108 protein-coding genes (1 of these 108 cut by a window edge) are annotated in these 112495 nt (G+C 75.1%); 53 read left to right on the top strand and 55 right to left on the bottom strand.

From position 1 onward, the window contains the following. Positions 1 to 65 precede the first annotated feature (65 nt). A complete protein-coding gene (locus ACI783_RS05170; protein ID WP_457139445.1) occupies positions 66 to 440 on the bottom strand; it encodes a VOC family protein in 375 nt (124 codons plus the stop codon). Between the two features lie 101 nt (positions 441 to 541). On the opposite strand from ACI783_RS05170, the gene ACI783_RS05175 reads away from it, so the two are divergent. Next, entirely contained in the window at positions 542 to 1132 is a 591-nt protein-coding gene (locus ACI783_RS05175; protein ID WP_457139446.1) for a TetR/AcrR family transcriptional regulator, read from the top strand. Between the two features lie 58 nt (positions 1133 to 1190). Here ACI783_RS05175 and ACI783_RS05180 read toward each other — a convergent pair whose 3' ends face one another. From ACI783_RS05180 to ACI783_RS05190, 3 genes are all read right to left on the bottom strand, one after another. Beyond that, a complete protein-coding gene (locus ACI783_RS05180) occupies positions 1191 to 1493 on the bottom strand; it encodes a thiamine-binding protein (RefSeq protein ID WP_457139447.1) in 303 nt (100 codons plus the stop codon). Continuing rightward, entirely contained in the window at positions 1490 to 3412 is a 1923-nt protein-coding gene (dxs, locus tag ACI783_RS05185) for a 1-deoxy-D-xylulose-5-phosphate synthase (protein ID WP_457139448.1), read from the bottom strand. The genes ACI783_RS05180 and dxs overlap by 4 nt, the downstream gene beginning before the upstream one ends. Positions 3413 to 3515: 103 nt before the next feature. Continuing rightward, positions 3516 to 3884 (bottom strand): hypothetical protein, encoded by a 369-nt coding sequence (locus tag ACI783_RS05190; RefSeq protein ID WP_457080772.1) that lies wholly within the window; start codon positions 3882 to 3884, stop codon positions 3516 to 3518. A 215-nt stretch (positions 3885 to 4099) separates the two neighbouring features. Here ACI783_RS05190 and ACI783_RS05195 point away from each other — a divergent pair, with 215 nt between their 5' ends. Further along, entirely contained in the window at positions 4100 to 4480 is a 381-nt protein-coding gene (locus tag ACI783_RS05195; RefSeq protein ID WP_457139449.1) for a hypothetical protein, read from the top strand. 62 nt (positions 4481 to 4542) lie between these two features. Here ACI783_RS05195 and ACI783_RS05200 read toward each other — a convergent pair whose 3' ends face one another. Together ACI783_RS05200 and ACI783_RS05205 are read right to left on the bottom strand one after the other, a co-directional pair. Continuing rightward, positions 4543 to 5814 (bottom strand): class I SAM-dependent RNA methyltransferase, encoded by a 1272-nt coding sequence (locus tag ACI783_RS05200; RefSeq protein ID WP_457139549.1) that lies wholly within the window; start codon positions 5812 to 5814, stop codon positions 4543 to 4545. A 43-nt stretch (positions 5815 to 5857) separates the two neighbouring features. Next, on the bottom strand, positions 5858 to 7900 hold the full coding sequence (locus ACI783_RS05205; protein WP_457139450.1) for an APC family permease: 2043 nt from the start codon (positions 7898 to 7900) through the stop codon (positions 5858 to 5860). A 188-nt stretch (positions 7901 to 8088) separates the two neighbouring features. Here ACI783_RS05205 and ACI783_RS05210 point away from each other — a divergent pair, with 188 nt between their 5' ends. After that, on the top strand, positions 8089 to 8760 hold the full coding sequence (locus ACI783_RS05210) for a potassium channel family protein (protein WP_457139451.1): 672 nt from the start codon (positions 8089 to 8091) through the stop codon (positions 8758 to 8760). Further along, a complete protein-coding gene (locus ACI783_RS05215; protein WP_457139452.1) occupies positions 8760 to 9428 on the top strand; it encodes a potassium channel family protein in 669 nt (222 codons plus the stop codon). The genes ACI783_RS05210 and ACI783_RS05215 overlap by 1 nt, the downstream gene beginning before the upstream one ends. A gap of 126 nt (positions 9429 to 9554) precedes the next feature. Here ACI783_RS05215 and ACI783_RS05220 read toward each other — a convergent pair whose 3' ends face one another. From ACI783_RS05220 to ACI783_RS05255, 8 genes are all read right to left on the bottom strand, one after another. Continuing rightward, positions 9555 to 10370 (bottom strand): DUF3159 domain-containing protein, encoded by an 816-nt coding sequence (locus ACI783_RS05220; protein ID WP_457139453.1) that lies wholly within the window; start codon positions 10368 to 10370, stop codon positions 9555 to 9557. Continuing rightward, entirely contained in the window at positions 10367 to 10771 is a 405-nt protein-coding gene (locus ACI783_RS05225) for an OB-fold nucleic acid binding domain-containing protein (RefSeq protein WP_457080757.1), read from the bottom strand. The genes ACI783_RS05220 and ACI783_RS05225 overlap by 4 nt, the downstream gene beginning before the upstream one ends. Continuing rightward, positions 10768 to 11256 carry an alpha/beta hydrolase family protein gene (locus tag ACI783_RS05230; RefSeq protein WP_457139454.1) on the bottom strand — a complete coding sequence of 163 codons (489 nt, stop codon included), beginning with the start codon at positions 11254 to 11256 and terminating at the stop codon, positions 10768 to 10770. Before ACI783_RS05230 ends, ACI783_RS05225 begins: the two co-directional genes overlap by 4 nt. Further along, the gene (locus ACI783_RS05235; RefSeq protein WP_457139455.1) at positions 11253 to 11567 is read right to left on the bottom strand and encodes an alpha/beta hydrolase family protein; all 315 of its coding nucleotides are present in this window, start codon (positions 11565 to 11567) and stop codon (positions 11253 to 11255) included. Before ACI783_RS05235 ends, ACI783_RS05230 begins: the two co-directional genes overlap by 4 nt. Continuing rightward, entirely contained in the window at positions 11564 to 12277 is a 714-nt protein-coding gene (locus tag ACI783_RS05240; protein ID WP_457139456.1) for a DUF3710 domain-containing protein, read from the bottom strand. The genes ACI783_RS05235 and ACI783_RS05240 overlap by 4 nt, the downstream gene beginning before the upstream one ends. A gap of 1 nt (position 12278) precedes the next feature. Next, the gene (gene dut, locus ACI783_RS05245) at positions 12279 to 12857 is read right to left on the bottom strand and encodes a dUTP diphosphatase (protein WP_457139457.1); all 579 of its coding nucleotides are present in this window, start codon (positions 12855 to 12857) and stop codon (positions 12279 to 12281) included. A 27-nt stretch (positions 12858 to 12884) separates the two neighbouring features. Continuing rightward, a complete protein-coding gene (locus ACI783_RS05250) occupies positions 12885 to 13799 on the bottom strand; it encodes a hypothetical protein (RefSeq protein ID WP_457139458.1) in 915 nt (304 codons plus the stop codon). A gap of 81 nt (positions 13800 to 13880) precedes the next feature. Beyond that, positions 13881 to 14180 (bottom strand): DUF4193 domain-containing protein, encoded by a 300-nt coding sequence (locus tag ACI783_RS05255; RefSeq protein WP_457080747.1) that lies wholly within the window; start codon positions 14178 to 14180, stop codon positions 13881 to 13883. A 273-nt stretch (positions 14181 to 14453) separates the two neighbouring features. On the opposite strand from ACI783_RS05255, the gene ACI783_RS05260 reads away from it, so the two are divergent. Continuing rightward, a complete protein-coding gene (locus ACI783_RS05260; RefSeq protein WP_457139459.1) occupies positions 14454 to 15500 on the top strand; it encodes a phosphotransferase family protein in 1047 nt (348 codons plus the stop codon). Between the two features lie 30 nt (positions 15501 to 15530). Next, entirely contained in the window at positions 15531 to 16073 is a 543-nt protein-coding gene (locus ACI783_RS05265) for a LytR C-terminal domain-containing protein (protein WP_457139460.1), read from the top strand. 90 nt (positions 16074 to 16163) lie between these two features. On the opposite strand, the gene ACI783_RS05270 is transcribed toward ACI783_RS05265, so the two are convergent. Next, positions 16164 to 17033 (bottom strand): inositol monophosphatase family protein, encoded by an 870-nt coding sequence (locus ACI783_RS05270; RefSeq protein WP_457139550.1) that lies wholly within the window; start codon positions 17031 to 17033, stop codon positions 16164 to 16166. Between the two features lie 75 nt (positions 17034 to 17108). Here ACI783_RS05270 and ppgK point away from each other — a divergent pair, with 75 nt between their 5' ends. Together ppgK and ACI783_RS05280 are read left to right on the top strand one after the other, a co-directional pair. Further along, the gene (ppgK, locus tag ACI783_RS05275) at positions 17109 to 17852 is read left to right on the top strand and encodes a polyphosphate--glucose phosphotransferase (RefSeq protein WP_457139461.1); all 744 of its coding nucleotides are present in this window, start codon (positions 17109 to 17111) and stop codon (positions 17850 to 17852) included. A 333-nt stretch (positions 17853 to 18185) separates the two neighbouring features. Continuing rightward, a complete protein-coding gene (locus ACI783_RS05280) occupies positions 18186 to 19496 on the top strand; it encodes an RNA polymerase sigma factor (RefSeq protein ID WP_457139462.1) in 1311 nt (436 codons plus the stop codon). A gap of 150 nt (positions 19497 to 19646) precedes the next feature. On the opposite strand, the gene ACI783_RS05285 is transcribed toward ACI783_RS05280, so the two are convergent. Then, the gene (locus tag ACI783_RS05285; RefSeq protein ID WP_457139463.1) at positions 19647 to 20549 is read right to left on the bottom strand and encodes a PaaX family transcriptional regulator; all 903 of its coding nucleotides are present in this window, start codon (positions 20547 to 20549) and stop codon (positions 19647 to 19649) included. 400 nt (positions 20550 to 20949) lie between these two features. Between ACI783_RS05285 and ACI783_RS05290 the strand changes: the two genes are divergently transcribed. From ACI783_RS05290 to ACI783_RS05300, 3 genes are all read left to right on the top strand, one after another. Then, complete coding sequence (locus ACI783_RS05290) at positions 20950 to 21174, top strand: DUF7455 domain-containing protein (protein ID WP_457080732.1); 225 nt, start codon at positions 20950 to 20952, stop codon at positions 21172 to 21174. A 365-nt stretch (positions 21175 to 21539) separates the two neighbouring features. After that, positions 21540 to 23642 (top strand): VanW family protein, encoded by a 2103-nt coding sequence (locus ACI783_RS05295; RefSeq protein WP_457139464.1) that lies wholly within the window; start codon positions 21540 to 21542, stop codon positions 23640 to 23642. 77 nt (positions 23643 to 23719) lie between these two features. Beyond that, positions 23720 to 24769, top strand: coding sequence for a YihY/virulence factor BrkB family protein (locus tag ACI783_RS05300; protein ID WP_457139465.1), 1050 nt, complete (start codon positions 23720 to 23722; stop codon positions 24767 to 24769). 70 nt (positions 24770 to 24839) lie between these two features. On the opposite strand, the gene ACI783_RS05305 is transcribed toward ACI783_RS05300, so the two are convergent. The 8 genes from ACI783_RS05305 to ACI783_RS05340 all read right to left on the bottom strand — a co-directional run bounded on the left by ACI783_RS05305 (position 24840) and on the right by ACI783_RS05340 (position 33150). Further along, on the bottom strand, positions 24840 to 25067 hold the full coding sequence (locus tag ACI783_RS05305; protein ID WP_457075486.1) for a DUF3039 domain-containing protein: 228 nt from the start codon (positions 25065 to 25067) through the stop codon (positions 24840 to 24842). Positions 25068 to 25286: 219 nt separating this feature from the next. After that, complete coding sequence (locus tag ACI783_RS05310) at positions 25287 to 25631, bottom strand: DUF3099 domain-containing protein (RefSeq protein WP_457139466.1); 345 nt, start codon at positions 25629 to 25631, stop codon at positions 25287 to 25289. 158 nt (positions 25632 to 25789) lie between these two features. Then, entirely contained in the window at positions 25790 to 26380 is a 591-nt protein-coding gene (locus ACI783_RS05315) for an HhH-GPD-type base excision DNA repair protein (RefSeq protein WP_457139467.1), read from the bottom strand. 155 nt (positions 26381 to 26535) lie between these two features. Further along, the gene (locus ACI783_RS05320) at positions 26536 to 28131 is read right to left on the bottom strand and encodes a molybdopterin-dependent oxidoreductase (protein WP_457139468.1); all 1596 of its coding nucleotides are present in this window, start codon (positions 28129 to 28131) and stop codon (positions 26536 to 26538) included. A 35-nt stretch (positions 28132 to 28166) separates the two neighbouring features. Beyond that, positions 28167 to 28604, bottom strand: coding sequence for a hypothetical protein (locus tag ACI783_RS05325; protein WP_457139469.1), 438 nt, complete (start codon positions 28602 to 28604; stop codon positions 28167 to 28169). A 74-nt stretch (positions 28605 to 28678) separates the two neighbouring features. Next, complete coding sequence (locus ACI783_RS05330) at positions 28679 to 29794, bottom strand: flavin-containing monooxygenase (protein WP_457139470.1); 1116 nt, start codon at positions 29792 to 29794, stop codon at positions 28679 to 28681. A 56-nt stretch (positions 29795 to 29850) separates the two neighbouring features. Further along, the gene (locus tag ACI783_RS05335) at positions 29851 to 30318 is read right to left on the bottom strand and encodes a hypothetical protein (protein ID WP_457139471.1); all 468 of its coding nucleotides are present in this window, start codon (positions 30316 to 30318) and stop codon (positions 29851 to 29853) included. 117 nt (positions 30319 to 30435) lie between these two features. Next, entirely contained in the window at positions 30436 to 33150 is a 2715-nt protein-coding gene (locus ACI783_RS05340; RefSeq protein ID WP_457139472.1) for an AAA family ATPase, read from the bottom strand. Between the two features lie 128 nt (positions 33151 to 33278). Here ACI783_RS05340 and ACI783_RS05345 point away from each other — a divergent pair, with 128 nt between their 5' ends. From ACI783_RS05345 to ACI783_RS05380, 8 genes are all read left to right on the top strand, one after another. Beyond that, entirely contained in the window at positions 33279 to 34814 is a 1536-nt protein-coding gene (locus ACI783_RS05345) for an MFS transporter (RefSeq protein WP_457139473.1), read from the top strand. 96 nt (positions 34815 to 34910) lie between these two features. Then, entirely contained in the window at positions 34911 to 35144 is a 234-nt protein-coding gene (locus ACI783_RS05350) for a heavy-metal-associated domain-containing protein (RefSeq protein ID WP_457139474.1), read from the top strand. Positions 35145 to 35180: 36 nt separating this feature from the next. Beyond that, positions 35181 to 35303: a hypothetical protein gene (locus ACI783_RS05355; protein WP_457139475.1), complete on the top strand. Its 123-nt coding sequence runs from the start codon at positions 35181 to 35183 to the stop codon at positions 35301 to 35303. Positions 35304 to 35335: 32 nt separating this feature from the next. Next, on the top strand, positions 35336 to 36169 hold the full coding sequence (locus ACI783_RS05360) for an ABC transporter ATP-binding protein (protein ID WP_457139476.1): 834 nt from the start codon (positions 35336 to 35338) through the stop codon (positions 36167 to 36169). Between the two features lie 6 nt (positions 36170 to 36175). Continuing rightward, positions 36176 to 38704, top strand: coding sequence for an ABC transporter permease (locus ACI783_RS05365; protein ID WP_457139477.1), 2529 nt, complete (start codon positions 36176 to 36178; stop codon positions 38702 to 38704). Between the two features lie 266 nt (positions 38705 to 38970). Beyond that, a complete protein-coding gene (locus tag ACI783_RS05370) occupies positions 38971 to 39300 on the top strand; it encodes a GNAT family N-acetyltransferase (RefSeq protein ID WP_457139478.1) in 330 nt (109 codons plus the stop codon). Further along, positions 39297 to 39932 (top strand): GNAT family N-acetyltransferase, encoded by a 636-nt coding sequence (locus ACI783_RS05375; RefSeq protein ID WP_457139479.1) that lies wholly within the window; start codon positions 39297 to 39299, stop codon positions 39930 to 39932. The genes ACI783_RS05370 and ACI783_RS05375 overlap by 4 nt, the downstream gene beginning before the upstream one ends. A gap of 14 nt (positions 39933 to 39946) precedes the next feature. Further along, entirely contained in the window at positions 39947 to 40510 is a 564-nt protein-coding gene (locus tag ACI783_RS05380) for a hypothetical protein (RefSeq protein WP_457139480.1), read from the top strand. 34 nt (positions 40511 to 40544) lie between these two features. Here the strand turns inward: ACI783_RS05380 and ACI783_RS05385 are convergent, their stop codons facing one another. Beyond that, positions 40545 to 40682, bottom strand: coding sequence for a hypothetical protein (locus ACI783_RS05385; protein WP_457139481.1), 138 nt, complete (start codon positions 40680 to 40682; stop codon positions 40545 to 40547). A gap of 41 nt (positions 40683 to 40723) precedes the next feature. On the opposite strand from ACI783_RS05385, the gene dtd reads away from it, so the two are divergent. Both dtd and sigB read left to right on the top strand, forming a co-directional pair. Next, a complete protein-coding gene (gene dtd, locus ACI783_RS05390) occupies positions 40724 to 41155 on the top strand; it encodes a D-aminoacyl-tRNA deacylase (protein WP_457139482.1) in 432 nt (143 codons plus the stop codon). Positions 41156 to 41402: 247 nt separating this feature from the next. Further along, entirely contained in the window at positions 41403 to 42386 is a 984-nt protein-coding gene (gene sigB, locus ACI783_RS05395; RefSeq protein WP_457139483.1) for an RNA polymerase sigma factor SigB, read from the top strand. Between the two features lie 116 nt (positions 42387 to 42502). On the opposite strand, the gene ACI783_RS05400 is transcribed toward sigB, so the two are convergent. Beyond that, a complete protein-coding gene (locus tag ACI783_RS05400; RefSeq protein ID WP_457139484.1) occupies positions 42503 to 45178 on the bottom strand; it encodes a bifunctional acetate--CoA ligase family protein/GNAT family N-acetyltransferase in 2676 nt (891 codons plus the stop codon). An 84-nt stretch (positions 45179 to 45262) separates the two neighbouring features. After that, positions 45263 to 46447 (bottom strand): acetoin utilization protein AcuC, encoded by a 1185-nt coding sequence (locus tag ACI783_RS05405; protein WP_457139485.1) that lies wholly within the window; start codon positions 46445 to 46447, stop codon positions 45263 to 45265. A 247-nt stretch (positions 46448 to 46694) separates the two neighbouring features. Here ACI783_RS05405 and ACI783_RS05410 point away from each other — a divergent pair, with 247 nt between their 5' ends. Next, on the top strand, positions 46695 to 47414 hold the full coding sequence (locus ACI783_RS05410; protein WP_457080688.1) for a metal-dependent transcriptional regulator: 720 nt from the start codon (positions 46695 to 46697) through the stop codon (positions 47412 to 47414). 160 nt (positions 47415 to 47574) lie between these two features. Beyond that, positions 47575 to 49650 (top strand): alpha/beta fold hydrolase, encoded by a 2076-nt coding sequence (locus ACI783_RS05415; protein ID WP_457139486.1) that lies wholly within the window; start codon positions 47575 to 47577, stop codon positions 49648 to 49650. Between the two features lie 4 nt (positions 49651 to 49654). Here the strand turns inward: ACI783_RS05415 and ACI783_RS05420 are convergent, their stop codons facing one another. Both ACI783_RS05420 and ACI783_RS05425 read right to left on the bottom strand, forming a co-directional pair. After that, complete coding sequence (locus tag ACI783_RS05420; protein ID WP_457139487.1) at positions 49655 to 50731, bottom strand: DUF4192 domain-containing protein; 1077 nt, start codon at positions 50729 to 50731, stop codon at positions 49655 to 49657. Positions 50732 to 50944: 213 nt separating this feature from the next. Next, positions 50945 to 51238 carry a Dabb family protein gene (locus tag ACI783_RS05425; RefSeq protein ID WP_457080682.1) on the bottom strand — a complete coding sequence of 98 codons (294 nt, stop codon included), beginning with the start codon at positions 51236 to 51238 and terminating at the stop codon, positions 50945 to 50947. 100 nt (positions 51239 to 51338) lie between these two features. Here ACI783_RS05425 and ACI783_RS05430 point away from each other — a divergent pair, with 100 nt between their 5' ends. The 7 genes from ACI783_RS05430 to ACI783_RS05460 all read left to right on the top strand — a co-directional run bounded on the left by ACI783_RS05430 (position 51339) and on the right by ACI783_RS05460 (position 57124). Then, complete coding sequence (locus ACI783_RS05430; RefSeq protein WP_457139488.1) at positions 51339 to 52613, top strand: glycosyltransferase family 4 protein; 1275 nt, start codon at positions 51339 to 51341, stop codon at positions 52611 to 52613. After that, positions 52607 to 53335: a class I SAM-dependent methyltransferase gene (locus ACI783_RS05435; protein ID WP_457139489.1), complete on the top strand. Its 729-nt coding sequence runs from the start codon at positions 52607 to 52609 to the stop codon at positions 53333 to 53335. Before ACI783_RS05430 ends, ACI783_RS05435 begins: the two co-directional genes overlap by 7 nt. Further along, positions 53328 to 54386, top strand: a complete 1059-nt coding sequence (locus ACI783_RS05440; protein ID WP_457139490.1) for a prenyltransferase — start codon at positions 53328 to 53330, stop codon at positions 54384 to 54386. The genes ACI783_RS05435 and ACI783_RS05440 overlap by 8 nt, the downstream gene beginning before the upstream one ends. Next, positions 54383 to 55276, top strand: coding sequence for a glycosyltransferase family 2 protein (locus ACI783_RS05445; protein ID WP_457139491.1), 894 nt, complete (start codon positions 54383 to 54385; stop codon positions 55274 to 55276). The genes ACI783_RS05440 and ACI783_RS05445 overlap by 4 nt, the downstream gene beginning before the upstream one ends. Beyond that, entirely contained in the window at positions 55273 to 56202 is a 930-nt protein-coding gene (locus ACI783_RS05450) for a glycosyltransferase family 2 protein (RefSeq protein WP_457139492.1), read from the top strand. The genes ACI783_RS05445 and ACI783_RS05450 overlap by 4 nt, the downstream gene beginning before the upstream one ends. A gap of 80 nt (positions 56203 to 56282) precedes the next feature. Next, a complete protein-coding gene (locus ACI783_RS05455) occupies positions 56283 to 56798 on the top strand; it encodes a GNAT family N-acetyltransferase (RefSeq protein ID WP_457139493.1) in 516 nt (171 codons plus the stop codon). Beyond that, positions 56795 to 57124, top strand: a complete 330-nt coding sequence (locus ACI783_RS05460) for a hypothetical protein (RefSeq protein WP_457139494.1) — start codon at positions 56795 to 56797, stop codon at positions 57122 to 57124. Before ACI783_RS05455 ends, ACI783_RS05460 begins: the two co-directional genes overlap by 4 nt. Before the next feature lie 11 nt (positions 57125 to 57135). Here the strand turns inward: ACI783_RS05460 and pip are convergent, their stop codons facing one another. From pip to ACI783_RS05475, 3 genes are all read right to left on the bottom strand, one after another. Then, the gene (gene pip, locus ACI783_RS05465; RefSeq protein WP_457139495.1) at positions 57136 to 58116 is read right to left on the bottom strand and encodes a prolyl aminopeptidase; all 981 of its coding nucleotides are present in this window, start codon (positions 58114 to 58116) and stop codon (positions 57136 to 57138) included. A 16-nt stretch (positions 58117 to 58132) separates the two neighbouring features. Then, the gene (locus tag ACI783_RS05470) at positions 58133 to 58753 is read right to left on the bottom strand and encodes a TPM domain-containing protein (RefSeq protein WP_457139496.1); all 621 of its coding nucleotides are present in this window, start codon (positions 58751 to 58753) and stop codon (positions 58133 to 58135) included. Positions 58754 to 58997: 244 nt separating this feature from the next. Further along, complete coding sequence (locus ACI783_RS05475; protein WP_457139497.1) at positions 58998 to 59717, bottom strand: 4'-phosphopantetheinyl transferase family protein; 720 nt, start codon at positions 59715 to 59717, stop codon at positions 58998 to 59000. 284 nt (positions 59718 to 60001) lie between these two features. Here ACI783_RS05475 and ACI783_RS05480 point away from each other — a divergent pair, with 284 nt between their 5' ends. From ACI783_RS05480 to ACI783_RS05490, 3 genes are read left to right on the top strand one after another with little or no spacing between them, the layout of a single operon-like run. Next, positions 60002 to 64159: a Pls/PosA family non-ribosomal peptide synthetase gene (locus ACI783_RS05480; protein ID WP_457139498.1), complete on the top strand. Its 4158-nt coding sequence runs from the start codon at positions 60002 to 60004 to the stop codon at positions 64157 to 64159. Continuing rightward, a complete protein-coding gene (locus tag ACI783_RS05485) occupies positions 64156 to 65508 on the top strand; it encodes a heparan-alpha-glucosaminide N-acetyltransferase domain-containing protein (RefSeq protein ID WP_457139499.1) in 1353 nt (450 codons plus the stop codon). Before ACI783_RS05480 ends, ACI783_RS05485 begins: the two co-directional genes overlap by 4 nt. Positions 65509 to 65510: 2 nt before the next feature. Beyond that, entirely contained in the window at positions 65511 to 66215 is a 705-nt protein-coding gene (locus tag ACI783_RS05490) for a BPL-N domain-containing protein (RefSeq protein WP_457139500.1), read from the top strand. A gap of 81 nt (positions 66216 to 66296) precedes the next feature. Here ACI783_RS05490 and ACI783_RS05495 read toward each other — a convergent pair whose 3' ends face one another. Further along, the gene (locus ACI783_RS05495; protein ID WP_457139501.1) at positions 66297 to 67016 is read right to left on the bottom strand and encodes a hypothetical protein; all 720 of its coding nucleotides are present in this window, start codon (positions 67014 to 67016) and stop codon (positions 66297 to 66299) included. Positions 67017 to 67731: 715 nt separating this feature from the next. Between ACI783_RS05495 and ACI783_RS05500 the strand changes: the two genes are divergently transcribed. After that, on the top strand, positions 67732 to 69177 hold the full coding sequence (locus tag ACI783_RS05500) for a M1 family aminopeptidase (RefSeq protein ID WP_457139502.1): 1446 nt from the start codon (positions 67732 to 67734) through the stop codon (positions 69175 to 69177). 27 nt (positions 69178 to 69204) lie between these two features. Here the strand turns inward: ACI783_RS05500 and ACI783_RS05505 are convergent, their stop codons facing one another. From ACI783_RS05505 to ACI783_RS05520, 4 genes are all read right to left on the bottom strand, one after another. Beyond that, positions 69205 to 69537 carry a TraR/DksA family transcriptional regulator gene (locus tag ACI783_RS05505; RefSeq protein ID WP_457139503.1) on the bottom strand — a complete coding sequence of 111 codons (333 nt, stop codon included), beginning with the start codon at positions 69535 to 69537 and terminating at the stop codon, positions 69205 to 69207. An 84-nt stretch (positions 69538 to 69621) separates the two neighbouring features. After that, positions 69622 to 70242, bottom strand: coding sequence for a class I SAM-dependent methyltransferase (locus ACI783_RS05510; RefSeq protein ID WP_457139504.1), 621 nt, complete (start codon positions 70240 to 70242; stop codon positions 69622 to 69624). A 32-nt stretch (positions 70243 to 70274) separates the two neighbouring features. After that, positions 70275 to 71645 carry a YibE/F family protein gene (locus ACI783_RS05515; RefSeq protein WP_457139505.1) on the bottom strand — a complete coding sequence of 457 codons (1371 nt, stop codon included), beginning with the start codon at positions 71643 to 71645 and terminating at the stop codon, positions 70275 to 70277. Continuing rightward, complete coding sequence (locus ACI783_RS05520; protein ID WP_457139506.1) at positions 71642 to 72850, bottom strand: MFS transporter; 1209 nt, start codon at positions 72848 to 72850, stop codon at positions 71642 to 71644. Before ACI783_RS05520 ends, ACI783_RS05515 begins: the two co-directional genes overlap by 4 nt. Positions 72851 to 72895: 45 nt before the next feature. Between ACI783_RS05520 and ACI783_RS05525 the strand changes: the two genes are divergently transcribed. The 3 genes from ACI783_RS05525 to ACI783_RS05535 all read left to right on the top strand — a co-directional run bounded on the left by ACI783_RS05525 (position 72896) and on the right by ACI783_RS05535 (position 74578). After that, positions 72896 to 73501 (top strand): TetR/AcrR family transcriptional regulator, encoded by a 606-nt coding sequence (locus ACI783_RS05525; RefSeq protein WP_457139507.1) that lies wholly within the window; start codon positions 72896 to 72898, stop codon positions 73499 to 73501. 149 nt (positions 73502 to 73650) lie between these two features. Next, positions 73651 to 74166, top strand: a complete 516-nt coding sequence (locus ACI783_RS05530) for an Hsp20/alpha crystallin family protein (RefSeq protein WP_457080640.1) — start codon at positions 73651 to 73653, stop codon at positions 74164 to 74166. Between the two features lie 85 nt (positions 74167 to 74251). Then, positions 74252 to 74578, top strand: a complete 327-nt coding sequence (locus tag ACI783_RS05535; RefSeq protein ID WP_457139508.1) for a MerR family transcriptional regulator — start codon at positions 74252 to 74254, stop codon at positions 74576 to 74578. Between the two features lie 75 nt (positions 74579 to 74653). Here the strand turns inward: ACI783_RS05535 and ACI783_RS05540 are convergent, their stop codons facing one another. Continuing rightward, positions 74654 to 75601 (bottom strand): M56 family metallopeptidase, encoded by a 948-nt coding sequence (locus ACI783_RS05540; RefSeq protein ID WP_457139509.1) that lies wholly within the window; start codon positions 75599 to 75601, stop codon positions 74654 to 74656. A gap of 2 nt (positions 75602 to 75603) precedes the next feature. Next, the gene (locus ACI783_RS05545; RefSeq protein WP_457139510.1) at positions 75604 to 75981 is read right to left on the bottom strand and encodes a BlaI/MecI/CopY family transcriptional regulator; all 378 of its coding nucleotides are present in this window, start codon (positions 75979 to 75981) and stop codon (positions 75604 to 75606) included. 148 nt (positions 75982 to 76129) lie between these two features. Between ACI783_RS05545 and ACI783_RS05550 the strand changes: the two genes are divergently transcribed. From ACI783_RS05550 to ACI783_RS05575, 6 genes are all read left to right on the top strand, one after another. Further along, entirely contained in the window at positions 76130 to 77713 is a 1584-nt protein-coding gene (locus ACI783_RS05550; protein ID WP_457139511.1) for a cytochrome ubiquinol oxidase subunit I, read from the top strand. A 44-nt stretch (positions 77714 to 77757) separates the two neighbouring features. Then, the gene (gene cydB, locus ACI783_RS05555) at positions 77758 to 78774 is read left to right on the top strand and encodes a cytochrome d ubiquinol oxidase subunit II (RefSeq protein ID WP_457139512.1); all 1017 of its coding nucleotides are present in this window, start codon (positions 77758 to 77760) and stop codon (positions 78772 to 78774) included. After that, complete coding sequence (gene cydC, locus ACI783_RS05560) at positions 78771 to 82250, top strand: thiol reductant ABC exporter subunit CydC (protein ID WP_457139513.1); 3480 nt, start codon at positions 78771 to 78773, stop codon at positions 82248 to 82250. Before cydB ends, cydC begins: the two co-directional genes overlap by 4 nt. 140 nt (positions 82251 to 82390) lie before the next feature. After that, a complete protein-coding gene (locus ACI783_RS05565) occupies positions 82391 to 83572 on the top strand; it encodes an HD domain-containing phosphohydrolase (RefSeq protein ID WP_457139514.1) in 1182 nt (393 codons plus the stop codon). Then, entirely contained in the window at positions 83572 to 85581 is a 2010-nt protein-coding gene (locus ACI783_RS05570) for a PAS domain-containing sensor histidine kinase (RefSeq protein WP_457139515.1), read from the top strand. The genes ACI783_RS05565 and ACI783_RS05570 overlap by 1 nt, the downstream gene beginning before the upstream one ends. A 118-nt stretch (positions 85582 to 85699) precedes the next feature. Next, positions 85700 to 86440, top strand: a complete 741-nt coding sequence (locus ACI783_RS05575) for a GAF domain-containing protein (RefSeq protein WP_457139516.1) — start codon at positions 85700 to 85702, stop codon at positions 86438 to 86440. Positions 86441 to 86446: 6 nt separating this feature from the next. On the opposite strand, the gene ACI783_RS05580 is transcribed toward ACI783_RS05575, so the two are convergent. After that, positions 86447 to 87124 carry a hypothetical protein gene (locus ACI783_RS05580; protein ID WP_457139517.1) on the bottom strand — a complete coding sequence of 226 codons (678 nt, stop codon included), beginning with the start codon at positions 87122 to 87124 and terminating at the stop codon, positions 86447 to 86449. Between the two features lie 19 nt (positions 87125 to 87143). Here ACI783_RS05580 and ACI783_RS05585 point away from each other — a divergent pair, with 19 nt between their 5' ends. Both ACI783_RS05585 and ACI783_RS05590 read left to right on the top strand, forming a co-directional pair. Then, positions 87144 to 87446 carry a hypothetical protein gene (locus ACI783_RS05585; RefSeq protein ID WP_457139518.1) on the top strand — a complete coding sequence of 101 codons (303 nt, stop codon included), beginning with the start codon at positions 87144 to 87146 and terminating at the stop codon, positions 87444 to 87446. Positions 87447 to 87503: 57 nt separating this feature from the next. Continuing rightward, a complete protein-coding gene (locus tag ACI783_RS05590) occupies positions 87504 to 88769 on the top strand; it encodes a PP2C family protein-serine/threonine phosphatase (RefSeq protein WP_457139519.1) in 1266 nt (421 codons plus the stop codon). Between the two features lie 4 nt (positions 88770 to 88773). On the opposite strand, the gene eutC is transcribed toward ACI783_RS05590, so the two are convergent. The 4 genes from eutC to ACI783_RS05610 all read right to left on the bottom strand — a co-directional run bounded on the left by eutC (position 88774) and on the right by ACI783_RS05610 (position 94016). Further along, positions 88774 to 89580: an ethanolamine ammonia-lyase subunit EutC gene (gene eutC, locus ACI783_RS05595; protein ID WP_457139520.1), complete on the bottom strand. Its 807-nt coding sequence runs from the start codon at positions 89578 to 89580 to the stop codon at positions 88774 to 88776. Further along, the gene (locus ACI783_RS05600) at positions 89577 to 90986 is read right to left on the bottom strand and encodes an ethanolamine ammonia-lyase subunit EutB (protein WP_457139521.1); all 1410 of its coding nucleotides are present in this window, start codon (positions 90984 to 90986) and stop codon (positions 89577 to 89579) included. Before ACI783_RS05600 ends, eutC begins: the two co-directional genes overlap by 4 nt. Then, entirely contained in the window at positions 90983 to 92446 is a 1464-nt protein-coding gene (gene eat / locus ACI783_RS05605) for an ethanolamine permease (protein ID WP_457139522.1), read from the bottom strand. The genes ACI783_RS05600 and eat overlap by 4 nt, the downstream gene beginning before the upstream one ends. Positions 92447 to 92594: 148 nt before the next feature. Continuing rightward, entirely contained in the window at positions 92595 to 94016 is a 1422-nt protein-coding gene (locus tag ACI783_RS05610) for an MFS transporter (protein WP_457139523.1), read from the bottom strand. Positions 94017 to 94223: 207 nt separating this feature from the next. On the opposite strand from ACI783_RS05610, the gene ACI783_RS05615 reads away from it, so the two are divergent. Further along, positions 94224 to 95189, top strand: a complete 966-nt coding sequence (locus ACI783_RS05615; protein ID WP_457139524.1) for a hypothetical protein — start codon at positions 94224 to 94226, stop codon at positions 95187 to 95189. A gap of 6 nt (positions 95190 to 95195) precedes the next feature. On the opposite strand, the gene ACI783_RS05620 is transcribed toward ACI783_RS05615, so the two are convergent. The 5 genes from ACI783_RS05620 to ACI783_RS05640 all read right to left on the bottom strand — a co-directional run bounded on the left by ACI783_RS05620 (position 95196) and on the right by ACI783_RS05640 (position 101019). Next, the gene (locus ACI783_RS05620; protein WP_457139525.1) at positions 95196 to 95810 is read right to left on the bottom strand and encodes a TIGR03086 family metal-binding protein; all 615 of its coding nucleotides are present in this window, start codon (positions 95808 to 95810) and stop codon (positions 95196 to 95198) included. Beyond that, positions 95807 to 96223, bottom strand: coding sequence for a hypothetical protein (locus ACI783_RS05625; protein WP_457139526.1), 417 nt, complete (start codon positions 96221 to 96223; stop codon positions 95807 to 95809). Before ACI783_RS05625 ends, ACI783_RS05620 begins: the two co-directional genes overlap by 4 nt. Positions 96224 to 96227: 4 nt before the next feature. Then, a complete protein-coding gene (locus ACI783_RS05630; RefSeq protein WP_457080599.1) occupies positions 96228 to 96386 on the bottom strand; it encodes a hypothetical protein in 159 nt (52 codons plus the stop codon). Between the two features lie 33 nt (positions 96387 to 96419). Next, positions 96420 to 97382 (bottom strand): siderophore-interacting protein, encoded by a 963-nt coding sequence (locus tag ACI783_RS05635; protein WP_457139527.1) that lies wholly within the window; start codon positions 97380 to 97382, stop codon positions 96420 to 96422. Between the two features lie 181 nt (positions 97383 to 97563). Further along, on the bottom strand, positions 97564 to 101019 hold the full coding sequence (locus tag ACI783_RS05640; protein ID WP_457139528.1) for a TM0106 family RecB-like putative nuclease: 3456 nt from the start codon (positions 101017 to 101019) through the stop codon (positions 97564 to 97566). A 128-nt stretch (positions 101020 to 101147) separates the two neighbouring features. Between ACI783_RS05640 and ACI783_RS05645 the strand changes: the two genes are divergently transcribed. Further along, positions 101148 to 102161: a LacI family DNA-binding transcriptional regulator gene (locus ACI783_RS05645; RefSeq protein ID WP_457139529.1), complete on the top strand. Its 1014-nt coding sequence runs from the start codon at positions 101148 to 101150 to the stop codon at positions 102159 to 102161. Between the two features lie 133 nt (positions 102162 to 102294). Here ACI783_RS05645 and ACI783_RS05650 read toward each other — a convergent pair whose 3' ends face one another. Both ACI783_RS05650 and ACI783_RS05655 read right to left on the bottom strand, forming a co-directional pair. Then, complete coding sequence (locus ACI783_RS05650; protein WP_457139530.1) at positions 102295 to 103512, bottom strand: acetyl-CoA C-acetyltransferase; 1218 nt, start codon at positions 103510 to 103512, stop codon at positions 102295 to 102297. 127 nt (positions 103513 to 103639) lie between these two features. Further along, on the bottom strand, positions 103640 to 104425 hold the full coding sequence (locus ACI783_RS05655) for an SDR family NAD(P)-dependent oxidoreductase (protein ID WP_457139531.1): 786 nt from the start codon (positions 104423 to 104425) through the stop codon (positions 103640 to 103642). Positions 104426 to 104543: 118 nt separating this feature from the next. Between ACI783_RS05655 and ACI783_RS05660 the strand changes: the two genes are divergently transcribed. The 3 genes from ACI783_RS05660 (at position 104544) to ACI783_RS05670 (ending at position 107149) form a co-directional block, all read left to right on the top strand. Beyond that, complete coding sequence (locus ACI783_RS05660; RefSeq protein WP_457139532.1) at positions 104544 to 104753, top strand: hypothetical protein; 210 nt, start codon at positions 104544 to 104546, stop codon at positions 104751 to 104753. 103 nt (positions 104754 to 104856) lie between these two features. After that, positions 104857 to 105867: an alcohol dehydrogenase catalytic domain-containing protein gene (locus ACI783_RS05665; protein ID WP_457139533.1), complete on the top strand. Its 1011-nt coding sequence runs from the start codon at positions 104857 to 104859 to the stop codon at positions 105865 to 105867. A 31-nt stretch (positions 105868 to 105898) separates the two neighbouring features. Further along, positions 105899 to 107149: an MFS transporter gene (locus ACI783_RS05670; RefSeq protein WP_457139534.1), complete on the top strand. Its 1251-nt coding sequence runs from the start codon at positions 105899 to 105901 to the stop codon at positions 107147 to 107149. A gap of 3 nt (positions 107150 to 107152) precedes the next feature. Here ACI783_RS05670 and ACI783_RS05675 read toward each other — a convergent pair whose 3' ends face one another. After that, complete coding sequence (locus ACI783_RS05675; RefSeq protein WP_457139535.1) at positions 107153 to 108052, bottom strand: potassium channel family protein; 900 nt, start codon at positions 108050 to 108052, stop codon at positions 107153 to 107155. Positions 108053 to 108147: 95 nt separating this feature from the next. Between ACI783_RS05675 and ACI783_RS05680 the strand changes: the two genes are divergently transcribed. From ACI783_RS05680 to ACI783_RS05690, 3 genes are read left to right on the top strand one after another with little or no spacing between them, the layout of a single operon-like run. Beyond that, positions 108148 to 109881 carry an FAD-dependent oxidoreductase gene (locus tag ACI783_RS05680; protein ID WP_457139536.1) on the top strand — a complete coding sequence of 578 codons (1734 nt, stop codon included), beginning with the start codon at positions 108148 to 108150 and terminating at the stop codon, positions 109879 to 109881. After that, positions 109878 to 111305, top strand: a complete 1428-nt coding sequence (locus ACI783_RS05685; RefSeq protein ID WP_457139537.1) for a sensor histidine kinase — start codon at positions 109878 to 109880, stop codon at positions 111303 to 111305. The genes ACI783_RS05680 and ACI783_RS05685 overlap by 4 nt, the downstream gene beginning before the upstream one ends. Before the next feature lie 10 nt (positions 111306 to 111315). Then, the gene (locus ACI783_RS05690) at positions 111316 to 111603 is read left to right on the top strand and encodes a UBP-type zinc finger domain-containing protein (RefSeq protein WP_457139538.1); all 288 of its coding nucleotides are present in this window, start codon (positions 111316 to 111318) and stop codon (positions 111601 to 111603) included. 4 nt (positions 111604 to 111607) lie between these two features. Here ACI783_RS05690 and ACI783_RS05695 read toward each other — a convergent pair whose 3' ends face one another. From ACI783_RS05695 to ACI783_RS05705, 3 genes are all read right to left on the bottom strand, one after another. Next, the gene (locus ACI783_RS05695; RefSeq protein WP_457139539.1) at positions 111608 to 111739 is read right to left on the bottom strand and encodes a hypothetical protein; all 132 of its coding nucleotides are present in this window, start codon (positions 111737 to 111739) and stop codon (positions 111608 to 111610) included. Positions 111740 to 111833: 94 nt separating this feature from the next. Next, positions 111834 to 112292 (bottom strand): hypothetical protein, encoded by a 459-nt coding sequence (locus ACI783_RS05700; protein WP_457139540.1) that lies wholly within the window; start codon positions 112290 to 112292, stop codon positions 111834 to 111836. Positions 112293 to 112428: 136 nt separating this feature from the next. Then, positions 112429 to 112495 carry the final stretch of a ferritin-like domain-containing protein gene (locus tag ACI783_RS05705; protein ID WP_457139541.1) on the bottom strand. Its footprint extends 917 nt past the window's final position, so only the last 67 of its 984 coding nucleotides appear in the window; the start codon falls outside the window, past its right edge; it ends in the stop codon at positions 112429 to 112431.

Consider the following 112495-nt stretch of genomic DNA (forward strand, 5'->3'; position numbering starts at 1 on the left):
GTGCTCCTGGCTCAGCCCCCACCGTGAGCCAGGAGCACGCACGGTGAGCCAGGACGCCGGCCGGCTCAGCGGAACTGCGACGCGAACTCGGCGGACGGCGGGATCGGCGTGATGACGTCCACCAGCACGCCGTCGGGCGCCGCCACGATGAAGTGCCGCTGCCCGAAGGGCTCCGAACGCAGCGCCAACGCCACCGCGACTCCCCCGCCGGCGGTCAGGCGCGCGAACTCTGCGTCCACGTCGTCCACCTCCAGGTTGAGCAGCAGGCCGCTCGCGACGACACCGCGGTGCGTCTCCGGGACGGTCGGGTGGTCCGCCGCCACCAGGCCGAGTTCCCAGGTCTGACGACGGAGGCTGACGTACCAGTCGGACTCGAAGGTGGGCACGAAGCCGAGGTGCTCGACGTAGAAGCGGGCGGCAGATCCCACATCGGCGCTCATCAGCACGGGGTAGGCGCTGGTCAACACGGAACCCTCCGATACATACAGTGTGATGGTATCGAGGACGTTATACGTACACACTGCACGTACCAAGGAGGGTCATGCCCCGTCGCAGCCATGCGGAGAGCGAAGCGACCGCGGCCCGGGTCCTCGCGGTCGCCGGTGAGCTGTTCACCCGGCACGGCTACGCCGGGGTGGGCCTGGAGGCGGTGGCAGCCGAGGCCGGGGTGACTCGCGGTGCGGTCTACCACCACTACGCCGGCAAGGCGGCGCTCTTCCGCGCGGTCCTCGCCCACGTCCAGGCCGACGTCGCCGCTGCGGTGGGCACTGCCGCTGAGGCGGAGCGTGACCCCTGGGCGGCACTGGAGGCCGGGTGCCGGGCCTTCCTCACCGCCAGCGCGGCCCCTGCGGTCCGGCGGGTGATGCTCATCGACGCCCCCGCCGTCCTCGGCTGGCAGGAGTGGCGGGCCGAGGACACCGCCCACTCCGGCCGCCTGCTCGTGGAGGCGCTGTCCGCCCTGCAGGCAGCCGGGCAGCTCGGCGACCACCCGGTGCCGGCGATCGCGGCCCTGCTGTCCGGCGCGATGAACGAGGCCGCGCTGTGGGTCGCCGCGAGTCCGGATCCCCTGGCCGCCACCGCTCAGGCCTGGCCGCCGCTGCGGGAGATGCTCCGCGCGCTGCGCACCGCCTGACGGCGCCGCGCCCGGCCGGTGAGCGGCCGGCCGCCGGTCGCGGCCCCGGCGACCGGAGTCAGCGGAACTTGTGGGTCAGCGAGTCCATCGTGCGCTGCACGGAGGCGATCTTGACGTGCGACAGCCCACCGTCGGCGCCGGCCAGCATCATCGCCTCGTGCGCGGCGCGGAGGGTGTCCCAGACGACGTCCGCCGGGCCCTCCAGCGTGGTGCCCAGCGCACCGACCTCGTACCGCAGCCCGGACCCGACGATCGCGCCGATCGCCGCCTCGACGTGCGCGTGCGGGTCGTCCGGGGTTCCGGGCGGGGAGGGCGCGACCTGGATCTCGGCGATCACCCACTCGCCGCTGGGCTCGCTCACTGCTGCTGGCCCTCGACGTCGGCCACCCGGTTCTCCCCGGCGCTCCGGTCGGCGACCCGGGCCGCCCACTCGACGATCCGGCGGGCGACGTCCTGCTCGGTCAGCCCCGCGTCGGCCAGCACCTGACCGCGGCTGCCGTGGTCGAAGAAGCGCTGCGGCAGGCCCAGGCTGCGCACCGGCACGTCGCAGTCGCGGTCCTGCAGCGCCTGGCTGAGCGTCGTCCCCACGCCGCCGGCGCGGCCGCCGTCCTCGACGGTGACGACCAGCCGGTGCTCACCGGCCAGGTCGACCAGCTCGTCGGCGACCGGCAGCACCCACCGCGGATCGACGACCGTCACCTCGATGCCGTGGTCGGCCGCGCGTTCGGCGACGGCCAGGCACATCGGCACCAGCGAGCCGACGGCGACCAGCAGCACCTCCGGCGTCGCCGCCCGGCGCAGCACGTCGACCGGGCCCCGGCGCTCCAGCGCGGGCACCTCGACCGGCAGCGCACCCTTGGGGAAGCGGACGACGGTGGGCGCGTCGGCGACCTCCATCGACTCCCGCAGCGCCTCGCGCAGCGTCGGCTCGTCGCGCGGCGCGGCCAGGCGCAGGCCGGGCACGACGGAGAGGATCGACATGTCCCACATGCCGTTGTGCGAGGCGCCGTCGGATCCGGTGACCCCGGCGCGGTCGAGCACCACGGTGACCGGCTGCCGGTGCAGCGCGACGTCCATCAGCAGCTGGTCGAACGCCCGGTTGAGGAAGGTCGAGTACACGGCGACGACCGGGTGCAGCCCGGCCATCGCCAGCCCGGCGGCCGAGGTCAGCGCGTGCTGCTCGGCGATGCCGACGTCGTAGGTGCGCTCGGGGAACCGCTCGGCGAACGGCGCCAGCCCGGTCGGGTGCAGCATCGCGGCGGTGATCGCGACGACGTCGGAGCGCTCGGTGCCGATGCGCACCAGCTCGTCGGCGAAGACGTCGGTCCACTCCGGCCCCTTGGCCGCCGAGGAGAGCCCGCTGTCGGGCTCGAAGACCCCGGTGGAGTGCCAGGCGTCGACGGTGTCGGTCTCCGCCGGCGGGTAGCCGAACCCCTTGGTGGTGACCGCGTGCACGATGACCGGCCCACCGAAGGAGCGGGCGCGGCGCAGCGCGTGCTCCATCATCTCCACGTCGTGGCCGTCGACCGGGCCGACGTACTTCATGCCGAGGTCCTCGAACATGCCCTGCGGGGACAGGACGTCCTTGAGGCCCTTCTTGATCGCGTGCAGCGCGTCGTAGAGCTTGGTGCCCACCACCGGCGCCTTGTGCAGCGCCTGCCGGACGGCGGCCAGCGCCTCCTCGTAGCCCGGTCGCAGCCGCAGGCTGGCCAGCGCGTCGGCGACGCCGCCGATGGTCGGCGAGTAGGAGCGGCCGTTGTCGTTGACCACGATGACCACCGGGCGGTCCTGGGCGGCGGCGATGTTGTTCAGCGCCTCCCAGGCCATGCCACCGGTCAGCGCGCCGTCGCCGATGACCGCGGCCACCGGCCGCACCTCGCCGCGGACGGCGAAGGCCTTGGCCAGCCCGTCGGCGTAGGACAGCGAGGTGGAGGCGTGGCTGTTCTCCACCCAGTCGTGCTCGCTCTCGGCCCGGCTCGGGTAGCCGGACAGGCCGCCGCGCTGGCGCAGTTGGCCGAAGCCGTCGAGCCGCCCGGTGAGCAGCTTGTGCACGTAGGCCTGGTGCCCGGTGTCGAAGACGATCGGCTCGCGCGGGGAGTCGAACACCCGGTGCAGCGCGATGGTCAGCTCGACCGCGCCCAGGTTCGGGCCGAGGTGCCCACCGGTCTTCGCCACGCTGGCGACCAGCGCGTCGCGGATCTCGGCGGCCAGGACCGGCAGCTGGTCCGGCCGCAGCGCCCGGAGGTCGGCGGGCCCGGTCAGCGAGCTGAGCAACGACACGACGGGGCAGGGTCCTCTCGACGACGACGGCGCCCGGGAGGGCACTGCCGGTGGGATCCCAACTGTAGCCGCGAACCGGCGACCTGCCCGGTGAGCGGCGGAGCTACAGCCGCGGCACCCAGCGTTCGCCGCGCAGCGCCCCGGCGACCACCTCGACGCCCCGGGCCGCGCGGCCCAGCCGGGCGCCCTCCCGCTCGTAGGCGGTCATCGCCGCCTCCATGGCGTCGGGCGGCAGCTGGTCGGCCAGCTCGACCCGCACCGTCCGCCAGCCGGCGCGTGCGGCCTCCAGGCCGGCGGCGACGTGGTCGGCGGCGAATCGGGCGAGCAGCACCGGGTACCGGCGCAGCACCTCGTGGGCCCGGTAGTCCGGCGGGACCAGGTCGTAGAGCCAGGCGACGGCGGTCCGCTCCCAGTCGGGGGCGCCCGGCGGCGCGACCTCGTCCGGCCATCCCGGTGGCAGTGCGTCGCTCACCGGACCAGTGTGCGGCCGACCGGGCCGCAGCCCGACACCGGATCGCACGTGTGTTCGAAGTGTGACCCGGTGTCCTGGTCTCGCGGCAGGCCCACCCCCCGCCCGGCATGATCAACTCGCTCCGGCACCCCGCGAGCATCGGCACGACAGGAGCTCGGGTGGACGGCGGGACGGCTTCGGTCAGCGGCGGGTGGTCCGGCGTCGCGACGACGGTCGTGACCGTCGCCCTCGTCGTGGTGTTCCACCGACTCCGCGACCGACGGGTGCTCGCCGGCGACGCCCGCTCGGTCTTCTCCGCCCGGCTGGCTGGTGCCCACCTCGCGGGTGTCGCGGTTTTCTGGGTGGTCCAGGTGATCTCGCTGGGCTGGCTGGCGGTCACCGGCCGGACGTCGGCCAGCACGTCGGAGCCGCTGGTCGTCCTGCCCGGCCTGCTGGCCATCGCCGGCTACGTCGTCCTGGTGTTGCTGGTCTGGCGACGAGTGGGGCGGGCCGACCCCGAGCTGACGGGTCCGGTGGCCCAGTTGGGCCGGTTCATCAGGGTGGCCTACGGCTCAGCGGCGCCCGCGGCATGGCGCTGGCTCCGCGCGGACGCCTGACGAGGTCTGCGCTCTCGGGCCCTCCCGCCGACCGGAGAGCCCGAGGTCGCGGACCTCGTCGCTCAGCCCGCGGGAACCAGCAGTGCGACGCACTCCACGTGGGCGGTCATCGGGAAGGCGTCGAAGGCGCGCAGGCCCGCCAGCCGGTACCCGGCCCGGCCGAACGCGGCGACGTCCCGCGCCAGCGAGGCAGGGTCGCAGGCCACGTAGACGACCGCGCGCGGGGACGCCGCGGCGATCACCCGGCTCACCTCCGGTCCGGCACCCGCCCGCGGCGGGTCCAGCACGACGACGTCGGGACGCCCCAGGTCGCCCAGCAGCTCGGTCAGCCCGGCGGCGTCGACGTCGCCCTGCCACACCTCGGCCTGGGGCAGATCGGCCAGGTTGGCGTCGGCGGCGGCGCAGGCGGCCTCGTCGGACTCCACGCACACCACCCGCCCGCGCTCCCCCACCGCGGGCGCCAGCGCGCCACCGAAGAGACCGGCGCCGGCGTAGAGGTCCAGCACCGTCTCCTCCGGCTGCGCCGCGGCGAACTCCCGGACGGCGCCGACCAGGGCGTCGGCGGCGGCCGGGTGCACCTGCCAGAAGCCGGTGCCCTCGACCTCCCAGTCCCGCCCGCCGGCGGTGCGCTGCGCGCGGCCGGCCGGCTCCTCCGGGACGTCGGCGCCCGGGCGCAGCACCTGGCTCTCCAGCGGCCGGCCGCGGCGGTCCAGCGTCGTGGTCGTCACCACCCCGGCCGAGTCCAGCGCGACGTCCACGGCACCGGCGTCCAGCCAGCGGCGGGACAGCACCGCCTGCGCGGCGGGCTCGGCGGTGATCGGGCAGTCGTCGAGCGGGACGACGTCGTGCGAGCGGTGCCGGCGCAACCCGGGCGACCCGGTGCGGTCGACGGCGAACCGGGCCCGCGACCGCCAGCGCAGCGGCCCCCCGGGCAGCGGCTCGACCGCCACGTCGACGTCCAGCCCGGCCAGCCGGGACAGCTGCTCGCGGACGACGTCGGACTTCAGCCGGAGCTGGCCCTCGTGGCTGACGTGCTGCCAGTCGCACCCGCCGCAGCGCCCCGGCCCGCTGTACGGGCAGGGCCGCTCGACCCGGTCGGCCGCGGCCTCGATCACCTCGACGGCGTCGGCGCGGCAGAAGCCCTTCTGCCGGTCCTCGGTGACCTCGACGACGACCCGCTCGCCGGGCAGCGTGTGCCGGACGAACACCACCCGGCCCTCGTGCCGGGCCACGCAGTGCCCGCCGTGCGCGACCGGGCCCACGGTCACCTCGAAGCGGCGGCCCGTCCATCCGCCGGACGAGTCCGGCGCCTGACGCTGCCGGCCCCGCTGCAGGGGCCCGCCGCGAGCCTGCGAGTGGCGGGGGGCAGCGGGGTCCTTACCCATAGGGAGTGGGCTCGCTCTCGTCGGTCAGCCCGCGGCGCAGGTCCCCGGGCGCCGGGCCGACGCCCGCACCGGACTCACGCTCGCGGTCGATCGAGCTCTCCAGCTGCCACGGCACGCTGGTGATCATCACGCCCGGCTGGAACTGCAGCCGGGTGCGCAGCCGCAGCGCGCTCTGGTTGTGCAGCACGTTCTCCCACCAGTGGCCGACGACGTACTGCGGGACGAACACCACCACCAGCTCCCGCGGGCTGGCGCGGCGGATGTCCTTGACGAAGTCGACGACCGGCCGGGTGATCTCCCGGTAGGGCGACTCCAGCACGGTGAGGGGGACGGGGATGTCGTAGCGGTCCCAGTCGGCCTGCAGTGCCCGGGTCTCGGCGTCGTCGACGTTGACGGTGAGCGCGGTCAGCACGTCCGGACGGGTGGCCCGGGCGAACGCCAGCGCCCGCAGCGTGGGCTTGTGCACCTTGGAGACGAGCACCACCGCGTGCACCTTGCTCGGCAGCGTGCGGGCGTCGGTGTCGGGCACCAGCTGCCGGGAGACGTTCGAGTAGTGCCGGTTGATCGCCCGCATCAGCAGGAAGATGAACGGCATCACCAGGATGACCAGCCACGCCCCGTGGGTGAACTTCGTGATCACGATGATCACCAGCACGACCGAGGTCAGCGACCCGCCGATGGTGTTGATCAGCTGGGAGCGGCGCATCCGGGCCCGCTCCTGGCGGTCCTCGGTGCCCCGCAGCTCCCGGTTCCAGTGCCGCACCATCCCCCACTGCCCGATGCTGAAGCTGGTGAAGACGCCCACGATGTACATCTGGATCAGCCGGTTGGGGTCGGCGTCGAACCCGACGATGAGCAGCGCCGCGAAACCGGCCAGCAGCAGGATGCCGTTGCTGTAGACCAGCTTGTCCCCGCGGGTGTGCAGCTGGCGGGGCATGAACCGGTCCTGGGCGAGCACCGAACCCAGCAGCGGGAACCCGTTGAACGCGGTGTTGGCCGCCAGGATCAGCACCATCGCGGTGGCCGCCTGGATGTAGAAGAAGCCGACCGACGTGTCCCCGCCGAACGTCGCCGCGGCGAGCTGGGCGATGACGGTGCGCTGCGGGTCGGTCTCGCAGTCGCCCGGGAAGCCGACCAGGTCGCAGGTGTGCTCGGCGTACTTGACGTCGGCGAGCAGGGCCAGGGCCGTCACCCCGGCGAACATCGTCGCCGCGATGCCGCCCATCAGGGCCAGCGTGGTGGCGGCGTTCTTGCCCTTGGGCGGCCGGAAGGCCGGCACCCCGTTGGCGATCGCCTCCACACCGGTCAGCGCGGTGCACCCGGAGGCGAAGGCACGCAGCGCGAAGAAGATGAGCGCCAGCCCGGCCAGGTTCTCGTAGCCGGGCTCCGGGGTGATCGACCAGCCGGCGCTCTCGGCGACCACCGGGGAGTCGGTCATGAAGTCCCGGATCAGCCCGGTGACGATCATGACCATGATCCCGGCGACGAACAGGTACGTCGGGACTGCGAACGTCCGCCCCGACTCGCGCAGCCCGCGCAGGTTGGCCGCGGCCAGCAGCGCCACCAGGCCGACGGCGATGAGCACCCGGTGCTCGTTCAGCGTCGGGAACGCCGAGATGATGTTGTCGGTGCCCGCCGTCACCGACACCGCCACGGTGAGCACGTAGTCGGTGAGCAGCGCGCTGGCCACGGTGAGCCCGGCGAACTGGCCGTGGTTCTTCATCGCGACCTCGTAGTCGCCGCCACCGGAGGGGTAGGCGCGCACCACCTGCCGGTAGGACAGCACGACCACGGTGAGCAGCAGCACCACCACCACGGCCAGCCACGGGGCCAGGAAAAGGAACGCCGTCCCGGCCAGCGTGAGCACGATCAGGATCTCCTGGGTGGCGTAGGCCACGGAGGAGAGCGGGTCGCTGGCGAAGATGGGCAGCGCCAGGTGCTTGGGCAGCAGCGACTCACCGACCCGGTCGCTGCGCAACGGTCGGCCCAGGACGAGTCGCTTCGGGAGTTGTCCGAGGTCGGACAGGGATGGCACGGCGGCGATGGTACGGACGCACCGGGCCGCTGAGCGCCACCACGGGGCGACCTCACTCACACGGGCCCCCGGCGCGTCGGCAGCGGCCCTGCGCACCCACCCCGGCACTCCTGCGGGTGTAGCTTCGCCCGCTGGAGCCCGGGCACGGTGCGCTCGGGCACGAGATGTCGATCAGGCGGGGTGGGACAGTGCACGTGGTCGTGATGGGCTGCGGCCGCGTCGGGTCGGCGATCGCCCGGCGCCTGGAGACGATCGGGCACAGCGTCGCGGTCATCGACCAGGACCCGGAGGCGTTCCGCCGGCTCGGCCCGGAGTTCGGCGGCCGGCAGGTGACCGGGCTCGGCTTCGACCGGCAGACGCTGCTCGACGCCGGCATCGACTCCGCCGGCGCCTTCGCCGCGGTCAGCAGCGGCGACAACTCCAACATCATCAGCGCCCGGGTGGCCCGGGAGACCTTCGGCGTCGAGCACGTCGTGGCGCGCATCTACGACTCCAAGCGCGCGGAGGTCTACGAGCGGATGGGCATCCCGAGCGTGGCCACCGTCCCGTGGACGGTGAACCGGCTCATGCGCGAGCTGCTGTCGGTCAAGGTCACCGAGATCTGGCGCGAGCCCACCGGACAGGTGCTGCTCATGCGGGTCACCGTCACCGACAGCTGGGTGGGCCGGCGGCTCACCGAGCTGGAGGCAGCCTCCGGCGCCCGCGCCGCCTGGCTGCTCCGGTTCGGCGAGGCCCAGCTCCCCACCCCGGCCACCGTGCTGCAGACCGGCGACCACCTGGTCGTCGCCGCCACCGACGACATCACCGACCGCGTGCACGAGGCCATGAACCAGGCCCCGACCGCAGGAGGGCACCGCTGATGCGCGTCGCCATCGTGGGGGCCGGGGCCGTCGGCCGCTCCATCGCCACCGAGCTGCTCGGCAACGGGCACAGCGTGATGCTCATCGAGCGCAACGGCTCGCGGGTCAAGCCCAAGTCCGTGCCGGGCGCCGAGTGGGTGCAGGCCGACGCCTGTGAGGTCTCCTCGCTGGAGGAGGCCCAGCTGGCCACCTGCGACGTGGTCATCGCCGCCACCGGTGACGACAAGGCCAACCTGGTCGTCTCCCTGCTGGCCAAGACCGAGTTCGCGGTCAACCGCGTCGTCGCCCGGGTCAAGGACCCGCGCAACGAGTGGCTCTACACCGAGGCCTGGGGCGTCGACGTCGCCGTCTCCACCCCGCGGGTGCTCGCCGCCCTGGTCGAGGAGGCGGTCACCGTCGGCGACGTCGTCCGGCTGATGAGCTTCCGCAAGGGGGCGGCGAACCTGGTGGAGATCACGCTGGCCGAGGACACCCCCTGGGTGGGCCGGCCGCTGCGTGAGGTGCCGCTGCCCCGGGAGACCGTGCTGACCACGATCCTGCGCGGTGACCGGGTGATCACCCCGGCTCCCGACGAGCCGCTGGAGGCCGGGGACGAGCTGCTGTTCGTCACCCACGGCGACATCGAGGAGGAGCTCCAGCGGATCCTCTGCCCCGACGGCAGCTGCTGATCGGAGGTGGGAGGAGCCCGTCCTCCTCGTCCCTCGCAGGGCTCGGGCCGAGCCGCTGGGTCGAGCCCGCTGGACGAGGCCTGACCCCCACGCCTCGCGAGCTCGGCGTGGGCCCCTGAGGGGCTGTCAGGCGGGGCGCTGCTCCTGGTCGGGAGTCGACTGCGGAGCGCGGTGGCGGTGCAGACGGGCCACCACCCACAGCGTGATGACCAGCTGGACGGCGGTCACCGGCAGGCCCAGCACCACCGACGAGGTGCCCAGCCAGCCCACCTCGTCCTGCCAGTAGAAGAGGCCCTGGACCGCGGCGCGCAGCAGGAAGACCCCGCCCCACAGCACGGTCAGCCAGGAGTAGGCCCGCAGCATCCGCGGGTCGTCGCGCCAGTGCACCTCCGGAGCGGCGTCCGGCTGCCGCGCCCGGACGACCGCCTCGGCGGCGGCGTCGACGTCGACCGCGGGCACCGGGGTGCGGCGCCCGGGGAGCCGGTCGCGCAGCGAGGGCACCCGGTGGGCCGCCATCGCCCCGAGGTGGCTGGGCGCCAACCACTCGGCGACCACCCCCACCAAGGGACGGCGGAACGCCAGGGAGCCCAGCAGCACGACGCCGATCCCGACGTTGCGCACGATGCCGAGGACGAAGAAGTCGCGGGCCTCCCCGGTGCGCCAGGCGATGGCCACGGCGACGGCGACGGCGAACAGGCCGCTGATCGCCTGCTGGACGGTCTGCCGCCGGACCAACCGCAGCAGGAACACCACCAGCGCAGCGACGACCGCCGTCCAGATGCCGACCCGCAGGCCGCCGATGGCGTTGGCGACGACGAAGGCGACGGTCGGCAGCGAGGCGTCGACCATGCCGCGCCACCCGCCGAGCTGATCGAGCACCAGGTGCCGGTCGAAGGTGAACGACTCGTCGTCGGACCGGCCGGCCCCCGACGGGCGGGTCACCCGGCGCTCAGCTCGTACCAGGGGTTGTAGATGACCCGCCGCCCGTCGAACGCCGCGAAGCGGCCCCGGGCGGTCAGTCGCCGGCCGGGCTCGATCCCGGGGATCCGCCGCCGGCCGAGCCAGACGAGGGTGACCGACCCGGAGCCGTCGAACAACTCGGCCTCCAGGGTGGGCACCGTCTCCCGCGGGGTGTAGACGACCGACTTCAGCCGACCGGTGACGGTGACCACCTCACCCTTGCGGCAGTGGCTGAGCGGCTCGCAGCCGGCGGAGGCGACGTCGGACTGCAGGGCCCGGGCATCGACCTCGTGGTCGTCGGCGGTGAGCTTCTGCAGGGTGCGGGACAGCCAGCCCCGCGCTCCCGGCTGGGCGGCCGGTGCCCCGGCCCTGGTCTCGGTCACGGCTCCAGGGTAGTGCCGCGCCGGGCGGCTGTCCGGCGTGTGCTGAGCCACTCGACGGTGCGTCGCCAGGGCTCACCGGCGACGTCGATGAGCGCCATGTGGTCACCGGGCACGAGGTCGACGTCGACCCGGTCACCGGCGCGCCGGGCCGCCTCGGCGTACCGCTCGCTGTGCTCCAGCGGGACCGAGGTGTCCTCGGTGCCGTGCACGCACAGCGTCGCGGCACCGGTGGGCGGCAGCCGCATCGGGTCGGCCAGCGCGTACCGGTCGGGGACGTCGTCCGGGCCGCCGCCGAGGAGCTCCTGGGCCGCGCCGTTCCCGAGTCCGGCCGCGGCGGCGGCGGCGAGGTCGAGCACGCCGGCCTGCAGCACCGCGGTGGTCACCCGCACCCGGGGGGCGGCACCGGGCGCGCCCGGCGGCAGCGACCCGCGCCCGGCCAGCCAGGCGGCCAGGTGCCCGCCCGCCGAGTGGCCGACCACCGTCACGTCACCGAGCTCGAGGCGCCCCCGGTCGGGCAGCTCTGCCAGCGCGCGTCCACGGCCGCCGCGACGTCGGCGAGGGTGGCCGGCCAGCCACCACCGGCACCCACCCGGCGGTACTCGACCGCGACGGCCGCCCAGCCGCGCCGGGCCAGGTCGGCGGCCAGCGGGCGGGCCAGTTCGATGCCGTAGGGCGCGCGCCAGAAGCCGCCGTGCACGACCACCGCGACCGGTGCGGGGGCATCGCCGGCCGGCAGGGTGAGCTCGAGGAACTGGTCGGTGGCCGGCCCGTAGCGGTACGCCGCCGGTGCGGTCACCCGGCGGTGCCGGCCGGCGGTGCCGCCGGGCGACCCGCCTGCTGCTGGCGGGCCAGCTGCTCGGCCGCCTGCGGCGGCAGGGTGAGGGGAAGCGGGTCGCGCACCGGCATCGGCTGGCTGCCCCGGACCACCACGATCTCCCGGAACGCGCCCTCCAGGGCGGTCGCGTCGCCGTCCGGCGCCGCGGCCGGCCCGCTCAGCAGCCCGCGCAGGAACCACCGCGGGCCGTCGACGCCCAGGAACCGGGCCGCCCGCCGCTCCGGCTTGGGCGGGGCGGGCTGACCGGGCTGCGCCGCCGCGGTGGCCACCACCGTGCCGGTCAGCTCCGGACCGAACGGCCCCTCGGACTCCGCCAGCCGCCCACCCTGGCCGCTGGCGCCGCGGGCCAGCTCCGCGCGGACCTCGTCCCACAGACCGCCTGCCCGCGGCGCGGCGAACGCCGAGACCTGCAGCAGCGACTCCCCCGCCCGCAGCGTGGCAGCGACCACCTGCTGCTGCTGGTTGACCTCCACCCGCAGCTCCATGCCGGGCAGGGCCGGCAGGCGCAACGACCCGAGGTCGATCCGCGGCATCCCGTCGTCCGGGGCGTCGGCGACGTCCCACGGACCGGAGGTCTCCAGCTCGACCCGTTCGCGGACCTGCGGCTCCGGCGGGACACCGCGCTCGCGCAGGGTCCGGTCGATCCGGTTGCGCCGTCGTCCGATGGGCATGTCAGGGCCGTCCTTCCGTGGGGTCTGCGGCCAGCGCCGTGTCGTCTGCGGCCAGCGCCGTGTCGTCTGCGACCAGTGCTGTGTCGTCTGCGACCAGTGCTGTGGCGCCGCCGGTGGAGCCGTGGCCGCCGCTGCCGCGCTCGCTGTCCGGCAGCTCGGTCACCGGCACGAACCTGGCCCGCACCACCGGCTGCACGACCAGCTGGGCGACCCGGTCACCGCGGGAGAGCCGGAGCGTGGCGCCGGGATCGAGGTTCACGAGGTTCACCTTGATCTCGCCGCGGTACCCGGCGTCGATCGTGCCGGGGGCGTTGACCAGGCTCAGGCCCAGCCGGTGGGCGAGTCCGGAGCGCGGGTGCACGAACCCGGCGTACCCGGCCGGGATGGCCACCGCCACCCCGGTGCCGACGAGCGCCCGCTGGTGCGGGGCGAGCTCGATGTCTTCGGCCAGGCAGAGGTCGGCGCCCGCGTCACCCGGGAGGGCGTAGGCCGGCGCCACCGCATCGGCGGAGGTGAGGAGCACCGGGACGTCGACGGCGTCGGCGGCCGGAGCCGGACGGCCGGGAGGGAGTGCGGACACGCCGCGAGGCTAGCCGCGTGGCGCGGCTCAGGACCGGGGCGGGGGCAGCGGCGTCCGCAGGTCCGCGCGCACCCGCTCGGCGAGCACGGTGGTCGCCTTCCGGTTGCCCCGCGCAGCGAGGGTGGCGCCGACCAGCAACGGCGCCAGGGACGTGGTGCTGCGGGCCAACCGGCGGGTGAGCTGGCGGCGCAGCGCGGCCGCCCCGGCCGAGCCGATCATCCCGAACAGGCCGCCGGAGGAGGTCGTGCCGACGGCGCGCTGGGTGCTCCAGCTGGCCAGGTAGGCCGAGGCGCGCCCGCGGGCGTCACCGGCGGCCGGCCGGCCGGCGAGCTCGTGCAGCTCGCCGACCAGGACCACCTCGACGGCGGCGGTGAGCGCCGTCTGCGCGCCGAGCTCCAGCGGCACGGCGAGCATCGTCGGCGGGGCGAACCACTGGGCCGCCGCCAGCCCACCCGTGGCCGCGCCGACGGCCCCGGTCAGGCGGGCCGCCCGGGCGACCAGCGCCTCGGCGATCTCCTCGTCGGTGGCGCCGGGGTGGGCGGCGCGCAGCCGCGCCCGGTCCCGGATCGGCAACCGGGGGGCGGCGGCGTCGAGCAGGTCGCCCAGCAGCCCGCCCGGAGCCGTGGCCCCGCGCGACCGGCCGCTGCCGGCAGCGCGGTCGTCCCCGCCCCGGGCCGATCGGGCGGCGCCGGCGATGGCCGCGGCCACGTCCGACAGGACCCGGCCCGCGGCACCCGCGCCGGCCCGGTCCTGCCCCGGCGAGGAGGACGACGGGGCCGCCTCCCGGCCCAGCAGTCCGGCGACCGCGTCGGCCAGTGCCCGGGCCGCCGCGCCGAGCCCGGGGCCGACGACCTCGCCGACCAGCGGCTCCTCGGTGGCGCCGACGGGGCGGGTCGGCGGGACGTCCCGCGGCGCGCCGTTCCGGTGACCGGACTCGCTCATCGTCGTCCCCCCAGGTGAGGTGCTGGAACGGCCCCGCTGCCGGGCCCCGCCCCGAGCGTACGAGTGGCGGGGGGGCGTTCCTCAGGAGCAGTCGCGGCAGAACAGCTGGTCGCCACGGCTGGAGACCAGCCGGCTGCGGTGCTGCACGAGGAAGCAGCGGGAGCAGGTGAACTCGTCCTCCTGCTTGGGCAGCACCCGGACCGTGAGCTCCTCGTTGGAGAGGTCGGCACCGGGGAGCTCGAGGTTCTCGTTGAAGTCGGTCTCGTCGACGTCGACCGAGGACGACTGCGCCTCCGCGCGGCGGGCCTTGAGCTCCTCGAGGGAGTCCTCCCCGAGCTCGTCGGCCTCGTTGCGGCGGGGGGCGTCGTAGTCGGTGGCCATGGGGTGCCCCTTCTCTCTGTTCATCGCGGGCGTGCTGCCCGTTCGTCGCCGGCGGCGCCGTGACGCCGCCGGCCGGTGGTCCCGGTCGCCGGAGCGGCCGGGTGCCGGTCGCCGGCCGGGGCCCACGGGGTGGGACGCCAGCACTCCGGCAGGCCCCCCAACGTGGTCCGGCCCCGGTTTGTGCCCGCCCCGGCGAGGGCGACACATCGGGCGCACGGAACGACCGCCGGGCGGCCGCCCAGCACGGGGAGCGCCAGAGGCTACCCTGCGCCGATGGCGACTCCGGTGGGTGTCGATCCGACCGTCCTCGGGCCTCATCTGGCCCGGGTGCTCGGGGACGACGCGTGGCGTTCGGTGCGGGTGGAACTGATCACTGCGGGCATGTCCAACCTCACGTACGTCATCACCCCCGAGGGCGGCTCGGCCGACGACGCACTCGTGCTGCGCCGGCCCCCCACGGGCGCCGTCCTGGCGACCGCGCACGACATGGCGCGGGAGCACCGGGTGATCTCCGCGCTGGCCGGCACCCCGGTGCCGGTGCCCCGGACCGTCCACCTGGAGACCGACCCCGCCGTCCTGGGTGCGCCGTTCTACGTGATGGAGCGGGTGGTCGGCGTCCACGTGGCCACGGACCTGCCGCCCGGCTACGCCGACGAGCCCGACCGGCGCCGGGCGGTGGCCGAGGGCCTGGTCGACGTGCTGGCCGACCTGCACGCGGTCGACCCGGCCGCCGTGGGGCTGGCCGACTTCGGCCGGCCGGAGGGGTTCCTGCAGCGGCAGGTGCGCCGCTGGACCACGCAGTGGGAGGCCACCCGGGACACCGACCGCCCGGCCCTGGACGCCCTCGCCGCCGAACTGGCCGCCCGCGTGCCGGCGAGCCGACGATCCGGCATCACCCACGGCGACTACCGGCTGGACAACTGCCTGCTCGACCCGGTCGAGCCGGGCCGGGTGCGGGCGGTGCTGGACTGGGAGATGTCGACCCTGGGCGACCCGCTCACCGACCTGGGCATGCTCTTCGTCTACTGGCCGCAGGCCGGGGAGGACACGGGGCTGACCATCTCGCCGGTGACGACCCTGCCCGGGTTCCCCACCCGCCGGGAGCTGGCGCAGCGGTACGCCGCCCGCACCGGCGCCGATCTGACCGACCTGTCCTGGTACGTCGGCTTCGCCTGGTTCAAGTTCGCCGCGATCGTCGCCGGCGTGGTGGCGCGCTCGCGCGCCGGCGCGATGGCCGGCAAGGACACCACGGGTTTCGCGGAGAAGATCGGCCCCTGCGTGGAGCGGGGACGCGCCGCGCTGGCCGACGGTGCGCTCTGACGATCCCACGCGCCACTAGAGTCACGGGCCGTGAGCGAGCCGGGAGATGACAGCACGCAGCGTCCCCCCGGCACCCGGGGGCGCAGGCCCCTGCCGGCGCTCGTCTTCCTGCTGGTGCTCGCCCTCGCCGCGCTCGGCGTCTGGTGGAACGTGCTCGGGGACGAGCGGGCCCGGGACCGGGCCGAGGCGGCCGCCTGCAGCCGGGCCGAGGAGGCCCCGCCGTCCCTCGACCCGGCCACGGTGACGCTTCGGGTGCTCAACGCCACCGACCGGGGCGGGTTGGCCGGTGAGGTGTCCGGCGCGCTCGCCGCCCGTGGCTTCGTCGTCGACGAGGTCGCCAACGACGCCAGCGGCGCAGAGGTCACCGGGGTCGGTGAGCTGCGGTTCGGCTCCCGCGGCCGGGAGGCCGCCAGGTTCGTGGAGGTCCACGTACCCGGCGTGACCGACCGGCCCGACACCCGGGCCGACGCCCGGGTCGACGTGGTGCTCGGCCCGGACTTCAACGGGCTCGCCAGCCCCGAGCAGGTCACGGCGGCCCTGGCCCCCGCAGCCGACGCCGACCCCACCTGCTGACGCCGGGCGGCACCGTCCCGCCGCACGTCCGGACGCCCCGTCCGGTCAGGCCCCCGCCGCGGACTCGCGGTGGGGCACGGGGCCCCTTCGTCAGCGCCCCGCGTGCAGCCGTTCCAGCAGCTCCACCAGCTCCCCGGCGACCTGCGGGGCCGCCGCCACCGCCATCGGCTCGGCGAACGGCCGCCCGCCGGTCCCGGTGACCACCAGGCCCGCCTCCGCCGCCACCAGCGCCCCGGCAGCGTGGTCCCACGGCTTGAGGTCCAGCTCGTAGTAGGCGTCGACCCGCCCGGCGGCTGCCGCGCACAGGTCCAGCGAGGCGCAGCCGACCCGGCGGATGTCCCGCACCTCGGGCAGCAGCTCGGCCACGACGGCGCCCTGGGCGCGCCGCTGCTCGACGCGGTAACCGAACCCGGTGGCCACCAGTGCGCGGTCCAGCGAGGCCGGCCGGCTGCCGTGCAGCTGGACGGCGGCGGCACCCGGGGCGGTCAACCACGCACCCCGCCCGCGCACCGCGGTGAACAGCTCCCCGGTGGACACGTTGAGCACCACCCCCACCTCGGTCCGCCCGTCGACCTCGGCGGCGATGGAGACGGCGTAGGCCGGCAGCCCGTAGAGGAAGTTCACGGTGCCGTCGATCGGGTCGACCACCCACCGGACTCCACTCGTGCCCTCGCGGGCCGCCCCCTCCTCCCCCAGCACGCCGTCGTCGGGCCGGGCCTCGGTGAGCCGTCGGACGATCAGCGCCTCGCTGGCGGTGTCCACGGCGGTGACGACGTCGACCGGGCTGGACTTGGTGTCCACCTGGTCGGCCGCGGTGCTCCGGCCGGCCCCGACCAGGGCTGCGGCCTCCTCGGCCGTGGCGCGGGCCAGCTCGAGCAGCTCGGTGCGGAGGTCGGGCGCGCCGGCGCCGGAGGCGGACGCGCTGGTGCCGGACGGGGACGCGCTGGTGCCGGAGGTCATCACGGAGAGGGATCCTGCCCGACCCGCGTGCCCGACCCCTGTGCCGTCACCCCGGGCGGTCGTTAGCCTCCCCCCGTGCAGGGCTTCGGAGTGGACATCGGTGGCAGCGGCATCAAGGGTTGCGTGGTCGACCTGGACAAGGGCGAGCTGGTCGGTGAGCGGGTGCGGATCCCGACGCCGCAGCCGTCGCTGCCCGGGGCCGTCTGCGAGGTCGTCGGCGAGATCGTCGGTCGCTTCGACTGGGAGGGGCGCATCGGCGTCACCTATCCCGGGGTGATGAAGCACGGCGAGGCCTACACCGCCGCGAACATGGACAAGAGCTGGATCGGCACGAACCTGGCCGCGGAGCTGGAGGCCCAGATCCCCGGCACCGTGCAGACGCTCAACGACGCCGACGCCGCCGGGATCGCCGAGATGGCCTACGGCGCGGGCCGGGGCGAGCGCGGCCTGGTGCTCATGCTCACCTTCGGCACCGGCATCGGCAGCGCGCTCTTCATCGACGGACGGCTGGTGCCCAACACCGAGTTCGGGCACATCGAGGTCGACGGGGAGGACGGCGAGAAGCGCGCCTCCGCCTCCGCCCGGGAGCGGGAGGGCCTGAGCTACCCGGAGTGGGCCAAGCGGGTCGACCGGTACCTGGACGTGCTGGAGCTGAGCCTCTGGCCCGACCTGATCATCGTCGGCGGCGGGGTCAGCAAGAAGTCCGACAAGTGGGTGCCGCTGCTGTCCACCCGCACGCGGGTGGTCCCCGCCCAGCTGCTGAACGACGCCGGCATCGTGGGCGCGGCGCTCGCCGCGGAGGAGCACATCGGGCAGTGAGGCCGGCCGGACGCCGGAGGTGACCCCACCGGGGCCGGGCGCCTCCCCCAGCGGGGGGACGGCGCTGGTGGCGGCGCCTCTTCGCGGTGAGAACCGGTGGACCGGCGCCGGGGCGTCGCTACAATGGAGGAGCCCCATCACCGCCGCTGCCCCAGCCAGCAGGTCATCCCCTGTCGATCACCCGGCCAAACACCGGGCGATCCGCCGTCGGGACCTGCCGCTGGGCCGGCGTCGGGGCCGCTGCCCGCGGGCCACACGGTCCTCGAGGAACGCACCGCAGTACGGGAAGGAACCTGAGTGCCCGCCGATCAGCAGGGTCCGGAAGCAGCCGCCGTGAGCCGCCCGAGGACGGTCGCCGCGCGCTCCAGCGCCACGTCGCAGTCCACCGCCACCGTGGCCGCCGCGAAGAAGGCCCCGGCCAAGAAGGCCGCCGGCACGACCACGGCGAAGAAGGCCCCGGCGCGCAAGCCGACCATCACCCCCTCCCCCGGCAGCGGTGAGGGCACCGTGCTCACGGCCGTCGCGTCCGACGGCGCGGCCGTCGCCGTCGTCGACGCCGGCGCGGAGGGCCTCAAGCTCGACGAGACCGTCGTCACCGGCAAGGACGGTGTCGCGGTCGCCGAGCCCGAGGAGAAGGAGGCCGAGGGCGGCACCGACTTCGAGTGGGACGACGAGGAGGAGTCCGAGGCGCTGCGCCAGGCGCGCAAGGACGCCGAGCTCACCGCGTCGGCCGACTCCGTCCGCGCCTACCTCAAGCAGATCGGCAAGGTCGCCCTGCTCACCGCCGAGGAGGAGGTCGACCTCGCCAAGCGGATCGAGGCCGGTCTCTACGGGGCCGAGCGGCTGCGCCAGGTCGAGGAGGAGGGCCAGAAGCTCTCCCCGCAGATGCGCCGCGACCTCAACTGGATCGTCCGCGACGGCGAGCGCGCCAAGAACCATCTGCTGGAGGCCAACCTCCGCCTGGTGGTCTCCCTGGCCAAGCGCTACACCGGCCGCGGCATGGCGTTCCTGGACCTGATCCAGGAGGGCAACCTGGGCCTGATCCGCGCGGTCGAGAAGTTCGACTACACCAAGGGCTACAAGTTCTCCACCTACGCCACCTGGTGGATCCGCCAGGCCATCACCCGCGCCATGGCCGACCAGGCCCGCACCATCCGCATCCCGGTGCACATGGTCGAGGTCATCAACAAGCTCGGCCGCATCCAGCGCGAGCTGCTCCAGGACCTGGGCCGCGAGCCCACCCCGGAGGAGCTGGCCAAGGAGATGGACATCACCCCGGACAAGGTGCTGGAGATCCAGCAGTACGCCCGGGAGCCGATCAGCCTCGACCAGACCATCGGCGACGAGGGCGACAGCCAGCTCGGTGACTTCATCGAGGACTCCGAGGCGGTCGTCGCGGTCGACGCGGTCAGCTTCACCCTCATGCAGGACCAGCTGACCAGCGTGCTGCAGACCCTGTCGGAGCGGGAGGCCGGTGTGGTCCGGCTGCGCTTCGGCCTCACCGACGGCCAGCCGCGCACCCTCGACGAGATCGGCCAGGTCTACGGGGTCACCCGCGAGCGGATCCGGCAGATCGAGTCCAAGACGATGTCGAAGCTCCGGCACCCGAGCCGGTCGCAGGTGCTGCGCGACTACCTGGACTGAGGAAGGACCCCTCTCCACCCCACGCCTCGCACGCTCGGCGCGGGCCCCTGGAGAGGAGCCATCAAGAGTGGCCGGCAATGACTGGCCGCGCAGGGCCCCCGGGCGATCCGCTCGGGGGCCCTGCTGCGTCCCGGCCCGGGGACGGCGGCCTCAGGCGCCGCCCTCCTCCTCGGGGATCGTGTCCAGGACGGCGTCGGCGACCGAACGGGCCTCCGCGTCGAACTCCGCGTGCAGCGACCGGAACACCTGCTGCGCCCGGGCCGCCGGCCAACCCGGCGGCAGGTGCCGGGCCGGCAGCCGCGGGTCCCGGCGGATCACCTGCAGCCAGTCCGCGTCGAGGGTGAGCTGCTGGGCCAGCCCCGGCAGCCGCGGCCGGTGCTCCGGCAGCTCCCAGCGCTCGAGGAAGCCGGTGTACCGGCCCGCGATCGCCGCCAGGTCCCAGGCGTCGCGCACCATGGCGTCGACGTCGGTCGGTGGCAGCGCACTGGCGGCGAAGACCCGGATGAGCGGGGCGACCGCCGGGTCCTGGCCCACGGCCGTCAGGTCGACCCCGGACGGCGCCACCCAGAGCCCGCCCTGCAGCGGGGCGAACCCGGCCCACGCCAGCTGCGAGCGCAGCTCGTGCCGCTGGCGCTGCCAGGACTCGGGCAGCGAGAAGCCGAGCAGCACCCACGTGCCGTCCCAGTTCTCGTTCACCACGCCGGAGTGCCACACCCGCCGGCCGCCGTCGCGCAGCACCTCCTGGGAGCGACGGGTCAGCCCCAGGTAGACCTGCCGTCCTCGCCGTACCCGGGTGAGCAGGTCACCGCGGGCCATCCGGCTCAGCGTCGAGCGCGTCGCGTGCTCGGACACCCCGGCCCGCTCCAGCACCTCCAGCAGGCTCCCGGTCGCCACGAGCAGACCCCGGTCCAGGACGTGCTCGGCGAAGAACGCCAGCAGCAGCGCCTGCGGCCGCAGACCCCCGGTGACCACCTCGGTCATGCCCTCGGCCCGGCCGCCGGGCCCGGCCTCGACCATGCCGGCCATCGGATCCGCCTCGTCGGACAGCGCCACGCGCACGACCCTAGCCGGACACCGGGTGGACACCCGCCGGGCCGCTCCGGTGTGCGTCTCGCGGGCGATCCGAGCGCCTCTGACGGGTGACGGCTCGGTGTACGGCGGCACGGACCGGGTAGACGGCGTAGCGTGGGCCCCATCAGAACAGCAGCGGACCCACCGTCGGCGTGAGCCGGCGCAGCACGACCAGCACGTGAACCACCCGGACCGAGTTCCGAAACCAGTGACGTCCCCTGCTGACCCGATCACCAGCACCACCGCACCCCGTCGGTCACGTACTCATCTCATTCGGCGAGTCCGTGCACATCGGAGTGTGGATCGGGAACACGAGGGGCCATCCTGGCGCTGTGCAGGAGGCCGATCCGCAGCCGCGGGTCCGTGCGGTAGAGAGCGAGTGATGAGCCAGATGACCCAGACGCTGACGACGACCCCGCCGACCGACGACCTCGTCGTTCCCTTCCACTGCGACCGCTGTGGGGCTCTGGCCAAGGTGCGCGTGGTCCTCGGCAACGGCAGCGACCTCGTGTTCTGCGGGCACCACGCCCGTGAGTACGACAGCAAGCTCCGCGACATCGCCGTCGACATCATCGACACCGACGGCGAGGCGCGCCTCAGCAACTGAGGAGGGCCTCTATCGTCGCGCCAGCGATGAAGCCCTCACTCGACGAAGCCGCCGACTCCCCGCCCCCGCCTCGCGCGGACGGGGGGCCGGCGGCTTCGTCGTCCCCGGGACGGCCCGGCCGTCCCGATCGAGCAGGAGTACGTGTCATGCCGCAGGACCCCGCCCGAGACAGCGACACCGTGCGACTGCACCCGGACGGCACGGTGAGCAGCGGCCGCCCCACCCCGCCACCGGCCGCCGTCTCCCCGCCCCGCGCTCCGGAGGCCGCCGAGCCCACGAGGCCCACGGAGGCCTCCGGGACCACGGACCCCGCCGGCTCCGACGCCGGCGCAGCACCGGACCGCGCTGCAGCACCGGACGATGTCGTGGCGGCGCAGCCGACCGGCGAGACCGCCTCCTGGTCGGCCACCCGGCCGGTCGAGGTGCCCGCCCCGGAGGCCACCGCCGCCGGTGACGCCCCCGGCCCGGCCGACGGCACCGGCCCGTCCCACCCCACCCCCGAGGAGTCCACGGCGCTGCTGCCGGCCGACCCGGGGACCCGGGACGACGGCGACACCACCGCCGCCGCGGCCCCCACGGCCGGGCACGCCGATGGCCCCGATGGCCCCGATGGCTCCGATGACCCCGACAGCGACGGCCCCGACGGCCCGCCCGCCGACGACGCCGGCGCCGGCGCCGGCCGCCCCTGGTGGCGACGGACCGCCGTGCTGGCCCCGGCGGCAGCGGTCGTCGTGCTCGGCGCCGCCTACGGCATCGACCTCGCGGTCTCCTCGGGCGACGTGCCCCGGAACACCGTGGTCGGCGGCGTGGACCTCGGTGGGCTGGACCCGGCGGCTGCCTCGATCCGGCTGGAGGACGAGCTGGCGCCCCGCGTGGCCGCCGACCACCCAGTGCGCGCCGGTGACGTCGAGGGCGTCGTGCACCCCCCGGCCGCCGGGATCACCCTCGACGTGCCGGCCACCGTGGACGCCGCCGACGACCAGCCGCTCAACCCCTGGACACGGCTGACCTCGCTGTTCGCCGACCGCACCGTCACCCCGGTGCTCACCGGCGACGAGACCGCGCTCACCGCCCAGGTCGACCAGCTGGCCGCCACCGTCGACCAGCCTCCGATCGAGGCGACCGTGGCCATCGAGGGCACCGAAGCCCAGGTGGTCCAGGCCGAGGACGGACGCCGCCTGGACCGCGAGGGCGCCGCCGAGGCGATCACCGACGCCCTGGCCAGTGGAGGCGATCCGAGCCAGGTCATCGAGCTGCCCGTCGACGTCGACCCGGCGACGGTGCCCGTCAGCGAGGCCGAGCGGGTGCTGGAGGAGACGGTCACCCCCGCCCTGTCGGCCCCGGTGCGGGTCGTGGGCGCCGACGGTGCCGACTCCGCGGAGGTCCCGGTACCGGCGATCGCCGCGTCGCTGACCTTCACCCCACAGGAGGACGGCACCCTCGACGTCGCCATCGACCCGGATGCGCTGCAGGCGCAGATGGGCGAGCAGTTCGCCGTCTTCGGTTCCCCCGCGCAGGACGCCCGCTTCGAGGTGACCGGTGGCTCGATCGCCGTCGTCCCGTCGGTCGACGGCGAGGGCATCAACCCCGCCGACCTGGCCGAGCAGCTGATGCCGGTGCTCGCCCAGCCGGCTCCCCGCGAGGTCACCGCCGTCCTGGGCCCGGTGCCGGCGGCGTTCACCACCGAGCAGGCGGAGGCGCTGGGCATCAAGGAGGAGGTCAGCTCCTTCACCACGAACTTCACCAGCGCGGCCAGCGGCACCAACATCCGCGTGGTCGCCGCCGAGGTGGACGGCGCGCTGGTGCGCCCCGGGGAGACGTTCAGCCTGAACGGCTACACCGGCCCCCGCGGCACGGCGCAGGGGTACGTACCGGCCGCGGTGATCAGCGGCGGCGAGATCTCCCAGGCGGTCGGTGGCGGGATCAGCCAGTTCGCCACCACGATGTTCAACGCCGTCTTCTTCGCCGGCCTCGAGGACGTCTACCACAAGCCGCACAGCTTCTACATCAGCCGCTACCCCGCCGGCCGGGAGGCGACGGTGTACGAGGGGCAGATCGACCTCAAGTGGCGCAACGACACCGACACCGGCATCTACGTGCAGACCGAGTGGGTGCCCGGGTCGATCACGGTGACCTTCTGGGGCACCAAGCGTTACGACATCGAGTCGATCAGCAGCGAACGCCGCAACCTCCGGGCCCCGGCGGTGCAGGAGAAGATCGATGACGGCAACTGCACCCCGCAGTCCGGCTCGACCGGCTTCGACATCACCGTGACCCGGGTGTTCCAGGACCTGAACACCGGCGCCGAGCTCCGGCGGGAGGCCTTCGAGACCCGCTACGCCGCCGAGGCGGTCATCCGGTGCGTCCCGCCGCCGGCCGAGCCGGCAGCGGGCGAGACCGCTGCGGGCGAGACGGCAGCGGGCGAGACGGCCGCTCCCGGCACGCCGACGGCGACGCCGGGCGGCTGACGCCTCCTCCCCCGCGCAGAGGTGGCCGGTCCGGTGGACCGGGCACGCGGCGACGGGGAGCCGTGCACACTGAGCGGGTGGCCGCCGCTGTTCCGCACTCCTCCGTGGAGCAGCCGACCCCGGACCGGAACCCGGTGGATCCGGCACCCGCGGGTGCCACCCGCGGGTGGCGCACCCGCGTGGCCGGCTGGCCGGCCCCGATCCGGGTGCCGCTGCACGTGCTCGGTCGGACGCTGGCCAAGGCCTGGCAGGACCGCATCCTCGGGCTGTCCGCCGAGGCCGCGTTCTGGCAGATCCTGTCGGTCCCCCCGCTGCTCATCGGGCTGCTCGGGTCGCTGGGCTACCTCAGCTCGTGGATCGGCACCGACGCGGTCGAGCAGATCGAGGCCGAACTGGTCGCCGCGTCCGCGGAGGCGCTCACCGAGGGTGTCGTGGCCGACCTGGTCCAGCCGACGCTCAACGACATCCTCAACTCGGGGCGGCTGGACGTCGTGAGCCTGGGCTTCCTGGTCTCGCTGTGGGCCGGCTCCTCCGCCACGGCGACGTTCATGAACACGATCGTCATCGCCTACGACCAGCGGGACGTCCGGGGCCCCATCCGGACCCGCCTCATGGCCCTGTGGCTGTTCGTCATCGGCCTGGTCATCGCCGTGCTGACGCTGCCGCTGCTGGTGCTCGGGCGCGGGACCCTGGTGGCCCTGCTGCCGACCGACTGGCAGGACACCGCCACACTGCTCGTCGACGCCGTGTACTGGCCGGTCGTGGTGATCGGGCTGGTCCTGGCGCTCACGAGCTTCTACCACGTGATCCTGCCCCGACGGATCCCCTGGCACCGGCACCTGCCCGGCGGGCTGTTCGCCGTCGGCTTCTTCATCGCCGCGGCGGTGGTGCTCCGCGGCTACGTGGCCGACATCCTCACCACGGCACTGCCCTACGGGGCGCTGGCGGCGCCGATCGCGGCGCTGCTGTACTGCTTCCTGCTGGGCTTCTCCATGCTGCTGGGCGCTGAGCTCAACGCCACGGTCGAGTCCCGCTGGCCGGCGCCGCGCAAGCGCCACGAGGACCGCCGGCAGCGCCGTCGTGCCGCCAAGATCGAGCTGGAGGCCCACAAGCTCGGCCTGCGCTGATCGGCCCCGTGCCCGGCCCCGTCCAGAGGCTCACCCCGAGCTCGCGAGCGGTGAGGAGGACGGGGGGCCTTCACTTCTTCAGCTGGTTGTAGACCTCCTGGCAGGCCGGGCAGACCGGGCTGCCCGGCTTCGGGCTCTTCGTCACCGGGAAGACCTCGCCGCACAGCGCCTCGACCATGGTGCCCATGACCGCGCTCTCGGCGATCTGGTTCTTCTTCACGTAGTGGAAGACCTCGTTGGCGTTGCCGGTGTCGGCGTCGCGGACGTCCGGGCGCTCGAGGATGTCGGCGCTGCTCATGGGCTGCTCCCTCAGTTCTCGGGTTCGGGCCGGGATCCGGCCGTCACGGGGCGCCACCATGATGACAGGCCGCCCCACGCCGCACCGGATCTCCGCCGGTCCTCTCCCCCGGAGGTGGACGACGCCCCCGCCCGCCGGGGTGCTGGCCGCCGGGCACGTGGCCGGGGGCGCCCGGAGACCGGGCCGCCGTGGTGGTGGCCGGACCCGGAGCCCGCCGGCTCACATGTCGATGACGTGGGCCTTGCTGCTGCCGGACTCCAGGATCCGGTCCGGCGGGGAGGGCCGGTAGCGGTTCGGGTCGAGCTTCTTCTTCGGCGGGCGGTCGTTGGCCATGACCACCGCGATCCACGGCAGGATCGTGCCGAGGACCGCGAAACCGATCATCAGCCACAGCGAGTACTGGTAGCTGACCGCTGCGGCGATGACGCTGAGGCAGCGGATGCCCATCGTGATGAGGTAGCGCCGCACGCGGGCGTCGTGCTGTTCGGAGAGGCTGGGTGCAGCCTCGGTGATGAGCAGCGGCTCACTGCGCTGCTGTCGGCTGGTCGGCTGGCTGGAGGCCACGGACGCCCTTCCTGGACCGGGCCGGGGGAAGGGCGGCGGTGGTCGGCTGTGGGTCGCGCTGGGTGGAACGACCGGCCCCCGGAGCCCCCGGCTCCTCACCCGCCCATCGTGCCACCCGATCGCGCGCCATGCAGGTGGCGGAGCACGAGCCCGGCCGGTCAGCCCCGGGCGGCCTTCGCCTCCTTGGCGGCCTGCTTCACCGACTGCTTGTGGGCGCGCACCTCGGCCAGCGAGGCCGGGTCGGTGATGTCGGCGACCGAGCGGCGCGAACCCTCCGCGCCGTACTCCCCCGCCGCCTCCCGCCAGCCCGGCGGCGTGACGCCGTACTGCTTGCCGAGGAGCGCGACGAAGATCTTCGCCTTCTGGGCGCCGAAGCCCGGCAGCTCCCCGACCCGCCGGAGCAGCGTCGCGCCGTCCGGGGCGTCGGCCCACAGCCGCTCGGCCCGACCGTCGTAGCGGTCGACCAGCAGCTGGCACAGCGCCTGGGCGCGAGCCGCCATCGAGCCCGGGTACCGGTGCACCGCGGGCGGCCCCTGGAACGCCTGCGCCAGGTGCTCCGGGTCGGCGGAGGCGATCGCCGTGGCGTCGAGGGTCTCCACCCCGAGCCGGTCGGCCAGGAGGCGGGGGCCGGCGAACGCGCGCTCCATCGGGAACTGCTGGTCCAGGAGCATCCCGAGGAGGAGCGCGAGCGGGTCGCGTCCGAGCAGGTCGTCGGCGGCGTCGTCCTGGGTGAGGCGGAGGGTCGGCACACGGAGATGGTGCCGCAGAGCGGCCCTACCGCACTCACCCCGCGTCCCGACGCAGAGTTGCTGTGCGGCCAGGGACAGCCGCTGGTCGGGACACCTCGTGTGAGCGGAGCAGAACAGCCGAAGCGACTGGTCTGGGGAGGTGGCGGTGCGTGTGGTCAGGTGCCTGGATCGGCGGGCCGGGCTGCGGCTGGACCGCCGGGCTCTGGATGACGCCATGCGGCGACACTCCGGACCGCCCAGCTCGCACGGGTGACGCCCAGGGCGACCAGCCGGCGCAGCGCTGGCCCGGCGGGACTGCCGCCGACGTGGACGGTGACGGCGTGGATGCCGCGCACGCCATGGGGGAACGGCGTGGCGGTGGTTCCCTCCTGCCACTCGCCGGTGGTGGTGCGGCAGCGGACCCGCAGCCGGTGCTCACCAGGGGTGGCCGACCACGTGGCCGTCCAGGGCCGCCACGCGTCCGGTCCGAGGTCGACGCCGAGGTCGGCCTCGGTCCACGGACCCTGGTCGATCTGCAGCTGGACCCGGTCGACGCCGAGGGGTGGTGCCCAGGCGTAGCCGCGGACGGAGACCTCGCCGGGCTGGACGTGGTCGTGCGCGCCGGGCGTGTCGATGCGGGCGGCCGGGTGCACCGGGTAGGTGCCGTCAGTCCAGCCGCGGGAGCCCCAGTACGACAGCGGCGGGGTGGTGGTGATCCTGAGACGCCGCAGCCACTTGAGGTTGCCGTCCTGCCCGTGCCGGCCGGACACGAGCAGCCGGGCCGGGCTGCCGTGCTCGCGAGGCAGCGGCTGGCCAGCCATGCCGACGGCGAGGAAGCCGTGGGAGCGGGCGACGTCCAGCGGCAGGACGTTGGTGTAGCCGTCGACGGCCTCGGCGACCAGCCAGCCGTCGTCGTCGTGGACGCCGGCCCGCTCGAGTAGGTCGGCCAGGCCGATGCCGGTCCACCGAGCGCAGCCCATCCGGGTGCCGCCGACCGGGTTGTGCACGCAGACCATCAGAAGGTCGCGCTCCTCCAGCGGCAGCGCGAGCACCTCGGGCAGGGTGAGCGACACCGGCTGTTTCACCTCGCCGTCCACCTGGAGTCGCCAGGCGCCGAGGTCGGTGCGCGGCTCCGGCAGGGTCACGTCGATGACGACCAGCTCGCCGGGTTGGGCCAGCAGCGGGGCAACACCGGGGTGCGGTGCGGCGTCGGCGACGGGCACCGGCGGCAGCGGCTGGGCAGGGGCGGGCACCGGCACCCGGTCGCGCAGCGCGGCGGCGGCGCGGCGTCGGGACCGCCGGCCGGCGGCCACGACCGTGACTGCGGCGGCGGCGGCGACCACCGCCGGCGGGCGCACCGGCATCGGGGCGACGGCGGTCGCGGCGGTGAGCATGCCGGCGGCCGTGGCGATGGCGGTGTCCCGCGCGGATGCGTCGCCGCGGCGCACGGCGAGGTAGCCGCCGAGCGCGTGCGGCGCAGCCGCCATGGCGGCGCCGAGCAGCGGCCGTCGGCGGGCCAGGGTGCCGCCGGCGGCGGCGAGCAGGCCGCTGGTGCCGGCCGCGAGGACGGCCAGGCCGGGCTTGTCCGCGCGGCCGACGAGGGCGACGCCGCCGTCGACCAGCATCGCCGGTACGGCGTCGACCAGCCCCCGGGCCAGGCCGGAGGACGGAGAGCGGCCGCGGAGGGTAGCGGTGGCGGTGACCTCTCCGGCCGCCGCGGCCAGCAGCCCGGCGAGCAGGCCGACGGTGGGGCGGGTGGTGTGGGCGCTCATCGGGAGCTCCTCGGATGCTGGAACGGTCGGGGTGGTCAGTCGCGGGTCGGAGGCTCGGCCGCGGGTGGGGCGTCCGGAGCCGGCGGTTGTGCGGCCATGACCAGCGCCACGACCAGCACGGTGCTCACCGGCCCCCACAGCACGAGCCCGGCCGAAGACAGCCAGCCCAGCGCGGCCGGTCCGGCCAGCACGGCCGCCGGAGCTCCCAGTGCGACGAGCACGGCGCCGTCCGGCCAGCCCCGGCGGCGCAGCCAGCCGGCCGCGACCAGCGTCCAGCCGCCCACGAGGGCACCGGCGACCGGCCAGGTCGTCGCACCGAACAGCGACCAGCCGAGTTCCAGGGCGATCACGGCGACCAGCAGCGGCAGCATCGTGGCGACCCAGCCGGTAAGGAACCGGACCACCGTGGCATCGGTGGTGCTCGGTGCGGGGGTGGCTGGCACGGTCGGCGGTAGCAGCGTCGTGGTGGACATCGGTTCCTCCTCGGCGGACCGGCGGCGGGATGGACGGCTGTGCTGCGGGCGACGCTAGGAACGCGGCGGCCGTGTCACGCCGGGGGAACCGCCGGGATCGCCGGCGAGGGCTGCGTCTGGCTGGCGTCGGCAGCCAGGCGGTCGGAGAGGGTGGCGGCGTCGGCGCCGACGAAGCCGAGCAGCGCCGAGCCGCGGCAGGTCTGCCAGGGCAGGCCGAGGAAGTACAGGCCGGGCACGGCAGTGATCCCGCCGGCGTGACGGACGGCGCCGTCGACGATGACGCCGGGGACGTGCAGCCAGGAGTGGTCGGGCCGGTAGCCGGTGGCCCACACGATGGCGTCGACCGTGGCGGTGCTGCCGTCGGCGAAGGTGGCGGTGCGGCCGGCGAGGTCGGTCAGCCGCGGGCGGAAGTCGATGCCGCGGCGGCGGAGGGTGCGGCTGCGGGTGCCGATGACGACGTCGCCGCGGGCGCGTAGCCGTCGGGCGATGCGGGTGTGCGCGGGCACGGTGAAGAACCCGGACTTCGTCAGCCAGAAGAACAGGTCGCGGGCGGCGATCCGCTGGGGCAGCTCGGTCGGCCGGGTGCCGACGGCGACAGTGACCGGTTGGGTGGCGGCGAGCTCGGCGGCGATCTGCAGGCCGGAGTTGGCGGCGCCGACGACGAGCACCCGGCCGCCGCCGGGCAGCTGGGTCGGGTTCCGGTAGCCGGCGCTGTGCAGCTGTGGCACGCCCGGGTCCAGCCGGTCGGCGAGGGCGGGGATGTGCGGGGTCTGGAACGGACCGGTGGCGACCACGACCTGCCGCGCGCGCAGCGTGCCGGTCGGGGTGCTGGCGGCGAAGGTGCCGTCGGTTTCGCGGTGCAGCCGAGTCACCGGGGTGCTCAGCCGCACCGGCAGGGTGAAGTGCGCGGCGTAGGTGGCCAGGTAGTCGGCTACGTCGTCCTTGGTGGGATGGGTGTCGGCGGGGGCGGGGAACGGCAGGCCGGGCAGCGAGTCGTACTGGGCGGGGCTGAACAGCCGGAGCGAATCCCAGCGGTTCCGCCACGAGGAGCCGATCTCGGGGCCGGCGTCGACCAACAGGAAGTCGGTGCCGCGGGCGGCGAGGTGGTGGCCGAGGGCGAGGCCGGCCTGGCCGGCGCCGATGACGAGCACGTCGAGGACCTCGTCGGCGGTGGAGGGTGGCGTGGGCATGGGATCTCCTGACAGGGCGACTGGTGAGCAGGGGTGGGCGGGCGAGTCGCCGGCGTTCAGACGAGGCCGACGGTGAGCAGCGCGGCGGCGAGGACGAGGTCGGCGACCAGGCATGTCTCGGCGTACCAGCGGGGCACGACCCGGCCGAGGCGGTGGTGGGCGACGTCCCAGGCGGCGTGGGCGAGCCAGCCGGCGGCGAGCACGTAGCGGGCCGCGGCCGGGTCGACGGCGACCGCGGCGAGCGCGGCCGCGCCGAAGCCGAGCACGGCCGCGGTCTGCGCGGTCAGCAGCCGCCGGTCTGTCAGGTCGCCGCGGACGGTGCCCCAGGTCAGATAGATGACCGCCGCCAGCAGCACGCACCAGGCGCTGGTCCAGGCCTGCGCGGACGCGGGCAGCCGCGCGACGAGCACGAAGCCGTTCACGGCGGCGATGGCACCGAGGGCGGCCGGCCAGCGGCGGGTGAGCGCGCCAAGCACGCCGGGGCGGCGGACGATCGCAGCCGGAGCGGCGGGAGCGGCGGTCATCGGGGCCTCCTGGGTCGGTGCTTGGTCCACACCGGACGCTAGGAGCGGGCCGCCGGCCTCTCGCCGGCGAAATAGCCAGGTTCCGTCGCCGGGTGCGGCGCCCGGCGATGGCCTGCGTCAGAGCTCGAGCGGCAGCGCGGTCAGCTCGGCGCGGGAGGTCACGGCCAGCTTGCTGAACACGTTGCGCAGGTGGAAGTCGACGGTGCGGGGGCTGACGAACAGCTGCGCGGCGACGTCGCGGTTGGACAGGCCCTGCCGGACGAGGGCGGCCACCTGGCGTTCCTGCGCGGTGAGGTCGGTGGCGGTGGAGACGTCGCGGCGCCGGGCGGTCTCGCCCGAGGCCCGCAGCTCCTGCGCGGCACGCTCGGCCCACGGGGTGGCGCCCAGCTCCTCGAACAGCGTCAGGGCGGTGCGCAGGTGCTCGCGGGCGTCGACCCGCCGCCGTGCTCGGCGCAGGTACTCGCCGTAGGCCAGTTCGGTGCGGGCGCGATCGGGTGAGCGTGGCGACTTCGCGTGCGCGGTCAGCGCCGCCTCGAAGTGCGCTTCGGCGTCGGGCCCCTCGGCCAGCAGCGCGCGGCCGTGCTCGGCGGCCGCGAGCGCGCTCGGGGTGCCGGTGCCCTCGGCGAAGGCCACCACGTCCTCCAGCCAGGCGCGCAGGACGTCGAGCCGCCCGGCGCGGAAGGCAAGGTCGAACAGGTCGAGCGCGGCCAGGCGGCGCAGCGCCGGCCCGGACACCTGCGTGAGGTGGTGCACCGCAGTGGCCGGTTGGGCGGCGGTGCGCAGGGCGCGAGCCCAGTGCGTCATGTCGACCACGAGGCTGTCGGTGATGCCGACTGGATGCCGCTCGCGGATCGCGGCGGCCTCGTTCAGGCGGTCGTCGGCGGCGTCTCCGCGCAGGGCGGCGACGAGGGCCTGCTGCACCATTGGCAGCGCCGTCATGCCGGGGTGCCCGGTGCCGGCCGTCAGCGGTAGTGCCTCGTCCGCGGCGGCGGCCGCCCTGCCCCACGCTCCCATCGCGATCTGCGCGTAGAAGCCGCGGGTCAGCGCGTGCTCGAGCATGCTGAGCGCCCCGGCGCGGCGGGCGGCGGTGAGCTGGTTCGCGTGCAGTCGGAGGCTGCGCTCGTCGTCGTCGATCAGCCACGCGGCGATCGCGAGGTTGGGCTGGAGGACGTGGTCGTCCTCGAGCGGCTCGGCGTCGGTCAGGGCGAACGCCTGACCGAACGACGCGCCGGCGGCGGCGTAGTCCCCGCGGCCGAGCGCGCGGAACCCGTGCATCAGGTCGAACGCCACCCGCGCCGCGGTCGGCGCGTCCGGCGGGGGCTGGGGTACCAGCGCGACCGGGTCGAACGTCCGCGGCGACCGGGCGCCGAATCCGGACAGCGACGCGCACAGCATGGCCAGCTGCCGGGCCAGCGCGTCGTCGGCCCCGGCGGCGACCTCGGCGGCCTGCAGGATGAGGTCGTAGCCGTCGTGCAGCGAGCGGGTGTTCCACTCGATCTGCCCTTGCAGGACGAGGAGCCGCGCGCGTAGCACCGGCTCGCTGATGTCGGCCGCGGCGGCCTGCGCGAGCGCGGCTGCCCGGGACGGGTGCGCGCCGAGCCATGCCGAGGACGCGGCCCGGTACAGCCGCCGGCCGCGGTCGCCGCCGCCGGGGGTGAGTTCGGCAGCGCGGGCCCAGGCGGCGGCCGCCGCCTCGTGCCCGCCCCGTGCCCCGGCCCGTTCGGCGACCCCGTCGAGGGCGGTGACGACGGTCTCGTCGGGCCGGTCGGCGGCGGCGGCCAGGTGCCAGGCCCGCCGGTCGGCGTCGCCGGTGAGGACGTCGGCGAGGGCGCGGTGGGCGGCGCGCCGCTGGGCGCTGGTCGCGGCCTGGTAGACCGCCGAGCGCACCAGCGGGTGGTAGAGGGCGACGGTGTCGCCGTCGACACGCAGCAGCCCGGACCGCTCGACGGCGTCCAGCGCCGCGTCGTCGGCGTCGAGCCGGTCCGCGGCGTCGCGGAGGATGGTCAGCCGGGCGGTGTCGTCGGCCGCGGCGACCAGTAGGAACCGCTGCGCTGGCTCGTCGAGGCGGCGATAGCGCTCGCCGAAAGCCCGCTCGACCCCGCCGGTCAGCGGCAGCGTGCTCGGCAACGGCACCCGTCCGGCCAGCTGCTCGCCGGTGAGGACCCCGGCCAGCTCGACCAGCGCCAGCGGATTGCCGCCGGTTCCGGCCACCAGCTGGTCGCGGACCGACGGGTCGACGCCAACCCCGGCGCGCCCAGTCAGGAGCGCGTCGGCGTCGGACCCGGTCATGCCACCGAGGACGACGGCAGGCAGGTCGGGGGCGTCGAAGCGGCGGGCGCCGCCGTCGCGGGCGGCGAACAGCAGCGCCACGCGCTCGTCCTGCAACCGGCGGGCGGTGAACAGCAGCCCCGCGGCGGAGGCGTCATCGAGCCAGTGGGCGTCGTCGACGACGCCCAGCACCGGGGTCTGCTCGGCGGCGTCGGCCAGCAGACTCAGCGTGCCGAGGAAGGCCAGGAACCGGTCGCCGTCGCCGGCGGCTTCGCCCAGCGCCGCGTGCAGCGCCGTGGCCTGTGGCGCCGGCAGCGCCTCGATGCCGCCGCGCAGCGGCCACAGCAGCCGCTGCAGCGCGGCGAACGCCAGCGGGGACTCAGACTCCACCCCCGAAGTGCGCAGCACCCGCATGCCGGCGGCGGCGGTGACCGCGTCGGTCAGCAGCGTCGACTTGCCCGACCCGGCCACGCCGCGAACCACGAGCGCCCCACCGGTCCCGGTGCGGGCGGCGTCGAGCAGCGCAGCGATCGCCGCGCGTTCGGCAGCCCGTCCGGTCAGCACGACCGGCACCGTACCGACCGCCGGGGACGCGTCCGGGAAGCGTGATCCCGGTGATTCTCCCGGCGTGAGTGATCTCGGCGGCGGCGAGCGTGGAGGCAGCCCCGCAGATACCACCTCGAGGAGGAGCCATGTCGGCCCACCCCACCGCCGCACCGGCGGCCCGCGCGCACGGGCACCGGCCCGCCCCCGGCCATGCCACGCCCCGCACCGACCACGTCGCCAGCTACCCGCCGGCGGCCGGGAACGAGCCGCGCCAGCCGTGGACGGCGTTCGCCTTGATGATCGCCGCCCAGTTCATGGTCATTCTGGACGTTTCGGTGGTCAACGTCGCGCTGCCGTCCATCAGCGAGGGGCTGCACCTGTCGGCGGCGGACTACCAGTGGACGATCAGCGCCTACGTGCTGCTCTCCGGCGGGCTGCTGCTGCTCGGCGGGCGCATCGCTGACCTGCTCGATCGACGCCGAGCCTTCCTCGCCGGCGTCGCCGTGTTCACAACGGCCTCGCTGGTCAGCGGCCTGGCGCAGACCCCGCTGACCCTCATCCTGGCCCGCGCCGCGCAGGGCGCCGGCGCCGCGCTGCTCACCCCCGCCGCACTGTCGATCATCATGACCGCCTACGCCGGCAAGCAGCGGCAGACCGCGCTCGCCGTGTGGGGCACCGTCGGCAGCCTCGGCATCGCCGCCGGCGTCCTCTTTGGTGGGGCGCTGACCAGTGCTCTCGGCTGGCGGGCGGTGTTCTTCATCAACGTCCCGATCGGCGTGGCCGTCGTCGCCGGCACCCTGCGCGCCGTGGCCCGGGGGACCTCGCAGCCCGCCGCGCTGCGCCGCCTCGACGCGCCGGGTGCGGTCACCGTGGTCTCCGGGCTGCTTGCGCTGGTGCTCGGCATCGAGGCCATCCGCTCTGCCGGCCCAGCCGCGCCGCGCACCTGGCTCGCGCTGGCCGCGGCCGCGGTGCTGCTGTGCACGTTCGCCCGGCTCGAGCGCCGCGTCGCCGACCCGCTCGTGCCGCCGTCCACCTGGCGGATGCGATCGCTGGTGTCGGCCTCGGCGGTGATGGCCGGCGTGACCGGTGCCGTGGTCGGCGCGATCTTCCTGTCCTCGCTGTACCTGCAGGAGGTCGTCGGCTCCTCACCGCTCGTCGCGGGGCTGCAGGTCCTGCCGCTGGCCGCCGCGATCACCCTGGCCGCCGCCGCGGCGTCGAAGGTCATCGGCCACCTCGGCGCCCGCCCGCTGATCCTCGGCGGGCTGGTCGTGATGGCCGCCGGGGTGCTGTTGCTGGCCGCCGGTGCTGGCGGCGCCTCCTACGCCGCCGACGTGCTGCCCGGGTTCCTGCTCGTCGGCGCCGGCGTCGGCCCGATGTTCGTCGCCATCGCCGTCGCTGCGATGAGCGACGTGCCCGCGGAGAAGTCCGGCCTGGCAAGCGGGCTGATGATGACCGGCCACGAGATCGGCGCCGCCCTCGGCGTCGCCGCGCTCACCGCCGTCGCCGGCGACCTCGCCACGGTCACCGGACTCGTCGACGGCTACGGCCGTGCCTTCACCGTCACCGCCGCCGTCCTGGCCGGGCTGTTCATCCTCACCGCGCTCGCCGTTCCCGGCGGCAAGCCGACGGCCGGCACCAGCGGCCACGGACACGGCCACGGACTCGGCGTCCACGGCCATTGACCCAGCTGATCCCGGCGGTTTCCCCGGTGAGAGGCCCCCAGCTGCTCGCCGACTCTCATCACCGAACGCACCACAGCTGCTCGTCGAGGAGTCCCCATGCTGTCCGGCACGCCCCGCACGTTCATCGGCGCCACCACCTTCGCGGTCACCGGCATGACCTGCGAGCACTGCCGCGAAGCGGTCACCACCGCGATCGCCGGCGTCGGCGGCGTCGAGACCGCCACCGTCGACCTGGCCAGCGGCACCGTCACCGTCACCGCCGCGCGGCCGGTGGACCGCGCCGACATCGCCGCGGCGATCGAGGCGGCCGGCTACCGCGTCCTGCCCTGACCACCCGGCTACCCACCTCGCGAAAGGACACCCGCCATGAACCCGCTCTACGAGGAGCTCTTCCACGCCCGCCAAAGCGAGCTCCTCCGCGACGCCCGCCTCCACCGGCTCGCCAGGTCCGCCAAGGCCCGCTCCCCGCGCCGGCGCCGCATCCACTGACCACTGCGACCACCTCACGTCCAGGAGACGCAATGCCCGCCCGCCCTCTTCTCCCGCCGCACCCGCGGCCAGCCCCCGCAGAACTGACCCCGGCCTCTCGCACGGCCACCGCGACGCGTGAGGACGCGCCGGCGATCGCCGCCCGCGCGATCGACCTGGTCAAGACCTACGGCCGCGGCGAAGCCACCGTCCACGCCTTGGACGGCGCCTCCGTGACGATCCCGGCGGGCGAGTTCACCGCCGTCATGGGCCCCTCCGGGTCGGGCAAGTCCACCCTGGTGCACGCCCTCGCCGGCCTGGACAGCGTCGACTCCGGCCAGGTCCTGCTCGGCGACACCGACCTGACCACGTTGTCCGAGCGGGACCGCACCCTGCTGCGCCGCGAGCGGCTCGGCTTCGTCTTCCAGGCGTTCAACCTCATCCCGTCGCTGACCGCCGCGGAGAACATCGCCCTGCCGCTCACCCTCGCCGGTCGCCGTCCCGACCCTGCCTGGCTCGCCGAGCTGGTCCGAATGCTCGGCCTGGGTGACCGACTCGACCACCGCCCCGCGCAGCTGTCCGGCGGGCAGCAGCAGCGGGTCGCCGTCGGCCGCGCGCTGATCGCCCGCCCCGAGCTCGTCTTCGCCGACGAGCCCACCGGCAATCTCGACTCCCGCGCCGGCGCGGCGCTGCTGGCCTTCCTCCGCGACGCCACCCGCACCCTGGGCCAGACGATCGTCATGGTCACTCACGACCCTGTCGCCGCTGCCTCCGCCGACCGCGTCGTCTTCCTCGCCGACGGGCGCATCGTCGACCAGCTGCCGGACCCCACCGCGGAGACCGTGCTGGCCCGCATGGCCAGGCTCGACGCGCGAGCGGGGGCGTGAGCCGCGATGTTCCGACTCGCCCTCGCCAACGCGCTCGCGCACCGCTCCCGGCTGGCGCTGACGTGGCTGGCCGTCGCGCTCGGCGTCGCGTTCGCCGCCGGCAGCCTGGTGCTCACCGACACCAGCAGCCGCCTGCTCGACGAGCAGTTCCGCACCACGGCCGCCGGGGTCGACCTCATCGTCCGCGGTGCCGCCGCGTTCGACGCCGCGATGGGCGTCGAGGTTCAGCGGGACCCGCTGCCGGCCGTCCTCGCTGACCGGATCGCGGCCACCCCCGGCGTCGAAGAGGTCCGGCCGATCGCCTCCGGACCGGGGCAGCTGCAGGTGGCCGGGCAGGCCGTAGCCCCGGCCGGGCCGACCCTGCTCGGCACATGGGCCGAGGCACCGTTCACCGCCTACTCCCTGCAGGCAGGCCGCGCTCCGGCCGGAAACGGGGAAGTCGTCCTCGACGCGGCCACCGCCGCCGACCACGGCATCGATCTCGGCGACACGGTGACCGTGTCGGCGACCAGCAGCCGGCAGCTGCGCGTCGTCGGCCTCACCGGTGTCGGCGAGGCCGACGGGCTGGCCAACAGCACCGTTGTGCTGGTCGACCTGCCCACCGCGCAGGCGTTGCTCGACCTCGGCACCGACGTCACCTCGGTCGACGTGCTCGCCGCCGACGGCGTCGCCGTCGCCGACCTTCGCAGCGACTTGGCCGCGGCCCTCGGCGAGGACTACGCCGTCAGCAACGCCCAGGATGCCGCCGCCGCCAGCGCCGACGCGGCCAAGGAGAGCATCGACTACCTGCGCATCGTGCTGTTGGCGCTGGCCGCCGCCGGGCTGGTCGTCGGGGCGTTCCTCATCGCCAACACCTTCGGCATCGTGCTCACCCAGCGCGCCGGGGAGCTGGCGCTGCTGCGCGCGGCCGGCGCCACCGGCCGGCAGGTGTTCGCCTCCGTGCTGGGTGAGGCGCTGCTCGTCGGCGTCACCGGCGCGGCCAGCGGCACCGCCGCCGGCATCGGGGCCGCCTATGCCCTGCGCGGGCTGGCCTCCGGCGCCGGCCTGGCGCTGCCCGACGGGCCGCTGACCGTCACTGCCCGCACCATCGTCGTCGGCCTGGTCGCCGGCACGGTGATCACGCTGCTGGCCGTGCTCGGCCCGGCCCGACGGGCCGCCCGCACCGCCCCGGTGGAGGCCATCCGGGCCGCCGCCCCGGCGCCCGCCCGGCCCCGCCGGGCCCGGCTGATCATCGGCTGGGCCGCGCTCGCCCTGGGCGGCGTCGGACTGGTCACCGCCGCGCTGCTGCGCGACATCGCCGGCGTCGCCGTCGGCGCGGTGCTGCTGCTGGCCGGCCTGATCGTGCTCGCCCCGGTCCTGACGCCGCGGCTGGCGCAGGCGGTCGGCCGCCCGCTGACCGGCCTCGGCGTGCCCGGGCAGCTGGCGCGGGAGTCGACGGTGCGCACCCCGCGGCGCACCGCGGCCACCGCGATGGCCCTCGCCCTGGGCCTAGCCCTCATCGGCTTCGTCACCGTGCTCGGCAGTTCGGTCAAGGCGATCGGCGCCGCGTCCACCGAGGCGATCACCGCCGACCTGCTCGTGCAGAGCAGCCGCGACGAGATGCTCGGCGGGCTCTCCCCAGAGGTCGCCGCCCGCGTCGCGGCGCTGCCCGAGGTCCCCGCCGTCTCCTCGGTGCGCTACGGCCACTGGCTCGACGCCGGCATGACCAGCGCGCTGACCGCCGTCGACCCGGCCACCCTGCCCCGTGTCGCCGACGTCGAGATGACCGCCGGTGACCTGGCCGCCCTCGAGTCCGGCGGGATCGTGCTCGCCGACGGCGTCGCCGCCGAGCGCGGCCTGTCCGTCGGCGACACCCTCGCGCTCACCTTCCCGCGCGACGGCGAGCAGCGGCTGCGAGTGGTCGGCCTGATGGCCGACGACTCCGCTCGCGCGCTGTCGACCAACTACGTGATCTCGCTGGACACCTACGCCTCCCACTTCAGCGAGAACGTCGACGCCACCGTGTACGTCACCCTCGCTGACGGCACCGATCCGGCCGAGGCGCGCACCGCGCTGCGGACAGCGGTCGCCGACTTCCCCAACGCCGAGGTGCTCGACCAGGCCGAGGCCGCGGCCGGCCGCGCCGCGGCCGTGGACCAGGTGCTCGGGCTGATCACCGTGCTGCTCGGCTTCGCAGTCCTCATCGCGCTGCTGGGCATCACCAACACCCTGGCGCTGTCCATCGTCGAGCGGACCCGCGAGATCGGCCTGCTGCGCGCGGTCGGCATGACCCGCAGGCAGCTGTCCCGGATGATCCGCGCCGAGGCGGTGCTCATCGCCGCCGTCGCCGCGGTCGTGGGCACCGGTCTCGGCCTCGGCCTGGCCGCGGCCACCCTGGCCGGATTGTCCGGGGACAACCCGTTCGTCATGGAGGTCCCGGTCGGCCAACTGCTGGCCGTGGTCGCCACCGCGGTGCTCGCCGGCCTCGCCGCGGGCCTGCTGCCCGCCCGCCGCGCTGCCCGGCTCGACGTGCTCACCGCCATCGCCTCCCAGTGACCGCTCCGGCGCCGGCCCGCCCCACCGGGCCGGCGCCGCCGACTCCTACCGGCACCCTTCTCACGAGGAGCCCACCACGACCGAGGCGTCCACCACCCGACTCGGCACCGCCGCCACGGCGACCCCCGGCGTCGCCATCCGGCGGGCCATGCCGACCGACGCCGCCGCCACGATGGTCGGCGAGACAGCGGCCCACGAGGACCAGGCCGCACGTGCACGTCGATGTCGCTCAGTGACGCCTGCTGCTCGGCCGACCCGAGGTGATCGTGCTGCTCGCCGAGCGCGCCATCGGCTACGTCTCCGCCGTCCGCCAGCTGCACCTGTGGACCGGCGGGGACGCGCTCAGCCTCGACGACCTCTACGTCCGTCCCGGCCACCGCGACGCCGGCGTCGGCCGCAAGCTCATGGCCGCCCTCGCCACTCTTGCCGCGCCCGAACAGCTGCTCATCCGCTGGGGCATGGAGGTCGACAACGCCGACGTCCAGCGCTTCTACCGCCGCCTCGGCGCCACCCTGCGGCCCAAGATGCTCGCCGCCTGGACCCCAGCCGCCTACCGCCACCTGACACCGACCCGGCACCACACGGAGGAGCGATGACGCTGCACCAGCGCCCCGCCACGGCCGACGACGCCCCAATCGCGGCCGCGCTACTCGCCGACGCCTTCACCGACTACCCGTGGACCCGCTGGACCGTCGCCGCCGACGACCACGAACGGCGGCTCACCGCGCTGCAGCACCTGTACCTCAGCGCCGTCGCCCTGCCCCACGGGCACGTCGACCTCGGCTACACCGACGACACCCTGGTCACCGTCGCCGTCTGGCTGCCCGGCACCGCCGTTCCCGACCACGTCTGGCGCGAGGTCGGCCCGGTGGCCGCCGAGCTGGCCGGCAAGCGTGCGGCCGCAGCGGCCGCCGCCGAGGAACTGCTCGCCCCGCACCGGCCCTGCGGCGAGCACCTGCTGCTGGCCAGCGTCGGCGTGGCGCAGGACCAGCAGGGGCAGGGCCTGGGGGCAGCTGCCCTGCAGCCGGGCCTTGCCCGCGCCGACCGATACGGCCTGCCGGTGCACCTGGAGACCAGCGCGCCGCGCAACGTGCGATTCTACGAGCGCCTCGGCTTCACGATCACCGCCGTCGTCGACCTGCCCGACGCTGGCCCACGCACCTGGCTGATGCGCCGTGCGCCACGTCCTGCCGTCGCGGACCCTGCCGTCACCGGCACGGCGGTCTGAGTGGAGCCCATCAGTTGAGCGAGTTCTTGATCGCCCTCATCGTGGCCTGCGAGATCGGCTTCTGGTGCCTGCTCGGCGCCGGCCTGGTCACCCGCTACCTCCTGCGTCTGCGCCGCACCAGCTCGGTCCTGCTGGCCGGCCCCCCGGTGCTCGACCTCGTCCTGCTCACCGCCTCCGTCCTCGACCTCCGCTCCGGCAGCACGGCCGGCGCCGCGCACGGGCTCGCCGCCGTTTACATCGGCTTCTCCGTGGCCTTCGGGCCGATCACCCTCAGCTGGGCCGATCAGCGCTTCGCCCACCGCTTCGCCGGGAGCCCGTCACCCGTCCGCCGGCCGAAGTACGGGCAGGCACGGGCCCGCTACGAGTGGCGGCTGTGGGCCCGCGCGCTCGCCGGGTGGGCGGTCGCCTGTGGCCTGCTCGGCCTGGCCATCCTCGCCGTCGACGACCCCGGGCGCACCGTGCATCTGGCCGGCTGGATCAACGGCCTGACCGCCGGCGTGATCATCTGGGCACTGGGCTGGCCGCTGCCCTGGACCCTGTGGCCGCAGACCCCCCGGTCACGACGTCCCACCTCGTGACCGGGTGCACGATCGAACGGCACCGCCCACCGGGTCACACGCCGCTGGCCGAACGGTCACTGCTTCGTTGACGCACGTGGTGGTCCAGGAGCATCCCGAGGAGGAGCGCGAGCGGGTCGCGTCCGAGCAGGTCGTCGGCGGCGTCGTCCTGGGTGAGGCGGAGGGTCGGCACGCAGGTGATCCTGCCCGACCGGCCCGGGTGAGGATGGCTCGGTGCGCGCAGTGGTGACGAGGGTGAGCTCGGCGTCGGTGACGGTGGACGGCGAGGTCGTCGGGGAGATCGGTGCCGGGCTGCTGGCCCTGGTCGGCGCCGGGCGCGACGACGACGCCGACCGGGCCCGCGCCCTGGCGCGCAAGCTGCACGAGCTGCGGGTCTTCGCCACCGACGACGGCGCCTGGTCCGTGGGCGACCTGGGCCTGCCGGTGCTGGTGGTCAGCCAGTTCACCCTCTACGCCGACACCCGCAAGGGCCGCCGCCCCTCCTGGCAGGACGCGGCGCCCGGCGAGGTCGCCGAACCGCTGGTGACGGAGGTCGTCGCCGAGCTGCGCCGCCGGGGGACGGTGGTGGCGACCGGGCGCTTCGGCGCGCGGATGCAGGTGGCCTCGGTCAACGAGGGCCCGATGACCTTGCAACTCGAGGTCTGATCCGGTCAGCACCGGGTACGGGGAAGAGTGCTGTCAGTCACACCTGGCCGTTGCCTGTGAGTTGTCCGGGGTCGGAACACCCGTCCGGTCCGGTCCGTTGCACACGACGTACCACAACGGACATCACGGGCGGAGAGCCACCCCGGGCGCCACCGGGCCGACGCTCTGACCGACCACGCCGGGATGTGCAGCGAGCCGACGACGGCCGCGGTGCATCCGGACACCGAAGCAAGGACGAAGACTCATCGTGACGCTGCTGCAGTCCTCCACCACCGACACCCTCGAGGTGCGCTCGCCGCGCCGTGCCCCGGACACCAGTGGCCTGGTGTCGACGGACCTGGTGCGCGTCTACCTCAACACCATCGGCAAGACCGCGCTGCTGACCGCCGAGCAGGAGGTCGAGCTGGCCAAGCGCATCGAGGCCGGCCTCTACGCCGACCGGCTGCTGGCCGAGAAGAAGCTCACCCCCGCGCTGACCCGCGACTACAAGCTGCTCGCCGCGGACGGCAAGGCGGCCAAGGCGCACCTGCTGGAGGCCAACCTCCGGCTGGTCGTCTCGGTGGCCAAGCGCTACACCGGCCACGGCATGACGTTCCTGGACCTCATCCAGGAGGGCAACGTCGGCCTGATCCGCGCGGTCGAGAAGTTCGACTACACCAAGGGCTTCAAGTTCTCGACCTACGCCACGTGGTGGATCCGCCAGGCCATCACCCGCGCCATGGCCGACTCCGGCCGCACCATCCGGCTGCCCGTGCACCTGGCCGAGCAGGTCAACAAGGTCGTGCGCACCCGGCGCCGGATCCACCAGGAGCTGGAGCGGGAGCCCACCCCCGAGGAGCTGGGTCTCGAGCTCGACATGACCCCCGAGCGGATCACCGAGCTGCTCGAGTACTCCCGCGACCTGGTCAGCCTCGACCAGACCGTCGGCGCCGACGAGGAGTCCCGTCTCGGCGACTTCATCGAGGACGCCGACGCCGCGGTCGCCGAGGACGCCGTCGCCTTCCAGATGATGAAGGGCGACGTGCGCAACGTCCTGGAGACCCTGGAGGAGCGCGAGCGCGACGTCGTGATCATGCGCTTCGGTCTGGACGGCGAGCAGCCGCGCACGCTGGAGCAGATCGGCAAGCGGTTCGGGCTCTCCCGCGAGCGGGTGCGCCAGATCGAGCGCGAGACGATGACCAAGCTGCGCGACCCGCAGCGCGCCGACGCCCTCCGGGACTACCTCGGCTGACGGCCTCCCGGCCGTCACCGCGGCCAGGTTCCGTGCCCCTGTGGCGCCGAGCCACCGCCCGGCTGGAGCATCGACGAGCCGGTCACCCTTCCTCGGGTGACCGGCTCGTTCGCGTCTCAGGACCCGGCGGGGCGGAACATCCTCCGGGGGCCCTGGTCGATGCGGGCGGTGGGCGGCCCCACCCTGACCGCCGCACCGGCCACCACCAGCGAGCGGCCACCGTGCCAGGCGTCGGCCGGTCCGACGATCACCGGCTCCAGCGTCAGCCCGAGCACCTCCGGCAGGTCGTCGGCCAGCCGGGCCACCCGCAGCAGCAGCTCCTCCAGGGCGGCGGTGTCCACCGGCGCACTCCCCCGGTAGCCGTCGAGCAGCGGCCACGCCCGGGGCTCCCGGACCAGCTCGTGGGCGTCCAGGTCGGTCAGCGGCAGCGTCCGGTAGGCACGGTCGCCCAGCAGGTCGGTCGCCACCCCGCCGAGGCCGAAGCTGACCAGCGCACCGAAGGACGGGTCGTCGACCACCTCGACGACCGTGCCCACCCCCGGAGCCGCCTGCTCCTGCACGATCACCGGATCGCCGGCCGGGATGGCGGCGAACGCGGCGCGCACATCCTCGGCGTCGGCCAGGTCGAACCGCATCCCACCCAGGTCGCGACGGTCGCGCAGCCACGGCGCCGTCGACTTCAGCACCACCGGGTAGCCGATCTGCTCCGCGGCGGCGACCGCCGCATCGGCGTCCTCCACCCGGCGGGTGCCCAGCAGCGGGATGCCGTAGGCCCGCAGCAGGGCCATCGTCTCCTCGTCGGTGAGGTCGCGGCCGGCGGGCGTGCCGGTCAGCGCGCCGAGCACCGCCGTGCGGCCGGCCTCCTCGTCGATCCCGTCCAGGTCCGGGACGACGCCGATCGGCCGTCGCCGCCAGCGGGCGTACTCGCTGACCTTGGCCAGCGCGATCACCGCCCGCTCGGGAGTGGAGAAGGACGGCACCGACCCCCGGGCCGGCATGCCGTGCTCGTCGCGCACCGCCAGCTCGTCGGGGATGCCGTCGGTGGACAGGTAGTTGGCGACCACCGGCTTCGCCGCCCCCTCGGAGACCTCGCGCAGCACCCGGCCGAAGGTCTGCTCCCCGCTGAGCAACGGCGGGAGGAACACCGCGACGACCGCGTCGACCGCGTCGTCGTCGACCGCGGCCTGCAGGGCGGCCCGGAAGTCCTCCGGGTCCCCCTGGGTGCCGATGTCGACCGGCCGGTCGTGGGCCAACTGCAGGCCCCGGTCCAGGACGGCGTCGGCGACCAGAACGCCCATCGCGGTCGAGTTGCCGACGATCGCCACCCGGTCACCGGCCGGCAGCGGCTGGTGGGCCAGCAGGGTGCCGACGTCGAACAGCTGGGCCAGGGTGTCGACCCGGATGACACCCGCCGAGGCGAACAGCGCCGCGACCGACTGCTCGGGCACCGCGACGCTGGTGCCGGCCAGCCCGGCGGTCATCTTCACGTGCCGGCCGCTCTTGACCGCGACGACCGGCTTGGTGCGGCCGACGCTGCGGGCCAGCCGGGCGAACTTGCGCGGGTTGCCGAAGCTCTCCAGGTGCAGCAGCACCACCTCGGTGGCCGGGTCGGTGGCCCAGTACTGCAGCATGTCGTTGCCGCTGACGTCGGCACGGTTGCCCGCGGAGACGAAGCTGGACAGCCCGATGCCGCGTCCCCGCGCCCGCTCCAGCAGTGCCACGCCCAGCGCGCCGGACTGGGCGAAGAACCCGACCCGGCCCCGCCCGGGGACGTACGGCGCCAGGCTGGCGTTCAGCCGGACCGCCGGGTCGGTGTTGACGACGCCCAGGCAGTTGGGGCCGACCACGCGCATGCCCGACGCCCGGGCCGAGGCCACCAGCGCACGCTCCGCCGCCCGGCCCTCCGACCCGGTCTCGCCGAACCCGCCGGAGATGACCACCAGCCCCTTGACCCGCTTGCGACGGCAGGCCTCCACGACGCCCGCGACCTCCTCGGCGGGCACGGCCAGCACGGCCAGGTCGACGTCGTCGGGGATCGACTCGATGTCCGCGTGCGCCGGCACGCCGCGCACGTGGCGCACCGCGGGGTTGACCGGGTAGATCGGCCCGGCGAACCCGTACTCCAGCAGGTTGTGCAGCACCGCCGACCCCACCTTGCTCGGGTCGTTGCTCGCGCCGACCACCGCCACCGAGCCGGGGGTCAGCAGCCGGCCGATGGACCGCGACTCGCTGCGCTGCTCGCGCTCGTGCGCCACCGCCAGCGACTGCTCGGTGGGGGCGATGGGGAAGGTCAGGTGCACGACGCCGTCCTCGTAGGACCGCTGGGCCGAGTAGCCGGCGTCCTGGAACACCCGGACCATCGCGCTGTTCTGGCTGAGCACCTCGGCGACGAAGCGGCTGATCCCCCGCTCACGGGCGGCCGCGGCCAGGTGCTCCAGCAGCACCGACCCCAGCCCGCGGCGCTGGTGCGCGTCCTCGATGAGGAAGGCGACCTCGGCGTCGGCGGTGCCCGGCAGCCGGTCGTAGCGGCCCACCCCGATCAGCTCGTCGCCGAGCAGGACGACGAAGGCCACCCGGTCGACGTGGTCGACGTGGGTGAACCGGTGCAGGTCCTTGTCCGACAGGCGCCGCACCGGGCCGAAGAACCGGTAGTAGCGGGTCTGCTCGCTGCTGCGGTCCATCAGCCCGACGATGCCGTCGGCGTCCTCGGGCGTGATCGGGCGCAGGTGCACGGTGCCGCCGTCGGCGGCGACGACGTCGGCCTCCCAGTGCGGCGGCGGCGCGGGGCTCACGGATGGGTCCTCGGTCATGGGTTCTCCCGGCCACCTCGTAGGGGCCCGCCACGAGCTCGCGAGTGGTGGGGGGCGAGGTGGTCCTTAGTCACGGGGGTCGTCCGGGTCGAGTCCGAAGTAGGGGAAGGCGGCCGTGCGGGTGCGCAGGATGGCCCGGTCGACCCGGTTCTCGGTGAACGGGTCCCACCGGGGGAAGCCCACGTAGCCGCCCTCGGTCATCGACTCGGGAGGCTCGACCCGCAGTCCGCGGCGGCGGACGTCGTCGCGCCACGCCTGCGGGATCTCCGTGGACGGGGCCAGCCGGTCACCGCTGGCCTCGGCGATCAGGTGGGTCCAGGCGCGCGGCACGCAGCGCACCAGTCCGTATCCGCCACCGCCCAGGGCGATCCACCGGCCGTCGCAGACCTCGTGGGCCAGGTCGTGCACCGCCCGGTAGGAGGCGCGCTGACCGTCGACGGTGAGCCCGAGGTCGGCCAGCGGGTCCTCGTGGTGGGCGTCGCAGCCGCACTGGGTGACCAGGATCTGCGGGGCGAAGGCGCGCACCACGCTGGGCACCACCGCGTGGAACGCGCGCAACCAGCCGGCGTCGTCGGTGCCGTTGGGCAGCGCCAGGTTGACCGCACTGCCCAGCGCCCGCTGCGGGTCACCGGTCTCCTCCGGGTAGCCGGTGCCCGGGAACAGGGTGAGCGGCGTCTGGTGGACGCTGACCGTGAGCACCCGCGGGTCGTCGTAGAAGGCGGCCTGCACGCCGTCCCCGTGGTGGACGTCCAGGTCGACGTAGGCGATCCGCTCGTAGCCCTGGCGCAGCAGCCAGGCGATCGCCACGGCTGCGTCGTTGAACACGCAGAACCCGGAGGCCGTGTCGCGCATGGCGTGGTGCAGCCCGCCGGAGATGTTGACCGCGTGCTGGGCCTTGCCGGAGTGCACCTGCTGGGCGGCGAGCACGCTGCCGCCGGTGATCAGCGCGGCCGCGTCGTACATGCCCGCGAAGACCGGGTTGTCCGGGGTGCCGAGGCCGTGCCCGGCGGCGGCCGGGTCGTCGGGGGCCCGCCGCACCGCGTCCAGGTAGCCCTGGCCGTGCACCAGCCGGAGCAGGTCCTCGTCGGCCGGGGTGGGCCGCAGCACCTCCAGCCCGGGCCGGTCCAGCACGCCGAGCGACTGCGCCAGCTCGATGGTCAGCTCCAGGCGCAGCGGGTGCATCGGGTGGTCGCCGCCCATGGTGTAGCCGAGCAGCGCGTCGTCCCAGACCACCGCGACGGAGTCACTCACGGGCCCTCCCTCGCTGGTCCTCGTCCTCGGCAGGCACGGCGGTGCCGAACCACCGCTGCTCCCCGGCGAGCAGCCGGCTCTGCCGTGCCCGGACGCTACCGGGCGCCGGCCACCCCGCGCCGCCGCGGCGTCGGGTCGTCGGGTCGTCGGGTCGTCGGGTCGTCGGGTCGTCGGGTCGTCGGGTCGTCGGAGCCCGCCGGGTGGCCGACGCCTCGTAGAATCCTCGGCACCTGACGGAGGAGTGGACGTGAACGACCTCATCGACACCACGGAGATGTACCTCCGGACCATCTTCGAGCTCGAGGAAGAGGGGATCACCCCTCTCCGGGCCCGCATCGCCGAGCGCCTGCACCAGAGCGGCCCCACCGTGAGCCAGACCGTGGCCCGCATGGAGCGCGACGGGCTGCTGACCGTGCAGGGCGACCGCCACCTGCAGCTGTCCGACGAGGGGCGCGAGCTGGCGACCGCCGTCATGCGCAAGCACCGGCTGGCCGAGTGCCTGCTGGTGGACGTGATCGGCCTCGACTACGCCGACGTCCACGAGGAGGCCTGCCGCTGGGAGCACGTGATGAGCGAGGCGGTGGAACGCAAGATCCTCACCCTGCTCGACAACCCCACGGTCTCCCCGTTCGGCAACCCCATCCCGGGCCTCGACGCCCTCGGCGGCGACACCTCCGCGGTGCTCGACGCGCTCACCCTGCTCTCCACCACGGCCACGCCCGAAGGGCGCCAGGTGGTGGTCCGCCGGATCAGCGAGCAGCTCCAGGAGGACGCCCAGCTCCTCCGGTCGCTGGCCGACCAGGGCGTCCGCCCCGGTTCGACGGTGACCGCGTCGCTGTCCAACGGCGCCGTCCTCGTCGACGGGGTGCCGCTGCAGCCCGGGGTCGCCCAGCACGTCTTCGTCAGCGCCGTCGACGACGACCTCACCCCGGTCGAGGCCGCCGAGGCGACCGCCGGCGTCGGCTGACGGCACGACCGGCAGCTCCCGCGAGCCGCGACCCCCACCGGGGCCGCGGCTCGCGTCGTTCCGGCGCCCGGCCACCGGGCCGACAACTCCTTCGCCGGGCTCACGATCTCCTCACTAGGCTCGGCGGTGCCCCGCCCGGACGCACAGAGAGAAGGCACCGGTGAGCGACTCCGCAGCTCCCTCCGGCGACCAGCCGCAGGCCACCCCGTTCCACCGGCTCGCCGACTTCATGGCGCTGCCACGCCTCGGCGGCCTGGCCCTCTCCCCCGACGGCACCCGGCTGGTCACGGCGGTCGCGACGCTGAACCCGGCGGGCACCGCCTGGCAGTCGGCCCTGTGGGAGGTCGACCCGGCCGGGCGCCGCTCCGCGCGGCGCCTGACCCGGGGGCCGGTCGCTGAGTCCGCGCCGGTGTTCACCCCCGCGGGCGACCTGCTGTTCACCTCCGCCCGCCCCGACCCCGACGCCGGCAAGGACGCCGGTGAGCCGAAGCCGGCGCTGTGGTGCCTGCCGGCCGACGGCGGGGAGGCACGGCTGGCCCTGCAGCGGGTCGCCGGCATCAGCGGCGTGCTGGTCGCCGCCGACACCGGCGAGGTGGCGGTGCTCGCCTCGACCACGCCGGGCGCGGCGGACGCCGCCGACGACGAGCAGCGGCGCAAGGAGCGCGCGGACGCCGGCGTGACCGCGGTGCTGCACGAGAGCTACCCGGTGCGCTTCTGGGACCACGACCTCGGCCCCGCGGTCCCGCACCTGTACTGGCTCGGGCGGCTGCCCGCCGACCCGGCCGCCGGCGCCCGTCCCGAGCCCGCGGAGTGGCGGGACCTGACCCCCGAGGCGGCCGCCCCGCTGGGCGCGGGCGACGACGTCGCCGTCTCCCCCGACGGCCGGTTCGTGGCCCGCGGCGAGGACGTGCCCGACGGGCCGGCCGGCCGCCGCTCCCGGCTGGTGCTCACCGAGGTGGCCACCGGGCGGACCCGGGTGCTGGTCGACGACCCGCAGGCCGACGTCCACTCCCCTCGCTTCTCCCCGGACTCCACCCGGCTGGTGTGCGTGCGGGAGTCGGCCTCCACGTTCAGCGAGCCGCCGGACTACACGCTGCTGCTGGTCGACCCGGTCACCGCCGACTCCCGCGACCTCACCGCCGACTTCGACCGCTGGCCCAGCGCGCCGCAGTTCGCCGCCGACGGCACCGCGGTGTACTTCCTCGCCGACGAGGACGGGCGGCACGCCGTCTTCCGGGTCGCGCTGGACGGCGCCGCCCCGGTGCGGCTGACCGGTGACGGCGCCTACAGCGACCTGCAGGTGGCCCGCGACGGCAGCGCGCTGTACGCCCTGCGCTCGGCCTACGACTCCCCGCCGGTGCCGGTCCGGCTGGACCCGGTCGCGACCGGTCAGCAGCCCACCCCGCTGCCCAACCCTGGCACCGTCGACTCCCTCCCCGGCACGCTCCGCGAGCTCGACGCCACCGCTGCCGACGGCACCCGGGTGCAGTCCTGGCTGGTGCTGCCCGACGGAGCGAGCGCCCGGCAGCCGGCACCGCTGGTGCTGTGGGTGCACGGCGGCCCGCTGATGAGCTGGAACGGCTGGTCCTGGCGGTGGACACCGTGGCTGCTGGCCGCCCGCGGCTACGCCGTCCTGCTGCCCAACCCGGCGCTGTCGCAGGGCTTCGGACAGGACTTCGTCCGCCGGGGCTGGGGTGAGTGGGGCGGCGCCCCGTACACCGACCTGATGGCCGCGGTGGACGCCGCCGAGGCGCTGCCGGAGATCGACGCGACCCGCACCGCGGCGATGGGCGGCTCCTTCGGTGGCTACATGGCCAACTGGATCGCCACCCAGACCGACCGGTTCGCCGCGATCGTGACCCACGCGAGCCTGTGGCACCTGGACCAGTTCGCCGGGACGACGGACTCCGCCTACTACTGGGAGCGGGAGTTCGGTGACCCGCTGACCGAGCCCCGGCGGTACGAGCAGAACTCGCCGCACCGCTACGCCGACGCGATCCGCACGCCGATGCTGGTCATCCACGGCGACAAGGACTACCGGGTGCCGATCGGCGAGGGGCTGCGGCTCTGGTACGACCTGCAGAAGCGCGGGGTGCCGTCGAAGTTCCTCTACTTCCCCGACGAGAACCACTGGGTGCTCACCCCCGGCAACGCGACGGTCTGGTACGAGACGGTGCTCGGGTTCCTGGCCGAGCACGTGCTGGGCCAGGAGTGGGAGCGGCCCGCCCTGCTGTGACCTCTCACCAGGGCCACCAGTCCGGCGCCGACTGTCGGAGCCGGGGCACGACGGGCGGGTCGGCGGCCTCGCGGACCAGGTCGCGGATGGCCGCCGGCGGCAGGCACGCGTCCAGCGCCCGCCGCAGCAGGACCGCGAGCGTGTAGCCCGGTTCGCTCGCCAGCGCCCGGTCCAGGGACACGTTGGCCAGCGCCCCGCTGCCCCGGGCCCACGCGGTGACCGCGAGCAGGGTGGCCGGCGCCGCGTCCAGCGGCGCCGGCGCCCGCCGGGTCAGCTCGGTGAACACCTGCTCGGCCCCGGCCGCCGACGGCCCGGTGCACAGCCCCACCGCGCGGTCCCGGACGTCGATGTCGCGCAGCCCCCAGGCCAGCCGGGCGGCCTCGGCGTCGGTCAGCGCGGCGGTCGAGCCCGGGCCGCAGCGGTCGACGGCGGCGCGGAGCAGCTCCCAGGACTCCTCGGTCACCTCCTCCCAGGCAGTGCCCAGCAGCCGCCGGGCCATGACCTGGCCGACCTCGTCGCAGGCCCGGGCCATCCCCTCGGCCGCCAGGAAGCCGACCGGGGCGACCCGCCGGACCAGGGCCGCCCGGTCGGCCTCCACCACCTGGCCCTCGAGCGTCGCCGCGAGGGCCAGCTGACTGGTGCCCGTGGGGACCGGGCGCCCGGCGCCCGGGGCGCAGCACCGGTCGGCGCAGTCGTAGGACCACCAGCGGCCGCCGCGCACCAGCAGCACGTCCCGGACGGCCACCCCGGCCGCGTCGAACTCCAGCACGGTCCGGTGCAGCAGCTCCCGTTGCGGCAGCTGGGGGGCCGGGTCATCGTCCTCGTCGGTCACCACCACGACGACGACCGCCGACGGGGCGTCGGTGAGCACCGAGTGGACCAGCCCGCGCACCACCTGGTCGCGGTCGGCCGGGGACGGCAGGTCCACCCGCGCGGTGAGGCCCACCAGCGTCCCCCGGTCCCGCAGGCTCAGGACGACCAGCGACTCGACCGGGTGGAAGCCGACCAGGTGCGGGAGGGCGGCGGCGACGTCGCCGGGGCCGCTGAGGCGGACCGGAGCAGGGCGTTCGGATGCGGTCATGGCGACGAGGCTCGCCGTGCGGCGGCCGTCGATCACCGGTCCGGGCCAGGTTGTGGACGACGCCGTCAGCTGTGGACGACGACCGGCCGAGTACCTCCGCGACCGGCCAGGCTGCCGCCCGTGCCCCTGCGCCTGCCCGTACCCGTGCCCGACACCGCCCCCGCGGTGGCCCCGCACCCGCGCCGCGGTGACGACCCGGGGCGCTCCTCGCGCTCAGACCTCGTACTGGACCGCCGTCCGGCTCGCCAGGTGCGGGCGCACGTGCTCGGTCAGCACGGCCAGGTGCCGCGGGTCGTCGGCGTAGGCGCGGAAGGCCTGCACGTCGGGGAAGTCCGCCACCAGCGCCACGTCGGCGTTGCCGTCGACCAGATGGGCATCGGGCCCCACCGCGAAGGAGGTCATGCCCCCGACCTCCGCCGGCAGCCGGCGCAGCGCGGCCACGGCGGCGGCACGCACCTCCGGGGAGGTCTCCGGGGTCCAGGTGAAGAGCACGACGTGACGCAGCATGCCCGCACCCTGCCAGGCCGCCGGCCGGTGGGCGACCGGGCGTTCCGCACCGTCCCGGCCGTGCGCGGGGCGGACCTGCACCGCTGGTTAGAGTCCGGGCATGGGACGGTCGTTGCGCGTCGCACTGCTGTCCTACCGGAGCAAGCCGCACGGCGGCGGTCAGGGTGTCTACGTCCGGGCCCTGTCGCACGAGCTGCGCGAACTCGGCCACCGGGTCGAGGTGCTCAGCGGCCAGCCGTACCCGGAGCTGGCCGACGGCGTGCCGCTGACCGAGGTGCCCAGCCTCGACCTCTACCGCGAGCCCGACCCCTTCCGCACGCCCCGGCCCGCGGAGTTCCGCGACCTGGTCGACGTCCTGGAGTGGGCGACGATGTGCACCGCCGGCTTCCCCGAACCGCTCACCTTCAGCCTGCGGGCAGCCCGCCTGCTCCGCCGCCGCACCGGCGAGTTCGACCTGGTGCACGACAACCAGTCGCTGGGGTGGGGGCTGCTCGGCCTGCGCCGCGCCGGGCTCCCGACCGTCGCCACGGTCCACCACCCGGTCGCGATCGACCGGGACCTGGAACTCGCCGCCGCCCCCGGGCTGCGCCGGCAGCTGACGCTGCGCCGCTGGTACGCCTTCACCGGCATGCAGGCGCGGGTCGCCCGCCGGCTGGACGCCATCACCACCGTCTCGGAGAACAGCCGCGCCGACATCGAACGGCACATGGGGGTGCCCGCCCGCGCCGTCGACGTCATCCCGGTCGGCATCGACCCGGAGGTGTTCCGCCCCGGCACCGCCCCGCGCGACCCGGCCACCGTGCTGGTCACCGCGAGCGCCGACGTGCCGCTGAAGGGGCTGGTGCCGTTGCTGGAGGCGGTCGCCAAGCTGCGCACCGAGCGGGAGGTCCGCCTGGTCGTGGTGGGCAGCGTCCGCCCGGGTGGCCCGGCGGCCGCCGCCCTGGCGCGGCTCGGGCTGCAGGAGGCGGTGCGCGTCACCGGGCCGGTTCCGCAGGCGGAACTCGTACGGCTGCTGCAGACCGCCACGGCGGTCGCCGTGCCGTCGCTGTACGAGGGCTTCTCGCTGCCCGCGGTCGAGGCGATGGCCTGTGCCACCCCGTTGGTGACCACCGACGCCGGGGCGCTGCCGGAGGTGGTCGGTTCGCACGCCGGCGTGCAGGTGCCCGCCGGCGACGTCGACCGGCTCGCCGCCGCGCTGCAGCTGGTGCTGGACCACCCCTCGCTGCAGGACCAGCTGGGCCGGGCCGGGCGCGCCCGCGTACTGGCCAACTACACCTGGCGCCGCACCGCCGAGCGCACCGCGGCCTGGTACGAGGAGGTGCTCGTCCGGCGTGCGCCGGACGGGCCCCGGGCAGGGAGCGCTCCCGCGTGCTGACCGTCGACTACGACCTGCTCGGCGTCGCCCCCGGCATGCGGGTGCTCGACCTGGGGTGCGGCGAGGGCCGGCACGCCTTCGAGGCCTACCGCCGGGGCGCCGAGGTGTTGGCCGTCGACTGGGGCGCCGCCGAGGTCACCACGACCCGGACCTGGCTGCAGGCGATCGCGGCAGCCGGTGAGGCCCCGCCCGGCGCCGCGGCCGAGGTCGCGCGCGGCGACCTGCGCGCCCTGCCGGTCCCCGACGCCAGCGTCGACCGGGTCATCGCCTCGGAGGTGCTCGAGCACATCCCCGACGACCGGACCGCCCTCGCCGAGATCGCCCGGGTGCTCAGACCGGGCGGCCGGGTGGCGGTCACCGTGCCCCGCTACGGTCCGGAACGGGTCTGCTGGGCGCTGTCGGACGACTACCACGCCAACGAGGGCGGGCACATCCGCATCTACCGCGGCGACCAGCTGTGGGAGCGGCTGGCCGCAGCCGGGCTGCGCCCGACGCGCACCCACCACGCGCACGCGCTGCACGCGCCCTACTGGTGGCTCAAGTGCGCCGTCGGCGTCGACCGGGACACCTGGGCCACGCGGGCCTACCACCGGCTGCTGGTCTGGGACCTGGTGCGCCGCCCGTGGGTGACGCGCACCGCCGAGCGGCTGCTGGACCCGGTCATCGGCAAGAGCCTGGTGGTCTACGCCGAGAAGCCGGTGGCACGGGGCACCGATGACTGACCACCTCCCCGACCTGCCCGGTGTGCTGCGCGCCGACCAGCTGCGGGCGACGGTCGCCGCGATCGCGGCCGAGCAGGCGGGTGACGGCGCGCTGCCCTGGTTCCGCGGCGGGCAGCTGGACGCCTGGGACTCCGTCGAGGCGGCGATGGCCCTGGACGTCGGCGGGGAACACACTCGTGCCGCGGCCGCCTACGAGTGGCTGGCCGCCCGCCAGCGGCCCGACGGGTCGTGGGCCGCGGAGTACCGGGACGGCGCCGTCGTCGCCCCCGGGACCGAGAGCAACCACGCCGGCTACCTGGCCGTCGGCGTCTGGCACTCCTGGCTGAGCTGCGGCGACGACGGCCTCGTCGACCGGCTGTGGCCGGCCGTCCGGCGCGCCCTGGACCTGGTGACGGCGATGCAGCTGCCCACCGGGGCGATCGGCTGGGCGCTGCGGCCCGACGGGACCCCCGACGACACGGCGCTGCTGACCGGCAACGCCAGCCTCTTCCAGTCGCTGCGCTGCGGCATCGCGCTGGCCGACGTGGTCGGGCAGCCCCAGCCCGACTGGGACCTCGCCGCGACCGGCCTGGGCGCGGCGCTCCGCGAACGGCCCGAGGTGTTCGCCGACCGCTCCCGGTGGTCGATGGACTGGTACTACCCGGTGCTCGCCGGCGCGGTCACCGGCCGCGCCGCGCACGAGCGCCTGGCCGCCGGGTGGGACACCTTCGTGGTGCCCGGCCTCGGCGTGCGGTGCGTCGCCGACCGGCCCTGGGTCACCGGGGCCGAGACCTGCGAGCTGGCCCTCGCGCTCGCCGCGTGCGGTCGACCGGACGACGCCGCCGAGCAGCTGGCCGCGATGCAGCACCTGCGGGCCGACGACGGCTCGTACTGGACCGGCTTCGTCTACCCGGACGACGCGCGGTGGCCGGTCGAGCGCACCACCTGGACCGCCGCCGCGGTGGTGCTGGCCGCCGACGCGATCGCCGGCACCGGCCCGGCCAGCGGCCTGTTCGCCGACCCCGCGCACCTCTGCGGCCCGGTGGCCGATGTGATCGAGGACCGGGGTTGACCGGCCCCGACGCCGGGCACGGTGCGCACGTGATCACCGAGCTCGACCCCACGCGCCCCGCGGTGACCTGTGTGGTGGCCAGCCGCAACCGGCGCGACGACCTGCTCGCCAGCCTGCCCCGGCACGAGGCCCCGGTCGTCCTGGTCGACAACGCCTCCACCGACGGCACCGTGGCAGCCGTCCGGGCCGCCCACCCCGAGGTCACGGTCGTGCCGCTGCCCGACAACGCCGGCGCCCTGGCCCGCACCGTCGGCGTCGAGCGCGCCGGCACCCCGTTCGTGGCCTTCACCGACGACGACTCCTGGTGGGCGCCGGGCGACCTGGCGCGCGCGGTGGCGATCATGCGCGCCCACCCCCGGCTCGGCTTGCTGGCCGCCCGGATCCTCGTCGGACCGGAGGAACGCCTCGACCCGGTCTGCGAGGTGATGGCGGCCAGCCCGCTCGGCACCGACCCGGACCTGCCCGGCCCGTCGCTGCTCGGCTTCGTGGCCTGCGCGGCCCTGGTGCGCACCGAGGCGTTCACCACGGCCGGCGGGTTCGACCCGGTGATCCGCTTCCCCGGCGAGGAGGAGCGCCTCGCGCTGGACCTGGCTGCGGCCGGCTGGGGCCTGGCCTACGTCGACGGGGTCACCGTGCACCACCACCCGTCACCACGCCGCGAGCCGGCAGCCGACCGGCAGGCCGGCCTGTGGCGCAGCCGGGTGCTCACGGCGCTCATGCGCTACCCGCTGCGCGACCTGGCCGGTCAGCTGCTGCGCGCGCTGCGCGCCGGGCGGCCGGGCCTGAGGGGTCTGGCCGGTGCCCTCCCCCGGGTGCCCGCCGCCCTGCGCCGACGCCGCGTCCTGCCCACGACCGTGATGTCCGGAGTCCGGGAGCTGCAGCACTCATGACGAGCGAACTGGCCGAACCGGCCACCACCGGCACCGACCCGCGGGTGGCCGTCGTCGTCATCACGCACAACCGCCGCGACGAACTGCTTCTCGCGTTGACCCGGCTGCGCGCGCTGCCCGAGCAGCCGCACGTGGTGGTCGTCGACAACGGATCGTCCGACGGCACCGCCGACGCGGTCCGCCGGGAGCACCCCTGGGCCGAGCTCATCGCCAGCCCGGCGAACCTGGGCGCGGTGGGCCGCAACGTGGGGGTGGCCCGGCTGGACACCCCCTACGTCGCCTTCTGCGACGACGACACCTGGTGGGACCCGGGCTCGTTGCGCGCCGCCGCCGACGCCTTCGACGCCCACCCCCGGCTGGCCGTGGTCACCGCCCGGATCCTCGTCGAACCGGGCAGCACCGAGGACCCGATCGTGGCCGAGCTGCGCGACTCCCCCGTCGTCGGCGCCGACTGGCTGCCCGGCCCCGCGCTGGGCAGCTTCCTCGCCGGCGCCAGCGTGGTCCGCCGCGAGGCCTTCGACGAGGTCGGCGGGTTCAACGAGCGGCTGTGGCTGGGTGGTGAGGAGGAGCTGATGGCCGGCGACCTCGCCGCCCGCGGCTGGGAGCTCTGCTACCTGCCCGAGCTGACCATCCACCACCAGGCCAGCACCGCGCGCGACCCGCACAAGCGGCGGGCCGACGGCATCCGCAACACCCTCTGGACGACGTGGCTGCGCCGCCCGCTGAGGCCGGCGCTGCGCCGCACGCTGCACCTGCTGCGCACCGTGCCGAAGGACCGGGTGACCGCCCGCGGGCTCCTGGCCGCGATCCGCGGGCTGCCGTGGCTGGTGCGCGAGCGGCGGGTGCTGCCGCCGCACGCCGAGGCACGGTTCGCCGCGCTGGAGGACGCGCAGCGGAGATCGACCGCCCGGCGGTACGTCAGCTGAGCACCGTCCGCCCGGCGCGGGCGACCGACGCGCACGCCATCGGCGAGGCCCTCGCCCACGCCTTCACCGACTACCCCTGGGTGCGCTGGGCCCTCGGGGACGACGGGCTGCGCGACCGGCTGACCGGGCTGTACCGGCTGGAAGCCGGGCTGCTCGGCGTCGAGACGCACGGCACCTGGCTGGCCGAGGACGACGGGCAGGTGCTCGCCGCGGCGTGCTGGGTCCGGCCCGACGCCGCCCCGTCGGCGGCGACGGCACAGCTGGTCGCCGACCAGGTGGGGGCGCTGCTCGGGGACCGCGGCCCGGTGCTGGCCGCCGCGGAGGAGGCCAGCACCGCCCTGCACCCACCGGGCGAGCACTGGTTCCTGGCCTGCGTCGGCACCCGCCCCGCGGCTCGCGGTCGCGGCCTGGCCACGGCCCTGCTGCGGGCCGGGCTCGAGGCGGTCGACGCGGCGAGGGCGAGCGCCCTGCTGGAGACCTCGGCGGCGGGCAACGTCCGGCTCTACGAGCGGCTGGGGTTCGCCGTCGTCGGCGAGGTCGACCCACCCGGCGGCGCACCGCACACCTGGGTGATGCACCGGGCAGCGGCCCGGTGACCACGCCGTCGAGCGCCGGCGAGCTCGCCCCGCGGGTCTGCCTCTTCCCCGACTACACCACCGAGTGGCCGCTGTGGACCACCGGCATGACCCCCGGGTACCGGCTCGGCCTCTCCCCCGAGCTGCAGCTCCGGCTCCGCGAGTGGGCGGCCTTCTTCGACGCGCACTTCCACCACGAGGACGGCTGGGACCACCCTGGGCACCGGTCCGAGTTCGCCGCACGCGGCGAGGAGCTCGCCGCCGCGCTGCGCGCCGAGCTGCCCGGCTCCGAGGTGGTCTACGACGACTGGGCCACCCGCGACCCGTCCGAGGACCCCGGGAGCTGAGGGCGGGGCGGTCAGCGGCGGACGGCGAACCGGTCCAGCGCCGCGGTCATGGCCTCCCGCATGGTGGCGCCCCCGTGTCCGGCGTCGCCGAGGACGACCAGCTCGCTGTCCGGCCACGCGGAGTGCATGCGCCAGGCGGTGTCCAGCGGTCCGCTCACGTCGAGCCGGCCGTGCACCAGCACGCCCGGGATCCCGGCCAGCCGGCCGGCGTCACGCAGCAACTGGCCGTCGTCGAGGAAGCAGCCGTTGCTCCAGTAGTGGGTCACCAGCCGGGCGAAAGCCAGCTGGAAACCGGGATCGGCCACCGACAGCGACGGCTGGGCGTCCGGGGCGAGGGACACGTGGACGTCCTCCCAGGTGCACCACTCCAGGGCGGCCCGCGCCCGCACGGCCGGATCCGGGTCGTGCAGCAGCCGGCTGTAGGCCGCGGCCAGGTCGCCGTCGCGCTCGGCGGCGGGCACCCCGTCCCGGAACCGCTCCCACTCCCGCGGGAACACCCGACCCATGTCCCGGGTGATCCAGTCGGTCTCCCGCCGGTCGCCGTTGGTGATCGCGGCCAGCACCAGCTCGGTGACCCGCTCGGGGAAGGACTCGGCGTAGGCGAACGCCAGGGTGACGCCCCACGAGCCGCCGCTGACCAGCCAGCGGTCGATGCCCAGGTGCTCCCGGAGCCGCTCCAGGTCGGCGACCAGGTGCGGGGTGGCGTTGGCCGACAGGTCGACCTCGGGCTCCCCGGCCCACGGGGTGCTCCGTCCGGCGTTGCGCTGGTCGACCAGCACCACCCGGTAACGCCGCGGGTCGAACTGGCGCCGCATCCCCGGGGTGCAGCCCTGCCCGGGGCCGCCGTGCAGCACGACCGCGGGCTTGCCGTCGGGGTTGCCGCAGACCTCCCAGTACAGCGAGTGGCCGTCGCCGACGTCGAGCATCCCGGTCGCGTACGGCTCGATCGGCGGGTACAGCCCGCTCACCGGGCCCGCTGGTGCAGCCGCCACGTCGTGGACCGTCGGGTCACCTCGACCCCACCGGGCTGTCGGGCTCCGCCGGGGCAGGCTCCCGTGCGACCGGGTCGCTCCGCCGGGAGACGAGGTAGAGCGCGGTCAGCACGGCGCCCAGGGCGACCACGACCGCCGCCGTCCGCTCCCCCGACCACGACGGCAGAGCCGGGTCGACGACCTCGGTCGACTGCAGCCCGTCGGCCAGGGCCACCACCGCGCCGGACCAGTTCCCGTCCACGACGGCCGGCTCGACCTCCTCGCTCATCAGGGTCTCGACGGCATCCGGCTCGACCGGTGACTCGTCCCCGATCCACCACTCGTACTCGGCCTCGTCCGTCGCGACGGCCAGCAGCAGCTCCTCGTCACCGAGCTCCGACTCCGCTGCGGTCAGCTCCGCCCAGTCGGCGTCGTCGTCCTCGCCGTCGAAGGAGGGCACGAAGACGGCGGACAGCACGAGCCCCGTCTCCGACCGCAGCTCCGCCAGGGCGTCCTCCGCCGCGGCCGCGCCGTCCCCGAGGACGCCGGCTTCGTCCGTGACCGGGGCGTCGACCGCGACCGGCTGCTCCGCCGACGCGACGGCGGCGGGCAGCGACGCGGTGATCAGGACGGTCAGCAACGCGATTCGGGTGCGCACACACACTTCCTCTGGATCGGTGACCGGGTGCCCGCGGCGGACATCGTTCCCGCGGTCCTCGCGGCGGCCGCCGGACGTGGCCGGAGCCTCTCTTCGCGATCATGAACGGCAACTCGGTGCATGGTGGGAAAAGGCCACCACCTTCCCCGCCACGCGGAATGTCGACCTATTTCGGTCAGTGTCCGATGACGGAAAGCAATGACCCGTTGCCGTTCTCCGAGACGCGGCGCCTGCCCGTTCAGGATCACGGGTGCACCGGGGGCAGGTCGGCGAGCGACCGGACGTCCGGCGTGGACGCACCCGCGACCGAGACCACCGCACCCCGCGCCGGATCGCACCAGTCGACGAGATGGAGGCCGCGGTAGCGGGCGACCGACCAGCCGGCCTGCTCCCGACGCTCCGCCACCCGGGACAGGTCGAGCCGGTGCATCCCGCTCAGCGACGCCACGCCCGTCTTCACCAGGCACTCCTTGCGCACCCAGAACCGGAGGGCGAGCAACGACGGATCGGCCGCCGAACGCACCTGCCGCTGTTCGGCCGCAGCGAGCCCGGGGAACGGTCCGGCCGCGGGACCGCCCGGCGGCAGCGCCTCGACGTCCACCCCGACCGGGTGCCACGCAGCAGCCGCCACCACAGCGCCGCGGGTGTGCGCCCAGCTGACCTGCACGTCGGGCAGGCCGACGAGGGAAGGGCGGCCGTGCCCCGTCGTCCCGCAGTCGGAGCACCACTGGCGCACGGCCAGGTCGGCCACCGGCCGTCCGGTCAGCGCGGCGGCGCACCAGCGCACCAGCAGGTGCGCGGCGACGTAGGCGTCCCGGTCCGCCGGGTCCCGGAGCGCCTCGCTGCGCGCCCGTTCGACGTCGTCGAGGAGCCGGGGGTCGGCTCCGGCGAGCACCTCGGCGGGGCTGGCCACCACGACCAGCGGTCGCCGGGCCAGCAGCCGGCGGGCACGTCGCAGCACCACGTCCACGCCTCCCCGTCCACCGACCTCGTCACCGGTCGCCCGTGCGCGCCGCGTCGCGCAGGTGAGCGCCATTACCGGCTGTTCACCCTGTGCAATTGTTCAATGACACGTTGACGCGCTTGACGAGTTTTCGTTCCACATCGTCTGACACTCCGAATTCGACCTCTCACCAATAGTCATGTTCGCGCCGAGTGCGCGGATTTCGTCCCATAGTTCTGGTCAGCAACTGTGTTACTCCCTAGCGTCGACAAAGGTTCGAACATGTCAACTGTGAGAGCGAGTCGATGGCGACGGACAGCGACAGCCCGGATTTCATCCCCGGCTTCACCATCCCGGAAGACCCGGCACTCGATCGCGCGCCCTCGCGCTTCCGCTTCAGCGACAACGTCGCGGGAACGGCACCTCGGCGACAGTCGCCGGACACGACCCGGCTGTCCCAGTACTTCGAGCGGACCTGCGACCACCGCCCCTCGGCGACCGCGCTGGAGTGCGAGGGCGAGCGGCTGAGCTATGCGGACCTCGACCAGCGGGCCAACCGGCTGGCGAACCACCTGCTGGGCCTCGGCATCCGGGCCGGCGTCCGCGTCGGCATCCTGCTGGACCGCTCGGTGAACACCTACGTCAGCCTGCTCGCGGTGACGAAGACCGAGGCGACGTTCGTCCCGATCGACCCGGCGGCCCCGGCCGACCGCGTCCAGTTCATCGCCGAGGACTCCGACCTCGGGCTGGTGGTCACCACCACCTCGTTCGCCGCGACCACCGGCGGGCTGCCCTGCCCGGTGCTCCGCCTGGACGAACTGGGTGGCGCCCTCGCGAGCGCGCCGAGCTGGCGGCCCGAGCTCGACACCGGCGGGGACCCCGTCTGCTACATCATCTACACGTCCGGCTCGAGCGGCCGGCCCAAGGGCGTGGAGATCGCCCAGTCGAGCATCTGCAACTTCATCGGGATCGTCCCGGACCTCTACGGCGTGGAGCCGACCGACCGGGTCTACCAGGGCATGACGATCGCCTTCGACTTCTCCATCGAGGAGATCTGGCCGACCTGGGCGGTGGGGGCGACCCTCGTCGCCGGTCCCACCGACGGCCGCCGGGTCGGCAGCGGGCTGGCGGACTTCCTGGCCGAGCACGAGATCACGATGATCTACTGCGTCCCCACCGTGCTGGCGACCCTGGACCGCACCCTCCCGCTGATCCGCACGGTGAACGTCGGCGGCGAGGCCTGCCCGCGGGAGCTCGTCGACCGCTGGGGCCCCGGCCGCCGCATCCTCAACACCTACGGCCCGACCGAGACCACGGTCACCTGCACGATGGCCGAGCTGTACCCCGGCAAGCCGGTGACCATCGGGCGACCCCTGCCGACCTACCGCGTCACCCTGCTGGACGACGAGCGGCGCCCGGTGCCCAACGGCGAGGTCGGCGAGATCTGCGTCGGCGGCCCAGGGGTGGCCCTGGGGTACGTCAACCGCCCCGACCTGACGGCCGACCGCTTCCTCCCCGACCCGCACGGCTTCCCCGGGGAGCGGCTCTACCGCACCGGCGACCTGGGCCGCTTCCTCCCCGACGGGGAGCTGGAGTACCTCGGCCGGGCCGACAGCGAGGTCAAGGTGCGCGGCCACCGCGTCGACCTGCAGGAGGTCGAGGGCATGCTCCTGCAGCACGACCGGGTCACCGCTGCCGTGGTCACACTGCTGCCTGCACCGGAGACCGGCGGGGAGCTGGCCGCATACGTGATCCCGCGCCCGGGGGACGACGCCGAGGGCCTCGTCGCCGAGCTGCACGACCTGGTCATCGAGCAGCTGCCCCCGTACATGGTCCCGGCGTTCCTCGACGTCGTGGACACCATCCCGATGCTGCCCAGCGGCAAGGCGGACCGGAAGGCGCTGCCGGAGCCGCGGGGACCGCGCCTGATGCGGGACACCGGCGCCTACGTCGCCCCGGACACCCCCGTCGAGGCCTGGGTCGCCGGGATCTGGGAAGAGGCCTTCGGGCTGCCGGCCGGGTCGGTGTCGGTCGAGGCCGACTTCTTCGACGCCCTCGGCGGCCATTCGCTGCTCGCCGCGAGGATCGTCTCGACGATGCGCTCGAGCGACCTGGGCGCCGGCCTCTCGATCCTGGAGCTCTACCGGCACCCGACGGTCCGGTCCCTCGCCGCGCACCTCGAGGAGGACGCGCACTCCGGTGCCGCCGTCGCCGAGCCGCACCTGCGCCGCCCGGCGCAGTCCTCCCGCCGACGGATCACCGCGTTCGGCTCGGCGCAACTGACCACCCTCTACGGCATCGTGCTGCTGTTCCTCCTCCCAGCCGCCGTGGTCTACGAGCTGAACGGCGGCGAGCCGTCGGCCACCCTGGTCGTCCAGCTGGCGCTCGCCCTGCCCGCGTTCTTCCTCCTCGTCCGCTGGGTGCTCCCGGTCGTCGGGTCCCGGTTGCTCTCGCGGGGGCTGCAGCCCGGTGACCACCCGCTGTGGAGCTGGACCCACCTCCGGGTCTGGACGGTGCAGAAGCTGATGGTCATCTCCCCGATGACCGTGCTCAGCGGATCCCCGTGGGCGGCGACCTACCTGCGCCTGGCCGGTGCGCGGATCGACGACGACTGCCACATCGGCACCGCGGAGATCAGCCTCCCGGCGATGCTGGACATCGGCCCCGGCGCCACCCTCGGGTACGGCACCCAGCTGCACGGCCACCGGGTCGCCGACGGCGTGCTCTCGCTCGGGGTCGTGACCGTGGGCGCCGGCGCCACCGTCGGCTCGCAGTCCCTGCTGGAGGCCGGCTCCGCCGTCGGTGCGGGCGCCGTGCTGCGCGAGCAGTCGCTCCTGCCCGCCGGGCAGGTGGTCCCCGACGGGGCCACCTGGACCGGTTCGCCGGCCCGGGCCACGACCGAGCCGCCCGACCCGGTGATCGAGGTGATGACCAGCTGCGACCGGGCACCCCGCACCTGGTCGCGTCAGCTGCGGACCGGTTTCGCCGCCGGCATCACGCTGCTGGAGCTGCTGCCCTTCTTCGTGCTGCTCCCCGTGGTGGCCCTGGTGTGGTGGGTGCTGCTGACCTTCGGGCTGGGCGCCGCCCTCGTCGCGACGGCCCTCTCGGGCCCGGTCTTCGTGGCGGCCTCCTGCGCGCTGATCCTCGGGTGCCGTCGGCTCGCACTGACCGAGACCCCGCCGGGGGTGCACCACCTGCGCTCCAAGCTGGGTCTGGAGAAGTGGCTGGGCGACAAGCTCCTCGAGATGAGCCTGATGCTGAACAACAGCATGTACGCGACGCTCTACACCTCGATCTGGCTGCGGGCCCTGGGCACCAAGGTGGGCCGCGGCGCCGAGGTCTCCACCATCGCCAACATCGACCCCGACCTCCTGACCCTGGGCGAGGGCAGCTTCGTCGCCGACATGGCCAGCGTCGGCAGCGCGACCTACGCCAACGGGCACGTCGCCTTCCAGGCCACCGAGGTCGGCCCCCGCGCCTTCGTGGGCAACGCCGCGTTCATCCCCTCGGGGTCGCACCTGGGCGAGGGGTCGCTGATCGGTGTGCGGAGCGTGCCGCCGACCGGGGGGGTGCCGGCGGACTCCTCGTGGCTCGGTTCCCCGCCGATCAACCTGCCGCGTCGGGAGCTGTACGAGGAGTACACGGAGGAGGAGACGTTCGCGCCCAGCCGCCGCCGCGTGCGGGCTCGCTACGCCATCGAGTCCCTGCGCATCGTGCTCCCCAGCTCGATCCTGGCGCTGGCGATGTTCGGCACGCTGTACGGCGTCTCGGTGCTCTCGGCGAACCAGGGCCTGCTCGTCACCGTGGTCGGTGCGCCGCTGATCGCGCTGCTGTCCAGCCTCGCCGTCGTGGTGGCGGTGGCCCTGCTCAAGTGGGTCGTCGTCGGCCGGTACAAGCCGCGGGTCCGTCCGCTGTGGAGCGGCTTCGTGCGCCGCACCGAGTTCGTCACCGGGATCTACGAGGCGGCCGCGGTGCCGGCGCTGCTCACCTGGCTCACCGGCACGCCGCTGCTGGGCCCGTTGCTGCGTCTCTACGGAGCCAGGGTCGGCCGCCGGACGCTGATCGACACCACCTACCTCACCGAGTTCGACCTGGTGACCCTGGGCGACGACGTCTCCGTGGGCACGAACGCCTCCCTGCAGACCCACCTGTTCGAGGACCGGGTGATGAAGATGGACCACGTCATCGTCCGGGACCGGGCCAGCGTCGGGGACAAGTCCGTGGTGCTGTACGGCTCGGTCGTCGAGGCGGACGCCACGATCGCCGACCTGTCCCTGGTCATGAAGGGCGAGGTGCTGCCCCCCGGCACCGCGTGGAGCGGGATCCCGGCGCAGAAGGTCGGCCGGGCGCCGGCGAGCACGCTGCCGGTGCGGGACGACCCGTCCGCCGACGCCGCCGCGGTGGACGACCCCGCCACGGAGAGCCGACAGCTCAGCACCGCGTCGACCAGCCGGGAGGCATGAGCGTGTCCCAGACCAGCGAGCACCAGAACATCGTGGCCCCCCTGCCACCGGAGACCCCGGCCGCACCGGCGCTCCCGCACAGCTGCGCACCCGCGCCGGCCGGCGACGTCGCCGGCACCCCGGCCGAGGGCAGCCCCAGCACGGAGACCACCGCGCCGCCGCGGCGCCCGCGGGCGCGGCTGGTCGGCATCGACGCCGCCCGAGGCGTCGCCCTCATCGGCATGATGTCGGTGCACCTGATTCCCGCGGCCACCGATGACGGTGACGTGTCGCTGGCGTGGGCCCTGGCCAACGGCAAGGCCTCGGCGCTGTTCGCCTTGCTCGCCGGTGTCGGCATCGCCTTCTCCACCGGCGGTCGCCGCACCCTCCGTGGCCGGGCCTGGCGGGCCGGCGTGCTGTCCCTGCTGACCCGAGCGGTGATCATCGCGGCGATCGGCCTGACGTTCGGCTACGTCGTCGGCCCGGACGACGCCGCGGTGATCCTCGCCTACTACGGCGTGCTGTTCGCCCTCGCCATCCCGTTCCTCAAGCTCTCGACCCGCGGCCTGGTCGTGGCGGCCGCGGTGGTGGCCGTCCTCATGCCGCTGGCCAGCCATGCGCTGCGCAGCGGGATGGCACCCGTGACCGAGGCCAACCCGACGCTGACCGACCTGGTCACCGACCCGCTGGGCCTGCTGTCCCGGCTGACCCTCACCGGCGTGTTCCCCGCCCTGGTCTGGCTCGCGTACCTGCTGGCGGGGATGGCGGTGGGCCGGGCGGTGCTCTCCTCGCGACGGGTCGTCGGCCAGATCACCCTGCTCGGCCTGGCGCTGGCCCTGGCGTCCAGCCTGCTGTCGATGTTGCTGCTCACCGTCGGCGGCCTGGGGCGCGCACTGCGCGAGGACGCCCTGGCGACCATGCACTTCGAGGACTACCAGGACGCGCTGATCTGGGGCCCCTCCGGGACGACGCCGACCAACAGCCCGTGGTGGCTGGCGGCGATGGCTCCGCACAGCGGCAGCCCGCTGGACCTGCTCTTCACCATCGGGGTGGCGCTGGCGGTGCTGGGCGCCTGCCTGCTGCTCGGACGGGGCCTGCAGCCGCTGCTGCGCCCGCTGGCCGCCGCCGGCAGCATGACGCTGACGCTCTACAGCCTGCACCTGCTGCTGGTCGCGACCCCGCTCCCCCGCGGTCTGGGCAACCTGGTCGTCCAGGTCCTGCTGCTCGTGGCTTTCGCCGTGGTCTGGCGCAGCAGCCACCTGCGCGGGCCGCTGGAGGACCTCGTCTGGCGGGCGACCGACGCCGTGCGCCGGAAGACGCTGGGCTCGTCGAGCACGGCCGGATCGCGCAGCACCACGACCGGCGGCTGACCGTGTTCGGTCGCGGACGGGACCGGCCGCTGGCGCTGGTCTACCGGGGCCCGGCCTCCACGGCCGGCTGCCCGGAGGCGGTGGCCGGCGCGCTGGCCCGGAGCCGCTGGGACCTCGACGTCCGCTTCGTCGGGCCCAAGGAGCGTCTCGCCCTCGAGCCGGGGGTGCTCGCCGCCGCCGCGCTCTACGCCCAGCCCGGCGGCGGCGAACTGGGCAGGGCCTGGCGCAAGCTCCGCAAGCAGGCGCCGGCGGTCCGCGACTACGTCGCGGGCGGCGGTCGCTACCTGGGCTTCTGCCTGGGCGGGTACCTGGCCGGGGAGACACCCGGTTTCGGGCTGCTGCCCGGGGACGCCGACCAGTACGTCTCCTCCCCCGGGGCGTGGCCGACGCACACCGACGACGCGGTCACCACCGTCATCTGGAACGGCCGCCGCCGGGAGGTCTTCTTCCAGGACGGCGCCTGGTTCGACCTGGACCCGGCCCGGGGGGAGGCCGAGGTGCTGGCCACCTACGAGAACGGGCTGCCCGCCGCCGTGGTCGCACCCTTCGGCGCGGGCGCGGTCGGCGTCGTCGGGCCGCACCCCGAGGCGACCCCGGAATGGTTCACCGACGTCGGCCTGCCCGTGCCGACCGACGTCCGGGCCGATCTGACCCAGGACCTCGTCGACCGGGTGATGCGCCTCGGCCAGGTGTCCCGGACCGGCTGAGCGGACCCGACACGCACGCAGGCCACCGCGGGAGCGAGGGCTCCCCGCGGTGGCCTGCGCCGTTCGCGACGTGCTGCCGGCTCAGCCCTCGTCGAGGAAGGCGGCCACGATGGCGCCGAACTGCCCGGACCTGTTGTGCCCGACGCCGGCCGGCGCGACCAGTCGGGTGTTGAGGCCCTGGGCCGAGTACCACTGCTGCCCGGCCTGGGCACCGTAGGGACCGGAGAGCGCGTTGAACCCGCCGCCGGCGCCGGTGTCCAGGGCGCCGGTGTCCCAGCGCAGGACGACCTTGCCCTTGACGTCCGCCGGGATGGTGGCGCGACCGGCCGGTGCGCCGCCGCCACCGATCGCGATGACCCCGCCGCCGCCGGACCACAGCCCCGGGTGGGCCGGGAAGACGAACCGGGTCGCGGCCTGTGCACCCGACGAGTAGCCGGAGAACCAGAGCTCACCGGCGCCGTACTGGGCCTTGGTCTCGGCGATCAGCGCGGCCAGGTAGTTGGCGTACCCGGCTGCGTCGCCCCGCTCCCAGCACTGGCACGAGCGGTTCGGGCTGAACGGGGCCACCAGCACCATGTTGTGTGCTCGCGCCACGGCGGCCAGCCCGTTCGACCCACCGATCGCGTAGGACTGGGTCGGGTTCTCGATGCCGTACTCACCGGTGCCGTCGGCGTACACCAGCAGACCGATCGGCTTCGCCGGGTCCACCCCCTCGGCGAAGACCCGGTAGTCCGCGGTGTACCCGGCGGCGCTGAAGGACGCGGTGCGGTTGGTCAACGGCGCCGTGGGCGCCTGCTGCACCGGGGCAGCCGTGACCGGCACCGGGGCCGGAGCGGGGGCCGGTGCCGGAGCCGGAGCCGGCTTCGGGGCGGGAGCCGGAGCAGGAGCCGGCTTCGGGGCGGGAGCCGGAGCCGAGGGCGTGCTCGGCACGACCGTCGGCGCAGGTGCGGGAGCCGGCGCAGTGGTCGTGGGGGCCGGTCGGGGGGCGCCCCGCCGGGCCCGGTCGGCCTCCTGACGCGCCGCCCGCTCGGCCCGAGCGGCCTCGACCTGGACCGTGGCGCGCGCCGGGTCGGCGGTGGAGGCACTGCTCGCCGTCGTCCGGTCCGCGGGCGCCTCCGTCACCGTGGTCGCGCCGAAGGCGGCGGTCATGCACAGGAGGGCGGCCGCCGCACAGCTCCGCGCGTGCCGCCGGCCTCGGGTGGACAGGACGGACGAGAAGCGGCGACGACGGCCACCACGGATGTGACGTCTGGACAAGAAGAGACCCCTCCGAGCGTCCCGCACCGGAGTGCCGAACGGTGTGCAGCAGTTACGGAACGAATCGTTACACGCACTCAATGCGTCCGTAAGGTCACGGAGGGTCCACATTGACCTCATTCGTCACACCAGCCACCCCCACCTCGCCGGCAGGTGCGCCGGTGGCCGGCCGGCGCCGATGACCACGAGTTCGCCCGCGTTGCGACCGCGCGGGAGGATGGCGACGACGGGGACGTCCCGTCCAGGTCGAGGGGCAGTGATGCGCGCGGGTCGTCGACGGGCCGCGGTCGCCGCACTCGCCGGGGCCGTCCTGCTCGGCGGCTGCTCCCTCGGCGGCTCACCCGACCCGGACACCCGGCCCACGTCCACCGCCTCCCCGGACGGCCCGTCCCGGGCCGAGCCGTGGGCGGACCGGCCCGTGGTGGACCTGCGCTTCGACGTCTCGGCGGACCTGGAGACGGTCTCCGGTGCGGAGCGGGTCGTTTTCACCCCCGACCTGAGCACCTGCGTGCTGGTCTTCCGCGCCTGGCCCAACAAGCCGGCCACCGCACGGGCAGGCAGTGGGCTGACCGTGTCCGAGGTCAGGGTGGACGGCGAGCCGGCCGAGGTGCGCGACGTGCCGGCCGGAGCCCCCGACGGCGCGCCCGCCGGCACCCTGCTGGAGGTGCCGTTGGCCGAGTGCGCGGAACCCGGCGAGCAGGTCACCGTCGAGCTGGAGTTCGACGTCGAGCTCGGCACCGACGTCAACGAGCGGGTCGGCACCTCCTCCGAGGCCGACGTCGCCTGGTTCGCCACCGCGTTCCCGTTGCTCTCCTGGGAACGCGGTCGGGGGTGGGACCGGAACCCCGCCGTCGCCGTCGCCGGCGAGATGGCGGTGAGCGAGGACTTCGAGCTGGCCTCGCTGGAGGTCGTCGCGGACGCCGGCCACGAGGTGCTGGGCACCGGCCGACTGGTCGGTACCTCCGACGGCCCCGACGGCACCACCGTGCACGAGTTCGCCGCCCCGTCGGTCCGGGACGTCGCGGTGACCGTCGGGGAGCTCGACGTGCGGACGGCGGAGATCGGCGGCGTCCGGGTGCACGTCGGCGTGGACGAGGAGGTGGACCAGGCGACCCCGGCGGAGTGGCTGGCCCAGCTCGAGGAGTCGATGGCGGCCCTGGTCTCGCTCCTGGGCCCCTTCCCCTACGACGACCTCTGGGTCTCGGTGCTGTCCAGCCAGACCAGCGGCATCGAGTTCCCCGGCGCGATCCAGTTCGGCGACGCCGACCCGGACTTCCGCCGGGCCCTGGTGACCCACGAGCTGGCGCACATGTGGTTCTACGGCCTGGTCGGCAACAACCAGGGCGTGCACCCCTGGCTGGACGAGTCGTTCGCGACCTTCGCGCAGATGGTCGTGCACGGGCAGGGCTCGGCCGGGCTGGCCGCCCTGCCCGAGTCCACCCGGCACGGCGTGGGCGAACCGATCCAGTACTGGGAGCAGTTCCGGCGACCCAGCTCCGCCTACTACGACACCGTCTACACCGTCGGTGGGGCCACCCTGGTCGCGGCCCGGGACCAAGTGGGCGCCGAGGCGTTCGACGCGGCGCTGCGCGAGTACCTGCGCACCAATGCCTGGTCGATCGCCACCCCGGACGACGTCGAACGGGCCTTCGCGGAGCTGCCCGCGGTGCTCACCGAGCTGGAGCAGGTCGGCGCGCTGCCCTGACCGCCACCGCGGCTGGGCGCCCCCGGCTCAGCGCGCGCAGCCGATGCAGGTGCGGGCCTGCGGCCGGGCGGCCAGCCGCTCGGCCCCGATCGGCTGGCCGCAGCTCTCGCAGACCCCGTAGCCGCCGGCCGCGGCCCGGGCGAGCGCGTCGTCGACGTCGGCCAGCCGGCGCCGCGCGGACTCCAGCAACGCGGCGACCTGCTGGCGCTCGAAGGCGATCGTCGCCCCCTCGGGGTCGTGCTCGTCGTCAGCGTTCGAGGCGGCCGAGGCCGCCACGACCTCGTCGAACTCGCGGGTCAGCGCGGCGATCTGGGCGAGCGCCTCCGCCCGGGCGCGGGTCAGCTCGTCCAGCACGGTCACCGGCCCATCGTCCCCGCCGGCCAGCGTCAGCGCGACGACGGCGCCGCCCGCACGCCCGGCGTGCTCCGCTCCCCGGCCACGCGCTCAGGCAACCCGACGCAGCAGGCGCAGCGAACCGGTACCGGGCAGCTCGGTGAACTCCCCCGACGCCAGCACCCGGGAGTAGACGCCGAACGGGGCCTGCCCGCCGTCGGCCGGGTCGGGGAAGACGTCGTGGATCGCCAGCGTGCCACCGACGGCGAGCTTGCCCACCCACGCGTCCTGGTCGCGCCGGGCGGAGGACTCGGTGTGGCTGCCATCGAGGAACAGCAGCGCCAGCGGCGTCGACCACAGCGGCGCCAGCACCTCCGACCGGGCGACCACGGCGACGACGACGTCCTCCGCGCCGGCGTCGGCGATCGTGCGCCGGAAACCGGGCAGCGTGTCGATCCGCCCGACCCTCGGGTCGACCAGTGAGGGGTCGTGGTACTCCCAGCCGGGCTGGTGCTCCTCCGAGCCGCGGTGGTGGTCGACGGACACCACCTGCCGCTGCGTCTCCCGGGCCGCGGCGGCCAGGTACAGCGCCGACTTCCCCAGCCAGCTGCCGATCTCCAGCAGCGGACCGGGCACCGCCACCGCGCGGGCAGCCTCGTACAGGGCCCGGCCCTCGTCGGGTGGCATGAAGCCAGGTGCGGCGGCGGCCGCGGCCAGCAGGTCGGTGCGCACCGGCACAGCATGGCCGGTGCCGCGCGCCCCGGTCAGCGCGGGCCCCGGGGTCGCGGCGGCCGGCCGCCGGCGCCCTCGCCTGCCCCGCCGGCGGCGGCCTCGCGCATCGCGCGCAGGCGTTCCCGCCGACGCTCGGCCTCCCGCTCCTCGGCGGTGGGCTCCGGCGCGGGGGTCGTCGGCGTCGCGGCCGACGCCGAGCTGGCCGCCACCAGCGCACCCACCAGGGTGGTCACCGGGACGGCGAGCACGAGCGCGATGCCACCGACCAGGGTGCGGACGACCTCCTCGCCCACCTCGGCACCGGTGAGGGTCCTCCAGAACGGGAGCTCGTAGATCTCGAACAGCATCAGCAGCGGCAGCGCCGCCCCGGCGTAGGCGAAGACGATCGTGTAGACGGTCGAGGCGATGTGGTCCCGCCCGATCTGCATGCCCCGGGCGAACAGCTGACGCCAGCCCATCTCGGGAGACACCTCGTTCAGCTGCCAGACCGCCGACGCCTGCGTGATGCTGACGTCGTTGAGGATGCCCAGCCCGGCCACCACGCTGGCGGCGATGACCAGCCCGCCGAAGTCCAGGCTCCGGTCGAGCTGGAGCAGCTGGAGGTTGGCCTCGTTGTTGAACCCGGTCAGCCGGGCCGCGCCCACCGCCACGGTGCCGAGCACCGCACTGATCGCGAGCCCGAAGAGAGTGCCCACCAGCGCCGTCGTCGTCCGGGCGTTGAACCCGTGCGCCAGGTAGAGGACGACGAACATGATCGCCGTCGACCCGATCAGGCTCACCCACAGCGGGGAACCGCCCTGCAGGAGAGCGGGGAGCATGAACTCCAGCAGGACGACGAAGGCGAACCCCAGCCCCAGCAGCGCGAGGAGCCCGCGCAGCCGGGCCACCGCGCCCACGACCAGCACGAAGGCCAGCGCGAGGACGACGATCGGGGTGCCCCGGGCGAAGTCCTGGAACTGGTAGGTGGCCTGCCCGCCGTCGACCTCGTCCCGGGTGAGCACCAGCTCGTCACCGGCCGAGACACCGGCGTCCACCACCTCGGGGGGCAGGTCGACCTGGACGAAGTCGCCGCGGCTCTCCCCCTCCCCCACGACCATCACCGCGGTGGCGCAGGTCAGCGGCTCGCCGGTGCCGTCGGAGCAGTCGTAGGGCTGCAACGAGGAGACGGTGGCCACCGGGTAGGTCTGCCCGGGCGGGAAGTAGTCCGCGGCGGCCTGCTCGGCGGCGGTCGGCTCGTCGTCCGGCCAGAACACCACCAGCCCGACGACGGTGGCCAGCCCGACGGGGACGAGCAGCCACAGCATCAGCCGCACCGCCCAGCGGCGCCGGGCGACGGCGGCGGGGTCGGGAGGCGGCAGCTCGCCGCCGGTGGCGGGTGCGTGACCGTGGGAGTGTGCCGTCACCCGGTCAGGCTAGGCGGCGCAGCGTCCTCAGCCGCGGAGCGACCGGGGGTTCCCGGCGCGCCCGGCCCCGGGCGCGCCGGCTGCCGGGGCTGGGTGACCGTGGCGGCCACCAGCGCGACGGCGGCCGCCGCCAGGAAGGCGCCGGGCATGCTCAGTGCGTCGGCGAGGGCGCCGAGCAGCAGTGACCCGAGCGCCTGGCCGACGGTCAGGGCGACGAACAGCTGGGCGGCGGCCGGGCCGGCGGAGGCCGGCCGCAGGTGCGCGGCCCAGGCGATGAGCACCCCGCTCATCGCCACGAACGCGCTGCCGAAGAGGGCCAGCGCCACGGCGGCGGCCGCGGCTCCGCCGGGGACGGCGGCCAGCAGCCCCGTGGCGCCGGCGGCGACAACCAGCGTGCCGGCCCAGGCCGCGCGCAGCCCCACCCGCTGTACGAGCACCCCGCTCACCCCACCGACCAGGCCGGCGGCGCCCAGCACGCACCACAGCGCCCCCGTCAGTCCCGGCGAGAGGTCGCCGGGGCCGGTCAGCAGGTCCCGCCCGAACGTCCAGACCCCGGCGCAGCCGACCCCCGCGAGCAGGGCGGCCAGCAGCGGCCGGCCGAAGCGGCCGCCGGCCGGGCCCCGCCCCGGACCGGCCGACGCCGGATCGGCCGGCGCCGGCCAGCGCGCGGACCGGTCGGCCCACCAGGTGACCAGCAGCGCGGCGACGGCGAACCCCGCCCAGGCCGCCCGCCACACTCCCGGGACGGCGAGGACGAGCAGACCGCCGGCCACCACGCCCGCACCCGTCCCGCTGTTGACCACCCCCTGCGCGCGGGCCTCGGTCGCCGGCGGCACCGTCGCCGCGACCGCCGCCACCAGCGCCGGGGTCGCCGCACCCGCTCCGCTGCCGGCCACCAGCGCCGCGGCGGCGAGCACCGGGACCGAGCTCGCGGTGGACACCCCCAGGCACCCCACCGCCGCCGCGGCCCCGGCGGCCCACAGCGCCGACCGGCCGCCGGTGCGGCGGGACAGCCGGGGCGCCACCAGCGCCGTGGCGCAGTACGCCAGGTAGCTGCCCGCCGCCACGGCGCCCGCCGTCCCCGCGGAGAACCCGAACTCGGCGCGGAACTGCGGGAGGTACAGGCCGTAGCCGTACCGGGCCAGCCCGTAGGTGACCGCGATGACCGCGAGCCCCGCGCCGACGAGCGACCGCGGTCGCCCCATCGTCCGTAACGGTCGTTTCACCATAACGACCGTTACAGTAGGGCCGTGTCCACTGCCGCCGCCAGTCGACCGGCCCGGGAGCGCCTGCTGACCGCCGCCGCCGAGCTCTTCTACGAGGGCGGGATCGCCGCCACCGGCGTGGACGCGGTGCTGCGCCGGGCCGGCGTCGCGCCGGCCACCATGTACGCCCACTTCGCCGGCAAGGACGCCCTGGTCGCCGCCTACCTCCAGGAGCGGCACGAGCACTGGCGTGCGACCTGGGACGAGGTGCTGGCGGAGTGCGGCGACCCCGAGGCGCGACTGCTGTCGCTGTTCGACGCGGTGGCCCGCTACCGCGCGCGGGAGCGGAACCGGAGGGGCTGCGGCTTCCTGGCTGCGGCCACCGAGCTGCCCGGCACACACCCGGGCCAGACCTGGCTGACCGCGGACACCCGACTGCTCGTCGAGCGGCTGTCCACCCTGGCGCGAGAGGCGGGCGCGGACGACCCGGAGTCGCTGGCCGGCGAACTGCTGCTGCTCTACGACGGCGCGCTGGCCCGGTACGCCCGGAACGCGACGACGCCGGAGCTCGCGAGCGAGGACCCGCTGACCCGGGCCCGCGGGGTCGCCGAGGGCCTGGTGCGCAGCCGCGTCCGGAGCGGCGCCAACTGACCGGATCTGCAGCGGCGACTGGAACATTTCTGCCGTCGGGACGTTTACTCAGGTGCGCACCCGAGGTAATCTGCAGTTGCCGCTGGAGGTTCGCCTCGGGCAGCGGCCTCGACAGACAGCGACACAGCACGAATCGGAGGTACTCGGCCATGATGCTGAACTCCTACGACCCCTTCGCCACCACGTCCGCCGCGTTCCGCGCGCTGGACCAGCTGACCGGTCGATCGGGCACCACCACCGCCCGCCCGCTCGCGGGCATGCCGATGGACGCCTACCGGGTGGGCGACAACTTCGTCGCCCACTTCGACCTCCCCGGCGTCGACCCCGGCTCCATCGACCTGCAGGTCGAGGGCACCACGCTGACCATCAGCGCCGAGCGCTCGGTCCCGCAGATCGAGGGGGCGCAGTGGCAGGTCGCCGAGCGTCCGTTCGGCAGCTACACCCGCCAGCTGGTGCTGGGCCGCAGCCTGGACACCGACCGGCTGGAGGCCAGCTACCACGACGGCGTGCTCACCGTGAGCATCCCGGTCGCGGAGCGGGCGAAGGCCCGCAAGATCACCGTGACCCGCGCGGACACGCCGGCCGCGGTGGAGGCGCACACCATCGAGGGCGAGCAGCCCGCGATGGAGTCGGCGGAGCAGTCGGCGGAACCCGCCCAGAGCTGACGCCGACCGACCCTCGACGGGGGCGGGGCCCGACGGCCCCGCCCCCGTCGCCGTCCCGACCCCTGTCCCGAGCACTGGAGGACCCGTGAGCGCCGACCCTCTCGACCGGCTGGACGACCCGGACCACCCAGCGCTCACCATGAGCCAGGCGGCGGAACTGCTCGGCGTGCAGGCCGCGTTCCTGCGCAGCCTGGACACCTCCGGCGTCCTCCACCCACACCGCTCCCCCGGTGGTCACCGCCGCTACTCCCGGCACCAGCTGCAGCTGGCCGCCCGGGTGCGGGGACTGCTCGACGACGGCCACCTGCTCGCCTCCGCCCAGCTCATCGTCGGCCTGGAGGACGAGCTCGCCGAAGCCCGCGACGAGCGCGACGCCGCCCGCCAGGAGCTGCGCGACCGGCCCGCGCCCTGACCCCCGCTTCGCCAAAATGGCCATGATGGCGACGCACGACGTCGCCATCATGGCCATCTCGGCGGAGCAGGACGGCTAGCCGAGCGCGGGGAGCAGGAGCAGGACGGTCGGCACCAGGAGCAGCGCGAGCGCGGCGGCGATCGCCGCGACCCGGCCGGTCCGGGGCAGCGGGGCGGCCGGGGCGAGCAGCCGGCGCACCCGGACCGCGACCGCTCCCCCGGTGACCGCCAGCGCGCCGGCTGGCACCCCGCCGCCGGCGCCGCCCGCCGAGGCGACGATCGCCGCGGCCAGCGTGCGCCGTGGGTCCGGGCCGGGCAGCGAGTCCAGCGCCACGTCGTCGGCCCGCATCTCGACCAGGTCGCGGACGGCGTCGTGCGCCCGGTCGGCGGCCGGGAGGACCGGCAGCGCGGCCCGCCAGGCGACGAAGGGCAGCAGCAGCAGGTGGTGGTGCTCGCGCAGGTGTGCCCGCTCGTGCGCGACGACGGCGTCCAGCTGGTCGCGCGGCAGCTCGGCGACCATCCCGGACGAGAGCACGAGCAGCGGCTTGGCGCCCGGGATGCAGAAGGCGACCGGCGCCGGGTGGTCCAGCAGCAGCGTCTCGGCAGCGGGGTCGACCGCGCCGGGCGGGCGGGGGGCGACGACGAGCTCCAGCAGCTCCCGGTGCCGCCGCCGGGTCCGGGCGGTGCGCACCCAGGACAGGGCGAGCACCCCGAGCAGCTCCACCGCGAGCACCGCGGCGAGGGTCTGCGCCACCCAGTGGTCACCACGCACCGGTTCGGTGGCCGGCTGTCGGGTGACCCAGTGCCACCACGCCTCGGGCAGCGAGTGACCCCATGGCGCCAGGCCGTGCACCAGCAGCGCGCCGATGATGGACAGCCCACCGGCCAGCCCGATCGCCTGCCAGCAGACCAGCGCGGCCAGCGGGTCGCGCCGCACCCAGCCGGCCCGGGCCAGCACCGCGGGCACCGGCCAGGCCAGCAGCGCGGCGAGGGCGGCGAGCGCGGTCGCGGTCGCGGGGAGCACGGTCAGGGGGCGCCGGCGTCCTGCCCCGGCCGGTCGGCACCGGCCAGCAGCTCACGCAGCATGCGGGCCTCCTCGGCGTCGACACCACCCACGAACCGGGCGAGCACGGCCTGCCGGTCGGCGGCCTGCCCGAGGACCTCGCGCATCAGCTCCGCGGCGTGGTCCTCGCGCGAGGCCCGCGGGGCGAACCGGCGGGGACGCGCGTCGTCGTGCACGAGGAAGCCCTTCTGCTCCAGCCGGCCGAGGACCGTGTGCACGGTGGTGAGAGCGAGGTCACGGTCGCCACCGGCCGCATTGAGGCCGTCCCGCACCTGCGCGGCGCTCACCGGACCGCCGGCGGCCCACAGCCAGTCCATGACGGTGCGTTCCAGCTCTCCCATCGAGGCCAAAGGTCCCTCCCCTGTCTGGCGTCTCACAGCCGATCGTCTCTACCGGTCGTAGAACTTTGGTTCTACGAGGCGTAGAAAAGAGTTCTACGAACCGTAGAAGAACGTGTCGATCGTACGACGCGAGAAGAGGGGCAGGCCCGTGGACGTCCTGGACGTGGCGCGCTGGCAGTTCGGGATCACCACCGTCTACCACTTCCTGATGGTCCCGCTGACCATCGGGCTGGGGATCCTGGTGGCGGTCATGCACACCATGTGGGTGCGCACCGACAAGCCCGAGTGGCTGCGGATGACGCGCTTCTGGGGTCGGGTCTACCTGATCAACTTCGTCCTCGGCGTCGCGACCGGGCTGGTGCAGGAGTTCCAGTTCGGCCTCGCCTGGAGCGAGTACAGCCGGTTCGTCGGTGACGTCTTCGGCTCGCTGCTGGCGCTCGAGGCGCTGCTCGCCTTCTTCCTGGAGTCGACCTTCCTCGGCCTGTGGATCTTCGGCTGGGGCCGGATCCCGAAGAAGCTGCACCTGGCGTCGCTGTGGGCTGCGGTGATCGGTTCGATCGTCAGCGCCTACTTCATCATCGCGGCCAACTCCTGGATGCAGCACCCGGTCGGCGTCGTCACCAACGACGCCACCGGCCGCCCCGAGCAGGTCGACTTCCTCGCGGTGCTCAGCAACAACACCGCGCTGGCGGCCTTCAGCCACACCATCGCCGGTGCGCTCATGGTCGCCGGCGCCGCCCTGGTCGGCGTCGGCCTCTACCACCTGCGCAAGCGCCGGCTGGCCGGGCTCAGCCCGGAGGAGACGGACCACTCGGTGTGGCGCCGCTCGGCGCGGCTGGGTGGCGTGGTCTCGCTGCTGGCCTTCGTGCTGGTCGCGGTCACCGGCGACTACCAGGCCAAGCTGATGTACCAGCAGCAGCCGCTGAAGATGTCCTCGGCCGAGGCGCTCTGCACGACCGAGGCGCCCGCCCCGTTCTCGGTCTTCGCCTTCGGCAAGCTGGGCAGCAACGAGTGCGACGACGTGCACTCCTGGACCGTCCCCTACCTGCTCTCCTACCTCGCCCACGGCGACTTCTCCACCGCCGTCCCCGGCGTCAACGAGCTGCAGGAGGAGTACTCCGCCGCCTACGGCGCCACCTACCCCGACGACCCGTCGTTCGGGGACAAGGCCGGCGAGGAGATCGACTACACGCCGCTGCTGGCGGTCACCTACTGGAACTTCCGGATCATGATCGGCATGGGCCTGGTGTCGGCCGCGGTCGGCGCCTACGCCCTGTGGTCCACCCGCCGGGGCCGGGTGCCGACGTCGAGGATCGGCGTCTACGGCTCACTGCTGGCCATGGGCGCGCCGTTCCTGGCCAACGCGGCCGGCTGGATCTTCACCGAGATGGGCCGCCAGCCCTTCGTCGTCCACCCGAACCCGGACGTCCCGCGCGAGGAGCAGGTCTACTTCTTCACCGCCCAGGCGGTCTCCCCCGGCGTCAGCGCCGCCGAGGTGTGGACCTCGCTGATCGCGCTGACCCTGGTCTACGGCGCGCTCGCGGTGGTCGAGCTGTGGCTGCTCACCCGCTTCATCCGCCGGGGCGTGACCACCAGCGACGGCGCCCCCACCCCCGGGCACACCCCCGAGGGCGGCCCGGACGACGACGTCAGCGGCGGCGCCGACGTCACGCCGGGCAGCGCCAGCACCCGCCGCGCCGACGAGGACGACGTCCTCTCGTTCGCCTACTGAGCCGACCCAGCCCACGACCTGACCGAGACGCGAGAGAGAACGACATGGACCTGCAGACAGTCTGGTTCGCCGCCGTCGCGGTGCTCTGGATCGGCTTCCTGCTCCTGGAGGGCTTCGACTTCGGCGTGGCCGCCCTGCTGCCGGTGATCGGCCGCCGCGAGGCCGACCGCCACCTGATGCTGCGGAGCATCGGCCCGCTGTGGGACGGCAACGAGGTGTGGCTGATCACCGCCGCCGGCGCCGTCTTCGCCGCCTTCCCCGGCTGGTACGCGACCTGGCTGCCCGCGCTGTACCTGCCCTTCGTGCTGGTGCTGTTCGGCCTCATCATCCGGGCGGTGGCGTTCGAGTGGCGCCACTCGCACCACACCGCTCAGTGGGACAGCACCTGGACGCACGTGATCACCGCCGGGTCGCTGATCGCCGCCCTCGGCATCGGCGCAGCGCTGGGCAGCACCACCCTCGGTCTGCCCATCGACGCCGACGGCACCCGGGTCGGCGGCGCGTTCGCCGGCGTCGGCTGGGCGGCGCTGCTCGGCGCCGTCGCGGTGCTCGCCTTCTCGATGGTGCACGGCGCGGTGTTCCTCACCCTGAAGACCGACGGCCCGGTCCGGCTGGCCGCCCGCCGGTTCGCCACCCGCTGGTCCCCGGTCGCCGCCCTGCCGCTGCTGCTGTGGGCCGGCCTGGTCCAGCTCCGCTCGGGCACGATGGTCACCGCGGTCCTCTGGCTGGTCGCCGCGCTCGCGGTGCTGCTCACCTGGAGCTACCTGCGGGTGGACCGGGAAGGACCGGCGTTCGCCGCGTGGGCGGCCGTCATGCTCGCCTCGGCCGCGACGATCTTCGGCGCCGCGTACCCGGTCGTCGTCCCCTCGACGATCGACCCCGCGTTCGACGTCACGATCGCCGACGCATCGGTGAGCGACTACACCCTCACCGTCATGACCTGGGCGGCCGGGTTCGGCCTGCCGATCGTGCTCGGCTACCAGGCGTGGACCTACTGGGTGTTCCGCAAGCGGCTGACCGCCGAACCGCAGACCCCGCACGAGGAGCCGGTGTCCGCGTGAGCTCCGCCGTACCGACTCCGGCCCCGGTGACCGAGCAGGTCACCGGGGCCGGCAGCCGTTCCGCAGGACGGGGGCCGTTGGGCGCGCTCGCCGGCGTGCCGGGGCTGCCCGGCGCGATCGCCCGCGCCGCCGCCCTGGCGCTGGTGCAGACCACCGGCGTGGTGCTGCTGGCCGCCGGGCTCGCCCGGGCGGTCGCCGACGTCTTCGCGGGTCAGGCCGCGACGACCGAGCTGGCCCCGGCGCTGGGGGTGGCCCTGCTCGGTGCCGCCGTGCGGGCGCTCGCCGGTGGGCTCGGCACCGTCGTCGCCACCCGCGACGCCCGCCGCGCCGAGGACACCCTGCGCCGCCGGCTGCTGCTCCGGCTGCTGGGCGGGCAGGGCGAGGCGGTGACCGCCGCCGGCGGCACCGGCCCCGCGGCCGTGCTCGCCACCACCCGGCTGCACGACCTCGGCCCGGCGCTGGCCACCTACCTGCCGGCGCTGGCGCAGACCGCCGTCGTCCCGCCGGTGCTGCTGGCCGTGCTGGGCGTGACCGACTGGCTCTCCGCCCTGCTGGTCGCGGTGACCCTGCCACTGGTGCCGCTGTTCATGGCGCTGGTCGGGCTGCACACCCGCGACGAGACCGCCGAGGCCGCCCGCGCGCTGGACCGGATCGCCGGCCACGTCGCCGAGCTGGTCCGCGGGCTGCCGGTGCTCAGCGGCCTCGGCCGCGCCGCCGACCAGCTGACCGCGCTCGCCGACCTCGGCGAGACCCATCGCCGCCGCACCCTCGCCACGCTGCGCACCGCGTTCCTCTCCTCGCTGGTGCTGGAGGTGCTCGCCACCCTGTCGGTCGCGCTGGTCGCCGTCACCGTCGGCATCCGGTTGGTCGAGGGCGGCATCGGCCTGGAGGCCGGGCTGCTCGCGCTGCTGCTGGCCCCGGAGGCGTTCGCCCCGCTGCGCGCGCTCGGCTCGGCCCACCACGCCGCCGAGGACGCCGCCGAGGCCGCGGCCGCCGCGCGCGGGGTGCTGGCCACCCCGCTGCCGCGCCCGGTCGTCGGGTCACCGCCGGCCGGGGAACCGCGCGGCATCGCCGTCACCGACCTGACCGTCCGCTTCCCCGGCCGCGGGGTCCCCGCGGTCGACGGCGCCGTCCTGACCGTCGCGCCCGGGGAGCTGGTCGCGTTGCGCGGGCCCAGCGGCTCGGGCAAGTCCACCGTGCTCGCGGTGCTGGCCGGCCAGCTGCTCGACGGCGCGGGCGCCGACGTCACCGGCACCGCGCTGGTTCCCGAGGACGTCGCCGTCGTCCCGCAGTTCCCGCGCACCGTCGCCGACACCGTCGTCGACGAGCTGCGGCGGCACGCCGGGGACCTCACCCCCGAGCGGGCCACGTCGCTCGCGGAGACCGCACTGGAGTGGGTGGAGGGTGAGCACCTGCGCGACCGGGTCTGCCGCACCCTCTCCCCCGGTGAGCTGCAGCGGGTGGCCCTGGCCCGGGCCCTGGTGCGGGTGCAGCGGGGCGCCCGGGTGCTGCTGCTCGACGAGCCGACCGCCTCCCTGGACACCGCCGCCACCGCCCGGGTGGCCGCCGTGCTGCACCGGCTGCGCGGGTCGCTGTGCACCGTGCTGGTCACGCACGAGCCGGCGCTGGCCGCGCTCGCCGACCGCACCGTGGAGCTGCCCGCGCCTCCCGGCGCCCCGCCGCTGACCTCCATCCCGCCCGCTCCCCGCGCGGAGAGCACAGCCGCGGCCCCCGCTCCCGGCGCGGAGAGCGAACCGCCGAGCCCTGCTCTCGGCGCGGAGTTCGCAACCGTCCCGGGGACGGCGGTCGCGGGGCCGGGCTGGCCGCGGCGGGTGCTGGCGAAGGCGGTGGCCTACGGCGCCGCCTCGAGCGCGGCGGGGGTCGCGCTCACCGCCGTCTCCGGCTGGCTGATCGTGCGGGCCGCCGAGCAGCCGCCGATCCTCACCCTGATGGTCGCCATCGTCGCGGTCCGCGCCTCCGGCCTGGGCCGGGCGGTGCTGCGCTGGCTGGAGCGGCTGGCCACCCACGACGCCACCTTCCGACTGGCCTCGGCCACCCGGCTGCAGCTCTGGCAGGCGCTGGTGGCCCAGGGCCCGGCCGCCGACCGCACCCCCGGGCGGGCGCTGGCCCGGCTGGTCGGCGACGTCGGCCTGGTGCAGGACCTCTCCGTGCGGGTGGTCACCCCGCCGCTGGTGGCCGGCGCGGTGCTCGTGCTCACGACGGCGGTGCTCACCGTGCTGGACCCGCTGGCCGGCGGACTGGTGGCCGCGGTGCTGGCCGCCGCGGTGCTCCTCGTGCTGCTGGTGCACCGCTGGGCCGACCGGGGCGCCTCCCGCGCCACCGCCGAGCTGCAGACGGTGACCCTCCGGGAGACCACCGCCACCCTCGAGGCGGCCGCCGACCTGCGCGCGCACGGCCTGGTCCCCGACTCCGTCGACCGGCTGGACGCCCTCGGGCGCCGCCAGGGGCGGGCTGCCCGGTCCGGCGCCGCCGCCGTCGCGGTCGGGGACGCGATCGCGGCGTTCGCCACCGGTGCGGCCGCCGTCCTGGCGCTCGCCGCCGGCGCGGTCGCGGTGCGCGCCGGGGAGATCTCCGCCCCGGTGGCGGCCGTCCTGGCGCTCGCGCCGCTGGCGCTGCTGGAGCCGCTGGCCGCGATCAACGCCGCCCGGCGGCACCGGCTGGCGCTGTCCGACGCACGGGCGCGGATCACGGCGGTGCTGGCCGAGCCGGTGGCCGCCGACCCCGCGCCGGCCGACCGGTTGCCCGCGCCGCGACCGGTCCGCGAGCTGGCCACCGAGTCGTTGTCGGCCGGTTGGCCCGGGCGCCCGGGCGTGCTGCGCGACCTGGACCTGGTCGCCACCGCCGGCAACGGCTGGCTCGTGGTCACCGGCCCGTCCGGGTCGGGGAAGTCGACGCTGCTGTCGGTGCTGCTGGCCGCGCTGCGACCGTCGTCGGGTGAGTACGTGCTCGGCGACGGCCGGCGTCCGGTGCCGGTCGCCCGGCTGACCCGCGCCGAGGTGCAGGCGGCGATGGCCTGGTGCCCGCAGGACGCCCACGTCTTCGACGCCTCGCTGCGCGCCAACCTCGCCCTGGCCCGGCGGCGCGGAGCGCTCGCCGGCGAGGCCGGTGAGCGGGCGATGCGCCGGGCCCTGACCGACGCTGGGCTGGGCCCGCTCCTCGCCTCGCTCCCCGCCGGGCTGGACACCCCGGTCGGGGCCGGCGGGGCGTCGCTGTCCGGCGGGGAGCGCCGGCGGCTCGCCGTCGCCCGCGCGCTGCTGGCCGACCGGGAGGTGGTGCTGCTCGACGAGCCCACCGCCCACCTGGACCCGCCGACGGCGGCCGCCCTGGTCACCGACCTGCGCCGCGCGCTGGCCGGTCGGCTGGTGGTCTGCGTGACCCACGACCCGGCGCTGGCCGACGAGGACGACACGGTGCTCACCCTGGCCGGAGCGGCGGTGCAGTCCGTGCGCCGCTGACCCGGGACCGCGAGTGGCGTGGGTCACCCGTGCGGGTCACCCCGGCCCGTGCCGACTCCAGCCGAGCCTGAGCGGTACCGAAACGATCGTGTACGCCCATTCAGGCGGCTCGACCGCATCGGCACCGGAGGCACCTCCCCATGACCCACCTCTCCGCAGCGCCGCAGCGCGCCGGGCGCGACTCCTCGTCCATCCTGCTGGTGGACGACGAGGTCGCGATCCTCGACGGTCTCCGCCGCCAGCTGCGCAAGCAGTTCACGGTGCACACGGCCACCGGTGGGGCCGCCGCCCTCGAACTGCTCGAGACCGAGTCCGTGCACGTCGTCGTCTGCGACATGCGCATGCCCGAGATGGACGGGGCGACGCTGCTGTCCCGGATTCGCGACCGGCACCCGGAGATCGTCCGCGTCCTGCTCACCGGCCAGGCCGACACGCAGGCCGCCATCGCTGCGGTGAACGAGGGGCACGTCTACCGGTTCCTCACCAAGCCCTGCCCCCCGGACGTGCTGCTCGAGGAGCTGGACAACGCGGTGGAGCTCAACCGGCTGATGACCGCGGAGAAGGAGCTGCTGGCGACGACCCTGCGGCGCACCGTCGACGCACTGGCCGCCACGCTCGCGATCGCCCAGCCCACCGCGTTCGCACGGACCTCGCGGGTCACCCGCACGGTCCTGGAGCTGGCGGAGGCGCTCGAGGTGGAGGACCCCTGGGAGATCGAGATCACCTCGGTGCTCGGCGCCCTCGGCGTGGTGAGCATCCCCCCGTCGGTCTTCGCCAAGATCGACGGCGGACGGCCGCTCGACGAGGACGAGCGGGCCATGCTGGGCCGGATCCCGCAGGTCAGCCGGGACCTCGTCGCCCGCATCCCGCGGCTGGAGCACGTGGCCGACGCGATCGGCTGGCAGCCGTTCCGCTACGACGGCCACGGCTCGGGGCCCGGCGTCCCCGTGGGTGCGGACCTGCCCGTGGCGTCCCGGATCCTCAAGGTGGCGGTCGACTTCCACATGAGCCTGGACCGGCGCCCCTCGGTGCAGGACTCCATCGCCACGCTGCGGGCCGACGCCGGTGCCTACGACCCCGAGGTGCTCGACGCGCTCATCCGCTGCCACGCGACCGAGGAGGCAGCCGCGATCCCCTACGAGGTCACCATCGCCGAGTTGCGCCCCGGCATGCTGGTGTTCGACGACGTCACCACCACGTCCGGCGTCCTGCTCGTGGGCCGCGGGACGACGGTCACCGAACCGCTGGTGCACCGACTGGAGAACTTCCTCCAGCAGGACCAGATCACCGGCCGGCTGCTCGTCGTCGGGACCGGTGCCTGATGACCGACGCACGCACCGCCGAGCTGACGGCCGCTGTCGAGGAGGCGTTGGTGCCCCGCACACACGTGCGGGCGCTGCTGGACGCCTGCGCCGACGGCATCTACTCCATCGACGCCGACGGCGTCTGCCGCTACGCCAACCCGGCCGCCGCAGCGGTCCTCGGCCACCACCTGCACGACCTCGTGGGCGCACAGCTGCACTCGCTCATCCACCACTCCCGCCCGGACGGCTCACCCTTCCCCTTCCACGAGTGCCCCCAGCGCCAGGTGGTCACCGAGGGGATCCCCTTCGTCGACGAGGACACGATCGTCTGGCGGGGCGACGGCTCCCTGATCGCCATCGAGGGCCGCAGCCTGCCGGTGCTGGTCGACGGCCGGGTCGTCGGCGCGGTCAGCAAGTTCAGCGACGCCACGCGACGGCGCGAGAGCGACGCCCAGCTGGGCGGGATGCTGGCCACCACCGGTGACGGCTTCGTCGGCATGGACCACGACGGAACGATCAACGCCTGGAACGGCGCGGCACGGTCGCTGCTGGGCTGGTCCGCCGAGGAGGCGCTCGGGCAGCCACTGCTGGACCTGATCGTCCCTTCCCGGCTCCGCCACGAGTACCGGGATGCCCTGACCCGGCTCCACGAACTGGACGACGCCGAGCTGCCGCTGGGCCCGGTGGAGATGCGCGCCCAGCACCAGGACGGCCGGCAGATCGAGATCGAGCTGACCGTGGGACGGATGCGGTGGGGCGGCACGTGGCGGTTCCACGCCTTCCTGCGGGACATCAGCGGGCGGCGCGCCGCCGAGGTCTCGCTGGCCCGGTCGGAGGCGCTGCACCGGCTGCTGGCCGAGAACAGCGGTGACCTGATCAGCCAGCACGACCCGGACAGCACCATCCGGTACGTCTCCCCGGCGATCGCCTGCGTCCTGGGCCTGAGCCCCGAACAGGTGATCGGCACGCGTGCGCTGGACCTCGTGCACCCCGACGACCTCGGCACCCTGCTGCACAGCGACGGGCAGTTCCGCGCCGACGCCGGCCGCGGCGAGCTCACCTTCCGGCTGCGGCACCGGGACGGCCACTGGGTGTGGGTGGAGGCCATCTCCTCCGTGCTGCGCGACGCCGACGGCCGGATCACCGAGGTGCAGATGTGCACCCGCGACATCACCGACCGCAAGGCCCGCGACGCCGAGATGCACCGGGAGTCCAAGCTCGAGTCGCTCGGGCGGCTGTCGGCGGGGCTGGCGCACGAGATCAACACCCCGATCCAGTACGTCGGGGACAACGCCCGGTTCCTGGCCGACGCGTTCGCCGACCTCATGTCGATGCTCGTGCTCTACCGCGGGATGCTGGACCGCGAGGAGCCGATGGAGTGGTCCGAGCGGCAGGCCCGGATGCGGGAGGCCGAGGAAGGTGTCGAGTTCGACTACCTGCAGGAGGAGGTGCCCAGCGCGGTCGCCCAGACGCTGGCCGGGATCGACCGGGTGGCGACGATCGTCCGGGCGATGAAGACCTTCAGCCACCCCGGGCACAGCGAGCACGTGCCGGCGGACCTGAACGAGGCGCTCGCCGCGACGGTGACCGTGACCCGCCACCAGGTGAGCAGCGTGGCCGACCTGCAGCTGGACCTCGGTGCGATCCCGCCGGTGCGGTGCAACATCGCCGACCTGAACCAGGTCTTCCTCAACCTCATCGTCAACGCCGCCGACGCGGTGGAGGAGACCGGCCGCCGCGGGACGATCGGCGTCAGCACCGCCGTCGAGGGGGAGCAGGTGGTGATCCGGATCAGCGACACCGGCACCGGCATCCCCGACCACGTGCGCGCGAAGATCTTCGACCCGTTCTTCACCACGAAGGACGTGGGACGCGGCACCGGCCAGGGGCTCCCGCTGGCCCGGGCGGTCGTCCAGGAGGCGCACGGCGGCACGCTGACCGTGCGGTCCGAGCCGGGGGCCGGGAGCACCTTCACCGTGCGGCTGCCGATCCTCGGCGCGCGCCCGGAGGAGCCCGCGGCCGCCTGACGGCGGTGGGCCGACCCGGACCGGTCGCCTGCGGCATCGCCGCGCCGCCCGGGTCTCCCCGGGACGGCGCGATCGCGGTCGGGTGGACCGGGGGCGCGGCTACCGGGAGGCTGGCCGGGTGAGCCTGGCGGAACGCTTCTCGGCAGCCGTGGCCGCCGAGACGCCGGATCCGGCCGGCGCCGGCGAGCTGGAGCTGCTGCCGGACCGGCTGGCCCTGGCAGCCGCGCGGGTGCTGGCCGTCGACGGCGTCGGGTTCAGCGTGCGAGCCGGCGCCCGGGGCCGCACTCCGCTGGGCGCGAGCTCACCGGAGGCGGGCCGGGCCGAGCGGCTGCAGTTCACCGCCGGCGAGGGGCCGTGCGCGGCGGTGTACGGCACCGGGCAGCCGGTCTTCGCGGTGCCGGCCGACCTGCACCGGCGCTGGCCCGCCTACGCCGACCTCGTGCTCGCCAGCACCCCGTTCCGCGGCGTGGTCTGCCTGCCGCTCCGGTCCGCGCTGACCGGCGTGGGCGTGCTCGACGTCTTCCTCGCCGAGCCCGAGGAGGTGCCGCGGCTGGACGTCTTCGACGCGTTCGCGGTCGGCGCGCTGATCACCTCGGCGCTCGGTGACGCGGCGCTGTGGTCGTCCTGGACGGCGGAGGACGGCCCGGGCTGGCTGCACACCCCGGCGGCCGCCCGGCGAGCGGCGGTCTGGGAGGCGGTCGGGCGGTCCGCGATGGCGTGGGACGTCGACGCACCCGCGGCGCTGGCCCTGCTGCGGGCGCACGCGTGGGCCTCCGGGCGGTCGGTGGACTCGGTGGCCGCGGACCTGCTGGCCGGACGGCTCACCCCCGCCGACGTCGCCGGGCGCCTCCCGGACTGACCGGCGTCAGCGGCAGGGGGCGTCGAGCGCGACGTCGACCCGGATCTCCGGGCCGAGCTGGGCGTCGACGAGCTCCAGGGCGTCGCCGGACCAGAAGCTGCCCGGGTCGTAGGAGCTCAGCGGCCGGTCGGCCGGCAGCAGCCCCATCGCGGTGTAGGTGGCGGCGACCAGCTCGGCGCAGAAGACCGTGTCGTTGGTCTCGTGCCGCCGCAGCCGGCCGTTGACCCAGCCCCGGACCAGCCCCCGCGTCGTGGGGAACGGCTTGCCGTCCAGCCGGGCGATGGTGCGCAGCACGGCGTCCTCCATCTCCCGGGTCACCCCGCCGTCGTCGGCGGGGCCGACCAGCTGGCGCAGCCATGCCTGCTGCCCGTACCGCTTCCGCCAGACGCAGACGGCGTCGGCGAGGTCGTGCAGCTGCACGCCCCGCTGGTGCCGCCCGGTCCAGACGTCGGCCAGCGAGTGACCGAGCTCCGCGTGCCACAGCAGCGGCGGCAGGTCGTCGAGGACGACGGCCATGCCGACGTGGTTGACCGGGGCGTTGGTGACCGTCTGGACGGCGCGGTCGGCCAGCGAGCCACCGCGGAACACCCACACGTCGCCGGTCCGGGTCAGCTCGCCGGCCTCGTGCAACGAGAGGGCCCGCGCGGAGGTGCCACGCACGAACCCGGTGCGATTGTGAGCCACACCACTACGGTACGGGGTCATGCGGGTCGGGAAGCTGCTCGGAGTCGCCGGAATCGCCGGGGTTGCCGCCACCGGGGCGGTGCTGCTGCGCCACGAGCGGCACCGCCGGTCGTACACCGCCGAGGAGGTGCGGGCCCGGCTGCAGGGCCGGGTGGCCGAGGCGGAGGCCGCTCCCGCCGACCCGGACATGGTGCCGGACTGGCCGGCCGAGGTGCAGCGGCCCCAGCGGCACCCGATGGAGGCGCTGCTCAGCTCGGTCATGCGCATCGGTCCGCTGCGCCGGCTGCCCCGGACGACCCCCGCCGACCCCGCGGGCGTGTGATCGCGCCATCACCGACGGTCGTGTTTGCCCCGCCTGCCCGGCGATCATGGTCTTCGGGTGACGAACGGCGGCGGCTTCGGCGAACCCGGACAGCAGCACCCGAGCACCGAGAGCGTCGGTGAGCGGCTGCTGGGCGCGCTGCTCGACCGGGCCCACCTCATCCCCCCGCGGCTGGTGGGCCCGCTCGTGGCCCAGGAGGCGGGCATCGCCGGCGCCCGCGACGTGAGCATCCACCTGCAGGACTACGACCAGGTGTGGCTCCAGCCGCTGACCGGCCGGGGCCTGGTCGGCGACCCGGTGCGCATCGACGGCAGTGACGTCGGACGGGCGTTCACCACCAACGCCCCGGTCGAGGTGCGGCAACCCGGCGGTGCGGTGCGGCTGCACCTCCCGATGCTCGACGGCTCCGACCGGGTCGGGGTGCTGTCCCTGACCCTGCCCCGCCTCGACGACCACGACCGCCGGCTGGCCCAGCGACTGGCCGGGCTGGTGGCCGACATGGTGGTGACCAAGTCCGACTACACCGACACCTTCATTCAAGCGCGCAAGACCCGGCCGATGACCCTGGCGGCGCAGCTGCAGTGGCAGACCCTGCCCCCGCTGATGATGACGACCCCGGACGTCGACCTGGCCGGGGTGCTCGAGCCCGCCTACGAGGTCGGTGGGGACGCCTTCGACTACGCCCTGAACGAGCACCTGCTGCACGTGGCCGTCGTCGACGCCATGGGCCACGGCCTCGACGCGGCGACCATGGCCACCGTCGTCGTCGGCGCCCACCGGCACGGGCGGCGGGCCGACGCGCCACTGGAGGGGATCTACGCCGAGATGGACCAGGTGGTCGCCGACTCGTTCCCGGGCCGGTTCGCCACCGCCCAGCTCGGTCGGCTGGACACCCGGACCGGGCAGTTCACCTGGGTCAACGCCGGCCACCCGGCCGCCCTGTGGGTGCGCCGCGGCCGCGTGATCGGCGAGCTGACCGGTCCGGTCAGCCGGCCGGTGGGCCTGGGTGCCGGACACCCGCAGTCGCGGTCGGTCCGTCTGGAGGCCGGGGACCGGCTGCTGTTCTTCACCGACGGGGTGGTCGAGGAGCGGCTCGACGGCGGGGAGCAGTTCGGGGAGGCCCGGCTGCAGGCGCTGCTGGAGGAGCACACCCGCGCCGGGCTGAGCTGCGCGGAGACCGTGCGCCGGCTGTCGCACGCCCTGATGGCCGCCCGCGCCGGGCGGACCAGCGACGACGCGTCACTGCTGCTGGTCGAGTGGAAGAACCCGCCGCGGGACGACGAGCTGGACCCCCGGATCCCGGAGGCCACGCCGGCGGACTGACCGGTCAGCCGACCCCCGGTGGCAGGGCCGCGCCCTCGTCCTTGAGGGCGACGCCGGAGGCGCCCAGCGCGCGGGCGGCGTGCAGCAGCCCGGCCAGGGTGTCGGCCGCCTCCGCGTAGCCGAGCCCGTGCGGCGGGCGGACGTTGGAGATGCAGTTGCGCTCGGAGTCGGCCCGGCCCGGCCGCGGGCCCCAGGTCAGGTAGAGGCCGAGGCTGTCGGCGGAGGAGAGCCCGGGCCGCTCCCCCACCAGCACGACCACGGCCGCCGCGCCGATCGCCGCGCCGATCGGATCGCCCAGGGCCACCCGCGCCTGGGACGCCACCACCAGCGGCGCCACCGACCAGCCGGGCAGCCGGTCGAGCACCGCCGCCACGGTGCCGGCCGCGTGGTCGTGCACCGCCCGCGGCGACAACCCGTCGGCGATCACCAGCGCCAGGTCGTGCGCGCCGCCGGGCAGCGTCGTCCCCTCCGCCAGGCGGCGGCCGAGGTCGGGGCGCTGCAGGTAGGTGGTCCGGTCGGGTGCGGCGCTGTGCACCTCCAGCACGTCCAGGTCGACGCGGGCCGCGGTCAGCGCGGCGCACAGCCGGTCGCCGTCCAGCGGGGTGTGCACGGCATCGCGGGCGGCGGCGTGCGCGGCGCGGAACTCCAGCTCCCGGGCGGTGGGCAGCGCGTCACCGGCGCGGCCCAGCGCCACCCGCGCCCGGGTCGCGTTCCGCAGCACCCCCCACGGGTCCTCAGCCTCGCCGAAATGGCCATTGTGGCGGGCCTCAGCTCCGCCGAAATGGCCATTTTGGCGGTCGGGGGTGGTCATCGGGCCGCCGCCAGCAGGGCGCGGGCGGCGGGGGCGTCGGCGGTCAGCTCCCGCACCCGGCCGGCGTCGTCGAGCAGGTCCATCCGCGCCAGCCACGCCTCGAACTCCGGCGCCGGCCGCAGGTCCAGCACCGACCGGGCGGTCAGCACGTCCTGGAACGACAGCGACTGGTAGTGCAGCATCACGTCGTCCGACCCCGGGACGGCGATGACGAAGGCGCAGCCCGCCGCGCCGAGCAGCAGGGTGAGGGTGTCGGTGTCGTCGCCGTCGACGTCGGTGTGGTTCGTGTAGCAGACGTCGACGCCCATCGGCAGGCCGAGCAGCTTGCCGCAGAAGTGGTCCTCCAGCCCGGCGCGCACCACCTGCTTGCCGTCGTAGAGGTACTCCGGGCCGATGAAGCCGACGACGGTGTTCACCAGCAGCGGCTCGAACCGCCGGGCCACCCCGTAGGCGCGGCACTCCAGGGTCTGCTGGTCGACCGGGCCGTCGACGCCGTGGTGGGCGTCGGCCGACAGCGCCGAGCCCTGGCCGGTCTCGAAGTAGGTGACGTTGCGCCCGACGGTGCCCCGGCCCAGCTCCAGCGCGCCCGCCCGGGCCTCGGCGAGCAGGTCGAGGGTGACGCCGAACCCGCGGTTGCCGGCCTGGGTGCCGGCCACCGACTGGAAGACCAGGTCCACCGGGGCGCCGGCCTCCAGCGCCCGCAGCGTCGTCGTCACGTGGGCGAGCACGCAGGACTGGGTGGGGATCTCGTAGCGGCTGATCACCGCGTCGAGCAGCTCGAGCAGCTCGACGGTCTGCGCCGGGGAGTCGGTGGCCGGGTTGATCCCGATGACCGCGTCGCCGCAGCCGTGCAGCAGTCCGTCGAGCACGCCGGCGGTGACGCCGACCGGGTCGTCGGTGGGGTGGTTGGGCTGCAGCCGGGAGGCGAGCCGCCCCGGCAGCCCCAGCGTGCTGCGCAGCCCGGTGACCACCCGGGTGCGGCGGGCGACGGCGACCAGGTCGGCGTTCCGCATCAGCTTGGACACCGCCGCGACCATCTCCGGGGTGAGGCCGCGGGCCAGGGCGGAGATCGCCGCCTCGTCCCGCTCCGCCGCGCGGGCCAGCAGCCAGTCGCGGAACTCCCCCACGGTCAGCGACGCGACGGGGGCGAAGGCAGCCGGGTCGTGGGTGTCCAGGATCAGCCGGGTGACGTCGTCCTCGTCGTAGCCGACCACCTGCTCGGTGAGGAAGGTGGCCAGCGGCAGGTCGGCCAGCACGTACTGGGCGGCGACCCGCTGCGCCGCGGACTCCGCCGCCACCCCGGCGAGCACGTCACCGGAGCGGTGCGGAGTGGCCTTGGCCAGCAGGTCGGCCAGCGAGCGGAACTCGAAGGTGCGTCCGCCCAGGGTGGTCCGGCGGACGGTCATCGCACGTCCTCCTCCGCGGCGGCCAGCAGCTCGAACTCCTCCTCGGGCGCGGAGGCGACGAGGTGGTGCCGGCTGTGGAGGGCGAAGTAGGCCAGGAAGGCGAGGAACGCGCCGAGGGTCCAGAGGGCTGCGGTGCGGTCGACGAGGAAGGTGGCGATCACCGCGGCGGCGGCCAGCACCAGGGCCACGCCGGTGGTGACCGTGCCGCCGGGTGTGCGGTAGGGCCGCGACAGGTCCGGCTCGCGGCGGCGCAGCACGATGTGGCTGACCATCATCAGCACGTAGGACACCGTGGCGCCGAAGACGGCCATGTTCAGCAGCATGGCGCCCTGCCCGGTCAGCGAGAGCAGGAAGCCGACCACGCCCGGGACGAGCAGCGCGAGCACCGGCGCCTTGCGCCCGTTGGTCACCGACAGGGCACGGGGCAGGTAGCCGGCGCGGGAGAGCGCGAAGGTCTGCCGCGAGTACGCGTAGATGATCGAGAAGAAGCTGGCGACCAGCCCGACCAGGCCGGCGTAGTTGATCACCGTGGTGAGGCCGCTGGACGCACCGGCGACCTCGAGCGCCTCCACCGGGGGATTGCCGCTGGCCGACATCGTCTGCGCGCCGCCGGCCCCGGCGGTGAACACCAGCATCAGCACGGCCAGCACCAGCAGCAGGCCCATCGCCGCGACGATGCCGCGCGGCATGGACCGGGCGGGGTCGCGGGCCTCCTCGGCGGCCAGCGGCACGCACTCGACCGCGAGGAAGAACCAGATGGCGAACGGGAAGGCCGCCCAGACGCCCATCAGGCCGAAGGGCAGGAACTCCGAGGCGCCGGCGGCGTCGGTGGGCGCGATGTCGGTGAGGTTGCCGGCGTCGAAGGCGGGCACCGCCCCGACCAGGTAGAGCACCAGCCCGGCCACGGCCACCGCGGCGATCCCCAGCATCACCTTCAGCGCCTCGCCGACGCCGAGCAGGTGGATGCCGATGAACAGCGCATAGACCACGAGGTAGACCCACCAGCCGTCGGTGATGCCGAACAGCCCCAGCGACTCCACGTAGGCACCGATGAAGGTGGCGATCGCCGCCGGGGCGATCGCGTACTCGATGAGCACCGCCACGCCGGTCGCGTAGCCACCCCAGGGGCCCAGCGCCCGGCGGGCGAAGGTGTAGCCGCCGCCGGCGGTCGGCAGCGCGGAGCCCAGTTCGGCCAGGCCGAAGACCATCGCCGAGTACATGACCGCCATCAGGACGACGGCGATCAGCAGCCCGCCGAAGCCGCCTTCGGCCAGCCCGAAGTTCCATCCGGCGTAGTCACCGGAGATGACCGCGGCGACACCGAGGCCGGCCAGCAGGACCCACCCCGCCGTCCCGCCGCGGAGCTGCCTGCGCTCGAGGTAGCCGGCGTCGACGGTCTCCGCCTCGACCCCCCGCCCGGGTCCGTGCGGTGCTCGGGCGGGTGCGGGTTCGACGGTCATCGCGGTCCTCCGGCTCGTGGCCCCCGGGTGAGGCGGGAGCCAGCGTGTTCCCCCGGCCCCCGCCGGTCAACGGGGTGCGAGAGATCGGAACACCGAGTTCACGCACGGCTCGACGGACCCGCGGCCGGACGCGATGGGCGGGCCCCGGTCAGCCGACCTCGAGCAGCCGCAGGTCGTGCACGTAGCTGCACACACCGACGTGCGCGCGGACCGCGGCCGGGCGCAGCACGCCTCCGACCGGACGCAGCACGACCGCCACCGGACGCCGCCCGAACGCCACCGGCTGCGCCCAGCCCCGCCGGGGCAGCACCGGGCGCCGCACCTGCTCGCCCTCGATGCCCAGGACGAGAACGGCAGCCAGCACCGCCACCAGCGCCACGGTGCCCAGCGCCGCGGGCAGCCCGGCGTGCTCGGCGAGGAAGCCGATCACCGGCGGGCCACCGAGCAGCCCGGTGTACCCGACCGTGGTGGACAGCGCCACGCCCGAGGGGCCGCCGAGGGCACCGGCCCGGGCGATCGCCAGCGGGAAGACGTTGGCCAGCCCGAGACCGACGACCACGAAGCCGGCCAGCGCGATCGGCAGCGACGTCGTCGTCACCGCGGCGAGGGCGCCGGCCGCGGCCAGCAGCGAGCCCCCGACCAGCAGGCGCCGCTCGCCGAGGGCGAGCACCAGCCGGCCGCCGGCCAGCCGGCCGGCGGCCATCGCGGAGGAGAAGCCGGCATACCCGGCGGCAGCGAGTGCGGGCGCGGCGGACAACTGCTCGCGCAGGTGCAGGGCACCCCAGTCGCTCAGCGCGCCCTCGCCGTACGCGGTCGCACCGGCCACCGCGCCGAGCAGCACCAGGACACCGGTCGGTCGGCGTCCGCGCGTGACGTCGGCGACGTCGGCGAGCGGGTCGGCCACCGGCTGGACGACGTCGCCGCGGACGAGCACCGGTCCGGCCCACGCCATCGCGACGAGCCCGGCGATCGCCACGGCGGCCAGGTGCGGTGCCACGCCGGTCACGGCCGAGGCCAGCCCACCGATCAGCGCACCGAGCAGCCCGCCACCGCTGAAGGCCGCGTGCAGGCCGGACAGCAGCGGCCGGCCGGCCCGCCCCTCCACCTGCACCCCGACGCTGTTGGCGGCGACGTTCACCGCACCGGTGACGGCCCCGAACAGGAGCAGCCCGGCGCACAGGGCCGGCACCGAGCCGGCCAGCCCGGGCAGGACGGCGCTGACGCTGGCGGCCACGCCGGCCAGCGCCGCCACCCGCCCGGTGCCGAACCGGGCGCACAGCCCGCCGGTGGCCTGCATGCAGGCCAGCGCGCCCAGTGAGAGGCACAGCAGCGCGACGCCCAGGGCGGTGTGGCCCGCGCCGGTGGCGGCGCTGACGTCGGGCACCCGGGCGGCCCAGCTGCCGAAGACGAAGCCGTCGAGGCCGAACAGGACCGCGACGGCGACCTGCAGCCGGCGCAGCGTGGGCGGTGCCGCGGGCGGGACGGAGGACAGCGCGGCCCGGCTCGCCGCCGAGCGCAGCAGAGCGGCGGGGGCCCGATCGCGGAGACGGGTGGGGACAGGCAGGACCATGGCAGACCTTCGGGGAGTGGACGCGCAGCACCGCGGAACGGCTGGCGGGGGTCGGGGAGCACACGACCTCGGGCGCTGTCGTCCACGGTGCCACCCGGACGGGTGCGTTGCGGGTCCTGACGTGGTGAGAGCGCCCACGCTGCCGCCCCACCGGGCCCACCCGGCCCTGCGGTTGCCGGTCACCGGATCCCCGCGCAGGGTCAGGGCATGACCGGGACCTTCACCCGCGGCCTCCTCGCCGGCGCCGCCGGGACCACCGCCCTCAACGCCGTCACCTGGCTGGACATGGCCGTGCGCGGCCGGCCGGCCAGCGACCTCCCCGACCGGACCGCCGACGCGCTGGCCCGCGCGGCCGGTACCCCGATCACCGGCAACGGCCGGGAGCGGGAGTCCCGTCGCACCGCTCTGGGTGCCCTCAGCGGGATCGCCAACGGCATGGCGCTGGGCGTCGTGTCCAGCGTCGTCCGGTCCGCCGGGGTGAGGCTGTCGTTCCCGGTGGGCGCGGTGGTCAAGGGCGCCGCGTCCAGCGCGGCCACGAACCTCCCGGTGGCCGCGCTGGGGGTCGACGACCCGACGACGTGGAGCAGCCCGGACTGGCTCGCCGACGCGCTGCCGCACCTGGCCTACGGGGCGACCGTGCAGGCGGTGGTGTCCGGGCTGCCGACCCCGCGGGAGCGCGTCCTCCCCCGGCAGCGGGCGCGCGCCGGGCTGGTGTGCCGATCGCTGCTGCTCGGGGTGGCCGCCGGAGGCCGCAGCTCGCTCGGCATCGCCGCGCCGACGCTGACCGCGCAGGACACTGGGGCGCTGAAGAAGCTCGCCTCCCTGGCGTCGGTGGGCGGGGAGGTCTACGCGGACAAGCAGCCGGGCATCCCGGCGCGCACCAGCGCGCAGGCGCTGCCGGGCCGGCTGGTGAGTGGCGCCGGTGGCGGGGCGCTGCTGGCCCGGCGGGCCGGGGCGAACGCCGCCCTGCCCGCGGCCGCCGGGATCGCCGGCGCGCTGGCCGGCTCCTACGGCGGTGTCGCCTGGCGGCGGTGGGCCGGGCGGCTGATGCCCGACTGGCAGGCCGCCGCCATCGAGGACGGCGCGGCCGTGCTGGTCGCCCTGGCCGCGTGCCTGCCGGGGCGGCGCCGCTCGACCCGGCTCAAGCAGGTGCGCATCCCCACCTGGGCCTGAGCCGGGTCAGCCCCGCCGGTCGGGGTCGCGGCCGGTCAGCGCCAGCGCGCGGTCCAGCGGGTCGGCGTCGGCCGGCACCGGGACGGCGGGCCCGTACCAGCCGCCGTCCCGGCCCATCGGCGCGAGCTGCTCGACCGCGGCGAGGGTGCTCCGGGCCAGGCCCGCCGGGACGACCAGCGGCGCGTCCACGGCTCTGGCCAGGTCCCAGCCGTGCACCACGAACTCGGTGAGCATCAGCGACCCCACGACGGCAGCGGGCAGCGGGGCGCCACCCAGCACCGTGTCGCCCTCCCACGCAGCCGGGTCGGCCCAGGCGTCGGCGGCGGCGTCGAGCTCCGGGACGATCGCCGCCGCCCACTGCTCAGGGAGCAGCCCGTCGAGGAAGGGCGCGGGCCGGCCCGGGGCCGGCGGGTCGAGCGGCATCCGGGTGGCCGACCGCTGGGCGATCAGCGCCGCCCAGGCCAGGTGGTCCAGCAGCGCGCGAACGTCGAAGTCGGCGCACGGGGTGCGGGCGGGCAGGTGCTCGGGGCGGACGGCGGCCAGCGCGGTGGCGGCCAGGTCGGCGGCGGATCGGACCGCGGCGGGTCGGTCGGTCAGGGGCCGAGCGGCGGGGTCGGTCACGGCGCCTGGTCCTGCCCGGCCGCGGAGTCTGCCGCGGCCAGCAGCCAGCCGGGGCCGGTGACCCGGGCCGCCGCCGGCAGCCGCGCGCGCAGACCTCGGTCGGCGGTCACCACGAGCAGGTCGTCGGCCTCGTCGGCGAGCTCCCCGGCGGTCGCGGCGAGCGCGTCGTCGCCGCTGCCCGCGGCGCGGACGAGCCGCAGCCCGCCCGGCGCCTCGACGTCCCGCGCCTGTCCCTCGACGACGGCGACCAACTGGGTGACGGTGACCTGCCCGCCGTCCGGTGCGTCGAGGGTCGCCGTCCGCAGCGCGGCGAGCCGGTCCAGCAGCCGGGCCGTCGCGCCGGCGCGGTCCCGCCACCAGCCGTCGGGGCGGGAGCCGAGCACGTTGGCGACGTCGACCAGCAGCACGGTCACCGGGTCAGCCCCGCCGGGACGAGCCGAGCACGGCGGTGCCGGCGGCCACGGCCAGGGCGACGACGGCGAGCCAGAACAGCCCCTTGAGCACCCAGCCGACCACGGTCAGCGCGATCCAGACGAGCACCACCAGGGCCAGCAGGAGCAGCAGGGTCCGCAGCACATCCTGACGGTAGAGCCACCGGGGCGGCTCCGCTCAGCCGCCTTCCGCCGCGCCGATCCGCCAGTAGCCCATGAACGCCACCGAGGTGCGCGGGACGCCGAGATCGCGCACCAGCCGGCGGCGCAGCTTCTTGACCATCCCGGCCTCCCCGGCGAGCCAGGCGTAGCAGCCGTCGGGGCCCGCCTCGGGGACCTCCCAGAGGATCCCGCTCTCCAGGTCGACGTCCTCGGGCTCCTGACCGGCGGTGGGCTTGGCGACGCCCAGCTCGCACAGCGCGGCGTGCACGGCCGGGCCGAGCGCCTCGCCGCGGGCGCGCCCGCCGCGGACCAGCCAGCGGACCTCCACCCCGGCCGGGACGGTGAGGGAGAGGACGTCGCCGGCGACCGGGACCTCCAGCACCGCGATCGTGCGGCGACCGGCAGGCAGCGCCTCGACGATCGCGCTGATCGCCGGGACCGCGGTCTCGTCACCGGCCAGGAAGAGCGTGCCGTCGGCCGGCGGCGCCCACTCGACACCCCAGGCGCGCCCGGTTCCCGGCCGGTCGGGGCCGAGGAGGACGATCCGGTCGCCGGGAACGGCGGCGGCGGCCCAGGAGGCGGCCGGGCCGGCGTGGCCGTCGTCGATGCCGTGCAGCGCGACGTCGACGTCCACCTCGCCCAGCTCCGGGCGGGCGTCGCGCACCGTGTAGGTGCGCAGGTGGGGCCGTCGGTCGTCGGGCAGCGCGCAGTAGTCCTGGTACCAGCCGGGCCCGTCGGTGAGCAGCTCCTCGGCGGGGGTGCCGTCGCGGGAGATGACCAGCTTGATCCGCTGGTCGGCGCCACCGACGCCGAAGCCGGTCAGCGCCGGCCCGGCCAGGGTGAGCCGCAGGAAGGTGGGGCTGAGCCGCTGGACGCGGGCGACCCGCACGGGGAAGAAGCGGTACTCGGGAGCCGCGGTCGGGGCGGAGGCCGCTGCTGAGGCAGTGCGGGCGGGACGTTCGGTCGTCGCCGTGCTCATGGTGCCCTCCCGGTTCGGCAGACCGGCGCTTCCGCGACCGGACGTTGGTGAGGTTAGCCTAACCAACCGCCCGGGGGAACCGTCTGCCCGGAACCGCTGCCCCTCGGCCCTATCCCCGCCCGGCGCTGCCCACCGTTGCACCCCGCACGGCCCGACTCGGCCCCCTCCGGGCCGCTCGCGCTCAGCGCCCCCCGGCCACCGAACGTCGCGGCGGCGACGTGCCGGTGGCGACCTCCACCAGCCGGCACAGGCCGTTGACCAGCCGGAGCTGCTCGGGGGTGTGCACCGGCGAGGTGAGCAGCGCGGGGCTGCCCACCAGGTAGGCGACGGTCTTCGCCCGGGACAGCGCGACGTTGAGCCGGTGCCGGTCGAGCAGGAACTCCAGCCGTCGCGGCACGTGGGCACCGCTGGACGCCGCCAGCGAGAACACCGTCACCGCGGCCTCACGTCCCTGGAACTTGTCGACGGTGCCGACCTCCACCCCGCCGAGCCCGGCGGCGGCCAGCGCGCTGCGCACCTGGTTGACCTGCGCGTTGTACGGCGTGACCACGAGGACGTCGGCCTGGCCCATCACCCGCTCCCGGCCGCCCGCCCGCCAGGGACGGCCCATCAGGTCACCGACCAGCTCCGCGACGACCGCGGCCTCCTCGACCGAGGCGGCGCCGTTGCCCTCGTGCGCCACGGGGATCCAGCCGATGCCGGCCGGCGCCGCCCAGCGTGGTGGCGCATCGAGCTCGTTGTCGGCGGTCACCCACGCCGGCTGGAGCTGCCCGTCGTAGGCGAGGGCGCTGACCACCGAGCACAGGGCGGGCGCCATCCGCCAGGAGCGGTCGAGGAAGACGCCGCGGTCGGCCGGGAGCACCTCGTCGGCGCCGAGCACGTGCTCGAGCGCCGAGACGTCGGCGCCGTCGGGGTGGATGCCCCGGCCGGGCTGCCGCAGCTGCTGCGGGTCACCGAGCAGCAGCAGGTTCCGGGCGGCGCGGCTGACCGCCAGGGTGTTGGCCAGCGACAGCTGACCCGCCTCGTCGACCACCAGCACGTCGAGCCGGCCGGCGAGCTCCTCGCGGGCGAACAGCCACGCGGTGCCGGCGACCAGGTCGACGTCGCCGCCGTCCAGGGCGTCGACCACCTGACCGTTGGTGCTGACGCACTGCACGTCGCGGTCGCTGCAGCGCTGCACGTCGTCGGCCTTCTGGAGCGCGCGGACCGGGGTCCCGGCCTCCCGGGCCGCGGCCATCACCGCGTCGAGCAGATTGCCGATCACCTTGTGGCTGGAGGCGGTCAGCCCGACCCGTCGGCCGGCCCGGATCAGGTCGACGACCGCCCGGGCGCCGGTGTGGGTCTTGCCCGCACCCGGCGGCCCCTGCACCGCCAGCACCCCGCCGTCGAGGGCCGCAGCCAGCCGGCGCACCGCGGCACCCGGCTCCTCCCCCGGCTCGCGCAGCCGGGTGCCGGTGACCAGCCGGGGCGGACGCCGCAGCAGCAGGTCACGGGCGGCCCGGTGCGGGCCGTCGGCGTCGATGCCGGTGGCCGCGACCTGCTCGCCCAGGCCGGCCAGCGCGGCCCGGAACAGCGCGTCGCTGGGTGGGGCGGTCGGCAGCAGGCCGGTGGGGTGCTCGGCGGCCATCGCCGTCCCGCGGGCGAGCACCACCCAGCCGGCGGTCGGGTCGACGTCGACGACCGTGCTGGTGACCCGCGAGCCGTCCGCGGCCGGCAGCAGGTGTTCGAACCGGGACCCGGCCGACACCTTCGTCTCCTGCGGCGGGAAGGCGTACCGCCAGTGCTGCGAGCGCCGCTGGGCACCGAGGAAGTCGGCGTCGGTCAGCGGCCCGAGCGCGGCGGTCTCCCGCTCGAGGTCGTCGGCGGGGAGGTCGCGCAGACGGAAGTACTCCCACCAGGCCGACCGCGCCTCCCGCGCGTGCCAGCCCAGCTGCTGGGCGAGCAGCCAGGTGGCCTCCTCCTCGGCGGTGCGCCCGACCGGCGGCAGCCCGGCGGTCAGCCGCACCTCGAGCTCCTCGCGCAGCACCTGCGCCGCGACGGCCTCGGCGGACGCGTCGGGGTCGCCGTCGGCGGGTCGGCGCAGCTCGGCGCCGGACCGGAGCAGTTCGGTGCGGCGCTCCTCCAGCCAGTCGCGCAGCTGCCGGGTGGAGACGCAGTCGTCGCGGTTGTAGTGCTCGATCTGGTCCAGCAGCCCCTGGTCCCGGGTGGCCAGCCAGCGTTCGAACGCGACGATGCTCTCCCCGGCGTCGGAGACCTCGGCACCGTGGGCGCGGGTGGAGCCCCGGTAGTAGTCCTCCAGCTGCTTGATCGAGTACGACTCCTTGCTCAGCCGCAGCCCCTGCCGGACCACCGCGTAGAGGTCGACCAGGACGTCGGCCCGCAGCAGCCGGTCGACCTCGGCCTCCCGGGTGCCCAGCCGGGCGGAGAGGGTCTTCAGCCGGGTCGGCTCGTAGGGCGCGTAGTGGTAGACGTGCATCGTCGGGTCGGCGGCGTGCGCCGCGGTCAGCTGGTCGACCAGCGCCTCGAAGGCCCGCTGCTCGGCGGCCGCGTGCTCGTTCCCGGTGGGGTCGCAGCCCCAGTGGGCGGTGAACCCGCCGGCGGTGTCGAGGACCCCCCAGAGGTACTCCAGCCCGGTCTCGCCGGCGAACGGGTCGCCCTCGATGTCGAAGAAGAGGTCACCGCTGCTCGGCGGGGGCAGCAGCTCGAACCCGCGGCCGGGCTCGCGGGGCAGGAACTCGTAGGAGGGCCGGCCGGTGTCGCGCTCGGCCACCTGGAGCCGCGCCTGCTGGGTGAGCCGCTCCCGGGAGGTGCGGCCGATCGCGTCGGGCAGTTCGTCGGGGCTGCGCTCGGCGAGGGCGCGCACCGTGACGATGCCGGCGTCGGTCAGGGCGAGGGCGTGGTCGCGGCGCATGAACGCCACCAGCGACAGGGAGTCCTCGCCGCGCCAGCGTCCGGTGCACGTCTCCCGCCACGGGCAGACGCCGCAGTGCGCGTTCGGGTAGGGCGGCGCGAGCTCGCCGTCGTCCAGCCGGGCGAGGAAGCGCTGCCGGGTGCTGCGGGTGTACGCCTCCGCGTCGGTGTAGCGGAAGACGAGCTCCTGCTGGTCGCCGGTGACGACGGTGAGCAGCTCCGGCGGGGTGCCCTGCAGGGACGCGAGCAGGTCGCCGTAGAGGGCCATCTGCAGGAGGGCGGGCACCTTGATCCGGCGGGCCAGCTTGGTGTCGGCGACGTCGTAGGCCCAGGGGCCCAGGTCGCTGACCCGGTCGGTGCGCTTGAGCAGGAAGTCGGCGTGCCCCCGCCAGGTGCCGTCGGTGAAGGTGGCCTGGTAGACGACGTCGGCGCCGGCGCGCATGGCGGCGAGCGTCTCGGCCTGCGCACGGCGCAGGGCCGCCGGGTCCTTGCCGGTGGGGGCGGCGATCTCGGCGACGGACAGCCCGCGGTCGCGCAGCCGCTGGAGGTGCCGGGCCTCGTGCTCGATGCCGTGGGCGGCGACCAGCTCGGTCATCGGGTCGACGGCGGGAGGCCGGACGCGCTCGCCGCGCGCCACCTCCAGCGAGAGCCGGGTGAGGTGCTCGCACTCCAGGAAGCCGGTCAGGTCGCTCGCGCTGACCACCAGCCCGCCGTCGATCTCGTACACCGCGCCCCCGTTCCCTCCCCCGGCGGAGGAGCTGCCGACGACGCTAGGGGCAGGGTCCGACGATCCCGTTCCGGGGCGCCTCCGGCGCTGACGGAACGATCATGAACTGGTACCTATAGTCGTGAGTCGTGTCTGCAACGTTGTCCTCCGTCGCGGCCTACGCGGGGGTCAGCACCAGCACCGCCAGCCGGGCGCTCTCCGGTCACCCCGCGGTGCTGCCCAGCACGCGGGCCCGGGTCGAGGCCGCCGCCGCCGCGCTGCAGTACCAGCCGAACCGGATGGCCAGCGCGCTGCGCACGCGGCGCTCGGGGCTGCTCGGCCTGGTGGTCAACAACCTGCGCAACGCCACGTTCCACACCATCGCGGAGACGCTGCAGAACTGGGCCGCCGGGCATGGCTACCAGGTGCTGGTCTGCACGACCGGGGGTGATCCGGCCCGCGAGGCGGCGTTCCTGCAGACGGCCCGCGCGCACCACTTCGACGGGCTCGTCGTCGCCGGTTCGGGGTCGAACACCGAGCTGGTCAACGCCCTGGTCGCCGACGGCCGGGCGGTGGTGACGATGAACCGCGAGGTGCCCGGGTCGCTGGCCCCGTCGGTGATGTCGGACTACCGCACCTCGGCCCGGCTGGGCACCGAGCACCTGCTCGGGCTCGGGCACGTCCGGATCGGGGTGGTGCAGGGCCAGCCGGAGGTCACCTCCGGGAGGCTCAGCGACGCCGGCTTCCGGGAGGCGATGGCCGCGGCAGGCGTTCCGGTCGACCCGGAGCTGGTCGCCCGCGGGCCGTTCGTCGCCGGCTTCGGCCAGGACGCGGCGGCGGCGCTGCTCGGGCTCGCCACGCCTCCCACGGCGCTGCTGGTCAGCAACCACGAGGCGTCCCTGGGCGTGCTGCAGGCGGTCACCGCCGCCGGTGTCCGGGTGCCGGACCAGCTCTCGGTGATCGGCACCGAGGACGAGCCCTCGTGGGCGTGGTGGAGCCCGCCCATCACCACGGTCGACAACCGGGCCGACCTGCTCGCGGAGCGGGCGGCGGCCGTGCTGCTGGCCCAGCTGACCGGCACCGAGAGCGCCTATCCGGTGAGCCGCGAGGAGCTCGTCGAGCCGGTGCTGGTCGAGCGCGCCTCCACGGCACCGCCCCGCTGACCGCGCGTCGCGACGACGGCCACGCTGCGGTGCCCCCGGCGGTCAGTAGTCGCTGACCGCCGCGGAGCCGAACCCGAGCAGGGCGGACAGCCACGCGGCTGCCCTCCCTGCCCGGCTCATGGCCCGGTGCGGCTCAGCTCACCCGCTCGAAGACGGCGGCCAGCCCCTGCCCGCCGCCGATGCACATCGTCTCCAGGCCGTAGCGGGCCTCGCGCCGGCGCATCTCGTGGGCCAGGGTGGCGAGGATGCGGGCGCCGGTGGCGCCGACCGGGTGGCCCAGGGAGATGCCCGAGCCGTTGACGTTGACCCGCTCGCGGTCGTCGGCCCCCAGACCCCAGGCCTGCAGGCAGGCCAGCACCTGGCTGGCGAACGCCTCGTTGAGCTCGATCAGGTCCAGATCGGCCAGCGTCAGACCGGTCCGCTCCAGGACGGCGGCGGTCGCCGGGACCGGGCCGATGCCCATCGTCTCCGGCGGCACCCCGGCCACCGACCAGCCGACCAGCCGGACGAACGGCTCCCAGCCCCGCCGGTCGGCCTCGGCCCGGGTGGTGACGACGCACGCCGCGGCGCCGTCGTTCTGCCCGGAGGCGTTGCCGGCGGTGACCGTCGCCTCGGGGTCGACCCGGCCCATCACCGGCCGGAGCTTCGCCAGGTCCTCCATGGTCGTGTCCGGCCGCGGGTGCTCGTCCTCGAGAACGACGCGGGCGGGGGTCTTCCGCGTGCCGGGGACCTCGACGCCGATGATCTCGTCCTTGAACCGGCCCTCGCGGATCGCGGCGCCGGCGGCCTGCTGCGAGCGGAGCGCCCACGCGTCCTGCTCGAGCCGGTCGATGCCGTGTTCGCGGCGCACGTTCTCCGCGGTCTCCAGCATGCCGCCGGGCACCGGGTGGTCGACGCCGCCCGCGGTCTCGCGGGCGCGGGCCAGGCGGTCGTGCAGCATCACGCCGTCCCCCTTCGCGCCGGTGCGCAGCCCGAGTGCGTAGTGCTCGACGTTGCTCATCGACTCCACGCCGCCGGCGATGACGACCGTCCCGGCGCCCGAGGCCACCTGCATGGCCGCGTAGATGACCGCCTGGAGCCCGGAGCCGCAGCGCCGGTCGATCTGCAGCCCGGGCACCTGGACGCCGAGGCCCGCGTCGAGGGCGGCGATGCGGCCGATGGCCGGGTTCTCGCCGCTGGGGTTGCAGTGGCCGAGCACGACGTCGTCGACCTCGCCCTCGGCCAGGCCGGTCCGCTCGGCGAGGGCCCGCAGGGTGGTGGCGGCGAGCTGGTTGGCGCTCAGGCCGGCGAACACCCCGCCCATGCGGCCGACGGGCGTGCGCACCGGGGAACAGATGACGACGTCGTCCATGCACTCACTGTGCCAGCCCTCCCCCGCTCCGGCGCTGCGGTGGCGTCCGCTGGGCGGAAGCCCGAACCGGACGACGCCCCTGCCGGCGGACCGGGAGGGGCGTCGTGCGGAGCGGTCGAGCGGGAGGTCAGTCGCGCGGCTTCGCCATCGCCTCGTGGGCGGAGGTCTTGAAGGCATCCGGCAGGACCTTGTTCATCGCGCCCTGCGCCTTGGTCATCAGCGAGGCGGCGACGACCTGCTTCTCCCCCTTCATCATCGCCTCGAAGCCCTGCTCGGCGACCTCGGCCGCACCGTCCTTCGGGCCCTTGCCCATCGCGGTGTCCTCCAGGTCGGCACGACGGAAGAAGTCGGTGTCCGTGGGGCCGGGCATCAGCGAGGTGACGGTGACGGCGGAGTCCTTGAGCTCCTGCTGCACGGCCTCGGTCAGCGACTGCACGAAGGACTTCGACGCGTTGTAGACCGGCTGGTAGGCCCCGGGCATGGTCGAGGCGATCGAGGAGGTCACCAGCACCCGGCCCTCGTTGCGGCCGGTCATCTCGACCAGCACCAGCTTCAGCAGCGCGGCGGTGGAGACGACGTTGAGCTGCATGACCTCGAGGTCGTCGGCCCAGTCGGTGTCGACGAAGGCGCCACCACGGCCGACGCCGGCGTTGAGCGCGGCAGCGTGCAGCGGCCGCCCGAGGCCCTGCACCCGGCTCCACAGCTGGGCGACGCCCTCCGGGGTGCGCAGGTCGGCCTGGACGGGGATCACCTCGGTGCCCCCGGCGCGCACCTTCGCGGCGGCGGTGTCGATGGTGTGGTCCTCGGCGTTCACCACGACGTCGTAGCCGTGCTGGGCGAACTGCTTGGCGAGCTCCAGCCCGATGCCGCTGGAGGCACCGGTGACCAGGGCGAGCGGCTTGGTCTCAGTCATGGCGTGCACGTACCCGGTCCCGCGGAACGGAACCGTGCGCGGGGCGGCGCACGGGAGCGGCCGGTGAGCACCGCGGAGCCGGCGGTCCGTCCGGCATGCCACCCGGCACACTCGACCGGTGACCGACACGACGAACCCGGTGATCTGCTCGGGCAAGGGCTGCACCGACCAGGCCCGCTGGCGGCTGGTCTGGAACAACCCGAAGCTGCACACCCCGGACCGGGAGAAGGTCTGGACGGCGTGCGACGACCACCGGGAGCCGCTCTCGCATCACCTGGCCATCCGCTCGTTCCTCCGCCGCGTCGAGCCGCTGGAGGACGCCGGGTAGGTTCTCCGCTGCACACGGGAGCCCGGGCGCGGGCTGAGACGGCGGACGACCCCCGCCGACCGTCCAACCTGATCCGGTTCGCACCGGCGGAGGGAGCTGCCCGATGCTCGCTGCCCGTTTCCACGCGGCGCACCAGCCACTGGCCCTGGACGACGTCCCGGTGCCCGAACCCGGCCCGGACGAGGTGCGCGTGCGCATCGGCGCCGCCGGCGTCTGCGGCACCGAACTGCACTTCACCGACGGGCTCTACGAGCCGGCGAAGACGCCGATGACGCTGGGCCACGAGGCCGCCGGCACGGTCCAGGCGGTCGGCTCCGCGGTCACCGGCTGGGCCCCGGGCGACCGGGTGGCCGTCTACTACTACCTCTTCTGCGGCGCGTGCCGCTGGTGCCTGCGGGGACGGCAGAACCTCTGCCTGGCCCCGCGCGGGGTGCTCGCCTTCGCCGCGGACGGCGCCTTCGCCGAGCAGCTCGTCGTCCCCGCGCACTGCCTGGTGCGACTGCCCGACGAGCTGTCGTTCGAGCAGGCCGCCCCGCTGTGCTGCGCCGGCACCACGGCCGTGCACGCGCTGACCGAGGCCGCCGTGGAACCCGGTGACCTGCTGGTCGTCATGGGCAGCGGCGGGGTCGGGCTGGCCACGGTGCAGGAGGCCCGCCGTCGGGGCGCGACCGTCGTCGCGGTCAGCCGGGACGACGCCCGGCGCGCCGCCGCGCGCGCGGCCGGGGCGACGGCGGCGGTGGCCCCCGCCGAGCTGGCCGACACCGTGGCGCGGCTGTCCGGGGGCCAGGGCGCCGACGTCGTCGTGGAGCTGGCCGGCGTCACCGCCACGCTGGAGCTGTCCACCGCCGTGCTCGGCCGGCGCGGCCGGCTGGCCCTGGTCGGGTACAGCGCCGACTCCCTCACCGTCAGCCCGCTGGCGATGGTCGTCGCCGAGCAGCGGGTCGTCTCCAGCGTGGGCAACACCCTCGCCGAGCTGGAGCAGGCCGTGGCCCTCGCCGCGGCCGGCCAGCTCGCTCCCCCGGTGGCCGGGACGCTGCCGCTGAGCCAGGTCAACGACGCGCTCGACCGGCTCCGCACCGGCGACGTCGCCGGCCGACTGGTGCTCACGCCGTAACGCCCGCGGGGCCGTGTCAGGATCGCTCCTCGTGCGACGCCACCGCGGGGAGACCGCACTGCCCCGCGAGGTCGGCGTGCTCGCCGTCGTCGCCTTCGTCGTCGCGCTCGGCTTCGGCGTGGTCGCGCCGGCGATCCCGCTGTTCGCCCGCTCCTACGGCGTCGGCACGACGGCGGTCGGCTTCGCGATCAGCGCCTTCGCCTTCTTCCGGTTCGTCTCAGCGTTCGCCGGTGGCTCGCTGGTCGAGCGGATCGGGGAGCGGGTGGTGCTGGCGGCCGGGCTGCTGATCGTCGCGGTCACCACCGGCGCGGCCGGGCTCGCCGGGAGCTACCCGGTGTTCGTGGCGCTGCGCGCGGCCGGCGGCGTGGGCAGCGCGATGTTCACCGTGGCCGCGCTGTCGCTGCTGCTGCGCACCGCACCCGCGGCGCAGCGCGGCCGGGCCGCCGCCACCTACCAGGGCGGCTTCATCCTCGGCGGCATCGCCGGTCCGGGCGCCGGCGGCTTCCTCGCCGAGATCTCCCCGCGGCTGCCGTTCTTCGTCTACGCCGGCTTCCTGCTGGTCGCCGGGGCGGTCGCCCTGGTGCTGCTCCGGGCCCCGCGGCGCCCGGTGCCCGACTCCCCGGCCGAGGCGGTGTCCCCGGGCGTGGACCAGGGCGGCGGCGCCGACACGGCCACCGTCCCCGGCACCGAGGCGGCCGGCGGCGGCCTCCGGTCAGCCCTGCGGTCGCGCGCCTACCTGGCCGCGCTGGCGGCCAACCTCGGTGTCGGCTGGGTGCTGTTCGGGGTGCGCAACTCGCTGGTCCCGCTGTACGTGACCGAGGAGCTCGGCAAGACGGTCGCCTGGGCCGGGGCGGGGCTGCTGGCCGGGTCGGTCGCCCAGGCGGTCGGCCTGCTGCGCGCCGGAGCGCTGGCCGACCGCTGGGGCCGTCGCCCGTCGCTGGTGCTCGGCGCGGCGCTGGCCACCGCGTCCCTCGCCGTCCTGGTGCTGCCACCGGCGACCGGGCTGTTCCTGCTGTCCATGGCGAGCTTCGGGCTGGCCGCCTCGCTGCTGGCGAGCGTGCCGGCCGCGGTGGTGGGCGACGTCAGCCCCGCGCGCAGCGGCCGGGTGGTCGCGGTGTTCCAGATGGTCTCCGACCTGGGCGCGGTCTGCGGGCCACTGGTCGCCGGCTGGCTCACCGACGCCCTCTCCTACCAGTGGGCCTTCGGGGTGAGCACCGCGGTGCTGGGCCTCGGCCTGGTGATGGCGCTGGCGATGCCGCGCACCATCCGCCCGGTGAGCTGAGGCTCACCCCGGTCGCACCACGTGGTGTCCGTGGTCGGCGGCGTACGCCTCGAGCGTCGCGGCCACCCCGTTCCCCCGCTGGATGAACTGGTCGTCGAGGACCCGGGCGTAGTCGGCCACGGCGTTCCCCAGCAGCTCACCGGCGAACCGGACGTCCTGCCGCGCCGAGGTCCGGGACGCCTCGTACAGGGTCACCGCGGTGCCGAGCATCGCCGCCAGCGACGCCTCCTCCGCGCCGTCCCGGAAGTAGTAGGTCTCCGAGTACTGGGTGAGGTCGACCCGGATCTGCACCAGGTCGCCGGCCAGGTCGGCGAGCAGTGACGCGGCGAGCTGACCCTGCGGGTCGCCGAACAGCCGGTCGATCGAGGTGAGCCGCAAGCCGGACAGGCGCAGCGCGAGCACCCGCCGCCGGACCAGCGCCGGGTAGATCTGCAGCACCCAGGTCACCGACGCGGTGAGCAGCGCGAAGCCGATGAGCGCCTGCAGGGGCACGACGATCCTCAGCCAGGACGCCGAGGGGACGATGTCGCCGAACCCGAGGGTCGCCAGCGTGACCATCGAGACGTAGAAGGCATCCAGCCATCCGGCCCGACCGTCCGGGTCGAGTTCGCCGCCCAGCAGGAAGCCGTCGGTCAGGTGCGGCCAGTAGACCAGTGAGCAGCCGAGCACGACGGCCAGCACCCACGCGACGATCACCAGCACCATCGCCGTCGGCCCGGCCAGCATTCCGGTGCCGGCATGCCGGCGCCGCCACCGCGACAGCCGCCAGACCCCGGACGCCACTCTGCTGCTGAGCCCGCCGCTGCCGGTCGGGTGCCAGAGGGTGTGGAACACGTCCCGCAGCGCCGCCAGGACGACCAGTGCGCCGATGGCGGTCACGACCCAGCTCAGCGCCCCGTCCACCCGGTCCAGCCTGCCAGCCGTGGGCCTGGCGCGTGGCCCGGGCCGGCAGACCGCGAGCCCGGAACGGCTACCGGTCCGCGCCGCGGAGGAGTTGGATGGCGGACGCCACCGGGGGCGCCCCCATCCCCGGGGTGACCACCCTCGCGGCCTGGACCGGAGGTGCCGTGCCCGCAAGACCCGTCCTGCTCACCGTCGACGACGACCGCGCCGTCAGCCGTGCGGTCGCCCGCGACCTCCGCCGTCACTACGGCGACCGGTACCGCGTCGTCCGCGCCGAGAGCGGCCCCGACGCGCTCGCCGTGCTCCGCGAGCTCACCGCCCGCGGCGAGGTGACCGCCCTGCTGCTCGCCGACCACCGGATGCCGGGGATGACCGGCGTCGAGTTCCTCGAGCAGGCGATGGACCTCGTCCCCGGCGCCAGGCGCGTGCTGCTCACCGCCTACGCCGACACCGACACCGCGATCCGGGCGATCAACGACGTCGACCTCGACCACTACCTGCTCAAGCCCTGGGACCCACCGGAGGAGAAGCTCTACCCGGTGCTGGACGAGCTGCTGGAGCAGTGGGGCCGGACCGCGCCGGCGCCGTTCGAGGGCATCACCCTGCTCGGTCACCAGTGGTCGGCGGAGACGCAGGAGCTGAAGGAGTTCCTCGCCCGCAACCAGGTGCCCTACCGGCACCTGCAGGGCGACGCCGCGACCGCGGTGCGCTCCGCCGCCGGGCTGGCCGACGACGCCCAGCTGCCCGCCACCGTCTTCCCCGACGGCGCGGTGCTCAGCCGGCCCGCGCTGCGCGACGTCGCCGAGCGGTGCGGCCTGCCGACCAGCGCCGGCAGCCCCTTCTACGACGTGGTCGTCGTCGGCGCCGGCCCGGCGGGGCTCGGGTCGGCGGTCTACGCCGGCAGCGAGGGGCTGCGCACCCTGCTCGTCGAGCGGACGGCGACCGGCGGCCAGGCGGGCACCAGCAGCCGGATCGAGAACTACCTGGGTTTCCCGCGCGGGGTCTCCGGCGCCGAGCTGGCGATGCGGGCGCGGGACCAGGCGGTGAAGTTCGGCGTCGAGGTGCTCACCACCGCCGAGATCACCGGGATCGCCCCGCACGGCGACGGACGGGTGCTGCGGTTCGCCGACGGCAGCGAGGTGACCGCGCACGCCGTCGTCCTGGCCACCGGGGTGCAGTGGACCCGGCTGCCGGCCGCCGGCGCGGAGGAGTTCGCCGGCCGTGGCGTCTACTACGGCGCCGACCCCCACGAGGCGCTGAGCTGCCGGGACGAGGAGGTCTACGTCGTCGGCGCGGCCAACTCCGCCGGCCAGGCGGCGCTGCACTTCGCCAGGTACGCCCGCCGGGTGGTGATGCTGTGCCGCGGTCCGGACATCCGCCGCGGGATGAGCGAGTACCTGGTGTCGCGGATCGAGGCCTCGGACGTCATCGAGGTGCGCACCTGCACCCAGGTCGTCGCCGTCGAGGGCGCGGACCACGTCGAGCGGCTGGTGCTCAGCGACAGCTCCACGGGCGGCACCGAGACCGTCGCGGCGTCCCGGCTGTTCGTCTTCATCGGCGCCCGGCCGCTCACCGACTGGCTCGGTGACGCCTTCTCCCGCGACGACCACGGCTTCCTGCGCACCGGCCCGGCGCTGCTCGACGGCGACGGCCGCCCACCGGCGGGCTGGCCCCTGCCTCGCGCGCCCTACCACCTGGAGTGCTCGGTGCCCGGGGTGTTCGCGGCCGGCGACGTCCGGTCGGAGTCGGTCAAGCGGGTCGCCGGGGCCGTCGGCGAGGGCGCGATGGCCGTGACCCTCGTGCACCGCTACCTGGAGGGGACCCGATGACCACCACGAGCCCGCGGATCGGCGTCGACGAGCTGCGCTCGCTCTTCCTGTTCGAGTCCCTCGACGACGACGTGCTGGCCTGGCTGGCCGAGCGCGCCGAGGTGCGGGTCTTCGACGCCGACGCCCTGGTCTTCGCCGAGGACGAGCCGGCCGAGGCGCTGTTCGTGCTGCTGGAGGGCACGCTGCTGCTGACCAAGCACGCCACCGGCGAGGACGTCGTCATCAACGAGACGTCGCACCGCGGGTCGTACTCCGGCGCCGTCCGGGCCTTCACCGCCGGGCCGCCGCAGCGCTACCAGACCTCGATGCGCACCACCCGGCCCAGCCGGTTCCTCCGGGTGTCCGCCGCCGACTTCGCCCAGCTGGTCCAGCAGCAGTGCCCGATGGCGGTGCACCTGCTCGACGGCATCTACGAGGGCGTGCGGGCGACCGAGTCGACGATGCGCCAGCGGGAGCACCTGGTGCAGCTCGGCGTGCTGTCGGCCAACCTCGCCCACGAGCTGAACAACCCCGCCGCCGCCGCGGTCCGCGCCACCGAGCAGCTGCGCACCCGCATCTCGGGCATGCGGAACAAGCTGAGCCTGCTGGCGAAGGAGGGGCTGTCACCGGAGATGGTGGCCAAGCTGGTCGCCGTCCAGGAGCAGTCCGTCGATCGGGCGCTGAAGCCGCGGCCAGAGCTCACCGCGCTGGAGGAGAGCGACCTGGAGGAGGAGATCTCCGACCGGCTGGAGGAGCGCGGCGTCGCGCACGCCTGGGAGCTCGCCCCGGTCTTCGCCGCCGCCGGGCTGGACGCCACCTGGGTCGACGACGTCGTGGAGCAGGTCGACGGCGGGGTGGAGTGGGACGCCGCCTTCGGCTGGATGCGCTACACCCTGGAGACCGAGGCGCTGATGAGCGAGATCGAGGAGGCCACCACCCGGGTCTCCGCGCTCGTCGGCGCGGTCAAGCAGTACTCCCACATGGACCAGGCCCAGCACTCCGAGGTGCCGCTCAAGCCCGGGCTGGAGAGCACCCTGGTGATGCTCGCCCGCAAGCTCACCGGCATCGAGGTGCGCCGGGAGTACGCCGCTGACCTGCCCGTCGTCCCCGGGTACCCCGCCGAGCTGAACCAGGTGTGGACCAACCTGATCGACAACGCCGCCGACGCGATGAACGGCTCCGGGGTGCTCACCCTGCGCACCCGCGCCGACGACGCGTCGGTGTTCGTGGAGATCGGCGACGACGGTCCGGGCATCCCGGCCGAACTGCAGCCACGGCTGTTCGAGCCGTTCGTGACCAGCAAGCCCGCGGGGCAGGGCAGCGGGCTGGGCCTGGAGAACGCCAAGCGGATCGTCGAGCGCCGGCACGGCGGCTCGCTGACCTACACGACCGGCCCGGCGGGGACGACCTTCTGCGTGCGCCTCCCCCGGCGCGGCAGCTCCTGAGGAGGGCGCGATGACCACCTGGCAGGTGCAGGACGGCGCCGCCTGCGGGCACACCGCCGGGTTGCCGGAGCCGCCGGGCCCGGCGTCGGCGTGCGAGGACTGCCTGGCGATCGGCGGCTCCTGGGTGCACCTGCGGCGCTGCCTGGGCTGCGACCACGTGGGGTGCTGCGACTCCTCACCCCACCGGCACGCGACGGCGCACTTCGCCGCCACCGCCCACCCGGTGGTCGCCTCCGCCGAGCGCGCCGAGCACTGGGCCTGGTGCTACGCCGACTCGGCGGTGCTGCTGCCGCGCTGAGCGGTCAGGACGGCGCGGCCGCCAGCTCGTCGAGCAGCCAACCGTGCAGCAACCGCACCAGCTCGGGGGTGCCGGAGCGCCGGGATGCGGTCTCCACGAGCATCACCAGCGCCAGGTGCGGTCGACAGGTCGACATGTCGCGGAGTCGACCCGGGACGCGTTCGGACGGCCGGGCCCCGCGCGACGACGGCGCCGCCCCGGCCGGGGCGGCGCCGTCGTCGCGCGTGTGGTCAGGCGGGGCGGCGGCCGGCCAGCTCGCGCGCCGCGGTGACCGCCGCGGCGTCGAGGGCGTCGGCGTCGCCGCGCTCCCGGGCCTGCGCCTGGCCGTCCAGCCACTCGGTGTGGCGCTCCCACGCGTCCTGCGGCGAGACGTCCAGCGCCCGGGCGATCTGCTCCCAGCTGGCGCCACCGCGCAGGGCCGCGCGGATGCCCAGGTGGCGGCTGCCGTGCGCCTTGCGGGCGACGACCTCACCGAGGGCGAGCAGCTCGAGGGCCTCCTCCACGTCGAGGGAGGTGCCGACGTCCTTCATGGCCAGCCAGTCGTCGTCGGTGTCGGCGTTGTCGATCGGGGTGTCGATGGCGACGTTGTCCCGGCGGCTCAGGAAGTCCAGCCGGGTCACGGCGGTCATGAGCGAGAACTCGCTCTCCAGCACCTCGGGGGTGATGGCGACCTCAGGCGGTGTGGTCATGAGGAACTGTGTTTCCCGGAGGGCCCGAGGCGTAACCGTGATCCACGCGACACCGGACCGCGCCGGACGGTCGTGCCCGTGGGTGACCGCCCGCGGACGCCCGGCGCGCCCCACGGACGGCGCGCCGGGCCGGGTGTCACTCGGTCACACCGACGGCCTCCTTGGCCAGCGCCGCGAGCCGGGTCTGGGTCGCGCTGACCACG

The organism is Modestobacter sp. SYSU DS0511, assembly GCF_054050755.1.

What these genes read in the sequence shown, in the direction of transcription:
- ACI783_RS05655 (WP_457139531.1), bottom strand. Translation starts at nt 104,425, where the DNA reads ATGACTGAGACCAAGCCGCTCGCCCTGGTCACCGGTGCCTCCAGCGGC.
- ACI783_RS05420 (WP_457139487.1), bottom strand. Translation starts at nt 50,731, where the DNA reads ATGACCGCATCCGAACGCCCTGCTCCGGTCCGCCTCAGCGGCCCCGGC.
- ACI783_RS05305 (WP_457075486.1), bottom strand. Translation starts at nt 25,067, where the DNA reads ATGAGCAGCGCCGACATCCTCGAGCGCCCGGACGTCCGCGACGCCGAC.
- ACI783_RS05170 (WP_457139445.1), bottom strand. Translation starts at nt 440, where the DNA reads ATGAGCGCCGATGTGGGATCTGCCGCCCGCTTCTACGTCGAGCACCTC.
- ACI783_RS05360 (WP_457139476.1), top strand. Translation starts at nt 35,336, where the DNA reads ATGCCCGCCCGCCCTCTTCTCCCGCCGCACCCGCGGCCAGCCCCCGCA.
- ACI783_RS05530 (WP_457080640.1), top strand. Translation starts at nt 73,651, where the DNA reads ATGATGCTGAACTCCTACGACCCCTTCGCCACCACGTCCGCCGCGTTC.
- ACI783_RS05545 (WP_457139510.1), bottom strand. Translation starts at nt 75,981, where the DNA reads ATGGGAGAGCTGGAACGCACCGTCATGGACTGGCTGTGGGCCGCCGGC.
- ACI783_RS05325 (WP_457139469.1), bottom strand. Translation starts at nt 28,604, where the DNA reads ATGTCCACCACGACGCTGCTACCGCCGACCGTGCCAGCCACCCCCGCA.
- ACI783_RS05250 (WP_457139458.1), bottom strand. Translation starts at nt 13,799, where the DNA reads ATGAGCGAGTCCGGTCACCGGAACGGCGCGCCGCGGGACGTCCCGCCG.
- ACI783_RS05365 (WP_457139477.1), top strand. Translation starts at nt 36,176, where the DNA reads ATGTTCCGACTCGCCCTCGCCAACGCGCTCGCGCACCGCTCCCGGCTG.
- ACI783_RS05615 (WP_457139524.1), top strand. Translation starts at nt 94,224, where the DNA reads ATGACCGGGACCTTCACCCGCGGCCTCCTCGCCGGCGCCGCCGGGACC.
- ACI783_RS05695 (WP_457139539.1), bottom strand. Translation starts at nt 111,739, where the DNA reads ATGTCGACCTGTCGACCGCACCTGGCGCTGGTGATGCTCGTGGAGACC.
- ACI783_RS05610 (WP_457139523.1), bottom strand. Translation starts at nt 94,016, where the DNA reads ATGGTCCTGCCTGTCCCCACCCGTCTCCGCGATCGGGCCCCCGCCGCT.
- ACI783_RS05635 (WP_457139527.1), bottom strand. Translation starts at nt 97,382, where the DNA reads ATGAGCACGGCGACGACCGAACGTCCCGCCCGCACTGCCTCAGCAGCG.
- ACI783_RS05485 (WP_457139499.1), top strand. Translation starts at nt 64,156, where the DNA reads ATGAGCGTGTCCCAGACCAGCGAGCACCAGAACATCGTGGCCCCCCTG.
- ACI783_RS05565 (WP_457139514.1), top strand. Translation starts at nt 82,391, where the DNA reads ATGACCCACCTCTCCGCAGCGCCGCAGCGCGCCGGGCGCGACTCCTCG.
- ACI783_RS05335 (WP_457139471.1), bottom strand. Translation starts at nt 30,318, where the DNA reads ATGACCGCCGCTCCCGCCGCTCCGGCTGCGATCGTCCGCCGCCCCGGC.
- ACI783_RS05240 (WP_457139456.1), bottom strand. Translation starts at nt 12,277, where the DNA reads ATGCCCATCGGACGACGGCGCAACCGGATCGACCGGACCCTGCGCGAG.
- ACI783_RS05355 (WP_457139475.1), top strand. Translation starts at nt 35,181, where the DNA reads ATGAACCCGCTCTACGAGGAGCTCTTCCACGCCCGCCAAAGCGAGCTC.
- ACI783_RS05600 (WP_457139521.1), bottom strand. Translation starts at nt 90,986, where the DNA reads ATGACCGTCCGCCGGACCACCCTGGGCGGACGCACCTTCGAGTTCCGC.
- ACI783_RS05290 (WP_457080732.1), top strand. Translation starts at nt 20,950, where the DNA reads ATGAGCCAGATGACCCAGACGCTGACGACGACCCCGCCGACCGACGAC.
- ACI783_RS05690 (WP_457139538.1), top strand. Translation starts at nt 111,316, where the DNA reads ATGACCACCTGGCAGGTGCAGGACGGCGCCGCCTGCGGGCACACCGCC.
- eat (WP_457139522.1), bottom strand. Translation starts at nt 92,446, where the DNA reads ATGACCGTCGAACCCGCACCCGCCCGAGCACCGCACGGACCCGGGCGG.
- ACI783_RS05430 (WP_457139488.1), top strand. Translation starts at nt 51,339, where the DNA reads ATGGGACGGTCGTTGCGCGTCGCACTGCTGTCCTACCGGAGCAAGCCG.
- ACI783_RS05260 (WP_457139459.1), top strand. Translation starts at nt 14,454, where the DNA reads ATGGCGACTCCGGTGGGTGTCGATCCGACCGTCCTCGGGCCTCATCTG.
- ACI783_RS05585 (WP_457139518.1), top strand. Translation starts at nt 87,144, where the DNA reads ATGCGGGTCGGGAAGCTGCTCGGAGTCGCCGGAATCGCCGGGGTTGCC.
- ACI783_RS05450 (WP_457139492.1), top strand. Translation starts at nt 55,273, where the DNA reads ATGACGAGCGAACTGGCCGAACCGGCCACCACCGGCACCGACCCGCGG.
- ACI783_RS05440 (WP_457139490.1), top strand. Translation starts at nt 53,328, where the DNA reads ATGACTGACCACCTCCCCGACCTGCCCGGTGTGCTGCGCGCCGACCAG.
- ACI783_RS05700 (WP_457139540.1), bottom strand. Translation starts at nt 112,292, where the DNA reads ATGACCACACCGCCTGAGGTCGCCATCACCCCCGAGGTGCTGGAGAGC.
- ACI783_RS05425 (WP_457080682.1), bottom strand. Translation starts at nt 51,238, where the DNA reads ATGCTGCGTCACGTCGTGCTCTTCACCTGGACCCCGGAGACCTCCCCG.
- ACI783_RS05680 (WP_457139536.1), top strand. Translation starts at nt 108,148, where the DNA reads ATGGCGGACGCCACCGGGGGCGCCCCCATCCCCGGGGTGACCACCCTC.
- ACI783_RS05375 (WP_457139479.1), top strand. Translation starts at nt 39,297, where the DNA reads ATGACGCTGCACCAGCGCCCCGCCACGGCCGACGACGCCCCAATCGCG.
- ACI783_RS05500 (WP_457139502.1), top strand. Translation starts at nt 67,732, where the DNA reads ATGCGCGCGGGTCGTCGACGGGCCGCGGTCGCCGCACTCGCCGGGGCC.
- ACI783_RS05685 (WP_457139537.1), top strand. Translation starts at nt 109,878, where the DNA reads ATGACCACCACGAGCCCGCGGATCGGCGTCGACGAGCTGCGCTCGCTC.
- ACI783_RS05665 (WP_457139533.1), top strand. Translation starts at nt 104,857, where the DNA reads ATGCTCGCTGCCCGTTTCCACGCGGCGCACCAGCCACTGGCCCTGGAC.
- ACI783_RS05520 (WP_457139506.1), bottom strand. Translation starts at nt 72,850, where the DNA reads ATGGGGCGACCGCGGTCGCTCGTCGGCGCGGGGCTCGCGGTCATCGCG.
- cydB (WP_457139512.1), top strand. Translation starts at nt 77,758, where the DNA reads ATGGACCTGCAGACAGTCTGGTTCGCCGCCGTCGCGGTGCTCTGGATC.
- ACI783_RS05345 (WP_457139473.1), top strand. Translation starts at nt 33,279, where the DNA reads ATGTCGGCCCACCCCACCGCCGCACCGGCGGCCCGCGCGCACGGGCAC.
- ACI783_RS05255 (WP_457080747.1), bottom strand. Translation starts at nt 14,180, where the DNA reads ATGGCCACCGACTACGACGCCCCCCGCCGCAACGAGGCCGACGAGCTC.
- ACI783_RS05480 (WP_457139498.1), top strand. Translation starts at nt 60,002, where the DNA reads ATGGCGACGGACAGCGACAGCCCGGATTTCATCCCCGGCTTCACCATC.
- ACI783_RS05650 (WP_457139530.1), bottom strand. Translation starts at nt 103,512, where the DNA reads ATGGACGACGTCGTCATCTGTTCCCCGGTGCGCACGCCCGTCGGCCGC.
- ACI783_RS05320 (WP_457139468.1), bottom strand. Translation starts at nt 28,131, where the DNA reads ATGAGCGCCCACACCACCCGCCCCACCGTCGGCCTGCTCGCCGGGCTG.
- eutC (WP_457139520.1), bottom strand. Translation starts at nt 89,580, where the DNA reads ATGACCACCCCCGACCGCCAAAATGGCCATTTCGGCGGAGCTGAGGCC.
- ACI783_RS05350 (WP_457139474.1), top strand. Translation starts at nt 34,911, where the DNA reads ATGCTGTCCGGCACGCCCCGCACGTTCATCGGCGCCACCACCTTCGCG.
- ACI783_RS05570 (WP_457139515.1), top strand. Translation starts at nt 83,572, where the DNA reads ATGACCGACGCACGCACCGCCGAGCTGACGGCCGCTGTCGAGGAGGCG.
- ACI783_RS05215 (WP_457139452.1), top strand. Translation starts at nt 8,760, where the DNA reads ATGCGCGTCGCCATCGTGGGGGCCGGGGCCGTCGGCCGCTCCATCGCC.
- ACI783_RS05330 (WP_457139470.1), bottom strand. Translation starts at nt 29,794, where the DNA reads ATGCCCACGCCACCCTCCACCGCCGACGAGGTCCTCGACGTGCTCGTC.
- ACI783_RS05270 (WP_457139550.1), bottom strand. Translation starts at nt 17,033, where the DNA reads ATGACCTCCGGCACCAGCGCGTCCCCGTCCGGCACCAGCGCGTCCGCC.
- ACI783_RS05175 (WP_457139446.1), top strand. Translation starts at nt 542, where the DNA reads ATGCCCCGTCGCAGCCATGCGGAGAGCGAAGCGACCGCGGCCCGGGTC.